The 115,046-nt window shown below is 62.9% G+C and carries 105 protein-coding genes, 1 pseudogene and 1 riboswitch (1 of these 107 only partly in view); of the genes and pseudogenes, 58 read left to right on the top strand and 48 right to left on the bottom strand.

Translation table 11 applies throughout. The features are described 5' to 3' along the window. From acnA to THIVI_RS26390, 3 genes and pseudogenes are all read right to left on the bottom strand, one after another. Positions 1-1,263 carry the 5' end (the start) of an aconitate hydratase AcnA gene (gene acnA, locus THIVI_RS09160; protein ID WP_014778318.1) on the bottom strand. It extends 1,401 nt beyond the left edge of the window, so the window shows 1,263 of its 2,664 coding nt (coding positions 1-1,263); the start codon lies at positions 1,261-1,263; its stop codon lies beyond the left edge, outside the window. A gap of 133 nt (positions 1,264-1,396) precedes the next feature. Then, complete coding sequence (locus THIVI_RS26395) at positions 1,397-1,609, bottom strand: WYL domain-containing protein (protein ID WP_483754818.1); 213 nt, start codon at positions 1,607-1,609, stop codon at positions 1,397-1,399. A gap of 109 nt (positions 1,610-1,718) precedes the next feature. Beyond that, positions 1,719-1,808 (bottom strand): annotated as a pseudogene (locus THIVI_RS26390) (hypothetical protein); the annotation flags it as partial. 351 nt (positions 1,809-2,159) lie between these two features. Here THIVI_RS26390 and THIVI_RS09150 point away from each other — a divergent pair. Together THIVI_RS09150 and THIVI_RS24655 are read left to right on the top strand one after the other, a co-directional pair. Next, positions 2,160-3,056 carry a trypsin-like serine peptidase gene (locus THIVI_RS09150; protein ID WP_014778316.1) on the top strand — a complete coding sequence of 299 codons (897 nt, stop codon included), beginning with the start codon at positions 2,160-2,162 and terminating at the stop codon, positions 3,054-3,056. A gap of 574 nt (positions 3,057-3,630) precedes the next feature. Then, a complete protein-coding gene (locus THIVI_RS24655) occupies positions 3,631-4,566 on the top strand; it encodes a PEP-CTERM sorting domain-containing protein (RefSeq protein WP_014778314.1) in 936 nt (311 codons plus the stop codon). A 33-nt stretch (positions 4,567-4,599) separates the two neighbouring features. On the opposite strand, the gene THIVI_RS22700 is transcribed toward THIVI_RS24655, so the two are convergent. The 5 genes from THIVI_RS22700 to THIVI_RS09120 all read right to left on the bottom strand — a co-directional run bounded on the left by THIVI_RS22700 (position 4,600) and on the right by THIVI_RS09120 (position 10,059). Beyond that, positions 4,600-6,006 carry an IS701 family transposase gene (locus tag THIVI_RS22700; RefSeq protein WP_014776674.1) on the bottom strand — a complete coding sequence of 469 codons (1,407 nt, stop codon included), beginning with the start codon at positions 6,004-6,006 and terminating at the stop codon, positions 4,600-4,602. 99 nt (positions 6,007-6,105) lie between these two features. Continuing rightward, on the bottom strand, positions 6,106-6,849 hold the full coding sequence (locus THIVI_RS09135; protein ID WP_157174415.1) for a hypothetical protein: 744 nt from the start codon (positions 6,847-6,849) through the stop codon (positions 6,106-6,108). A gap of 201 nt (positions 6,850-7,050) precedes the next feature. Then, positions 7,051-7,617: an OsmC family protein gene (locus tag THIVI_RS09130; protein ID WP_014778313.1), complete on the bottom strand. Its 567-nt coding sequence runs from the start codon at positions 7,615-7,617 to the stop codon at positions 7,051-7,053. Positions 7,618-7,630: 13 nt separating this feature from the next. Next, positions 7,631-7,777, bottom strand: coding sequence for a hypothetical protein (locus THIVI_RS24650; RefSeq protein WP_014778312.1), 147 nt, complete (start codon positions 7,775-7,777; stop codon positions 7,631-7,633). Between the two features lie 197 nt (positions 7,778-7,974). After that, positions 7,975-10,059 carry a M1 family metallopeptidase gene (locus THIVI_RS09120; RefSeq protein WP_014778311.1) on the bottom strand — a complete coding sequence of 695 codons (2,085 nt, stop codon included), beginning with the start codon at positions 10,057-10,059 and terminating at the stop codon, positions 7,975-7,977. 464 nt (positions 10,060-10,523) lie between these two features. Between THIVI_RS09120 and THIVI_RS09115 the strand changes: the two genes are divergently transcribed. Together THIVI_RS09115 and trhP are read left to right on the top strand one after the other, a co-directional pair. Continuing rightward, the gene (locus THIVI_RS09115; protein ID WP_014778310.1) at positions 10,524-11,699 is read left to right on the top strand and encodes a ChaN family lipoprotein; all 1,176 of its coding nucleotides are present in this window, start codon (positions 10,524-10,526) and stop codon (positions 11,697-11,699) included. Continuing rightward, entirely contained in the window at positions 11,696-13,012 is a 1,317-nt protein-coding gene (trhP, locus tag THIVI_RS09110) for a prephenate-dependent tRNA uridine(34) hydroxylase TrhP (RefSeq protein WP_014778309.1), read from the top strand. Before THIVI_RS09115 ends, trhP begins: the two co-directional genes overlap by 4 nt. 173 nt (positions 13,013-13,185) lie before the next feature. On the opposite strand, the gene THIVI_RS09105 is transcribed toward trhP, so the two are convergent. The 3 genes from THIVI_RS09105 to THIVI_RS09100 are packed head-to-tail and all read right to left on the bottom strand — an operon-like array spanning position 13,186 to position 16,596. Next, entirely contained in the window at positions 13,186-14,577 is a 1,392-nt protein-coding gene (locus THIVI_RS09105; protein ID WP_014778308.1) for an alginate export family protein, read from the bottom strand. Continuing rightward, positions 14,567-14,737, bottom strand: coding sequence for a symporter small accessory protein (locus THIVI_RS25095; protein ID WP_014778307.1), 171 nt, complete (start codon positions 14,735-14,737; stop codon positions 14,567-14,569). Before THIVI_RS25095 ends, THIVI_RS09105 begins: the two co-directional genes overlap by 11 nt. Positions 14,738-14,757: 20 nt before the next feature. Next, entirely contained in the window at positions 14,758-16,596 is a 1,839-nt protein-coding gene (locus THIVI_RS09100; RefSeq protein ID WP_014778306.1) for a sodium:solute symporter family protein, read from the bottom strand. 142 nt (positions 16,597-16,738) lie between these two features. Between THIVI_RS09100 and THIVI_RS09095 the strand changes: the two genes are divergently transcribed. After that, positions 16,739-17,092 carry an acyl-CoA thioesterase gene (locus THIVI_RS09095; RefSeq protein ID WP_014778305.1) on the top strand — a complete coding sequence of 118 codons (354 nt, stop codon included), beginning with the start codon at positions 16,739-16,741 and terminating at the stop codon, positions 17,090-17,092. Between the two features lie 26 nt (positions 17,093-17,118). On the opposite strand, the gene THIVI_RS09090 is transcribed toward THIVI_RS09095, so the two are convergent. Both THIVI_RS09090 and THIVI_RS09085 read right to left on the bottom strand, forming a co-directional pair. Next, positions 17,119-17,553, bottom strand: a complete 435-nt coding sequence (locus THIVI_RS09090; protein ID WP_014778304.1) for an acyl-CoA thioesterase — start codon at positions 17,551-17,553, stop codon at positions 17,119-17,121. A gap of 86 nt (positions 17,554-17,639) precedes the next feature. Beyond that, positions 17,640-18,236, bottom strand: coding sequence for a hypothetical protein (locus THIVI_RS09085; protein WP_014778303.1), 597 nt, complete (start codon positions 18,234-18,236; stop codon positions 17,640-17,642). A 317-nt stretch (positions 18,237-18,553) separates the two neighbouring features. Between THIVI_RS09085 and THIVI_RS09080 the strand changes: the two genes are divergently transcribed. Further along, positions 18,554-24,070 carry an alpha-2-macroglobulin family protein gene (locus tag THIVI_RS09080; protein ID WP_014778302.1) on the top strand — a complete coding sequence of 1,839 codons (5,517 nt, stop codon included), beginning with the start codon at positions 18,554-18,556 and terminating at the stop codon, positions 24,068-24,070. 131 nt (positions 24,071-24,201) lie between these two features. On the opposite strand, the gene THIVI_RS09075 is transcribed toward THIVI_RS09080, so the two are convergent. The 6 genes from THIVI_RS09075 to THIVI_RS09050 all read right to left on the bottom strand — a co-directional run bounded on the left by THIVI_RS09075 (position 24,202) and on the right by THIVI_RS09050 (position 28,452). Further along, positions 24,202-24,507: a PIN domain-containing protein gene (locus THIVI_RS09075; RefSeq protein ID WP_014778301.1), complete on the bottom strand. Its 306-nt coding sequence runs from the start codon at positions 24,505-24,507 to the stop codon at positions 24,202-24,204. Next, the gene (locus tag THIVI_RS09070; protein ID WP_014778300.1) at positions 24,497-24,748 is read right to left on the bottom strand and encodes a UPF0175 family protein; all 252 of its coding nucleotides are present in this window, start codon (positions 24,746-24,748) and stop codon (positions 24,497-24,499) included. The genes THIVI_RS09075 and THIVI_RS09070 overlap by 11 nt, the downstream gene beginning before the upstream one ends. 45 nt (positions 24,749-24,793) lie before the next feature. Continuing rightward, positions 24,794-25,471 carry a TIGR04211 family SH3 domain-containing protein gene (locus tag THIVI_RS09065; RefSeq protein ID WP_014778299.1) on the bottom strand — a complete coding sequence of 226 codons (678 nt, stop codon included), beginning with the start codon at positions 25,469-25,471 and terminating at the stop codon, positions 24,794-24,796. A 116-nt stretch (positions 25,472-25,587) separates the two neighbouring features. Continuing rightward, positions 25,588-26,514, bottom strand: a complete 927-nt coding sequence (gene argF / locus THIVI_RS09060) for an ornithine carbamoyltransferase (RefSeq protein ID WP_014778298.1) — start codon at positions 26,512-26,514, stop codon at positions 25,588-25,590. Positions 26,515-26,543: 29 nt separating this feature from the next. Then, positions 26,544-27,722, bottom strand: a complete 1,179-nt coding sequence (locus THIVI_RS09055; RefSeq protein ID WP_041446911.1) for an aspartate aminotransferase family protein — start codon at positions 27,720-27,722, stop codon at positions 26,544-26,546. A gap of 148 nt (positions 27,723-27,870) precedes the next feature. After that, positions 27,871-28,452: a superoxide dismutase gene (locus THIVI_RS09050; RefSeq protein WP_014778296.1), complete on the bottom strand. Its 582-nt coding sequence runs from the start codon at positions 28,450-28,452 to the stop codon at positions 27,871-27,873. A gap of 291 nt (positions 28,453-28,743) precedes the next feature. On the opposite strand from THIVI_RS09050, the gene THIVI_RS09045 reads away from it, so the two are divergent. Both THIVI_RS09045 and grxD read left to right on the top strand, forming a co-directional pair. Then, positions 28,744-30,519, top strand: a complete 1,776-nt coding sequence (locus tag THIVI_RS09045; RefSeq protein ID WP_014778295.1) for an N-acetylglutaminylglutamine amidotransferase — start codon at positions 28,744-28,746, stop codon at positions 30,517-30,519. A 59-nt stretch (positions 30,520-30,578) separates the two neighbouring features. After that, positions 30,579-30,914, top strand: coding sequence for a Grx4 family monothiol glutaredoxin (gene grxD, locus THIVI_RS09040; protein WP_014778294.1), 336 nt, complete (start codon positions 30,579-30,581; stop codon positions 30,912-30,914). 195 nt (positions 30,915-31,109) lie between these two features. Here the strand turns inward: grxD and rnt are convergent, their stop codons facing one another. After that, positions 31,110-31,787, bottom strand: a complete 678-nt coding sequence (gene rnt, locus THIVI_RS09035) for a ribonuclease T (RefSeq protein ID WP_041447454.1) — start codon at positions 31,785-31,787, stop codon at positions 31,110-31,112. Positions 31,788-31,949: 162 nt separating this feature from the next. Between rnt and THIVI_RS09030 the strand changes: the two genes are divergently transcribed. The 8 genes from THIVI_RS09030 (at position 31,950) to THIVI_RS08995 (ending at position 40,385) form a co-directional block, all read left to right on the top strand. Further along, complete coding sequence (locus tag THIVI_RS09030; protein WP_014778292.1) at positions 31,950-33,242, top strand: ABC transporter substrate-binding protein; 1,293 nt, start codon at positions 31,950-31,952, stop codon at positions 33,240-33,242. Next, positions 33,239-35,794, top strand: a complete 2,556-nt coding sequence (locus THIVI_RS09025) for an ATP-binding protein (protein WP_014778291.1) — start codon at positions 33,239-33,241, stop codon at positions 35,792-35,794. The genes THIVI_RS09030 and THIVI_RS09025 overlap by 4 nt, the downstream gene beginning before the upstream one ends. After that, positions 35,748-36,413 carry a response regulator gene (locus THIVI_RS09020; protein WP_052314997.1) on the top strand — a complete coding sequence of 222 codons (666 nt, stop codon included), beginning with the start codon at positions 35,748-35,750 and terminating at the stop codon, positions 36,411-36,413. The genes THIVI_RS09025 and THIVI_RS09020 overlap by 47 nt, the downstream gene beginning before the upstream one ends. Positions 36,414-36,461: 48 nt before the next feature. Continuing rightward, positions 36,462-37,571: an IS5 family transposase gene (locus THIVI_RS09015; RefSeq protein ID WP_041447215.1), complete on the top strand. Its 1,110-nt coding sequence runs from the start codon at positions 36,462-36,464 to the stop codon at positions 37,569-37,571. Between the two features lie 24 nt (positions 37,572-37,595). After that, the gene (locus THIVI_RS09010) at positions 37,596-37,898 is read left to right on the top strand and encodes a GGDEF domain-containing protein (RefSeq protein WP_041446909.1); all 303 of its coding nucleotides are present in this window, start codon (positions 37,596-37,598) and stop codon (positions 37,896-37,898) included. 81 nt (positions 37,899-37,979) lie between these two features. Further along, positions 37,980-38,885, top strand: a complete 906-nt coding sequence (locus tag THIVI_RS09005) for a TraB/GumN family protein (protein ID WP_014778290.1) — start codon at positions 37,980-37,982, stop codon at positions 38,883-38,885. Between the two features lie 97 nt (positions 38,886-38,982). Then, a complete protein-coding gene (locus THIVI_RS09000) occupies positions 38,983-39,762 on the top strand; it encodes an MlaA family lipoprotein (protein WP_014778289.1) in 780 nt (259 codons plus the stop codon). Positions 39,763-39,944: 182 nt separating this feature from the next. After that, positions 39,945-40,385, top strand: coding sequence for a septal ring lytic transglycosylase RlpA family protein (locus tag THIVI_RS08995; protein WP_014778288.1), 441 nt, complete (start codon positions 39,945-39,947; stop codon positions 40,383-40,385). Positions 40,386-40,466: 81 nt separating this feature from the next. On the opposite strand, the gene THIVI_RS08990 is transcribed toward THIVI_RS08995, so the two are convergent. From THIVI_RS08990 to THIVI_RS08975, 4 genes are all read right to left on the bottom strand, one after another. Then, positions 40,467-41,180 (bottom strand): anaerobic ribonucleoside-triphosphate reductase activating protein, encoded by a 714-nt coding sequence (locus tag THIVI_RS08990; protein ID WP_014778287.1) that lies wholly within the window; start codon positions 41,178-41,180, stop codon positions 40,467-40,469. A 34-nt stretch (positions 41,181-41,214) separates the two neighbouring features. Continuing rightward, positions 41,215-41,403, bottom strand: coding sequence for an anaerobic ribonucleoside-triphosphate reductase (gene nrdD / locus THIVI_RS26160; protein ID WP_014778286.1), 189 nt, complete (start codon positions 41,401-41,403; stop codon positions 41,215-41,217). A 33-nt stretch (positions 41,404-41,436) separates the two neighbouring features. Next, positions 41,437-44,445 (bottom strand): ribonucleoside triphosphate reductase, encoded by a 3,009-nt coding sequence (locus tag THIVI_RS26155; RefSeq protein WP_014778285.1) that lies wholly within the window; start codon positions 44,443-44,445, stop codon positions 41,437-41,439. A 455-nt stretch (positions 44,446-44,900) separates the two neighbouring features. Continuing rightward, positions 44,901-45,254: a Uma2 family endonuclease gene (locus THIVI_RS08975; protein ID WP_052314995.1), complete on the bottom strand. Its 354-nt coding sequence runs from the start codon at positions 45,252-45,254 to the stop codon at positions 44,901-44,903. Positions 45,255-45,425: 171 nt separating this feature from the next. Here THIVI_RS08975 and miaB point away from each other — a divergent pair, with 171 nt between their 5' ends. From miaB to THIVI_RS08955, 4 genes are read left to right on the top strand one after another with little or no spacing between them, the layout of a single operon-like run. Further along, positions 45,426-46,790: a tRNA (N6-isopentenyl adenosine(37)-C2)-methylthiotransferase MiaB gene (miaB, locus tag THIVI_RS08970; protein WP_014778284.1), complete on the top strand. Its 1,365-nt coding sequence runs from the start codon at positions 45,426-45,428 to the stop codon at positions 46,788-46,790. After that, on the top strand, positions 46,787-47,785 hold the full coding sequence (locus THIVI_RS08965; protein ID WP_014778283.1) for a PhoH family protein: 999 nt from the start codon (positions 46,787-46,789) through the stop codon (positions 47,783-47,785). Before miaB ends, THIVI_RS08965 begins: the two co-directional genes overlap by 4 nt. A gap of 53 nt (positions 47,786-47,838) precedes the next feature. Next, entirely contained in the window at positions 47,839-48,333 is a 495-nt protein-coding gene (ybeY, locus tag THIVI_RS08960; RefSeq protein ID WP_014778282.1) for an rRNA maturation RNase YbeY, read from the top strand. Between the two features lie 6 nt (positions 48,334-48,339). Next, positions 48,340-49,227 carry a CorC family transporter gene (locus tag THIVI_RS08955; RefSeq protein WP_014778281.1) on the top strand — a complete coding sequence of 296 codons (888 nt, stop codon included), beginning with the start codon at positions 48,340-48,342 and terminating at the stop codon, positions 49,225-49,227. A 19-nt stretch (positions 49,228-49,246) separates the two neighbouring features. Here the strand turns inward: THIVI_RS08955 and THIVI_RS23575 are convergent, their stop codons facing one another. From THIVI_RS23575 to THIVI_RS08940, 3 genes are read right to left on the bottom strand one after another with little or no spacing between them, the layout of a single operon-like run. Continuing rightward, positions 49,247-49,795 carry an HNH endonuclease gene (locus tag THIVI_RS23575; protein WP_217160970.1) on the bottom strand — a complete coding sequence of 183 codons (549 nt, stop codon included), beginning with the start codon at positions 49,793-49,795 and terminating at the stop codon, positions 49,247-49,249. Positions 49,796-49,812: 17 nt separating this feature from the next. Further along, positions 49,813-50,682, bottom strand: coding sequence for a 23S rRNA (adenine(2030)-N(6))-methyltransferase RlmJ (locus THIVI_RS08945; RefSeq protein WP_014778279.1), 870 nt, complete (start codon positions 50,680-50,682; stop codon positions 49,813-49,815). A 48-nt stretch (positions 50,683-50,730) separates the two neighbouring features. After that, complete coding sequence (locus THIVI_RS08940) at positions 50,731-51,996, bottom strand: Coenzyme F420 hydrogenase/dehydrogenase, beta subunit C-terminal domain (protein ID WP_014778278.1); 1,266 nt, start codon at positions 51,994-51,996, stop codon at positions 50,731-50,733. A 476-nt stretch (positions 51,997-52,472) separates the two neighbouring features. Here THIVI_RS08940 and bchI point away from each other — a divergent pair, with 476 nt between their 5' ends. The 3 genes from bchI to THIVI_RS08925 all read left to right on the top strand — a co-directional run bounded on the left by bchI (position 52,473) and on the right by THIVI_RS08925 (position 56,713). Next, on the top strand, positions 52,473-53,501 hold the full coding sequence (gene bchI / locus THIVI_RS08935; protein WP_014778277.1) for a magnesium chelatase ATPase subunit I: 1,029 nt from the start codon (positions 52,473-52,475) through the stop codon (positions 53,499-53,501). Further along, complete coding sequence (locus THIVI_RS08930) at positions 53,498-55,333, top strand: magnesium chelatase subunit D (RefSeq protein WP_014778276.1); 1,836 nt, start codon at positions 53,498-53,500, stop codon at positions 55,331-55,333. Before bchI ends, THIVI_RS08930 begins: the two co-directional genes overlap by 4 nt. A gap of 120 nt (positions 55,334-55,453) precedes the next feature. Further along, entirely contained in the window at positions 55,454-56,713 is a 1,260-nt protein-coding gene (locus THIVI_RS08925; RefSeq protein WP_014778275.1) for a TerD family protein, read from the top strand. Positions 56,714-56,870: 157 nt separating this feature from the next. Here THIVI_RS08925 and THIVI_RS08920 read toward each other — a convergent pair whose 3' ends face one another. From THIVI_RS08920 to gcvT, 6 genes are all read right to left on the bottom strand, one after another. Next, positions 56,871-57,239: a diacylglycerol kinase gene (locus tag THIVI_RS08920; protein ID WP_014778274.1), complete on the bottom strand. Its 369-nt coding sequence runs from the start codon at positions 57,237-57,239 to the stop codon at positions 56,871-56,873. Further along, positions 57,226-58,701: an aminomethyl-transferring glycine dehydrogenase subunit GcvPB gene (gene gcvPB, locus THIVI_RS08915; protein ID WP_014778273.1), complete on the bottom strand. Its 1,476-nt coding sequence runs from the start codon at positions 58,699-58,701 to the stop codon at positions 57,226-57,228. The genes THIVI_RS08920 and gcvPB overlap by 14 nt, the downstream gene beginning before the upstream one ends. A gap of 134 nt (positions 58,702-58,835) precedes the next feature. Continuing rightward, positions 58,836-59,333: a thiol peroxidase gene (tpx, locus tag THIVI_RS08910; protein ID WP_014778272.1), complete on the bottom strand. Its 498-nt coding sequence runs from the start codon at positions 59,331-59,333 to the stop codon at positions 58,836-58,838. A 22-nt stretch (positions 59,334-59,355) separates the two neighbouring features. Next, positions 59,356-60,756, bottom strand: coding sequence for an aminomethyl-transferring glycine dehydrogenase subunit GcvPA (gene gcvPA / locus THIVI_RS08905; protein WP_014778271.1), 1,401 nt, complete (start codon positions 60,754-60,756; stop codon positions 59,356-59,358). Between the two features lie 215 nt (positions 60,757-60,971). Beyond that, positions 60,972-61,364, bottom strand: coding sequence for a glycine cleavage system protein GcvH (gene gcvH / locus THIVI_RS08900; protein ID WP_014778270.1), 393 nt, complete (start codon positions 61,362-61,364; stop codon positions 60,972-60,974). Positions 61,365-61,384: 20 nt separating this feature from the next. Next, entirely contained in the window at positions 61,385-62,482 is a 1,098-nt protein-coding gene (gcvT, locus tag THIVI_RS08895) for a glycine cleavage system aminomethyltransferase GcvT (RefSeq protein WP_014778269.1), read from the bottom strand. Between the two features lie 300 nt (positions 62,483-62,782). Then, positions 62,783-62,875, bottom strand: a riboswitch (glycine riboswitch). Between the two features lie 375 nt (positions 62,876-63,250). Here gcvT and THIVI_RS08890 point away from each other — a divergent pair. The 6 genes from THIVI_RS08890 to dusA all read left to right on the top strand — a co-directional run bounded on the left by THIVI_RS08890 (position 63,251) and on the right by dusA (position 67,197). Continuing rightward, a complete protein-coding gene (locus THIVI_RS08890) occupies positions 63,251-63,619 on the top strand; it encodes a hypothetical protein (RefSeq protein ID WP_052314994.1) in 369 nt (122 codons plus the stop codon). A 115-nt stretch (positions 63,620-63,734) separates the two neighbouring features. Then, entirely contained in the window at positions 63,735-64,229 is a 495-nt protein-coding gene (locus THIVI_RS08885) for a hypothetical protein (RefSeq protein ID WP_014778267.1), read from the top strand. Further along, on the top strand, positions 64,226-64,969 hold the full coding sequence (locus tag THIVI_RS08880; RefSeq protein ID WP_014778266.1) for a DUF1828 domain-containing protein: 744 nt from the start codon (positions 64,226-64,228) through the stop codon (positions 64,967-64,969). The genes THIVI_RS08885 and THIVI_RS08880 overlap by 4 nt, the downstream gene beginning before the upstream one ends. Before the next feature lie 408 nt (positions 64,970-65,377). Further along, entirely contained in the window at positions 65,378-65,509 is a 132-nt protein-coding gene (locus THIVI_RS26045; protein WP_281054916.1) for a hypothetical protein, read from the top strand. Further along, positions 65,506-65,949 (top strand): hypothetical protein, encoded by a 444-nt coding sequence (locus tag THIVI_RS08875; RefSeq protein ID WP_014778264.1) that lies wholly within the window; start codon positions 65,506-65,508, stop codon positions 65,947-65,949. Before THIVI_RS26045 ends, THIVI_RS08875 begins: the two co-directional genes overlap by 4 nt. A 237-nt stretch (positions 65,950-66,186) precedes the next feature. Then, positions 66,187-67,197: a tRNA dihydrouridine(20/20a) synthase DusA gene (gene dusA / locus THIVI_RS08870; protein WP_014778263.1), complete on the top strand. Its 1,011-nt coding sequence runs from the start codon at positions 66,187-66,189 to the stop codon at positions 67,195-67,197. Between the two features lie 3 nt (positions 67,198-67,200). On the opposite strand, the gene THIVI_RS08865 is transcribed toward dusA, so the two are convergent. Both THIVI_RS08865 and THIVI_RS08860 read right to left on the bottom strand, forming a co-directional pair. Continuing rightward, a complete protein-coding gene (locus THIVI_RS08865; protein ID WP_014778262.1) occupies positions 67,201-70,548 on the bottom strand; it encodes a PAS domain S-box protein in 3,348 nt (1,115 codons plus the stop codon). 20 nt (positions 70,549-70,568) lie between these two features. Beyond that, positions 70,569-73,190 (bottom strand): EAL domain-containing protein, encoded by a 2,622-nt coding sequence (locus THIVI_RS08860; protein ID WP_014778261.1) that lies wholly within the window; start codon positions 73,188-73,190, stop codon positions 70,569-70,571. Positions 73,191-73,331: 141 nt separating this feature from the next. Here THIVI_RS08860 and THIVI_RS08855 point away from each other — a divergent pair, with 141 nt between their 5' ends. Next, entirely contained in the window at positions 73,332-74,207 is an 876-nt protein-coding gene (locus THIVI_RS08855; RefSeq protein WP_014778260.1) for a DMT family transporter, read from the top strand. Positions 74,208-74,228: 21 nt separating this feature from the next. Here the strand turns inward: THIVI_RS08855 and THIVI_RS08850 are convergent, their stop codons facing one another. Beyond that, complete coding sequence (locus tag THIVI_RS08850; protein WP_041447449.1) at positions 74,229-75,842, bottom strand: bifunctional aminoglycoside phosphotransferase/ATP-binding protein; 1,614 nt, start codon at positions 75,840-75,842, stop codon at positions 74,229-74,231. A 169-nt stretch (positions 75,843-76,011) separates the two neighbouring features. On the opposite strand from THIVI_RS08850, the gene THIVI_RS08845 reads away from it, so the two are divergent. The 3 genes from THIVI_RS08845 (at position 76,012) to THIVI_RS08835 (ending at position 79,772) form a co-directional block, all read left to right on the top strand. Beyond that, a complete protein-coding gene (locus tag THIVI_RS08845) occupies positions 76,012-76,212 on the top strand; it encodes a YgaP family membrane protein (RefSeq protein WP_014778258.1) in 201 nt (66 codons plus the stop codon). 20 nt (positions 76,213-76,232) lie between these two features. Beyond that, the gene (locus THIVI_RS08840; RefSeq protein ID WP_014778257.1) at positions 76,233-77,288 is read left to right on the top strand and encodes an FAD:protein FMN transferase; all 1,056 of its coding nucleotides are present in this window, start codon (positions 76,233-76,235) and stop codon (positions 77,286-77,288) included. A 447-nt stretch (positions 77,289-77,735) separates the two neighbouring features. Next, a complete protein-coding gene (locus tag THIVI_RS08835; RefSeq protein ID WP_014778256.1) occupies positions 77,736-79,772 on the top strand; it encodes a sodium-translocating pyrophosphatase in 2,037 nt (678 codons plus the stop codon). A gap of 286 nt (positions 79,773-80,058) precedes the next feature. On the opposite strand, the gene THIVI_RS08830 is transcribed toward THIVI_RS08835, so the two are convergent. Then, entirely contained in the window at positions 80,059-80,691 is a 633-nt protein-coding gene (locus tag THIVI_RS08830; protein ID WP_014778255.1) for an MBL fold metallo-hydrolase, read from the bottom strand. A gap of 36 nt (positions 80,692-80,727) precedes the next feature. Next, on the bottom strand, positions 80,728-80,964 hold the full coding sequence (locus tag THIVI_RS08825) for an HP1242/YdcH family protein (RefSeq protein WP_014778254.1): 237 nt from the start codon (positions 80,962-80,964) through the stop codon (positions 80,728-80,730). A 441-nt stretch (positions 80,965-81,405) separates the two neighbouring features. On the opposite strand from THIVI_RS08825, the gene THIVI_RS08820 reads away from it, so the two are divergent. The 7 genes from THIVI_RS08820 (at position 81,406) to THIVI_RS08785 (ending at position 90,315) form a co-directional block, all read left to right on the top strand. Beyond that, complete coding sequence (locus THIVI_RS08820) at positions 81,406-82,044, top strand: TetR/AcrR family transcriptional regulator (RefSeq protein WP_014778253.1); 639 nt, start codon at positions 81,406-81,408, stop codon at positions 82,042-82,044. Positions 82,045-82,057: 13 nt separating this feature from the next. Next, on the top strand, positions 82,058-83,470 hold the full coding sequence (locus THIVI_RS08815) for a metal-dependent hydrolase (protein WP_014778252.1): 1,413 nt from the start codon (positions 82,058-82,060) through the stop codon (positions 83,468-83,470). Further along, positions 83,467-84,405 carry an ABC transporter ATP-binding protein gene (locus THIVI_RS08810; RefSeq protein WP_014778251.1) on the top strand — a complete coding sequence of 313 codons (939 nt, stop codon included), beginning with the start codon at positions 83,467-83,469 and terminating at the stop codon, positions 84,403-84,405. The genes THIVI_RS08815 and THIVI_RS08810 overlap by 4 nt, the downstream gene beginning before the upstream one ends. Further along, positions 84,402-85,565, top strand: coding sequence for an ABC transporter permease (locus THIVI_RS08805; protein ID WP_014778250.1), 1,164 nt, complete (start codon positions 84,402-84,404; stop codon positions 85,563-85,565). The genes THIVI_RS08810 and THIVI_RS08805 overlap by 4 nt, the downstream gene beginning before the upstream one ends. A 549-nt stretch (positions 85,566-86,114) precedes the next feature. Further along, positions 86,115-88,094 carry a cytochrome c gene (locus tag THIVI_RS08795; RefSeq protein ID WP_014778249.1) on the top strand — a complete coding sequence of 660 codons (1,980 nt, stop codon included), beginning with the start codon at positions 86,115-86,117 and terminating at the stop codon, positions 88,092-88,094. Positions 88,095-88,407: 313 nt separating this feature from the next. Next, on the top strand, positions 88,408-88,995 hold the full coding sequence (locus THIVI_RS08790) for a c-type cytochrome (RefSeq protein WP_014778248.1): 588 nt from the start codon (positions 88,408-88,410) through the stop codon (positions 88,993-88,995). A gap of 24 nt (positions 88,996-89,019) precedes the next feature. Further along, positions 89,020-90,315: an NAD(P)/FAD-dependent oxidoreductase gene (locus tag THIVI_RS08785; protein WP_014778247.1), complete on the top strand. Its 1,296-nt coding sequence runs from the start codon at positions 89,020-89,022 to the stop codon at positions 90,313-90,315. Positions 90,316-90,746: 431 nt separating this feature from the next. Here the strand turns inward: THIVI_RS08785 and THIVI_RS08780 are convergent, their stop codons facing one another. Both THIVI_RS08780 and THIVI_RS23570 read right to left on the bottom strand, forming a co-directional pair. Further along, positions 90,747-92,144: an IS1380 family transposase gene (locus THIVI_RS08780; RefSeq protein ID WP_014778246.1), complete on the bottom strand. Its 1,398-nt coding sequence runs from the start codon at positions 92,142-92,144 to the stop codon at positions 90,747-90,749. Between the two features lie 621 nt (positions 92,145-92,765). Beyond that, complete coding sequence (locus THIVI_RS23570) at positions 92,766-93,575, bottom strand: PEP-CTERM sorting domain-containing protein (protein WP_014778245.1); 810 nt, start codon at positions 93,573-93,575, stop codon at positions 92,766-92,768. Positions 93,576-94,293: 718 nt separating this feature from the next. Between THIVI_RS23570 and THIVI_RS24645 the strand changes: the two genes are divergently transcribed. Both THIVI_RS24645 and THIVI_RS08775 read left to right on the top strand, forming a co-directional pair. Continuing rightward, the gene (locus THIVI_RS24645) at positions 94,294-94,470 is read left to right on the top strand and encodes a hypothetical protein (protein WP_157174413.1); all 177 of its coding nucleotides are present in this window, start codon (positions 94,294-94,296) and stop codon (positions 94,468-94,470) included. A 130-nt stretch (positions 94,471-94,600) separates the two neighbouring features. After that, positions 94,601-95,671: an NAD(P)/FAD-dependent oxidoreductase gene (locus THIVI_RS08775; protein WP_014778244.1), complete on the top strand. Its 1,071-nt coding sequence runs from the start codon at positions 94,601-94,603 to the stop codon at positions 95,669-95,671. A 77-nt stretch (positions 95,672-95,748) separates the two neighbouring features. On the opposite strand, the gene THIVI_RS08770 is transcribed toward THIVI_RS08775, so the two are convergent. After that, a complete protein-coding gene (locus tag THIVI_RS08770; protein ID WP_014778243.1) occupies positions 95,749-96,264 on the bottom strand; it encodes an OmpH/Skp family outer membrane protein in 516 nt (171 codons plus the stop codon). Between the two features lie 250 nt (positions 96,265-96,514). Here THIVI_RS08770 and THIVI_RS08765 point away from each other — a divergent pair, with 250 nt between their 5' ends. The 4 genes from THIVI_RS08765 to THIVI_RS08750 are packed head-to-tail and all read left to right on the top strand — an operon-like array spanning position 96,515 to position 99,333. Next, positions 96,515-97,054, top strand: coding sequence for a DUF2058 domain-containing protein (locus THIVI_RS08765; RefSeq protein WP_014778242.1), 540 nt, complete (start codon positions 96,515-96,517; stop codon positions 97,052-97,054). 12 nt (positions 97,055-97,066) lie between these two features. Next, positions 97,067-97,813 carry an NYN domain-containing protein gene (locus THIVI_RS08760; RefSeq protein ID WP_014778241.1) on the top strand — a complete coding sequence of 249 codons (747 nt, stop codon included), beginning with the start codon at positions 97,067-97,069 and terminating at the stop codon, positions 97,811-97,813. Positions 97,814-97,825: 12 nt separating this feature from the next. After that, positions 97,826-98,602, top strand: coding sequence for a TatD family hydrolase (locus tag THIVI_RS08755; RefSeq protein ID WP_014778240.1), 777 nt, complete (start codon positions 97,826-97,828; stop codon positions 98,600-98,602). Beyond that, a complete protein-coding gene (locus THIVI_RS08750; RefSeq protein ID WP_014778239.1) occupies positions 98,599-99,333 on the top strand; it encodes a tRNA threonylcarbamoyladenosine dehydratase in 735 nt (244 codons plus the stop codon). Before THIVI_RS08755 ends, THIVI_RS08750 begins: the two co-directional genes overlap by 4 nt. 100 nt (positions 99,334-99,433) lie before the next feature. Here the strand turns inward: THIVI_RS08750 and lptG are convergent, their stop codons facing one another. Beyond that, positions 99,434-100,498, bottom strand: coding sequence for an LPS export ABC transporter permease LptG (lptG, locus tag THIVI_RS08745; protein ID WP_014778238.1), 1,065 nt, complete (start codon positions 100,496-100,498; stop codon positions 99,434-99,436). Positions 100,499-100,608: 110 nt separating this feature from the next. Here lptG and THIVI_RS08740 point away from each other — a divergent pair, with 110 nt between their 5' ends. After that, positions 100,609-102,111, top strand: a complete 1,503-nt coding sequence (locus THIVI_RS08740; RefSeq protein WP_014778237.1) for a leucyl aminopeptidase — start codon at positions 100,609-100,611, stop codon at positions 102,109-102,111. A 71-nt stretch (positions 102,112-102,182) separates the two neighbouring features. On the opposite strand, the gene queF is transcribed toward THIVI_RS08740, so the two are convergent. Beyond that, complete coding sequence (gene queF / locus THIVI_RS08735) at positions 102,183-102,572, bottom strand: preQ(1) synthase (protein WP_014778236.1); 390 nt, start codon at positions 102,570-102,572, stop codon at positions 102,183-102,185. A 241-nt stretch (positions 102,573-102,813) separates the two neighbouring features. On the opposite strand from queF, the gene THIVI_RS08730 reads away from it, so the two are divergent. Together THIVI_RS08730 and THIVI_RS24640 are read left to right on the top strand one after the other, a co-directional pair. Beyond that, positions 102,814-103,350 (top strand): ferritin, encoded by a 537-nt coding sequence (locus tag THIVI_RS08730; RefSeq protein ID WP_014778235.1) that lies wholly within the window; start codon positions 102,814-102,816, stop codon positions 103,348-103,350. A 23-nt stretch (positions 103,351-103,373) separates the two neighbouring features. Beyond that, positions 103,374-103,514, top strand: coding sequence for a hypothetical protein (locus THIVI_RS24640; RefSeq protein ID WP_014778234.1), 141 nt, complete (start codon positions 103,374-103,376; stop codon positions 103,512-103,514). A 151-nt stretch (positions 103,515-103,665) separates the two neighbouring features. Here THIVI_RS24640 and THIVI_RS08725 read toward each other — a convergent pair whose 3' ends face one another. The 5 genes from THIVI_RS08725 to THIVI_RS24635 form a co-directional block, all read right to left on the bottom strand. Next, positions 103,666-103,878: a hypothetical protein gene (locus THIVI_RS08725; protein WP_014778233.1), complete on the bottom strand. Its 213-nt coding sequence runs from the start codon at positions 103,876-103,878 to the stop codon at positions 103,666-103,668. 59 nt (positions 103,879-103,937) lie between these two features. Continuing rightward, positions 103,938-104,255, bottom strand: a complete 318-nt coding sequence (locus THIVI_RS08720; RefSeq protein WP_014778232.1) for a DUF4342 domain-containing protein — start codon at positions 104,253-104,255, stop codon at positions 103,938-103,940. Positions 104,256-104,353: 98 nt separating this feature from the next. After that, positions 104,354-107,143 carry a 1-acylglycerol-3-phosphate O-acyltransferase gene (locus THIVI_RS08715; protein WP_014778231.1) on the bottom strand — a complete coding sequence of 930 codons (2,790 nt, stop codon included), beginning with the start codon at positions 107,141-107,143 and terminating at the stop codon, positions 104,354-104,356. Between the two features lie 6 nt (positions 107,144-107,149). Then, positions 107,150-107,641 (bottom strand): methyltransferase family protein, encoded by a 492-nt coding sequence (locus THIVI_RS08710; RefSeq protein WP_014778230.1) that lies wholly within the window; start codon positions 107,639-107,641, stop codon positions 107,150-107,152. Between the two features lie 57 nt (positions 107,642-107,698). Next, the gene (locus tag THIVI_RS24635) at positions 107,699-107,860 is read right to left on the bottom strand and encodes a hypothetical protein (RefSeq protein WP_014778229.1); all 162 of its coding nucleotides are present in this window, start codon (positions 107,858-107,860) and stop codon (positions 107,699-107,701) included. 211 nt (positions 107,861-108,071) lie between these two features. Between THIVI_RS24635 and ybgC the strand changes: the two genes are divergently transcribed. The 9 genes from ybgC (at position 108,072) to THIVI_RS08660 (ending at position 115,021) form a co-directional block, all read left to right on the top strand. Further along, positions 108,072-108,533 carry a tol-pal system-associated acyl-CoA thioesterase gene (gene ybgC, locus THIVI_RS08705; RefSeq protein ID WP_014778228.1) on the top strand — a complete coding sequence of 154 codons (462 nt, stop codon included), beginning with the start codon at positions 108,072-108,074 and terminating at the stop codon, positions 108,531-108,533. A gap of 6 nt (positions 108,534-108,539) precedes the next feature. Beyond that, positions 108,540-109,214, top strand: coding sequence for a protein TolQ (gene tolQ / locus THIVI_RS08700; protein ID WP_014778227.1), 675 nt, complete (start codon positions 108,540-108,542; stop codon positions 109,212-109,214). A 21-nt stretch (positions 109,215-109,235) separates the two neighbouring features. After that, a complete protein-coding gene (gene tolR / locus THIVI_RS08695) occupies positions 109,236-109,679 on the top strand; it encodes a protein TolR (protein WP_014778226.1) in 444 nt (147 codons plus the stop codon). Positions 109,680-109,681: 2 nt separating this feature from the next. Next, positions 109,682-110,959 carry a cell envelope integrity protein TolA gene (gene tolA / locus THIVI_RS08690; RefSeq protein ID WP_014778225.1) on the top strand — a complete coding sequence of 426 codons (1,278 nt, stop codon included), beginning with the start codon at positions 109,682-109,684 and terminating at the stop codon, positions 110,957-110,959. Positions 110,960-110,974: 15 nt separating this feature from the next. Beyond that, a complete protein-coding gene (tolB, locus tag THIVI_RS08685; protein WP_014778224.1) occupies positions 110,975-112,285 on the top strand; it encodes a Tol-Pal system beta propeller repeat protein TolB in 1,311 nt (436 codons plus the stop codon). 277 nt (positions 112,286-112,562) lie between these two features. Continuing rightward, a complete protein-coding gene (gene pal, locus THIVI_RS08675) occupies positions 112,563-113,111 on the top strand; it encodes a peptidoglycan-associated lipoprotein Pal (protein ID WP_014778223.1) in 549 nt (182 codons plus the stop codon). 12 nt (positions 113,112-113,123) lie between these two features. Continuing rightward, positions 113,124-113,990, top strand: coding sequence for a tol-pal system protein YbgF (gene ybgF / locus THIVI_RS08670; RefSeq protein ID WP_014778222.1), 867 nt, complete (start codon positions 113,124-113,126; stop codon positions 113,988-113,990). Further along, complete coding sequence (locus THIVI_RS26040) at positions 113,881-114,273, top strand: antitoxin MazE-like protein (protein WP_342610573.1); 393 nt, start codon at positions 113,881-113,883, stop codon at positions 114,271-114,273. The genes ybgF and THIVI_RS26040 overlap by 110 nt, the downstream gene beginning before the upstream one ends. Before the next feature lie 37 nt (positions 114,274-114,310). Beyond that, complete coding sequence (locus tag THIVI_RS08660) at positions 114,311-115,021, top strand: type 1 glutamine amidotransferase (RefSeq protein WP_014778221.1); 711 nt, start codon at positions 114,311-114,313, stop codon at positions 115,019-115,021. Positions 115,022-115,046 lie beyond the last annotated feature (25 nt).

Genomic DNA, 115,046 nt, shown 5'->3' with positions numbered 1-115,046 from the left:
GCCGTCGGAAAGCTCGACCGTCTGGCCGTCGATGATCGTCTTGGCCGGACCCTTGTCCGGGATGCCGCGTTCCTGCTTGAGCGAGGCCAGCGCGACGGGAAAATGGCTTGCCATGTCGGTCAAGGTCACGCGGTCCTGCGGACGCTTAGGACCAGCCAGCGAGGGCGCCACGTCGCCCAGATCCAGTTCCAGCGTCTCGGAATAATCCGCCTCGGCGGCCTCGGCGGTGTGCCAGACGCCCTGCGCCTTGCAATAGGCTTCGACCAGCGCGATCTGCGCCTCGTCGCGTCCGGTCAGACGCAGATAGTCGAGCGTGATCTGATCGATGGGGAAGAGACCGCAGGTCGCACCGTACTCTGGCCCCATGTTGGCGATGGTGGTCCGTTCGCCCATCGGCAGGGTGGCGATGGCCGGGCCGTAGAATTCGACGAACTTGCCGACCACGCCATGCTTGCGCAGTTGATCGACAATGGTCAGCACCAGGTCGGTGGCGGTCACGCCTTCCTTGAGGGTGCCGGTGAGTTTGAAGCCGACCACCTTGGGCACCAGCATGGACACCGGTTGACCGAGCATGGACGCCTCGGCCTCGATGCCGCCGACGCCCCAGCCGAGCACGCCGATCCCATTGATCATGGTGGTGTGCGAGTCGGTGCCGACACAGGTGTCGAAATAGGCTTGGGTGACGCCATCAAGCGCGTTCGGGAAGACGACGCGCGCGAGATACTCGACATTGATCTGATGCACGATGCCGGTATCGGGCGGGACGACCTTGAACCCGTCCAGCGCCTTCTGGCCCCATTTGAGAAACTTGTAACGCTCCTGGTTACGCTGGAATTCCAGTTCGGCATTCAGCGCGAAGGCCTCGTTGGAGCCGAAATGGTCGACCTGAACCGAGTGGTCGATAACCAGTTCGGCGGGCTGGAGCGGATTGATTTTGCGCGGATCGCCGCCGAGCGCCACCATCGCGTCGCGCATCGCGGCCAGATCGACCACCGCCGGAACGCCGGTGAAATCCTGCATCAGCACACGCGCCGGGCGGTACTGGATCTCCTTATCCGGTTCGGCCTGCGGATTCCATTGACTAAAAAACTCGATGTCCTGGCGCGTCACGGTCACGCCATCCTCGTTGCGGAGCAGGTTCTCCAGCAGGATCTTCAGCGAATAGGGCAGACGCGCGCTGTTGGGCACGGCGTCGAGCTTGAAGATTTCGTAGTCCTGCCCGGCGGCGTGCAGGGCGGTCTTGGCGTTGAAACTATTGGGCATCGAGGGCTCCGGTGGCGTGGCTTGAGTCATTACAGCACAGGCACGGATTCTAGCCTTCAGATCCAGGATACGCCATCTGCTGCACTGCAATAAGAGATCGGCCGCGTCCAGCGTCCCTAACGGAAAGGCGTGTTTAGACGTCCTGATAGAGCCCCGCCATCTTCGCCGCCTGCGCCGCCACGGTCTGGCGCAAGTCGGGCGGGGCGAGCACTTCCACATTGTCCCCCGCTCCCAAAATCCAGCGCAGCAATTGCCCCGTTGAAGGGACGCGCGCCCGAATCCGGATGTCGAACGCGGAGTCGTCCGGTTCTTCTTCTTCCTCCTGGTCCGGGCGCGATGGCTTGATCCAGATCGAAGCCCTCGGCCTGGCGGGCGGGAACCTGGGTCAAGGCCGTGGGGGCGCTCATCCGATGCAGTGCATACAACCGCACCGGCGCGTCCTCGTCGTTCTTCAGGGCGAAGAGGTAGGGAATTGGGCCGCGCTGGACCACTGCCTGGGGGTGGATGCGTACCCTGGCGCTGTCGCCTCTGACATTTTCGTACACAACATCGAGAGCGCAGCCCTTCGCCAACGCGGCGATGACCGCGGTGAGGACTCTTGGATCGATCACCGCCGACTGCAACCGCAAGGTGTCGGGGAGAACGCGCACGCGTTTCGCGTCGAGCGCCAGACCGTCCGCGTTAGCCAGCAGGCGCTGCCAGAGTCGATCGAGCTGGCGCTGGCGCGCGACATCGGTCGCCAGCGCCTGGATGTGCCCGATGGCGTCTTTCCAGCACAGATCGTCGTCGGTCAGCTCATCCTCCAGGTGTCGCGACCGTTGATAGCGTAGCGGTTTGCCGCCTGGACCAGCGCCGAGCCCGGCCAGGCGCTCACGGGCGCCGCGTTCAATGCCAACTTGCGCGCCGGCGGTTCTGACGGGCGCTTTTGGTCACCCCTGATCGAAGGCGACGCCCTCATCCTGGCGATCGAGATCCCACCGACGGTCGATCCGGCGAGTATCCATCTCAGCCTCCCGCGACTGTCGCACCTCGACGAGTTGCCGTACTCGCTGCCTGGGCACCCCCTACCCAGCGACTGTCACGAAGACGTCATGTGTCACCCTGCCTGGAACCAGCCAAGTCGTGCGACCGCCATCCTGCTCTACACCCGCCCCGACGGCGGGTCCGCGGTTTGTTCTGGAACCCTGCTCCGCGACGCCGATCCCGCCACCGACATCCCCTATTTTCTGACCGCCCACCACTGCGTTCCTGACCGGGCGCGCGCCGCCAGCCTTGAGACCTATTGGCTCCACCGCTCACACGCCTGCAACCGCGCACCCGCTCGCGCTCAAACCGTCACCGGCGGTGCGGACCTGCTGTACACCGACAGAGCGACCGATACGAGTTTCCTCCGCCTGCATCGGTCGCCCCCTCCGGGTGCGGTTTACGCCGCTTGGAGCACAAACCCACCGGCGCTCGGGCAGCCCGTGGCGGGCATTCATCATCCGCAAGGTCAACCCCAGCGCATCGCCCTCGGCACCCTGACCGAGCGGCTGCACTGCATCGCCATCGAAGACTGTGGAGCGGACCCCGAATCGGGCGAAGAGCACTACCTCCGGGTCACCTGGACAACCGGCATCACCAGCGGGGGAGGCAGTGGGTCGGGCCTTTTTCTCCCGACTGGGGAACTCGTCGGCAACCTCTACGGCGGTTTCAGCCGCTGCGACAACCCCCAGGGGCCGGACGACTACGGACGCTTTGACCTGGCCTATCGGGCCGGTCTACATCGCTGGTTAGGCTCCCCGCAGGAGTGATCTACCGGCGAGACCTGCATGATCGGCGGGCGGACGCACGGCACACGCGCAACCGCGCCCGCCAAGCGGCGGCAGTTTCTGGATGCGATGGGATTGGCGACCAACACCCTCGCCCCATAGGAATTCGAGCCGGGATAGATCCTGATTGCCCGGCATCCGCTTGGTTCATTCCTCACCCCAGCCACTGCCCTTTAGCGACGCGGATTAAGTTGCTGTTGGCGTCTTCGGTGCGCCCTTGCGCTTCCGCGTTTACCGTCCATAATCTCTGGGAATATTCTTTTCGGGCACATTTCTGTGCCCTCGCCCGTGGTGCTAACTGCGTCAATTCAATGCGTGAATTGACGTGTGCAGTCTCTGGTTCTGATCGGTGTTTGGCAGCGCGCGACAGTCGGTGAATGGTCGAGACGGCTAGCGGTTGACTGATGAGCGGAACGGTCGCCTCGTTGATCAAGAAAGCGGCTGCGTGCTCCTGCCGAGCACGACAAACGCAGAGTCTGTCTAGCACCATAATTACGATTTCCGTCTAAATCACTGTTGTGCTATTTCAGATCCACCAAATTTTGGAGAAAATCTAATGAATCGCAATATAGCAATTTTGGTATTTTCTTGTTTGGCGTCAATTAATACATCTGCATTCGCTGCCGGCATATGGTTTGCTGACACGGTCGGTTCGACTTTTTCCAGCACAGATGGAACAGAAATAGGTGGGGCTCTTATCGTTGGATGGAATGATGAGGAAGCGGGCCTGGCAAGGTCCACCTTTGATACTCCTGATCCTGGCGGCAACATAAACTACACTGTGGCTGTCACCGGGGTCGGTGGGGGCTATATCCAAGTTTCGTTTCCTTTTGGCCTCTTCTTCAATTATCAAGGTGGGGTTTTTGGGATCGGCCCAGGTGCAGCCCCGCCGCTGGGATTGCCTGGTGCTCCAATCCAAGCGCCATGGTGGGTTAAATGGCTTCAGGTGAACAATCTCAACCAGAATAGCAGTTTCTGGGCAGATTCTCTTGTAACAGCATCAGCAAATGGGGATTTCGACTCTCAGCAAGTAAGTGACGGACCAAATCCAGACAGTGCATATGCCGAAGCTGCTGCGAGCGCCCAAAATGATGGTGCGTATTGCGGTATTAATTGTTCAGATCCTCTAATAGAATATGGCATAGAATTTTTGCATTACATGAGCATAAACGGTGGAGCGTTCCAGGAGATATTTAGTGTAGATATCACAAAAATGGAGGAGGATCTGTTGCCGTCGTACTCTGATTGGTTGGCCATGTCGGGCACTCCTGAGAGTTTCGAATTGACCGGGACGTTTAATTATCTTATTGATGCAAGCAATTTTCCAGAAGGCCAGACCGTTAACATAACGTTCAAGGATGAAGCACATTTATACCTTCAAGCGAGAATAGTACCTGAGCCCTCCGTACTTCCTTTACTGAGCGTTGGCCTCATAAGCCTCGTAGGTATACGGCAAAAAATATGGCGCAAGCGACTTTTTACTGCTGGTTAGTTCTACTTTGTTACTTTAATTCAAACGCATTGACTATCCCGTCGCGGTCAGCTTGTAATAACGCTCGATATCCTTGCGCCTTTGCTCATGCCTGACCCGCATTTGCTGGATTCTTTTTTCGACCGCATCCGGATCGTTGAGTAGTAAAGCGATGATGAGAAGCCGAAGATCACGGCAACTCACCAATGGATAATCGGTTTTGTGCAAAAGACGCTCTTTAACAATAAAGGACAGCGACAACATCACCAGCGCCATATGGTGGTGCCAGGCATTCCATTTTCTGACTTGATAATCTGACATTCCTAATTCGCTTTTGGCTTCTTGAAATGCCCGTTCAACCCAATAGCGCTGTGCTTGCATGTAAGCCAGCCTTTCGATCGGGGTGCTCCGATAATCGACATTACTGAGTGAGTATTTGATCTTGTTGTCCGCGTGATTTCGGCTGATGACCAATACCCGCTCGGTCACGCGCTCCGACTTGCCATCCCAAACCCACACGGGAGCGGTATGAACGGACAGCGTGATCGGCCCTTTGGCCCCATTGCGAACGGCCATCGTGCGCCATTGGAAAGGATAAAGATGGTCGGCATACCATCTCACTTGCGTGGGGTCGCGATCAGCTTGAAGTTTGGTTGGCTTTCGTCCTCGCCCAGCGGATTCCGGAACCGATAGAATGGGTTTGAGGGGATAGATCATCTGATCGCAATGAACATCAAGCAGAAAATTTAACCCTATGTTATCTAAAGAAACACCAAGCTCTAACCCGTGTCCGTACAGGCCATCACCGCCCACCCAACCAATGTCTACGCCCGCCGCCAGATCGGATTGAATCATCTCCAGTGCGAGTTCGATCTTCGTTTTAAACTGACGTGCCTCTTCAGGAATACCCGCTTGGTCACATCGCTTTAAATCAGCGGTCCAGGACGTTGGAAGGAACAACCGCTCATTAATTAACGTGCTCTGTGATTCCCAAACTAAGCTGGCATAAACGCCCACCTGGCAATTCTCAACCTTACCAATGACACCGGCATATTGCCGCGCGACGCCAACGGAATACTTGCCTTTCTTGAGATGCGCTGACTCATCAATGATGTAGCCGACATCCCGACCGCGATAATTCGGCTGATTCGCATACAGACTTGAGGTGTCTTGGGCGATCGCACCGATGAGGTTTCCCGCCGACCACGGTGAATCTGTGATGAACTGTTGGATCCGTTGATAACCATCACCACCGGACACATCAATTTCTTCGTTGATGCGTTCGAGATTCCGTTTTCCGGCTTCAGTTTTGAGAAGACCCATGATGTAAGCTCGACTCAGTTCATGACCATCAGCTGTTTCGTTTTGAAAAAATTCGTGATAATCCTCCAGATGAGCGGAGAGGTTACCAACCATGTTTTTTAACATCGCATCGGTTTCGCTACCAATCGCGTTAGCCATGATCTGCCATTTCCAAATAAAATTTTCCCTGAAAATAATATTTGAAAATCATAAGCTTATGTCAAGCTAACAAAGTAGAATTAAAGCTCATTCGTGAAATCATATAGAGAAGGGCACTACCCTGGTGTTGACGGCGTGAATAGATTCGCTCAGATCGATTGGATTTGAGTGGGTTTTTATGAGCGGCATCGACCAGTAGTGCTGGAGGGTCGCGTAGCCCGGCTGACGCATGAGTTTTGGATCCTGATGGTGGCGGATATGGAGGGCTGCCGGCAGGGCCTTGTCGCCGTCCCCGATGAAACTCGCCGCCGCCAGGAAATAGATGTGTCCGGGCATATGCACCAGATGACCGGCGCCGGGGACCATATCTCGTAGCCTGTCGGCGGCGACGACGCCGCGCTCGGGATGGACCTTCTCGACCGCGTGGATATAGAGATGATTGGCGAGCGGATGGTCGGGATGGACCGCCAGCACGGATTCCAGGGTCGCGAGCAGGGTGACGGTCGTCGGCTTGGGCGAGCCATCGGGTTCCCAATACGCCCAGGGCATGGTGTCCATCAGCGCCTCGGCGTAGAGACTGGCCGCGTCCGGATCGTCCGGGAAGCGTTGAGCGACCGCGCCCATCGCCTCCGCGTAGGCCAGATCCAGCGGGCCGCGGTCGTCCGGAGGCTCCTTGGCATAGCGTTTCGCTAATGCCTCGATATAGGCGTGTTCACGCTCGCTCGCCTTGGGCGCCAAGGCCAGCGCCTGTTGCGTGGCTTCATAGGCGCGTGGATTGTCGGCGGCATCCATCCCGGCATTGATATTGGGTCCGAACATTAGCGCCTCGCCCCAATAGCACATGGCGCAGTCCGGATCCAGGGCCTGAGCCTACTGGAACGAACGCGCCGCCTCCTTAAGCTCCGGAATTGGGCAGAACTATCAGGATTCTTCAATATTGGCAGGATTAAAGCGGAGCTATATAAATCCTGTTCATCCTGCGAAATCCTGTGAATCCTGTCCATTAAAAGCCTTGATTCCGTTAGAAGATTTCCCGGAACTCGCCTAAGCGCGCGTGACTGTCACCGGCACCGGACGGCAAACGGTGTTGCACACGGGGGAGTGTTCCCGTGAATACGCCATCAGGTCATCCAGTTCCTGATCGGTGCAATCCGCTTGGACGTGCATCTTGATCCGGATTTGCTCGTAGCCGGGAGAGACCGTTTCGTCGAGCCCAAGTAACCCCTGCAAATCGATGTCGCCATCCAGTTCGGTGGCCAACTCGCGGATCTGAATCCCGCGCGCGGCCGCATGCAGGATGAAGGTTGTGGTCACGCAGCCGGCCAGCGCGTGGAGCAGAAACTCCACCGGATTGGCGCCCTCGTTCGCGCCCAGCAGCACGGGCGGTTCGCCATTCGTGAACTGGAATGGCGTTGTCCGAGAGTCGTCCTCGCGTCCGGCGCCGTAGAAATCCTGGATCGTCGAACGATTTTCTCCGCCATCGATCCAGGTGTTGCGCGCGCGGAACTGGAATCGGGCCAGCGACGGCGTTTCCTTGATGGCATCGATCGTCTGAACCATTTGCGCCTGGTCGAGACCGTTGATCCGGGTTGTCTGATCTTGCGTGTTCATGGTGTTGATCTCTCTACCGGGTTGTGGCGATGGCGTGATGATGCTGTCCCCACCCATCCAGACGGGAGGCGATGGGCTGATCACGCGCGAACGAACTGGCGGCAAGCAGAGTCGCCGTCAGGATCATGAGAAAGGTCGCTGTGACAAGTGGCTTGGACATTGGCTCCTCCTTGATGAACCGGCCTGGCGCGCGTATTGACGATGCAAAAAAAGATTAGTACAGACGACAGAGCTTCGCAGTCGGGAATTCCCATGTATTTTGCGGGCATGCAAGACGGATGAAGCGCCTCTGGAAGGTCGAGCGGGAACGCACCGAGAGCATGCCGATCTCGGCTGACACGACCGCGCGCTGGATTTTCACTCTGGGCGCGGTGTGGCTCCGAACCAATGGACGAGCGCCGAATCGCCCGTGGGCCATTGCCCCTTGAGTTGGTTCGTCGCCTCGGTACCGGTGAACGTCAGATAGCTGTATTTGCCATAATGGGGCAGCTTGCGGGCGAGCGCGGGTAGGGCGGCGGCATCCTTAGTCGCCAGCCAGGCCAGCGGCTGGTGGCCGCGCCAGCGGGTCAGGATCGGGCTGTCCGTGACATCCAGCGGGTTGTCGCCGATCCGAAGATGGTTCTCGGCGGCGTCGAGCGTGAAATCGGGCGCTTCCGACGCGAAGGTTCCGAGATGGCGGTTTTCCCATCCCAGCAGCCAGAGGGGGCGGTCATCCGGCAGTTCGGAGACCTCGCGATCCAATTGGAGACGCCACGCCGGATGGCCCTGTCGCCAGGTTTCGGCAAGTTGTCGATAAGCGTCCAGGAGTGGCGCTGGCGCGGCGGAAGGCAGCAGAATCAGCCCCCGGTCCGCGCCGAAGAGATTGCCGAGCGTGACCGGCGTTTCGCCGGGAAGCAGATCGCGGAAGACATCGAAGGCCGGATCGACGGCGAGCCGTTCCGGCGCCGATGCCAGCGTGATGTCAAATGGGGTTGATCGTTCGTCGCTCTCGACGATCAGCGTCATCGGATCGCTCGCGTGCCGGTGGATGACGACCGGAACCTGAAGCGGGAAAGGGGGCGCCGACTGGATTTGTTCGATCCTGCCGGTGATCCGGTATTCCTCGCCGCTCGGGGTGAGTCGAACCTCCGTCAGCGCGAGTCGCGGCGCGCCGGGCCGGGTCGTCCAGGCCGCGAAAAAGGCTTGCAGATCGCCCGCGCCGACCGCCTCGAAAGCCTGTTGCAGATCGGCGTAACTGGCCGCACGCCAACGGTTCTCGGCATAAAAGCGGCGCAGACCCTGGTTGAACGTCTCGTCTCCGAGTTGCTTCCTGAGCATGTGAAACAACATCGCGCCCTTGCCGTAGCCGATCGCCTGGGAGGCCGTTCCGTGGCGTCCGCGAAATTCGGTCAGCGGAAAATCCTTGCCGTCGCGCACATAGTCCGCGAAGCTTTTCAGCGTCTCGCGACGGTACTCGGCACCCTGTCCAACCCGCTCCTTCAGCCAGTAATCCGCCAGATAGTTGGTCAGCCCCTCGCTCCAGTTGCCACTTGCATAATCCACATAGACCCCATTGCCCCACCAGTTGTGCAGGATCTCGTGCGGATAGGAGGTGTCGACGATAAAGGGCAGTCGGATGACGCTCGGTCCCAGCAGGGTGAAGGACGGCATGCCGTAACCGGTCTCCCAAAAGTTTTCGACCAGGGCGAATTTCGCGAAGGGGTAGGGGCCGATCAGGTCCGAGTAGAGCGCGACATACTTGGCGGTCGCGTCCAGATAGGTTTGGGCCAGTGCGTCGTCGGGGCGACGCAGATAGACCTGGGCCTCGAAACCCTCGGCTGGTTTGCGATAGAGTCGAAAGGGCGCGGCGATCAGATAGATGTTGTCCTGGGGCTGGGTTTCGGACCAGGTGGACAGTCCCGTCTCAGGCGCGCCCGGACCGCCGCCTTGAGAGACCGCCGTCCAGCCCTCGGGGAGTCGCACCTGGAGTCGAAAGGTGTGCAGCCGGTCGGGGATGCGCGGATACCAGCCGCTGTTGCCGTCGAGAAAGACGCCGTTGGGGTCGATGGTTCCGAGCGACCACTGACGTGCGCGGCCCATGCCCTCGTCGATGCGTTCCAGGCCGTGGCGGATGCGCCCGCCATAGCTCAAGGTCACCGGGCCAGGCGCGCGGCGGCGGAGACGATAGCGGGTCAGATGCTCGAAATCGCCCGCCGGAATCAGTTCGGCATCGCCCGCGATCACCTTTGGATCCAGGCCGGCGTGCAGCAGCAACAGCCACTCGCTTTCGCCGTCGGGCAGCCCCATCTGATCCTGAACGGTCAGCGTGCCGGACGCGGGGTCGATCCGGACCTCCAGCCCGTGCTGGATGGAGGGTGTCGCGGCGAGCGCGACGCTTGGCGTCAGGATCGAAAAAAGGACGGCGAAGGCGAGCGCGGCGGCGAGGGTGGGCGGTTTAGGCATAGGGTATCGATTCCTAAGGATGAACTGTGGTTGATGGACTCGCCCATCCCAGAGGTGGAGCGGCACTTCCCGGCCTGGGATCGCCGACTTGCAGTCGGCGCGTTGGCGCCCCGCGCTGGCTTGACGTCCAGGAGACCGAGTACAACTCGGCGATCCCGGATGGCAGTCCGATGCGGGTTGGCCGGTACGGCGATCAAGATTCAATTGAGGCCGAGTTGTTCCGGAAACCACACCTTCGACGGGGCTCGGGACAGGCTTGGGCTCGTTGCGGAATAGAATCGTGACAAGGTTGCTCGATGTTTCCCCCGTCGGAGATTTTATCCTCGCGAATGTCCTTATCCGGCGGTGCGCATCCTCGATGACGATTATTATCCGGATTCACGAGAGGGCATGGGGGCGCCATGACTGACACCCTCTGGATCGCCCTTGCACAAAATGCAATGACACATCACCGGGGGAACTCGATGCCACATCCGTCTCCATCCATCCTGACCGGCGCGCCGCTGCTTCTATTCGGCACACTCGCGCTTGCCCAATCCGCCGCGACCGGGCCGGTCGCTCATCCTCCGGTGTCGACCGGGATACCGCACACCGAGAGTCGGGTGCTGGATCTCTCGTCGCTCACCAACATGGAAGCGCTGCTGGATCGACTCACTGATCGTCGTGTGATTTTCGTCGGCGAAAGTCATGATCGCTACGAAGACCATCTCAATCAGCTGGCCGTCATCCAGGGTTTGCATGCGCGCGGGCGCAGGCTCGCTATCGGTATGGAGTTTTTCCAGCAGCCCTTTCAGGCCGATCTCGACGCCTACATCGCCGGAACCATCCCGGAAGCGGAGTTTCTGCGCCGGACGCAGTATTTCGATCGCTGGCGTTACGACTATCGACTCTACCGTCCGATCCTGCAATTCGCCCGCGAGCAGCGCATCCCGGTGATCGCGCTGAATCTGGCGTCGGAGTTGACGGCCAAGGTCGGTGATGTCGGCATCGCTGGACTCACCGAGGAGGAACGCGCGCGGATCCCAACCGAGATCGACCGCGACGATCCCGCCTATCGGCAGCGCGTGGAGTCCGTCTTCAAACTCCATCCCGCCGAGCAGCAACGCGATCTCGAACATTTTCTGGAGGTCCAGTTGCTCTGGGACGAGGGAATGGCCGAACGCGCCGCGAGGGTGCTCGCCGACGACTCCGAGTGCACGCTGATTGTGCTGGCGGGATCCGGGCACCTCGAATACGGGCAGGGCATCCCGCAACGGCTCCTGCGCCGTCAGCCAGTTCCTTCGGCCATTCTGCTCAATGGCGCCAATCGTAGTCCGGATCCAGGGGCGGCTGACTTTTTTCTCTATCCGCAGCCGGTCGAACTGCCGTCTGGCGGCCTTTTGGGCGTGATGCTCGACAACGAAACCAGTGGAAACGGGGTGCTGGTCAAAGGCTTCGGCGACGAGAGCGGGGCGAAGATCGCGGGGCTGGCGGAGGGCGACCGGATCGTGCGGGTGGGCGGGGCGCCCATCGCCAATTATGCGGATATCCGCATCGCGCTGGTCGACAGTCAGCCGGGCCAGACCCTGCCGGTCGAGATTGAACGCAAACGCCTGATCGGCGGTGACGAACGCCTGACATTCCTGGTCGAACTGCATTGAGTACGCCCAAGTCGAGAACTGCGGGGGGACGCGCGCCGGAACTCCTGTCGCCAGCCGGAACGCTCCATCATCTGCGCTACGCCTTCGCCTATGGCGCGGATGCCGTCTACGCCGGCCTGCCGCGCTACAGCCTGCGGGTGCGCAACAACGACTTCGACGCGGCGAACCTCGCGCTCGGGATCGCCGAGGCGCACGCGCTGGGCAAGCGTTTTTATCTCGCGGCCAATCTGATGCCCCACGGGGCCAAGCTGCGGACCTTCGTCGACGATCTGGCGCCGATCATTGCGCTCGGACCGGACGCGCTCATCATGGCGGATCCGGGGTTGATTCTGATGGTCCGCGAACAGTGGCCCGAGCAGCCGATCCATCTCTCGGTCCAGGCCAACACGGTCAACGCCGCCGCCGTGCGTTTCTGGGCCGGGCAGGGGGTGTCGCGGGTCATCCTCTCGCGCGAACTTTCGCTGGACGAGATCGCCGGGATACGCGCCGCCTGTCCCGACATCGAACTGGAGGTCTTCGTCCACGGCGCACTCTGTATCGCCTACTCTGGGCGCTGTCTGCTCTCGGGGTATTTCAACCATCGCGATGCCAATCAGGGAAGCTGCACCAATTCCTGCCGCTGGGAATATCGGTTGGGCGTCGCCGAGCCCGTCGGGCAGGACAGACACCCCGCCGCTGACGAGGTCTATCTGCTCGAAGAGGCCAAACGGGCGGGCGAGTACCTACCGGTGTTCGAGGACGAGCATGGCACCTACATCCTCAACTCGCGCGATCTTCAAGCGGTCGAGCATGTCGGTCGGCTGGTGGCCATGGGGATCGACTGTCTAAAGATCGAGGGCCGCACCAAATCGCACTACTATGCCGCGCGCACCGCCCAGGTCTATCGCGCCGCGATCGACGACGCCCTGGCCGGTCGGGCGTATCGTCCCGAATTGCTCGCCGCTCTGGAGGGGCTCGCCAACCGGGGCTATACCGAGGGCTTTTATCGTCGGCATGCGCCGGGCGATTTGCAGAATTATGCCGATGGCGCCTCGCGCAACCAGCGACGGATTTTCGTGGGCGAGGTGACTGGCGGCGCGTCGGGTTGGGCCGAGATCGAGGTGAAAAACCGCTTCGCGGTCGGCGACGATCTGGAACTGATGACTCCCCAGGGCAACACGCATTTTTGCCTGGAGCGGATGGAAACCCTGGACGGCGCGGCGCTGTCGGTCGCGCCGGGGGCTGGCTGGCGGGTGCGTATTCGCGTCCCCGCGCCCGGTGACGTGCTGTCCATGGGCCTGTTGAGCCGTGTCCTTGGCGAACCCGGTCGATGAGATTCATCTCGAACCGCGCGCCAAGGCATCGGGATCGCGCCATGAAAAACGCACCCGGTGTTCCAAGGGCGTTTTTAGATCAGGCGTCGATGGGTTTCACGGCCAACCCAAAGATAACTTGAAATTCAGAGCGGTTGACATCGCTTGTGCTGACGTCAACCGCGTCGCGCGTTTCACCAGGTCAGATTCAACTCCGCTCGCACGAAGAACGAATCGTCGCGCCGATTCGCCGCGTAGTAATCCCCTGGGGCGAGGTATTCGGCGACCAGATGCCCGGCGACGTGCTTGCTGAGCTTGGTCTTGACCCAGCCGGTGAAGAGATGTCCGCGAAAATCGTCCTCGCCGCTGATGTTCGCCATCTGCGCGGCGGTGCGGGTGCTCATCTCGTTCGCCCAGAGCGCGTGATAATCGACCAGAACCTGGGTGGTGGGATGCACCTGCGCGATCCAGCCGACATTCAGGCGGCTCAGGTTGGTGGCCTCGCCGACACGGCTCTCCAGCGGCCATTGATAGATCATGAGCTCGCTCCACTGCGGCCAGCGGCCCCAAAGCGGGTCGAATGCCTGATCGCTTCCCCGGCTGTCGGGGTCGTCGCCCGAGAGATATTCGAAGTCGGCGTGGAGCTGATTCTTCAGTCGGTCGTTGAGGCTGAAGGTCAGGCGGCTGTTCAGACCGAAGGCGCTGAGGTCGCGCCGGTTGCGGGTGCCCCATTCATAGACGGTTTCGGCGCGCAGCGCCAACTGTGCGTTGAGCTTGGCGTCGGCGCGCGCCCCGGCCGCGTAGATGTCGCCGGTGTCGGAGCCGGAGGGGAAGGGCGCGCCATTGTTGACGCGGAGATTGGCCGGCGGGCCGGAGGTGATGTTCTCCCGGTCGTGTTTGTAGATGAAATAGCCATCCAGGATGGTGTCCCTGAGCAGCGATTTGTTGCGGGCATAGAGGATCGCGCCGGTTTCGTTCTGTTCGGTCTGATCTTCAACATCGCCGTTCAGCGCTTGCGGGAAGCGCCCGGTATCGGCGCTCTGGTCGATGTAGATCAAATCCAGCGTGGTGCCGAGCGACTCCAGGTCATAGGTGGCGCGGGCGGCGTCGAAATAGATGGTCCGCGAGCCGTCGATGGGCGAGCCGTCGAGCACCAGCCAGCCGTTGCCCAGGATGATGTCCTGGCGGCCCAGCTTGGCCGAGAGCGGCAGACCGCCGATCCGCTTGGCATCGATGGTGAGCTGATCGAAGAGAATGCCGCCGCTGTACCACTGCTCGAAGCCTGGCACGGTCCAGTTCGAGGGGCTGGGATCCTGATAGTGGCGGCCTTCCCACATGAGCCGGGCGCTGGCCGAGAGTTGATCGCTCACGGCGTAGGAACCCCAGAGTCGTGTGCGATAACGCTGGAAGGTGCGGTCGGCGGTGGGGCTGGCGGCGTTCAGGCCCACGTTGTCGACCAAAACCTGGCGCAGACGCAGATCCGCGCCCCAGGTGAAGGGTCCGACCGTTTCCTCGGCCGTGGCTGTCGAGCAGGCGAGCGCGACGGTCAGTCCCGCGATCAGGAGAGTGTTGCGATTAGATTTCATCGTCTACCTTTTTTTCTTCGAGTGCCCATTGGCGGTCCTCCGGCGTGACCTCGTCGCGCGCGGCGTTGCGGCGGATCAGCCCGTAGATCAGGCTGAGGACGGCCAAGGCGATGATGCCGAAATAGGCGGTCAGTACGAATGGATCATCGATGCCAAGCATGTGTCATGCCCTCTGTAGGGTTAAGGCTTCCGCGCCGGGAAGCATTGACGCAGGTGTTCCGCGTCCGGCGGGCGGGTGATCGCGCTGACCAGGATCAGGGTTAGCAGTGCCGCGGGGAGCGCGACGATGATCGGATCCACCGAGGGCCAGTTGGGGTAGTCGGCAAGAAGGCTGGTCTTGCCGCCGGTGACCCATTGCACCAGTCCGATGGCTGATGCCTCCTTGGCCTTGATCAGCAGCAGCCAGAAGAGCGAGACGCTCATGCCGACCGTCATCGAGGCCAGCGCGCCCGCCTTGGTGACGCGCCGGAAAAAGAGTCCGCCGACATAGGCCGGCAGGAAGCTGGCGGCGCAGAGTCCGAAGAAGATGGCCGTGAAACGGGCGATGATGTAGTCCTGACGCACTGTGTAGCTGATGGTGACGGCGATCAGCAGACCCAGTACGATGGCGAGACGCATGACCAGGATGCTCGGCTCGCGGGCATGACCTTTGTCGCCGATGCGTTCGTACAGATCGCGCCCGGCGGCGGTGCCGATGGTGTGGAACTGACTGGACATGGTGCTCATGGCCGCCGCCAACAGAGCCAGGAAGAAGATCACGCCAAACCAGCGCGGCAGCGCCGAGGTGATGAAGGTCGGGATGATCTGGTCGGCGTCGCCCTTGACATAAGTCACGGCCGTGGAGCGCCCACCGACTAGCTCGAAGGTCTGGCCGTCCGCATCCCGAGCTTCTGCCCGTTCGCTGACGATCATGGGCGCGGTGGCGGGTTTGTTGGTCTTGGGGCTGATGATCGCCGTCCAGTCGCCGCTGTCGGTCTTTTTCATCAACTCGACCAGCGCGCGATCCTTGGCTGGGTCGATCTGCGAGACCACCTTGCCGTGCAGGATCGGGCCGTGCTGGGCGAACCAGGCATTCGACAGACTGCCGACCAGGAAGGGCGTGCCGGTCATCAGCATGATGAAGACCGCGCCGATCGGCACCGCCCGGTCGAGTTCGCGCCGGCTGCGCACCGTCATGAAACGCACGATCAATTGGGGCTGCGCCAGTACGCCGATGCCGACGCCGAGGATGATCGAGGTGATGACGATCCACCAGAGGTCGTAGGTCGGCGCGCCCCAGCCGAAGGCGGGCATCGCGGTCCAGCCCTGATGACCCATCTGTTGCAGTGGGACTGGGACCAGATCGGCCATATCGGTGAGGTATTGATGCGCCTCGGTGATGCCGCCCAGGCTCGAATAGGTGAAGACCAGCAGAAAGATCATGGCGAAGACCATGATGAAGCCTTGGAGTGTGTCGGTGTACATGACTGCCTTCAGACCGCCGGGAATCACATAGGCGGCGGTGACGACGGCGAAGAGCAGCAGCGCAACCTCGAAATCGATCCCGAACTGGGTCGCCGCGAAGATGCTGCCACCGGTCATGACCGCCGCCGAGTAGAGCGGCATGAAGAGGAAGATGAGCGCCCCGGCGAAGATCTGGATGCCGCGGCTCTGATAGCGCAGTCCCAACAGTTCGGGAAAGGTGTGGGCGCCCAGATGGTGTCCGAGCCGGCGCGTGGGCTCGCCTAGGACCGTGAAGGCGATCAGGATGCCGACCCCGATGTTGAGAAAGGTCAGCCACAGCAGACTCATGCCGAAGAGTCCGGCGACCCCGCCGAAGCCGACGATGGCGGCGGTCGAGATAAAGGTAGCGCCGTAGGAGACCGCCATGATGATGGGATGGGCCGAGCGCCCGCCGACGAGAAAGTCCGCCGCCGAGCGGGTACCGCGATAGCCGAGCCAGCCGAGGTAGCCGGTGGCGAGCAGGTAGGCGAGAATGACGACGATGTCGATCCAGCCGACCGAGGATGTTCCGGACATTGAGTCCCCCTGTCAGAATTTTTATTGGAGTGCGCGAGAATCGCGGGGGCGAAAATAACCCGGCTTGCCGTGCAGTTATATAGATCCAGCGCAGTTAAACGACGGTTTTATGACCGCCCGTTCATCATTGAGGAGTATCCGGATGGAGAGTTACACGGTCGTGCGGCCCGAGCATCTGAACCATTACGGTCATCTGTTCGGGGGCTGTCTGCTGAAATGGGTGGACGAGATCGCCTGGATCGCCGCCAGCCGCGACAATCCCGGCTGTCGGTTCGTGACCGTCGGCATGGATCGGGTCGAGTTCCATCGCGGCGTGCATCAGGGCGCGGTACTGCGTTTCGACGCGGGCGAGAGTTGCCGGGGCCGGTCCTCCGTGACCTATGGGGTTCAGGTTTTCGCCGACGACATCGAAACCGGAGCGGAGGAGCCGATCTTTTCGACCTGCATCACCTTTGTCCGGCTCGACGAGGCCGGACGCAAGATCCCGATCGACTGATCGACCGCCGCCGTCGCGGGCGAGGTTCAGGATGTATGCGCGTCGTCCGCGAGATATGCGGACAAGGCTAGGCGCAGTGACTCCGATAAGTCCATGACTGGCGCGATGTCGGCGCTGACCTCGACATGGACCGTGCGAGCGGTCGCCGCGACCTCTCCCAGATGATCGATGAATCGATAGCCGATGGCGAACGAACGTCGGCGAATCTCCAGCACCGAGACCCGAACCCGCACCGAATCCCCGTGGCGCAGGGGCCGGCGATAGTCCGCTTCGGCATGTGTCAGCGGCAGAAGCATCCGGCCATCGCGGATCATCAGGTCCACTGGAAAGCCGATCATGTCCATGAATGCCTCGAAGGCATCATGCGCGTGGCGGAACAGATGGCCAAAAAAAAGCAGCCCGGCGGCGTCGGTATCGTGTAGGCGGATGGTGAATTCGTGTTCGTGGAAATCGGTTGTCATCGGGGCCAAGGTCCATGCGTCGGGCCGCCGCGCCGTCTCCGTCTGAATGCGAAGGTGGCGGGCGGCCTCGGTGCGGTTGCTGTGGCTTATGCCCGGCTGCGCTTAGCCATGATGGAACCGCGCACGCTGATCAGAACCAGTGCACCGGCGACGAAGGCGATGACCCCCATCACGATGATCATGGTCAGCGGCTTGGTTTGCGGATCGGCGATGCGGAGCGTTTTGCCGATCGGCTCCAAAATGGAGACATTTGCCGGCGCGGCCAGCAGATAGGTGCAAATGGCCATGAAGGCGCCAAAAAAGAGCGCTTTGAAGTCGATGTACAGACCGGCGACGATGGCGCTCATGCTCAGCAGATAAAGCAGTACCAGGGTGTATTTCTGATCGCCCAGGGCCGAGCTGATGCCTTGGGTCTGGAACATCCACAGGACGCCGATCAGCAGCCCCCAATGGATGAACTGTTTGATGAGATACATGAGGTACGAACGATTGGCCGCATAGGTCTGTCCCCAACCGGAGAGGAGCGAGATGACGGCGACAACCGCGACGAAGATTTCCCAGTAATGGACCGTGCCGCCAAGACTCTCGCGGGTGAGCGCGAGGAGGACAATGGCGCCGACATAGAGAATCACCGACGGAAGCAGCGCAACCAGCAATGACCCCTGTTTTGCGGATTTAGACATTGACGAACCCTCCTGAAATGGACATCTGTGGTGAAGAGTCGATGATCCACGGGCAAGGCACGCGCAATCATCGATTGTGTCAAGCACGACGATCTTAACCCTTACCGAAACTGAGTGTTAAGGAAAATGCATCGGCGTCTCGAATCGTCGTGGTCCAGATCATGGCTTGTTCGTGTTCGATTTGCCACAAAGAGTCGTCTGTTCGCAGCCGGCAAGCCGGGCGCCAATTCTTGGCGGATGATCGCGCGCGCTAGGTTTACCGATGTCCGAGAAGGCACTAGAGTTGACCCATCGGGGTCATTGTTCAGGGGGTCGCCATGTCTGGTGTCAGGCTCATCGCGCGCTTGTTCGCGTGTTTCGTTCTGGGATTCGTCGCGTTGGGGCTGCTTGGCGTGGCGGTTCCGACGCAGGCCGCGCAACGCGCGCTGACAGTTCTGCCCGGGATGGACGTGTTCGGTCACGACTACGCGACCCTGAAAGAGGTTAGCCTGGATGCGTGTAAGTCGGCTTGCCTGGACGATGTCCGCTGCCGGGCGTTCACCTTCAACGTCAAGGCCGGTTGGTGTTTTCTGAAGGAGGATGGTCGTGATCGCCGCCCCTTCGACGGGGCGATCTCCGGTTTGATCGTCGAGGGCGCGACGCCTGCGGCCGATTTCAAGGCGATGCGTCTGGCGGAACTGCGCTTTCTGCCCCCGCGCGCGTTGAGCGAGGCCAGGGCGCTTGAGGAGCGGATCGCCCGGATGGCGTCGCCGGCCGGGCGTCGCGACGCGCTCGTCGCCGAGGCGCGGGTGGCCGCGAACGCCGGCAATCATCAGCGCGCCGCCGATCTCCAGGCCGCCGCTCTGCGTCTCAATGCCGAGGATCGGGGGCTCTGGGCGGATCTCGCCGTCTCCGCCCTCGCGGCCCAACCGTCGGATTGGCAGACCCAGCAGCGTTTCAAACAGGATGCGACCGCCGCCGCCATCAATGCCTATCTGCGTTCCGAGGATGCGCAAAATCGCGCCGACGCGCTCGCCCTGCTTGGACGCGCCTTCGCGCAACGTCAGGACTGGCGGCCGGCGATTCGCGCCACCCGCGCCGCGCTGGCGTTGGCCGAGTCCGCCGAGACGCGCGCCGCTCTCGACCAGTGGATCGCCGAGCATGGTTTTCGCGTGACCGGACATGAAGTCGACTCCGACGCCGCCAGTCCGCGGATCTGTCTCCAGTTCAGCGATCCATTGCCCCGCGACCGCGCCAATCTGAACGATTTCGTGCGGGTCGCCGACCGGACCGATCTGCCGGTGGAGGTGGAGGCGCAACAGATTTGCATCGACGGCGTGCGGCATGGCGAGCGGTATCGCGTGCAAGTGCGCGCCGGACTGCCCGCCGCCGATGGAGAGGCGCTGGTCAAGGGGGCCGATCTGGAAATCTATGTGCGCGATCGTGCGCCGATGGCCCGTTTTCTGGGGCGCGCCTATGTGCTGCCCAAGGGCGGCGAGGCGGCGATTCCGGTGGTCTCGGTCAACACGGATCGGATCGAGGCGGCGGTCTACCGGGTCGGCGACCGCGCGCTGACCCAGGCCATGGAGAACGGCACCTTCCGTGCCCAGCTCGATCGATGGGCCGCCAATCGGATCGTCGATCAGACCGGCGAGGCGGTCTGGACGGGGACGGTCGAGATCAGGCCCGAGTTGAATCGGGAGGTGACCACGGCGGTGCCGGTCGGCGCGTTGATCGCCGACATCGAGCCGGGCGCCTATGCAATGACCGCAAGGCCCCGGAATGCGACCGACCGCTCGGAGAACCTCGCGACGCAGTGGTTCGTCGTCACCGAGCTGGGGCTGGCGACCTTCGCCGGCAATGATGGACTGCATGCGCTGGTGCGCTCGCTCGCGACCGCCCGGCCCGTGGGCAAGGTCGCGGTGCGTCTGGTGGCGGTCAATAACGACATCCTCGGACAGGCGACCACGGACTCCGAGGGGCATGCCCGCTTCGAGCCGGGTCTGCTACGCGGCACGGGCGGCAATGCCCCGGCGCTGCTGGTCGCGGAAGGGCCGGACGGCGACTATGCCTTTCTCGATCTGACCCAGACCCCCTTCGATCTCGGTGATCGGGGCGTCGCGGGCCGCCCGCCGCCCAAGCCGCTGGATGTCTATCTGGTCAGCGAGCGCGGCGCCTACCGGCCCGGCGAGACGGTTCATCTGACCGCCTTGGTCCGCGATGCGCGGGCGAATGCGGTCCCGAATCTCCCTCTCACGCTGATCGTCAAGCGTCCGGACGGGGTGGAGTTTCTGCGCGAGCTAACCCAGGATCAGGGCGCGGGCGGGCATCAGTCCGCCGTCACTCTGAGCCGCTCGGCCATGCGCGGCACCTGGCGCGCCCAGGTTTATACCGATCCCAAGGGCGAGCCGCTGGCCGATCTGGCCTTTCTGGTGGAGGACTTCGAGCCGGAGCGTCTGACCTTCGATCTGGCGAGTCAGGCCGCGGCCATCGATCCGGAGGCCCCGCCGGACATCGCCCTGGATGCCCGTTTTCTCTATGGCGCGCCCGCCGCCGGATTGGCGGTCGAGGGCGAGATCCGGTTGACGCCGGCCGATACCCTGCCCGGTTTCCCCGGTTATCGCTTCGGTCTGGAGAGCGAGGCGTTCGCGCCGGTCGGCGGTCCGCTGACCGCCACTCAGACCGATGGGCAGGGCAAGGCCGCGATTGCGCTGACCGTCCCGGAGATCACGCCGACCAGCAAGCCGTTGGAGGCGAGCGTTCAGGTGCGGGTGGTGGACGACAATGGGCGTCCGGTCGAGCGTTCGCTGAGCCTCCCGGTGGCGTCGAAACAGGCGCGCATCGGGATCAAGCCGCTGTTCGACGGCTCGGTGGAGGAGGGCGGCAATGCCCGTTTCGAGGTGATCGCGCTCGGCGCGGATGGCGGACGGATGGCGCTCGGAGGGCTGCGCTGGACACTCTCGCGCCTGACGACCAGTTTCCAGTGGTACGAGTCGGATGGCACCTGGGACTACGAGCCCATCACCTCCAGCCAGCGCGTTGCCGACGGGACGCTCGATGCGGGTCTGGACGAAGTCGGACGGATCGAGTCGCCGGTCGACTGGGGCGCCTATCGGCTGGCGCTGGAAGCGCCGGAGGGGGCTGTGCTGCCGGTCGACCTGGAATTCGAGGCCGGCTGGTATGTCAAGCCCGGCGCGCAGGATACGCCGGATCTGCTCAAGGTCTCGTTGGATAAAGAAAAGTACCGGGTTGGCGAGAAGGTCAAGGCGCGGATCGAGCCGCGTTTCCCCGGTCTGGCGCTGGTGATGGTGGTCGATGACCGCGTCATCGCCATGAAGGCGGTCGCGGTGTCCGAGTCGGGCGCGACGGTCGAACTGCCGGTCACGGCGGACTGGGGACCGGGCGCCTATGTCACGGCCGTACTCTACCGGCCCATGGATCTGGCCGCCAAACGGATGCCGGCGCGGGCCATCGGTCTGACTTGGGCGGGCGTCGATCCAGGTCAGCGCGCACTCGATCTCAAGCTCGATCTGCCGCCGGCACTGACCGGCACCGTCAGCCCGCGCCAGACCATCGAGATTCCGGTCGCGGTCGGCAATCTGGCGGGTCGGAGGGCCTATGTGACGGTCGCCGCGGTCGATGCCGGCATTCTCAATCTCACCCGCTATCAGCCGCCAGCGCCGGAGGATTGGTATTTCGCCCAGCGCCGGCTTGGGATGGAGATCCGCGACTTTTATGGTCAGCTCATCGACCGCATGCAGGGCGTGCCGGGCATCGTGCGCTCGGGCGGCGATGGTTCGCTGCTGAAGCTGGAGGGGCCGCCGCCGTCCGAGGAACTGGTGGCCTACCATTCCGGGATCGTCAAACTCGACGACCAGGGCCGGGCGAGCGTCTCCTTCGCCATTCCGGATTTCAACGGCACCCTGCGCGTCATGGCCATGACCTGGTCCACGGACGGAGTCGGGCATGCGGTGACGGATCTGCTGGTGCGCGATCCGGTGGTCGTGTCCGCCGCGCTGCCGCGTTTTCTGGCGCCGGGGGATCGCTCGCGTCTGCTGGTCAATCTGGCGCATGTCGAGGGTCCGGCCGGGGCGGTCGAGCTGACCGTCGCGACTGCTGGCGGCAATACCCTGATTCCGGCCGAGTCCGCCACCCGCGCACTGAATCTGACCGAGGGCGGACGCAGTCAGGTGACGGTCCCGATCAAGGCCGTCGGCGTTGGCGACGACGCACTGACCATTGCACTGCGAACCCCGGATGGCCGCGACTTGCTGAAAACGCTGACCCTGCCGGTGCGTTCCAACGCACCGCCTACCTCCCGTACCCAGGCGACGGAACTGCCGTCCGGCGGCGAACTGCGTCTGGACGCGGACCTGCTGTCCGACCGGCTGCCAGGCACGGGGTCGCTGCTGGTCTCCATCGGCGGCGCCGGCCGGCTGGATGTCGCGGGTCTGCTGATGGCGCTGGACCGTTATCCCTACGGCTGCACCGAGCAACTCACGAGCCGCGCACTGCCGCTGCTCTATCTGGACGAGGTCGCCGGCGCGGTCGGTCTGACGGGCGACGGCCCCGCGACTTCGCCCAAGGTCAAGGAACGGATCCAGTCGGCCATCGCCGAGATTCTGACCAATCAGGGTAGCAACGGCAGTTTCGGGCTGTGGGGGAGCGGGGGCGGCGACGACGGCTGGCTCGATGCCTATGTCACCGATTTCCTGACCCGCGCTCGCGAACAGGGTTATCCGGTGCCGGATGCCGCCTTCGACATGGCGCTCGACAATCTGCGCAATCGTCTTGCGTATGCTTCGGACTTCAGCCAAGGCGGCGAAGAGATTGCCTACGCGCTCTATGTGCTGGCCCGCAATGGCCGCGCCGCGATCGGCGATCTGCGGTATTACGCCGACACCAAGCTCGACGCCTTCGCAACGCCCATGGCCAAGGCCCAGTTAGGCGCGGGGCTCGCGCTCTACGGGGACCGCCCGCGCGCCGCGACGGTCTTTCGCAACGCCCTGGGGATGCTCTCGACGGACGGGGACGCGGGTGGCTGGCGGGCCGATTTCGGTTCGGATCTGCGCGATGGCGCGGCCCTGCTGACCCTGGCCGTCGAAACGGAAACCGCCGCGGTGGATGCGCGCGCGCTGGCCCGGCGTCTCCAGGATCAGTGGTCCGCCGCTGACCATGCCAGCACCCAGGACAGCGCCTGGCTCCTGCTCGCCGCGCATGCCTTGACGTCGGGCGCGGATCAGCCGGAGTTGATGCTCGGCGGCGAACCCGTGAAGGGCGGGCTCTACCGTCGCTGGGATGTGGCGGATCTCGTGGCCCAGCCGCCGATCGTCGGGAATCGCGGCAGCGCGCCGCTGGAGGCGCTGGTCACGGTCACCGGCGTTCCGCTGACTCCAGAACCGGCGGGCGGTAATGGCTATCGGATCGAACGCGCCTATTACGATTTGGAGGGGCGGCGGATCCAGCCCTCCGGGATCGTCCAGGGCGGACGCCTGATCGCCGTGATCACGGTGACGGCCGATACGCCGCGTCAGGCGCGCCTGATCGTCAACGATCCGCTGCCAGCCGGTTTCGAGATCGATAACCCGAACCTCATCAAGGCCGGCGACATCGCCGACATCCCCTGGCTGGGTCTGGAGGAAGAAGCGGCGCACACCGCGTTCAGAGCCGACCGTTTCATCGCCGCCATTGATCGGAAGCCTGACGCGCGGCCCCAGTTCCAGCTTGCCTACCGTCTACGAGCCGTCTCGCCCGGACTCTTCGCCCATCCGGCGGCGACGGTGGAGGACATGTACCGTCCGCGTCAACGGGCCTGGACGGAGACAGGGACGGTGGAAGTGCGCGGGGTGGAGTAGGGGCGGTTGGCGGCTGTCAGTTGCGGGCGGTTTTCGGGAAAAATGTTCTCGTGATAAAGCCTGCTCGCAGCCCGCCGCCGTTAAGGCCAGACGCTTCAGAACGGTAATGAGCGCGTCGCCGCCAATGTCGCTCATTCGCCGGCCTGGTCTTTCAGAATCCGCAGAACGTCTTCGGATAACCACAGCCCCGACTGCCGGAGCTTCGCGATCCCCTCGCTGACGGAGGCCAGCAACCCGCGACGTTTCGCGAGGATGGGCCAGGATTGTTTGCCCAGTTCGCGCGCCGCCCGGTCTTCCCGTTCGTCGACCGTCACTTCCTGCCAGACGGCTTCGGGCACGACGATCTGTGTGAACAGGCGCGGCAACAACTCGGCCTGACCGCTGCGGAATAACGTGATCAACGGCGAGGCGTTGATGACGACGGCCTCAATCCGCATCGCGCAGTTCCTCGGCGACGTCGTCAGCGGTGTATTGGAACGGACTCACCTGGTAGCGCGAGAGCGCGTCAATAAAGCCCGCCCGCGTCAGGCCCGCAATCTCAGCGGCGCGGCCTTGGGAAAACCGACCGAGTTCATACCATTTGACGGCGGCGGCGATGCGCATTTCCTGCGCAAATTCACGGGGGGCTTGATGCAAGGTGGCAAAGGCCGATTCGGGCATGTCAAAGGTCAGTTGCATCACGTCGATCTCCAGGGCACAGGAACCAGCAGCAAATCGGTTTTCTCAAAAACTTCCCCACGAACTCTTGCGTCGGCGGAATTTTAGATGCGGCAGCAATAGGCCGAGCAGAACCCCACCAAATAGCACGGCAGCGCCGAGCATGAACCAGCGCTGTTTGATCTGATTCCTGGCTTCCGTTTGCTCCTGCATGAGTTCCTCGCGTTCGCGGGTGAGTTCGCTCGCCTGAATCCGGAGCCGATCCCGTTCGTTGGTGATTTCAAGCACATTCGCCGAGGCATGACGAATGGTGGCGAGTTCCTGCTCCAGTTGCTGCTTGGCCTGCTTGAGCGCCTGGGCGTCCTCGATGAGGATTGCATGTTCGGATTGGAGCTTGGAGAGTTTCGCGGCGAGCGCGTCCGGCGCCTGCTTCAGTTCGGCGAGTTGAGTTTGCAGGTTGGCAATTTGCGCACGCGCGGCAGGCTCTTTCTGAAGCTGACTGATGAGTACATAACCGAGTTTGCCGTCCTCGGTACGGACGCGGGCATACTCCGTGGTTTGATTGACGCTCAACACGTCGAGCGGCGTTCCGCTCTCCAGCATGCGGATGATCTTGTAACGCGTGCTTTCGCCCGCGCGCATGGTGATCTGAAGCTGATCCGTCACATACTGGGTTTCCGCCTGGGCAGGGGCGGTGCTCAGCGCGCCGACAACAATGAGCATGAAGAGCGGAAAGCGTCCCACGAGGTATCCTCCGAGGCGTAACGGTTGGCCTGCACCCGACAAAGGGAGAGAGGCTGAAGTCGTTGATCGTGTGTCATAACAAATGCAGTCCCTCGCGGGAACGAATCCGGCGTTTGTCACGCGGCGACCGTCAGCAGGAACTCCAGCAACGCCTTCTGGGCGTGAAGGCGGTTTTCCGCCTCGTCCCAGACCACGGATCGAGGACCGTCGATGACGGAGGCCGCGACTTCCTCGCCCCGGTGGGCGGGGAGACAGTGCATGAAAAGCGCATCCCCGGCCGCGCGCGCCATGACGGCGTCGGTGACCTGAAAGGGGGCGAACAGGGTTTGACGCCGCGCCTGCTCTTCCTCCTGGCCCATGCTGGCCCAGACATCGGTCGCGACCAGATGGGCGCCGTCAGCGGCCTCCTCGGGGTCGCGGACGAGGGTGCAGCGATCGCTGGCGGCGGCAAGGAGCGCCGCGTCCGGCTCGAAGCCCTCGGGACAGGCGATGCGCAACTCGAAATCGAACAACCGTGCGGCCTCCAGGAAGGAGTTGCACATATTGTTGCCATCACCGATCCAGGCAACGCGCCGACCGCGGATGTCGCCGCGAGACTCCTGATAGGTCTGCATGTCCGCCAGCAGTTGGCACGGGTGGAGACGGTCGCTCAGGCCATTGATGACGGGTACGCTGGAGTAAGCCGCAAAGCGTTCCAGCGTCTCCTGAGAGAAGGTGCGGATCATCACGGCGTCGACCATTCGCGAGAGCACGCGGGCGCTGTCTTCGATAGGTTCGCCCCGGCCGAGCTGGGTATCGCGGGGCGACAGAAAGAGCGCATGTCCGCCGAGCTGGACCATGCCGGTCTCGAAGGAGACACGGGTCCGGGTCGACGACTTTTCAAAGATCATCGCGAGCGTGCGGTACGGCAGGGGGCGGTAGTCCTGACCCGCTTTGAGCATCCGTTTGAGTTCGATGGCGCGGGCAATCAGGGCGCGGGCCTCGACATCGCTCAGGTCGAGCAGGCTCAGAAAGTGCCGGCAATGGGTTCGATGGGCATCCATGGAATCGCGTCTCTCCGACGAAGTCGTTCTCAGGCGTTGCCCAGAAAGCCTTCGATCAGGTGGGTCAGTTCGCGCACGAGTTGGTCGGCCTCGGGCTGCTCCAGAATCAACGGGGGCAGCAGTCGGATCACGCGCTCGGCGGTGACGTTAATGAGAAGACCGGCGGCGAGCGCCAGAGGCACCAGTTCGGCACAGGGGCGGTCCAGCTCGATGCCGATCATCAGGCCGCGCCCCCGAATCTCGGAGACGCCGTTGACGTGTCTCAGCGATTCGCGAAAGGCATTGAGCAGATACGCTCCCTGACGGGCCGCGTTCTCGACGAGGTTGGCCGCGTCGATGGTCTGCAGCACGGCGCGCCCGACCCGGCAGGCGAGCGGATTGCCGCCGAAGGTCGAGCCATGCGAACCGGGCGTCAGCACCTCGGCCGCCGCGCCGCGCGCGAGACAGGCGCCGATCGGGACGCCGTTGCCGAGTCCCTTGGCGAGCGTGATGACATCCGGGATGGCGGCGACGTGCTCATGGGCGAAAAACCGTCCGGTCCGCCCCATGCCGGTCTGGATCTCGTCGAAAATCAGGAGCCAGCCCTCGCGGTCGCAGAGGTCGCGCAGACGTGGCAGATAGTCGTCGGCGGGGAGACGGATGCCGCCCTCGCCCTGGATGGGCTCGACCAGGATGGCGACGATGTTCGGACGGTTCTCGGCGGCGATCTCGACCGCGTCGAGATCGTCGTAGGGGACACGCACGAAGCCTTGTACCAGTGGCTCGAAACCGGCCTGGACCTTGCGATTGCCGGTGGCCGAGAGGGTCGCCAGGGTGCGTCCGTGAAAACTCCCCTCGGTGACCAGGATCGCCGGGTTTTCCACACCGCGCCGGTGCGCGTGCAGTCGCGCGAGCTTGATCGCGGCCTCGTTGGCCTCGGCCCCGGAATTCGCGAAAAATACCCGGTCCATGCCGGCCCGTTCGGTCAGCATGGCCCCGAGACGTTCCTGCTCGGCGATGCCGTAGAGATTCGAGGTGTGGATCAGTTGGCCGGCCTGCTCGCAGAGTGCGTCGCGCACGGCGGGATGGGCGTGCCCGAGTCCGCACACGGCGATCCCCGAGAGCGCGTCCAGATAGCGTTTGCCATCGGTATCCCAGAGCCAGACGCCGTCACCTCGCGCAAAGGTGACAGGCAGGCGCTTGTAGGTGGCCATCAAGGGTTCGCTCATGGCGTCGGGGCCCGGAGTCATCGATCATCAATAAAACAAAAAAGGCGGTTCCTCCGCGAGGGAAACCGCCTTTGTCGTGAAGGCGAAGCTGTGGAATATAACGTGAAAGTCGCGCTCGATACAAGAATCGAGCGCGTCGTGCGCCCGCTTAGCCGGCGTAATTGTCGGCGACGAACGACCAGTTGATTTTATCCCAAATGCTTTCAAGGTATTTGGGGCGCGCGTTACGATAGTCGATGTAATAGGCGTGCTCCCAGACATCGACGGTCAGCAGCGCGGTCTTGCCCGAGGTCATGGGGGTGCCGGCATTGGAAGTGTTGAAGATCTCGATGGAGCCGTCGGCGTTCTTGACCAGCCAGGTCCAGCCCGAGCCGAAATTGGTGGCGGCGGATTGCGCGAACTGCTTTTTGAATTCGTCGAACGAACCGAACTTGGCGGTGATCGCCTCGCCTAGCGCGCCGGTCGGTGCGCCGCCGCCGGTCGGGCTCAGACAGTTCCAGTAAAAGGTGTGGTTCCAGACCTGTGCGGCGTTGTTGAACATGCCGCCGGAGGATTTCAGGATGATGTCGGTGAGGCTCAGGTCCGCGAACTCGGTGCCCGCGATCAGATTGTTCAGATTGGTGACATAGGTCTGATGATGTTTGCCGTAGTGATATTCGATGGTTTCGGCCGAGATGACAGGTTCGAGCGCGTTCTGAGCATAGGGCAATGCGGGTAATTCGTGGGCCATGGTGCGATGCTCCAGTCGAGTTTGCCAGTGAAGTGGATCTTGTGCGGTGAAACATAGGCCCGCATCCTGACAACTCAAGCCGCGTTAAACCGCGTTCGGCAGGATATTTGTTGGTTCTTGGATTTGGGTCGGCCTTGTCCGCATCGGGATGCGTCGGCGTCGACACGGTTTAAGTCTTTCATTTATGATGATTTAAACGGCGTTTCGCTGATCGCCGCGAGTGAGTGCGAGGCTGAAATTTCGCACAAACATGCGGATGTACTCTGGGCGCCGTTGAACGAGGGCGATGCGATGTGCGGTATCTGTGGAGAATTACGCTTCGACGGCATGCCGGCCAGCCTGGAGTCGATTCAGTCGATGATGGCCGAACTGGCCCGGCGCGGTCCGGATCACGGCGGCAGTTACAGCGACGGGGCGCTGGCCTTCGGTCATCGCCGACTGGCCATCATCGACCTCTCGGTGCGCTCCAATCAGCCCATGGTGGATGCGGAACTGGGGCTGGCGCTGGTTTTCAACGGAACCATCTATAACTATCGCGCGCTCCGGCGCGAGCTTCAGGATCAGGGTTATCGCTTCTTCTCCGAGGGCGACAGCGAGGTCATCCTCAAAGCCTGGCATGCCTGGGGTACCGGCTGCGTCGAGCGGCTGCACGGCATGTTCGCCTTCGCGGTCTGGGACGCCAACCAGCGGGTGCTGTTTCTGGCGCGTGATCGCTTCGGGATCAAGCCGCTGTATTGGTCCGAGCAGGGTCGCGCACTGCGATTCGCCTCCCATCCGCAGGCATTGCTGGCTGCGGGCGGGGTCGAGACGGCCATCGATCCGGTGGCACTGCACAACCTTTTTACGCTACACGCCGTGGTGCCGGCGCCGCGCACCATCCTCAAGGGGGTGCGCAAGCTCGCTCCCGGTCACTGGCTGCGCCTGGACGCCAGCGGCGGCCGCACCGAGCAGGCGTACTGGCATTTGTCGGCGACCCGCCCCGAGCGCCCGCCGAGCGAGTCCGAATGGCTGGAGTCGATCCACGCCGCGCTGCGTCACGCGGTCAAGATTCGCAGCGAGGTGGCGGATGTGCCGGTGGGCGTGCTGCTGTCCGGCGGTCTGGACTCCAGTCTGCTGGTCGCGTTGCTGGCGGAGGCGGGCGTGTCGGATCTGCGAACCTTCTCGGTCGGCTTCGAGGATACGCCGGAGGAGGCGGGCAGCGAGTTCCAGTATTCGGATCTGGTCGTAGAACGCTACGGCACCCGCCACCGCAAGTTTCTGGTCCCGAACGATCAGGTGCTGCGGCGCCTGCCGGAGGCTATCGACGCCATGGCCGAGCCGATGTTCGGTCAGGATGCGGTGGCCTTTTATCTGCTCGCCGAACAGGTCGCGCGCGAGATCAAGGTGGTGCAGTCAGGACAGGGCGCCGACGAGGTCTTTGGCGGTTATTTCTGGTATCCGCGCATGCGCGACGAGACCGGGGGGAGTCGGCTGGAGCGTTTCGCCAGGCACTATTTCGACCGTGACCACGCCGAATATCGGCGCCTGGTCACGGATGACTATGCCGGCGCGGATCACACCTCCGCTCTGATCGCCGAGCGGCTGGACGCGCCGGACGCCGACGAATTCATGGATGCGGTGCTGCGGCTCGATGTCACCACGCTGATCGTCGATGACCCAGTCAAACGGGTCGACAACATGACCATGGCCTGGGGGCTGGAGGCGCGGGTACCTTTCCTCGACCACCAACTGGTCGAACTTGCTGCCCGCTGTCCGCCAGAGCTGAAACTGCGCGAGGGCGGCAAGTATCCGCTCAAGGCGCTGGCGCGCGGTCTGCTGCCGGACGCCGTAATCGACCGGCCCAAGGGCTATTTCCCGATGCCGGCGCTCAAATATGTGCGCGGACCCTTTCTGGAGCTGATGCGCGATGCGCTCACTTCGCGTGCCAGCCGCGAGCGCGGTCTCTACCGACCAGCCTATCTCGATCAACTGTTGGACGCGCCGGATCTGCATCACACCCGCATCCAGGGCAACAAACTCTGGCATCTGGCTCTGCTGGAGCTGTGGTTGCAGCGGCATCTGGCTTGAAATGCCGACGCGCGCCCCGAGCTTCATTGATTATTGTCAATTTTCAACGAGGCGAAGAGATGGATGTATTGGAGCGCATCGGCGAGCAGGTGAAAGGCAACGCAGTCGTGATCTACATGAAGGGCACTCCGCAGTTTCCGCAGTGCGGGTTTTCCATGCGGGCCGCCGCGGCATTGCAGGAGTGCGGCCTCCCCTTTGCCTATGTCAACGTCCTGCAGGATCCCGAGATTTTCGAGAACCTGCCGCGCTATGCCGATTGGCCGACCTTTCCGCAGATCTATATCGACGGCGAACTGGTTGGCGGGTGCGACATCACCCTTGAATTGCATGCCAGCGGGGAACTCAAAACCTTGATGGAGCAGGCGGTCGCCAAGACAGAGGAGGCTGGCGGTTAGGGATTTGTTGAAAACGATCTATCTACGGAGAGGCAGTCAATGGACAGGATTCACAGGATTTTCCAAGATTGACAGGATTAAAAAAACTATCGCTTCTATCCTGTTAATCCTGCGAAATCGTGTTCATCATGTCCATTCGCTGCCTCTCGATGGGTAAGACGGCTTCCGGAAATCGCCTGACCTGACCAGACCAGGTCAGCCTTCTTTCGACATCAAGGTCAAGACATCCGGGCTGTTCTCCCAGAAACGCACGGGATCGAGATCGTGCCAGCGGTTGACGATCATGCAGAAGAGGCGCGCGGTCTGTTCGGCGTCATAGATGGCCGAATGCGCCTCGCTGTTCTGCCAGTACAGCCCGGCCGCCCGCGCGGCCTTGGCCAGCACCGTCTGACCGAACATCAGCCCCCCCAGCGTCACCGTATCGAAGACGCTGAAGGCGTGGAAGGGGTTGCGCTTGAAGCCGGTGCGCTCCACCGCCGCCTTCACGAAACCCAGGTCGAAATGGGCATTGTGTCCCACCAGGATGGCGCGATTGCAGCCGGTCGATTTGACGGCCTTGCGAATCGGCGTGAGGACGCGGGTGAGCGCGTCCTGTTCCGAGATGGCGTCACGGAAGGGGTGGTCCGGATCGATGCGATTGAACGCCAGCGCCCGCGGGTCGATCTCCGAGCCCACGAACGGCAGGACATGACAGGCGATCGGGGCCGAAGGCTCCAGCCGTCCGTCCGGTTTCATGCGGATAATGACCGCCGCGATTTCAAGCAGGGCATGACGCTGGGCGTCGAAGCCCGCCGTCTCCACGTCGACGACCACCGGCAGAAAGCCACGAAAGCGCTGCGCGATACCATCTGGAATCTGTTCTTCATCATTCATGGCGACAGCATAAGTGGCCGCGCGGCGAATGCCAAACATTGACTGCGTCCACGACCAGTATCAACCTCTCTTGAAACGGCTTTACACGCACCATGCGCGAGATCGAGCCATGTCTTGATTTCTGTCATTCCCAACCGACCAAGGAAGCGGGAGTGTATGGGCATGACTGAGCAAGACGATCGCTGTCCGCCTGTCTCCCACCGGCGCCGCCGGCTTTGCGCGGCCCTGGGCGCGTTCGCCTGCGGCGCCGGAGCCCTGCCGGCGGCGCCAGCCGTCCACACCAGGGGGCGCGTCAAACTGCGGGTGCTCGGCACCCACGTCACCCTGCGCGAGCAGATTCGCCAGCGTGCCGAGCAGGATCTCGGGATCGAGCTGATCTTCATGCCGGGCGGCAACGCCGAGGTGCTGTATCAAGGGGGCGCCCGCCCGGACAGCTTCGATCTCTACGAGCAGTGGTCCAACAGCATCAGGATTCTCTGGAGCGCCCGCTCGATCCAGCCCATTGACACCCGCCGTATCGCCCTCTGGAGCGAGGTCAACGACCTGACCAAGACCGGACGCCTGACCCCGGAGGCTCCGCTCGGTCAGGGCGACGCCCCTTACCGGCTGATCAATGTCCAGCCGGATGGCGGCCTGGGCGCGACGCCGAGCGAGCGCATCAGCTTCCTGCCCTATGTCCATAATGTCGATGCCTTCGGTTACGACACCCGCGTCGTCCCGCGCGGGGTCGCCTACGAAACCGAAAGCTGGGGCTGGCTGCTCGATCCGCGCTGGCACGGACAGGTCGCGCTGGTGAACGACCCTACCATCGGCCTGTTCGACGCCGCCCTGGCGGTCCAGGCGCGCGGGCTCATGACCTTTGCCAACATCGGCGACATCAGTAAGCCCGAACTGGACCAACTCTTCGACATCCTCATTCAATGCAAGCTGGACGGTCATTTCAGCGGCTTCTGGAGCGAGGTGCCGGAGTCCGTGGGGATGATGCGCGACGGCCGGGCGGCGCTCGCCAGCATGTTCTCGCCGGCGGTCGCCGCGCTCAACGAGGGCGGCATCCCCGCGGTTTATGCCGCGCCGCGCGAAGGTTACCGCGCCTGGCATGGGGTCATGTGTCTGTCGGCAAACACCCGCGGGCGCGAACTGGACGCGGCCTATGACTACATGAACTGGTGGCTGTCGGGCTGGGCCGGTGCCTTCGTCGCGCGTCAGGGCTATTACATCTCCGTCCCCGAGCGCGCGCGCCCCCTGCTGTCGCCCGCCGAGTGGGATTACTGGTACGAGGGCAAGCCGGCCGCCGAGGATCTGTGCGGCCCCGATGGCGAGCTTGCGGTGCGCGCCGGCACCCGGCGCAATGGCGGCTCCTACTGGCAACGCTTCGGCCATGTCGCGGTCTGGAATTCGGTCATGGACAGCTACGATTACAGCCTGCCGCGCTGGCACGAGTTGCTGCTCGCATGATCCGCGCGCTTCTCGCCCCGCTGAATCGATTATGCATCGGACCGCGGATCACGATCGGCTTCGCGGTGGTGCTGACCGTGCTCGTGGTTCTGACGCTCATCGGCAACCTTGCGTTGCGCCGTGCGAGTGTCGAGTTCGATCGCCTGGCGCTCTATCAGGGACAGACCAATCGCATCCTCGACATCGAGCGGCGCGCGATCGATCTCCAAAGGCGCGTGCTCGCCTACACCTATTCGGGGTATGGCGGCATCGTGGCGCGCGTGCGGGTCTCGATCCGCGAACTGCGGGTGCAAATCGAAATGGCAAAACTGGGGACGCGCGACCCCGAGCAGGCGCGTCTGTTACAGCGGATGTCCGAGGTCTTTCGACTCTATGGAGACAACTTCGAGTCGACGGTGATCGAGCGCGGCCAGCGCGACCGCGCGCTCCATCACGATTTCCAACCGCTCGGCCAGCGAATTGGCGAAAGGCTCGTCGAACTGCGCCAGGAGACTGCCCATTCCGGTGCCTATGACCTCGCCGCGCGGATTGGCTCCGCGCGGGAAAATATATTGCTTGCCCACCAGCACGCGCTGGAGTTCGAGAACGCCCCTGACTCGTCGCTGGCGCGCGCGGCCCACGCGAGCATCGATGCCCTTGAGCGCGAGCTCGCGGCGGCGCGCGACCAGCCGGGGTATGCCGCCGTCAGCGAGCGCCTGGGGGAGATCGCGACCCTGACGCGGGATTACCGCGCGGCCCTGTCGGGGTTTCTGCAAGCGACGCGCGCCTATCTGCATCTGGTCTATGTGGTTCTGGCCGGCGAAGCGGGCGAACTCGCGCAATTGGCCGACTTGCTGAAGACGCTCAACCTGACGCGGCAAACCGAGCTTCGCGCGCGGATGTTGCGCGAGAATCGCTTTATTCAACATGTGACCCTGTCGATTTCCTCGCTAGCGGTCTTTCTGACGATCCTGCTCGCCTGGCGCATCGGTCGCGGCATCACGCAGCCCCTGATGGCCATGACCCGCACCCTGACCGACCTGACGCAGGGACGTCTCGACGCCGAGATTCCCTATCGCGAGCGTACCGACGAGATCGGCGCCATGGCCCAGGCCGCCAACGTCTTTCGCGAGGAAGTCGCCAAGAAGGAGCGCGCCGAGGCCGCCAACCGGGCCAAGAGCCTGTTCCTGGCCCACATGTCCCATGAACTGCGCACTCCCTTGAACGCCATCCTGGGCTTTTCGCAACTCATGGCGCGCATGCCCGACACGCCGCCCGACCAGCAACGCTATCTGACGATCATCAACAACAGCGGCAGTCATCTGCTGGCCATGATCAACGACATCCTGGATATGAGCAAGATCGAGGCGGGGCAGTTGGAATCCGATTTCCAGCCCGTCGACCTGTGGCGGCTGCTCGACGAGATCGATTCGCTGTTCGGGCTGCGTGCCGCTCATCAGGGCATTGCCTTCGTCCTCGACCGCGGCCCCAACCTCCCTCGCGCGATCGGCACCGACCCCGGCAAGCTGCGTCAAGTCTTGATCAACCTGATCGGCAACGCCTTCAAGTTCACCGAGCGGGGCGAGGTGCGGATGCGGGTCGGCATCCAGGAAGCCGAATCGAAGGGGCTGCGTCTGATCGTCGAGATCGCGGATAGCGGGTGCGGCATCCCACCCGATCAACTCTCGTCCATCTTCGCGCCTTTCGTTCAGGCCGGGACGCGCGGTCAGGAAGGCACCGGGCTCGGCCTGGCGATCTGCCAGCGCTTTGTCGAGCTGCTCGGCGGCGAGATTCAGGTCGAGAGCGAACCGGGCCATGGCTCCCGGTTTCGTTTCTGGCTCCCGGTCGAGACCGCCGCGGACAGCGAGGCGCCGCCCTTGGACGAGCCGCGTCAGGCGTTGGAGCTGGAGCTGGAACCGGATCAACCCGCGTATCGCCTCCTGAGCGTCGAGGACAATCCCGACAATCGTCTGTTGCTCGCGACCATCCTCAAGCCGCTCGGACTGGAACTGCGCGAGGCCACGAACGGCGCGGAGGGCGTGCAACGCTTCGAGACCTGGCGCCCGCACCTGATCTGGATGGATATCCGCATGCCGGTCATGGACGGGCGCGAGGCGACCCGCCGGATTCGCGCCCTGCCGGGCGGCGATTCCTGTAAGATTATCGCCATCACGGCGAGTACCTTCGTCGAGGAACGTGCCCAGATCCTGGCCAACGGATTCGACGATTTTCTGAGCAAGCCCTATCGCGACACGGATATCCATCGGCTGCTCGGGCGCCATCTGGGTCTGCGCTTCCGCGCCGGGGAACGCCCGCCAGCCCCATTGGCCGCCTCGGCGACGATGCCCGAGGTACCGGAGGGGCTGATGTCGGTCATGCGGGACGCCGTGATCCTTGGCGACTCGGAGCGAATCGAGACGCTGCTCCAGGAACTTGACGAGAGACATCCCCAGGTTGCGGCCCTGCTCCGGGAGTGGGTTGCCGACTACCAATACGAACGTATCCTGCGCTGGCTCGAGGACGACGATGGACGCCGCACCGACCGCACCGCCGACCATCCTGGTGGTCGATGACACTCCGGGGAATCTCGATCTGCTGGGACGCATCCTCACCGACGCCGGCTACCGGGTCCGTCAGCTTCCGTGCGGCGAACTGGCGCTGACGTCGGCGCGGACCGCCCCGCCGGATTTGATCCTGCTCGATATCCGTATGCCCGGCCTGGACGGGTTCGAGGTGTGCCAACGGCTGAAGGAGGAAGCGATCACCGCCGAGATCCCGATCCTCTTCATCAGCGCGCTTCAGGACGCCGGCGACAAGGTTCGGGCGTTCGCGGCCGGGGGGCTGGACTACATCACGAAGCCTTTCCAGACCGAGGAGGTGCTGGCGCGGGTCGCCACCCACCTGCGGCTCAGCGCGCTGCAACGTCGTCTTGAACTGCAAAACCGAGAACTGGAGCGCCTGGCCACCACCGATCCGCTGACCGGCATCCTCAATCGCCGCAGTTTTACCGACTATGGTCTCCACTACCTCGCCCATGCCAACCGTTATGGTCGCCCCTTCGGACTCATCATGTTCGATATCGACAAATTCAAGGCGGTCAACGATTGTCACGGACATGGGGTCGGCGACAAAGTGCTGGTGGTCGTCACCGAGCGTATCCGCGCCTGTCTTAGAGGGTGTAGACAAAAATAATTGAGCTGCTATTTGTATACCAGTCTACAACTGAGCTGGTGTGCGCTGATGTCGAAAGCTGGTCGTCCCCCCAAGATTCACGAGGCGGAGCAAGCGGTATTGCGTCAAATTGTCACGGATCGCCCGACCTCCACGCTGTCAGAGATTGCCCGGGAACTCGCGGCACGGACGGGAATCGAGGCTCATGAAGCAACGATTCGCAAGTCCTTGCGGGAGGCGGGCGTCACGCGCCTCCGGGGCGAGAGTGGTCTCGAGGCGCAAGCGCGCGCAACGCCGCGTCGGTATGGGTATACGGATGCGCATCGTCGCCACGACCCCGACCAAAGCTACCCAAGTTGTCTGACCGATGCGGAGTGGGACTTGGTCGCCGCTCTCTTTGAGATGCCGGGCGGGCGGGGTCAACCGCCCCGCGTGTCGCGCCGGAGCATCCTGGAGGCGTGTTGCTACGTGGTGCGCACGGGGTGCGCGTGGCGGATGCTGCCGCACGATTTCGCGCCTTGGCAGAATGTCTACAAGACGTTTCGCCGTTGGAGTGCGGCTGGGAAGTTTGAGCAGATGCATGATCGACTGCGGGGGCAATGGCGCGAACGCGAGGGGCGTGAGATCGCGCCGACGGCGGCGGTGCTGGATGCGCAATCGACCCGCGGCTCGCCGCAGGGTGGACCGAGCGGCTTTGATGCGGGCAAGCAGGTCAAGGGGCGCAAGCGCAGCCTGGTGGTCGATACCTTGGGGTTCGTGTTGGCGGTGAGCGTGGTCGCGGCCAATCTTCAGGACCGCGATGCCGCCTCGGGCGCCGTCGCTGACGCGGCCGCCAAGTACCCCCAGATCAACACGCTGTTTGTCGATAGCGCCTACGCCGGTCAATTTGCCCAAACCACCGAGCAGACCCACGCGATCCGCGTGGAAGTCGTGCGCCATCCAGCCAACAAAAGCGTTGGCTCCTGGCACGTGGACGGGGCGCCTGACCGAGTGGTGATCGCCAACGCCGACGGCTTCGTTCCGCTGCCGAAGCGCTGGGTTGTCGAGCGCACCCATGCGTGGAATGAGCGTGCCCGTCGATTGATCATGCATCATGACCGTCTGCCAGCGGTCTCCGAAACCTGGGTTTGGCTGGCGGAGGCGCGCATCCTGCTGCGGCGGTTGACCACAACGGTTTGATTTTGTCTACACCCTCTTAGGGATGTGGACCTATTCGCGCGCTGGGGCGGCGAGGAGTTTATCGTCCTGGCCCCGGAGACGTCCCTGACGAGCGCCATCCGTCTGTCCGAGCGCCTGCGTCAGTCGGTTTCCGCCGCGCCCATCGATCCCGTGGGCACCGTCACCGCGAGCTTCGGGGTCGCCAGTGGGGAAGAACGTGAGACCTTCGAGGGGCTGATCCGGCGGGCCGACGACGCACTCTATGCCGCCAAGGAGGCCGGGCGCGATCAGGTGTTCCCGTCGCCTGAAAGCGCCCTGGATCAAGCGGCGAACGCTCATGAGAGGTGAAATCGATGAACGTCGCGGGGTGATGGTGTCAGTTTTGATCGCCGGTTTTTTCGAGTGGCAACGCTAGGGGACCATGCTGCATTGGGCAATCTCCGCAGACTGGCGGGACGCCGGCCGTGGTTTGTCTGGGGCATCGCCCTCTGGGCACTCCTGCTCGGCGGTCCGGCGGCGGGGGAGGCTGGGCGCGCGACGCACGGACTGCTTTACCGGGTCGATGCGCCGACGGCGGCGGCTCCCAGCTTTGTATTCGGGACGATTCACAGCGAGGATGCCCGGGTGACCGAGCTTCCCGCGTCGGTGCGCTCGGCATTCGATGGCTGCGCCGGCGTTGCGTTGGAGGTCATTCCCGACGCGGCGGCGATCATCAAGGCCATGATCACCATGACCTACACCGACGGTCGTACCCTGCATGAGGTGCTGCCGCCCGATCTCTATCTCGAGACGGTCACTGCGCTCGCCGACATCGGCATGTCCGAGGATGCGTTCAAGGATTTGAAGCCCTGGGCAGTGATGACGCTGCTGAGTACCCCGCCGACCGAAACGGGGCATTTCCTGGATATGGTGCTGTATCGCGCCGCACTCGCAACGGGCAGGCCCGTCCAGGGATTGGAAACCATGGAAGAGCAGCTTGCCGTTTTCGACGGGATGTCGGAGGCCGATCAGATCGGTCTGTTGCGCGAGACCCTGAAATCCAGGAGTCGGTTGCCGATCATGTTCGAGCAATTGACGCAGGTCTATCTGGCGCGCGATCTTGGGCGTCTGGTCGATCTGAGCGAGTCCTTTCTCCAAGGCGGCGATCCCAGGCTGGCGGGGCTGTTCCAGGAGGCCGTGATCGACGCGCGCAATCGGCGGATGGCAGAGCGCATGCGGCCGCTGCTGGAGCGGGGCGGATGGTTCGTCGCCATCGGCGCCTTGCATCTGCCGGGCGATGCGGGAATCATCGCGTTGCTTCGGCGTTTTGGATACGGGGTGTCGGTGCTGTATTGAAGTCCGTGCTCAGTCCGATCTCCGGGGGTGGCTGGCGCTGTGATAGGATTTCGCAACTCCACTGGGAAAACAGAAATTGCCAATGAAGGGTGTTGAGATGGACGCATTCCGGTCGGGCTGGTTGGGGGGGGTGTGTATCGCCCTGTTGGCCAGCGGTTGTGCCACGAATCCGGACCGGGTGCCCGATCCGCGCGACCCGCTGGAGCCGTTCAACCGGGCGGTCTACCGTTTTAACTCCGATTTCGACAAGGCGTTTCTGCAACCTGTCGCCAAGGGCTATCAGGCGATTACGCCCGAGCCGGTCGATCGCGGCGTCACCAATTTCTTTCATAACATCGCCGACGTGACCTCGGCGGTGAATAATGTCCTTCAGTTCAAGATGTCGCGGGCGGGGAGCGATGTGGGACGACTCTTCATCAACTCCACGGTTGGAGTGCTGGGGATTTTCGACGTCGCCACCAACGTGGGTCTGCCGAGCTACAAGGAAGATTTTGGCCAGACGCTCGGTTACTGGGGGCTTGAATCGGGCGCCTTTCTGATGCTGCCTATCCTGGGGCCGAGCAGCATGCGCGATACGATCGGCCTGGCCGGCGACGTGTTCACGGATCCTCTGATTAATATCCGGGAGGACAAAATCTACTGGAGTCTGTTGGGTCTGCAGTTCGTCGATCGCCGGGCCCAATATCTCACCGCCGGTCAGATCCTGGAGGATGCCGCACTGGATTCTTATGGCTTTCTGCGCGATGCCTATCTGCAGCGCCGACTCAACCTGGTCCATGACGGCAATCCGCCCTCGGCGGAAGGCCAGGAGGATTTTTGGGACGAGATCGATTTCGACTCCAACGGCAAGGCGGACCAGAAAATCCCGGCTTCCTGAGGTGCGCCGGTTCAGGCGCGTCTCGCGGCGCCAATGTTTCGGTTATGTTGCAATTGACTCTCATTTGATTGGAGGGGTGGTCAAGCACGCCCCTCACCCTGTAAAATAGCCCTTCGGATCGAAGACGAAGGGTCCTTACCGAGGCGCCCATACACCACAACGAGACTGAAAGAGGAAGCGTTTTGGTTAAACGACGCAGATGGCTATCCCCGTTTCTACTGACACTTTCAATCCTGCCGACGACGCAGACGCATGCAGTCGTCACCGAAGGCACCGCCTCCTACTACGCGGATCGTTTCAATGGCCGCAAGACCGCCAGTGGCGCAAGGTTCAATACGAATGCCTTGACCGCGGCGCACAAGACCTTGAGTTTTGGCACCAAGGTGATGGTCACCAACAAGGCCAATGGCCGCTCGGTCGAAGTCACCATCAATGATCGTGGCCCCTACGCCCATGGCCGCATGATCGATCTCTCCAAGGGCGCTGCCAGGGAGATTGGCATGCTCGGCAGCGGAACCGCGCGGGTTGAACTCCAGGTTGTGAGTGCCGCCAACGAGGACCGTTTCTCGCGCTCGGGCATACCGACCGATGCGGCCCAAACTATGATGATGGATCTGTTTTAAGCCACGTCCGGCATGACATGCATCGTCTGCCGAGCGATAGCGACGCAAAACGATGCGTGTCATGCCGGATGTGGTTTCGATTCAGGCTTCCCGGAGCGAGAAGCGCGCAAAACGCCCGGTCTCGATGTGTCCGGCGAGTTCCCGTAACGAAAAGCGGCGATCAGGGAGATTCCGATCCAGTGCGTGGTGGGTTTCGCAGCCCTGCAAGGCATAGTCCTTCACGCCAGCATCCGCGAGTGCATGCGCGATGGCGGCGACCTCCGGCGGTGCCCAGTCAGGCATCACGGTGGTGCGGACCTCCAGCGCAACCCCCGACTCCAGCAGCAGCGACAGACTCTTCCAGGCCGGTTTCCCCGAGCCTTCGACGTCCGTGATCCGGTCATAGACCTCGGGCAGCGCCTTGATGTCCAGACCCACCCAATCCAGCAGGGGCAACAGACGTTGCAAGCGTTCGGGATAGGCCCCGTTCGTATGTAAGCCGATCTTGAAGCCCAGCGCCCGCGCTTCGGATATCGCCGCCGGGAGCGCCTGTTGAGCGGTCGGTTCTCCGCCGCTGAACACCACCGCATCGAGCAATCCCCGTCGCTGAGTCAGAAACTGGATCACTTTGCGCCAATCAACGACAGTGTCCGCCTCGGGATCGAGCAGGTCTCGGTTATGGCAGTAACGACAGCGCCAGGGGCAGCCCTGACAGAAGACCACGGCGGCCAGCTCGCCTGGATAATCGATGGTCGTCAGGCGGGTGAGTCCGCCGATCCGCAGGGATTCGGCATTGACCGTCGGCGTCACGTTCATACTCGATCGGTGCCGGACCACAACGCCATGAATGCTAAGCCGCCAACTGCTCCACGCGGCGCTGCGCGACTTGCGGTTGCTCCGAAAAATAACAACGCTCGGCATGCTCGGCACGCTTGCCATTGTTGAATGCGGAAACCGGACGGTGATAGCCCATGACGCGGGTCCACACTTCGCAAGGCGTGCGTTCCTCAGTCTTGAGTTCGATGCGGGTATCGTTCATGTTGTCGCTTTCCTGATACATTATTGGATTGATTTAATCAGCGCTGGTTCGTGCCGAGTCTTTGCGCTCGGTGACGGTGCGATCATGTTCGGCCTGCTTGCGGGCGATGATTTCCTGGTCGCAGATCGGGCAGAAAGGATGTTCGCCAGCGATGTAGCCGTGTTTGGGACAGATCGAGAACACTGGCGTGACCGTGATATAGGGCAGGCGGAAATTCTCCAGCGAGCGGCGCACCAGCCGTTTGCAGGCATCCGTGGACGAGACCTGCTCGCTCATATAAAGATGCAGCACGGTGCCGCCGGTATATTTGCTCTGCAACGCCTCCTGCATGGCAAGCGCCTCGAAGGGGTCATCGGTGAATCCCACCGGCAGTTGCGAACTGTTGGTGTAGTAGGGCGTATCAAAGGTGCCGGCCTGAAGGATGCCGGGAAAACGCTTCTGGTCCTCCCGCGCGAAGCGGTACGTCGTCCCCTCGGCGGGCGTGGCCTCCAGGTTGTACATGCTCCCGGTGGCCTCCTGAAACTCCACCATGCGCGCGCGCACATGGTCGAGCAGTCGGCAGGCCATCTGATGGCCCCGCGTCGTCGTGATGTCCTCGGCGTCGTTGGTGAAATTGCGGATCATCTCGTTGATCCCGTTCACGCCAATGGTCGAGAAATGATTGCGCAGGGTGCCCAGATAGCGCTTGGTGTAGGGGAAAAGCCCGGCGTCCATGTGACGCTGGATGACCTTGCGCTTGATCTCCAGACTGTTGCGCGCCAGGTTCAGGAGTTCATCGAGCCGCGCCAGCAGACCCGGCTCGTCGCCGCGATGGGTGAAGCCGAGCCGCGCGCAGTTGATCGTGACCACGCCCAGCGATCCGGTCTGCTCCGCCGAACCGAAGAGGCCGTTGCCGCGCTTGAGCAATTCGCGCAGATCCAGTTGCAACCGGCAGCACATGGAACGGACCATGTTCGGGGTCAGTTCGGAGTTCAAGAAATTTTGAAAATAGGGGAGGCCATATTTCGCCGTCATTTCAAAGAGATGGTCCGCGTTTTCGCTCTCCCACGGGAAATCGTTGGTGATATTGTAGGTCGGGATCGGGAAGGTGAAGATGCGTCCCTTCGCATCGCCCTCGGTCATGACCTCGATATAGGCGCGGTTGATCAGGTCCATCTCGGCCTGAAGCTCGCCATAGGTAAATGACTGCTCCACGCCCGCGATCACCGGCACCTGCTCGCGCAGATCCTCGGGGCAGACCCAGTCGAAGGTCAGATTGGTGAAAGGAGTATTGCCAGTGATGAAGGTCTTGCCATGGCGACGTGCGACGAAGGTGCCGTTGCGGGTCGTCGGACACCAGACCTTGCCCTTGTAAGGCCGGCGCTCGATGAGCTGGATATAGGTCTCGCGGTTGCGGATCAGGTTCAGAACATGAACGCCCGAATCCTTGCGCGTATAGACGCTGCTGCCATAACCGGCGAGCACGCAGAGTTCCTGTAGCGCGTCGAGATTGTCGCGATCATTGGTGTAGATCCGGATGCGCCCGCTAGGTTCGATACTGCCGTCGCCCTTGATATAGGTATCCAGGAAGAGACGGATCTGGCGGGCGGACAGGGTCCGGATGATGTCGGGCACGCATTTGCGTTCCGTGTAGATCAGAACGAACTCACTGCCTTCCTTGTTCAGCCGATAGCGATAGACGGGGAAATTCGCATAGGTTCCGGTCTGCTCCCAGAGATGAAAGCTGAAGCCGAGTTCATTCAGTAGCCACTCGATCTCGGCCGCGTTTTCCGCATGGCCGCTCGACTGGAAGAGACTGACCCGCCGGCGATCGGCATGGAAATCGAAGTTGCCTTCCGCCACCACCCAAGCCAGCAGCATGACGATCCGGTCATCGATCTCGGTCGTCGACGTGGTCTCCCAGGCATTGGGAACGATGACCGGGGACTTGAGTTCGGCAACCTGCTCGATATCTTCCAGAACCCAGCGGTTCTCCGAGTTGAAGACCTTGCGCAAGACCTTGTGGCCCGGCGTGATCCATTGTTCCTGCGTGCGATTGCGCAGCACGTACATGTCGCCGTCGAAGTCGTAGGCATTCAGCGCTAGCGGTTCGAGATATTCCAGACGGTTGTTGCGCCAATCGAAGGTGGCGATACGCTCACCCTTCCCGATCTGGTCATGGCGCTTCCAGCCATGCTCGGTTAGACATTCGGTCGCTTCGTCGACGCATTGGCACCCCCACCGCGACGGCACATTCAGGTTATAGATAAGCTCCTGAATCGCCTGCTTGACATGGCGATAATCCAGCCCGTCGATGCGGACGAACGGCGCCATGTAGGTATCGAAGCTCGAAAACGCCTGGGCGCCAGCCCACTCGTTTTGCAGGGTGCCGAGAAAGTTGACGATCTGTCCGATGGCCGAGGACATGTGCTTGGGCGGCGCCGCCTCGACCTTGCCCGGCACCCCGTTCAGCCCCTCGTTGAGCAGGGTGCGCAGCGACCAGCCGGCGCAGTATCCGGCGAGCATGTCCAGGTCATGGATATGATAATCGCCCTCGCGATGGGCCGCGCCGATCTCGGGCGGATAGACATGATTCAGCCAGTAATTGGCGATCACCTTGCCCGAGGTATTGAGGATCAGCCCGCCCAGCGAATAGCCCTGGTTGGCGTTGGCCGCGACCCGCCAGTCCGAGCGGTCGAGATACTCATCGATCGAGGCGCCGACATCCACCAGGGTGCGGTGGTCGGTGCGCAGTTTGTGATGTTGCTCGCGATAGACGATGTAGGAGCGGGCGGTGCCGAAGTGGTTGGCGCTGATCAGCGTCTGTTCCACCACGTCCTGAATGCCCTCGATATCCGGCAGGCGCCCATCGCTAAAGCGGTGGGCCAGCACTTTGATGACCTGGGCCGTCAACAATCCGGCCTCTAAAGGACCGAACTCGCCACTGGCCTGACCGGCGCGCAGAATCGCCGACTCGATCTTGGCGGCGTCGAAGCGAACCTCGACCCCGTCGCGCTTGAGTACGCGGGTTGGCAGGGTCGGAAAGTTCGTGTCGGTTCCCATCGTGGGGCCTCTGGGGGTTCGTTATTTGGTCATTGGGCGGTTTTTTCGTCCAAATTCAGATCCTTTGGCGATCCGAGAGGAGAAAACCGATATTGGGTTGAAGCACTATATCTTGTGGTTTGCAAGTGTAGTCCCGACTAAATGCTGTGAACAGAGGCAAAATAAGTCGGTCTGCTGAAGGTCCGTCGAGTCGTCGTGGCGTGCGGAGATGGAAGGATTTCAACGGCTTGCCATGGAAAATGGCGGGTCGGCGAGGTGTTTTCAAACTGTGAAAAATTGATTTCTATCGCTTTTTTGCTTCCGACGTGGCACGGCGGTTTCATCCGTCGAATTCGGATTGATTGATCTGGATCAATAGAATCGAGTAGCTGCTTTCTTGCTCTGAGCTGCTCTCTTGACTTACAGGTTTTTGTCTTTTCGTGTTTTTTGGCGGATCTCATCCCGACCGACAGGACTCATCGAAACCGTCGAAACACCGTCGCGAAATCGACTGCTACCCGGCAGGGAAGTCCCTCGAATTCAAAGCGTTCCGTCTCGTACTCGGCGACTTTGCGAAAGGCGTCGCCATCCTGTCGATAGAGTGTCGCGATCAGTGTCTCCGGGTAGATCAGCGCGTAATACTTGACGCCCGCTTCTTCATACTCGCGCCGCTTCAGCCCCTCGTCGCGTTTTGCCGTGGACGGGCTGATGACCTCAAAGACGATTTCAGGTGCCCTGGCGATATGTCTCGGGTTGTCGTCATGGCACACCAGCGCCACGTCCGGCCGGAGGATCGTGTCCGGTCTGACGACCCAGTCGGTCTCCAGCAACACCTCGCGGCGGTTGCAAAGTCCGAATTCGTTCGGTTACGCTGTCTCTACATTGTCACGCAGCGGTATTCCCGGCATCTTCCCGTTCAAGGGGTTGTCGATCGCCTCCGCGTCCCCATCTTCCTGGACGAGACGATCATCGTGACCGTTCGCCCTTCCCAACATCCTCTCATGCATCGCAAGCTCTATATCCAGACCTACGGTTGTCAGATGAACGAGTACGACTCCGCCCGGATCGCGGACGTGCTTCGCGTGTCCGCAGGGCTGGAACTGACGGCGCGTCCGGAAGACGCCGACGTTCTGCTGCTCAATACCTGCTCCATCCGCGAGAAGGCGCAGGAAAAGGTCTTCTCCCAACTCGGGCGCTGGCGCCCCTGGAAGGTCGCGCGCCCGGATCTGGTGATCGGCGTCGGCGGTTGCGTGGCGAGTCAGGAAGGGGCGGCGATCCGCGAGCGGGCGCCCTATGTGGATCTGGTGTTCGGCCCGCAGACCCTGCACCGGCTGCCGCAAATGCTGAAGGATCTCCGGACCGATCGGCTGCCCCAGGTGGACGTGTCCTTCCCGGAAATCGAAAAGTTCGACTGTCTGCCGACACCACGCGCCGAGGGGCCGACGGCCTTCGTTTCGGTGATGGAGGGCTGCTCCAAATACTGCACCTATTGCGTCGTGCCCTATACCCGCGGCGAGGAGATCAGCCGTCCCTTCGATGACGTGATCGCCGAGGTCGCGGGGTTGGCCGAGCAGGGCGTGCGCGAGGTCAATTTACTGGGACAGAACGTCAATGCCTATCGCGGACCGATGTCCGACCCTTCGGCTTCGCTCGGGGCAGGTCCGGAGGGCGAGACCGCCGATCTGGCGCTCCTGATTCGCTATGTCGCCGCCATCGACGGGATCGACCGGATCCGCTTCACCACCAGCCATCCGCGCGAATTCTCGGATAGCCTGATCGAGGTCTTCGCGGAGGTGCCCGAACTGGTCAGTTTTCTGCATCTGCCGGTGCAGTCCGGCTCGGACCGCATTCTGGCCGCTATGAAGCGCGGTCACACGGCAGCGGACTATCGCGCCAAAATCCAGCGGCTGCGGCAGGCGCGGCCCGGCATCCATCTGTCCTCCGATTTCATCGTCGGCTTCCCGGGCGAGACCGAGGACGACTTCGCCGCCACGCTGGCGCTGGTCGACGATCTCGATTTCGATCACAGTTACAGTTTCATCTACAGCCGCCGCCCCGGCACCCCAGCCGCGGACTTCCCGGATGATGTCTCGCTGGACGAGAAAAAGGCGCGTCTGGAACGCCTGCAGCAACGTATCAACCGCAACGCCCAGGGCATCAGCCGCCAGATGGTCGGGACGGTCCAGCGGGTGCTGGTGGAAGGTCCGTCGCGTAAGGATCCGCACCAACTCGCCGGGCGGACCGAGAACAATCGCGTGGTCAATTTCGCGGGGCCGACCGACGTGATCGGCGATTTCGTCGACCTGACCATCACCGAAGCCCTGCCCAATTCGCTCCGTGGCCGCCTGACGTCCCGCTCCGCTTGACGACTCAACCGCACACGCTGGATCTGGAACTGGAGCCCGAGGACAACACGCGCCTCGCGAACCTCTGCGGCCAGTTCGATCAACATCTGCGCCAATTGGAGCGCCGTCTCGGCATCGAGATCAACAATCGCGGTTTCGCGTTCCGGTTGATCGGCGAGCGCGAATCGGCGCGACTTGGAGAACAACTCCTGCGCCATCTCTACGACGAGACCGAACGGGGCGTGCTGACGCCCGACATCATCCACCTCGCGCTCCAGGAGTCCGGCGTGGACGCGCTGCTGGAACAGGTCGAGGACCGCCTGCCGGAGGTCGTCATTAAGACCAAGCGCGGTCTCATCCGGGCACGCGGTGCGAACCAGCAGGAATACCTGCACGCCATCCTCAAGCACGACATCAACTTCGGCGTCGGCCCCGCCGGCACCGGCAAGACCTATCTGGCGGTCGCCTGCGCGGTCGAGGCGCTGGAGTCCGATCGGGTGCGGCGTCTGCTGCTGGTGCGTCCGGCGGTGGAGGCGGGCGAGCGGCTCGGCTTCCTGCCCGGCGACTTGGCCCAGAAGATCGATCCCTATCTGCGTCCGCTCTATGACGCGCTGTTCGAGATGTTGGGATTCGAGAAAGTCACCAAGCTGCTCGAACGCAATGTCATCGAGGTCGCGCCGCTGGCCTTCATGCGCGGTCGCACGCTGAACGATTCGTTCATCATCCTCGACGAGGCCCAGAACACCACGCCCGAGCAGATGAAGATGTTCCTGACCCGCATCGGGTTTGGCTCGACGGCGGTGATCACCGGCGACGTGACCCAGGTGGATCTGCCGCGCGGCCAACCCTCCGGTCTGCGTCAGGCCATCGAGATCCTCAAGGATGTCAACGGCATCAGCTTCACCTTCTTCAACGCCCGCGACGTGGTGCGGCATACGCTGGTCCAGCGCATCGTCAATGCCTACGAGACCTATGAGAACCTCCCCCCGTCGCGGTCTTCCCTGCATCCTGGCTGACAACCGACAACCGACAACCGACAACCGACAATCGACAATCGACAACCGACCCAATGGCCGTACACCTGGAACTCGACCTGCAACTGGCGACGGATGCCCCCGAACTGCCTTCGTTGCCTCAGTTCGAACGCTGGACGCTGGCCGCGCTTGACGGCCATCGCGAGTGCGCGGAGTTGACGATTCGCATCGTGGATACGGACGAAGGCGCGGCGCTGAATCGTCAGTATCGCGGTCTTGATCGACCGACCAATGTCCTCTCCTTCCCGTTCGAGCTTCCGCCTGGCCTGGCCCCTGACGACGCGATCTGCGACCTGCTCGGCGATCTGGTGATCTGCGCCGAGGTGGTGCGCCGCGAGGCACTGGAACAGGGCAAGGAAGCGCAGGCGCATTGGGCGCACATGGTCGTCCATGGCGTGCTGCATCTGCTTGATTACGATCATCTTGACGAGGCCGAGGCCGAGGCGATGGAAACCCTGGAAACGAACATCCTGGGCGGGTTAGGATTCCCGCCACCCTATGAACATCAGCAAGACTTGGAGATTTGGTAACCACTCATGACGAGCGATCGATCTAGCGAGGATTCGCGTTCACGCAACTGGATTGAACGAATTGGCCAGATGCTGGGGGGCGAACCACAGGACAGGGAGCAGCTCATCGAGTTGCTGAAGGACGCGCAACAACGGGATCTGTTGGACACGGATGCCCTCAGCATGATCGAAGGGGTATTGCAGGTCTCGGACCTGCGGGTGCGCGACATCATGATCCCGCGCGCCGAAATGGTCTCGCTCCGGCGCGACGACCCACTGGAAAAAATCCTCCAGATCGCCGTGAAATCGGCCCACTCCCGCTTTCCGGTCACCGGCGACGACAAGGGCGAGGTGGTCGGCATCCTGCTGGCGAAGGATCTCCTGACCTTCTGCGTCGAGAATGGACGACGCGCCTTCAACATCCGCGATCTCCTGCGCTCTGCCGTGTTCGTCCCCGACAGCAAGCGGCTCAACGTCCTGCTCAAAGAATTCCGGTCAAGCCGCAACCACATGGCCATCGTGGTCGACGAATACGGCAGCGCGGCGGGACTGGTGACCATCGAGGACGTGCTGGAGCAGATCGTCGGCGAGATCGACGACGAGCACGACTATGACGAGGGTTCGGGCATCTTCCGGCGCGACCGCAACGAATTCAGCGCCAAGGCCCGCACCACCATCGAGGATTTCAACGAATATTTCGGCAGCGACTTCCCGGACGAGGAATTCGACACCATCGGCGGTCTGGTGGTGAATGCGCTCGGTCATCTGCCCAAGCGCGGCGAGTCGGTGGAACTCGGTCGCTTTCGCTTTACCGTGATGCGCGCGGACAGTCGCCGGGTGCATCTGCTGAATGTCGAGCATCTGAATCCGGACGACGAGATCCCGACGGTTTTCGGGGATGTCGGAGAATCCTGAGCCGCACCGAACATTTGAGTTAGGCGATTTCTACTACCCACAATCGCAATTCGCTCGGTTGTGGATATGTCCTCGGAATGGCAGACAGGGAAAACGGAAGTGCTGGTGCTTCGGCCAGCGGTGTATTCATGAGATTCCGTTCGCGGCACATTTCAATGGCAAGCTTGAGGTAACGCCGAAGCAGCAAGATGGACGGGAACTCTTTCCTCTCCGCCAACCATTCGAGTGCATCATGGGTGGACTTTGAGCTGTTGCATGAACGGCATGCCCAGACAAGGTTGTCGCCGGTATTTGCGCCGCCGCGTTTTGTTGGAATCAGATGATCCGCAGACAGGAACTGGTTGCTTCCGCAATAGCAGCATGCTTTCGGCAAGATCATTTTTAGGCGATCGTCGTCCGCAAGCGGGCCAATGCTCATTGTCTGTTTGTTTAGTCCCGTGTAAAGACGTGAACGGATCATAAACTGAGTGCGCCCGTATTTTTCGGCTTTGGCTGTGACGGCTGCATGTGCCATTGCGAGATTGGCATACGACCAATTCAGTAACTCGCCAACTGTGGTGATTTGCACGCATGATCTACCTTGCTTTAGCCTCGGCGCAGCCATTCAAAACGCCAGCAGGCTGATTCACCCCTGGTTCCGCGCTGGGGAGATTCGGTTGCCAGCACATCCGCGAGTCTGGGCAACAAGGTTCCGAGCCGTTCCTCGAAGCGCCAGGGCGGGTTCACGATGACCATCCCCGATCCGTGCATGCCGAAGTCGTCCGCTTGTGGACGCACCGCCAGCTCCGCGACCAGGAACTCCGGAATCGCGCGCGACAGCTTCCTCAGTAAGCGATCGGCCTGATCGCGCTGGACCCCCAGACGCGGATACCAGATGGCATAGCTCCCGGTCGGCCAGCGCGCGTGCGCGGCGGCGAGACAGTCCGCGACCTGGTCGACGTCGGTCTTGACCTCATAGGGCGGATCGATCAGCACCAGACCGCGCGGCGGCTTGGGCGGCAGCAGCGCGGTCAATCCCTCGAAACCGTCGCGATGATGGATGTTGACTCGTGGATCGCTGTCCAGCGCATGGCGCAGCGTCCGGACCTCGGCCTTGTGCAACTCCATCAGGATCAGCCGGTCATCCGCGCGCAGACAATGCCGCGCGAGCTGCGGCGATCCCGGATAGCGCGCGTAGCCGCCGTCCGGATTGAGCGCCGCGATGGCGTCGAAATAGCGCGCCAGTTCTGGAAATGACTCCCTCCGTGCCCACAATCGACCGATTCCATCCGCGCTCTCATCCGTCTTGCGGGCCTGCTCACTCGTCAGGTCATACACGCCGGAGCCGGCGTGCGAGTCCAAAAACACCAGCGGCTTGGGCTTGACCAGCAGCGCATCCAACAGCAGCGCCAGCACCGCGTGCTTCAAGACATCGGCATGATTGCCCGCATGAAAGCCATGAAGATAACTCAGCATGACCCTGCCCCCAGGGCAATCGGCGCTTCCAGGGCGGCGGCAACCGCCCTAGGACTCATCCGCCAGCGCGCGCCCAAAGATCTCGCGATAGGGTTCGGCATAGGGCTCAAGCGTCTGATACACATGATAAGGCACCACCCGCGGCTCCAACCGCGCGAACTTGCCACGCACATAATTGAGGTTACGCAAGAGCTTCATCTCAATCACCGCGCGCGCGAATTCCAGCCCGCCCGGACCTTTCCTGCGTTGCAGCATCGCGACCAATTTGCGGATCAGGAAGGGCGGCCGCTTGGCGCCAGGCGGATGCGTGAGCCGCTCCATGAAACGCGGCATGCCGCGTCGACGGTCGCCCCGCTCGGTCAGCTCGCCGATCTCCAGATCGGGGCGCATCAACTCGAACAGTTCCTCGCCGCGTTCGGTGCGCGCCAGCACCCACTGCCAGCCGAGTTCCGCACCCATGTAACCGACGGTCAGATCGCTGAGCGCATTGGGATAGTCGAAGCAGGAGAGACAGGCCGAGGGGAAAATCCCATGCAGCTTGTCCATCGGGAAGTCGACGAAGTTGAGACGCTCGACATGGCCGTCTTCATGACGCATCCAGAGACTGAAATCCTGCATGAATTCATGATGGACGACGGTTTCGGGCGAGCGCGAGACCTGAGTCAGAAAATAGGTCAGATCCTCGTAGGCAACATTGTCGCTGCACGGAATGCCGATCACGTAGAGTTGTTCCAGCCCAAGCTCCGCCTCGACTGCCCGCAGCGCGTGAACCTGGCAGCTCGTACCAATCAAGGCGAGCCGCTTGATGCCCTGTTCGCGCACGCTGTCGAGCAGACTCAGATTGGGCGAGAGACAGGGCTTGTTGCCGGCGGTGGCCAAGACCTCCGCCGCTGTGCGGGCCAGGATCGGCTGGGCCTTGAAACGGGTGCCGGGCGCGGCACCGGTGGTGATGACCGCCTCGACCTTGCCCTGTTCGAGCAGGCGCGCGCCGAGCGCCGTCACGATGCCGCTCCATTGGGCCTGGGGGTTTGGGCGGCGCATCCGCGCGGCATACTGCGCGCGATAAATCCCGAAACGCAGTTCGTCGTCAGGCTGGCGGTTGCGACCGTGAAGACGTTGCTCGATCGCCTGGGTCCGATTGTCGACGAACATGCAGGCTTGCGGCATCGACGGTTTCAGCGCGCTGTCGCAGAGTCCGCAGTCGCTGCACAGACGCGGGCGGCCCTTGAGACGGTCGTCGTGACTGAGGAGCGTGATCTGGCCGAATCCCTTCGAGGGGCCTTCTTCCAGGGGGGCGGTGGCGGCGTTGGTCATGCGTTTGTCCCGTCAAGGGTGGGTCGGGCGTCGCCGGTGGCGGTTTCTGGATGTGCGGAAGGGGTCTGCATGATACGGAAAGTCTCCTCAACGGGGATCGGCGGTGTTCTTCTGGTGCTTACGCGGATGCGGGTGCCGCGCGCGTCAGTCTGCCCGAAATGCGTCGGCGGCGTCCATCGATTGCGCGCGCGCCGGGTTGCAACCGCGTCCAGTCGACGGTGGACGCGAATCTTTGCCCCGGACCATCCTTTCTGCCAAATTTACCGCCCGATTGACGCAACGCGCTTGACCGCGCTTAGGGATGGGCGCTAGGGTCGCGGGCTTGATGAATGAACGCCGGGCTCGTCGCGCGATTGACGGCTGAGTCCTTTTTACTGGGACGGTGCCCGCGCGCCTGTGTGCGCTTTGTGTCGGGCGCTTCCGATCAACCGGCCGTTTGCGCCATTTCAAGATCATAGCAACTAGGTTCGCCGCGTATGTCCATCCCGTTTCCGTTTTCAGCCGTCGTCGCCCAGGAGGAGATGAAACGCTCCCTGTTGATTGCGGCCATTGACCCGTCGATTGGCGGGGTTCTTGTGTTTGGCGACCGGGGCACCGGTAAGTCCACGGCAATTCGTGGACTCGCCGCGCTCCTGCCGAAGATGCGCGCGGTCGATTGCACCTATAACTGCGACCCGGAGGCCGGCGACGATGCCTTGTGCGCCGACTGCCGCACCAATCGCGCCAAGAAAGGACCGCTGAAAAGCCGTCAGGTGCCGGTGCCGGTGGTCGATCTCCCGCTCGGTGCCACCGAGGACCGGGTCATCGGCGCGCTGGATCTGGAGCGTGCCCTGACCAAGGGCGAAAAGGCGTTCGAGCCGGGTCTGCTGGCGCGTGCCCATCGCGGGTTCCTCTATATCGACGAGGTCAATCTGCTCGAAGACCATCTGGTCGACTCGCTGCTCGACGTCGCCGCGTCCGGCGAGAATTTGGTCGAGCGCGAGGGTCTGAGTATCCGTCACCCGGCACGCTTCGTGCTAGTCGGCTCGGGCAATCCGGAGGAGGGCGAACTGCGGCCCCAGCTTCAGGACCGTTTCGGTCTCTCGGTCGAGGTCAAGACCCCACAGGATCTGCCCACCCGTATCAAGGTGGTGCGTCTGCGCGATGAGTTCGAGCGCGATCCCTCCGCCTTCGTGGTCAAGTGGAAAGGCAAGGACGGCAAGGTCCGCCGTTCGATCGAGAAGGCGCGCGCGCTGCTGCCGACCGTGACCGTCCCGGATGCGACCCTTGAAGACGCCGGACGGCTCTGCATCAAGCTCGGCACCGACGGTCTGCGCGGCGAGCTGACCCTGATCCGTGCCGCGCGCGCGCTCGCTGCCCTGCTGGGCGACACCGAAGTGACACAATCGCATCTGAAATCGATCGCCACCTCGGCCCTGCGGCACCGTCTGCGCCGCGATCCGCTCGACGAATCCGGTTCCACCAGTCGGGTCGAGCGCGCGGTCGGGGAGCTGTTTGGCGCATGAGCACAGCCGGCGCGACTCCCGCCGTCGACACTGGCGGCGGGCCTGACCTGAATCAGGCACCCAACCCGGCCCCGGCCGGTCCCGGACCCTCGCCCTGGGATGACGCCGTGCTGGCGGCGGTCCTGATGTCGGTCGATCCGGTCGGCACCGGCGGCGTCTCGCTGCGCGCCCTGGCGGGGCCGGTGCGCGATCAGTGGCTGGCGGTCATGCGCGACCTTCAGCCCGAAGGCACGCCCCAGCGGCGGATTCCGCTGCACGTCTCCGACGGCCGACTGCTCGGCGGTCTGGATCTGGCCGCGACCCTGAGCGCCGGCCGTCCGGTCGCCGAACTCGGCCTGCTGGTCGAGGCCCACGGCGGCGTGGTCGAGCTGGCGATGGCAGAGCGCATCGCCGCCGGCACCGCCGCGCGTCTGACCATGGCCTTCGACGCCGGCGAGGTGGTGCTGGAGCGCGACGGTTTGGCGATGCGCACCCCGTCGCGGTTCGCCGTGGTCGCGCTCGACGAAGGCGTTGGCGAGGACGAAGGGCTGCTCAATGCCCTGCTCGATCGGCTCGCCTTCCATCTCGAACTGACCTATATCCGTGTCCATGAGGCGGTCGCCTGTCCCTACGACGCAGATGACATCCTGGAGGCCCGCGCGCGGCTCCCCTCGGTCACGATCACCGAAAAACAGATCGAGGCGCTGTGCGGTCTCGCCCTGGCGCTGGGGATTCCCTCGCTGCGCGCGTCTATCTTCGCCTGTCGCGCCGCCTGTGCCTCCGCCGCGCTGGAAGAACGGACCGAGGTCGCGGACGCGGATCTCGCGGTCGCCGGTCGTCTGGTGCTGGCCCCGCGCGCGACCCAACTGCCGCCGATGGAGCCGCCGCCGGACGCCGAGCCGCCGCCGCCCGAACCGGACGAGCCGGATCAGGAGCAGAACCAGTCCAACGAACAGCAGGAACCGCAGGAACTCGAAGATCAGATCCTGGAAGCGACCAAGGCCGCGATCCCGGCCGGTCTGCTCGCGCAATTGCAGATGGGCAAGCTGCGCCGCTCGCGGGCGCGTCAGACTGGCAAGGCCGGCGCAGTCCAGAACGCCCAAACGCGCGGTCGCCCGGCGGGTGTGCTGTGCGGCGAGCCGCGCGCCGGACTGCGTCTGAACGTGGTCGAAACCCTGCGCGCCGCCGCCCCCTGGCAGCGTCTGCGCCGGGAGGAACGCGAGCGCTTCGGTCAGGAGTCGACCCGTATCGAGGTGCGTCAGGACGACTTCCGCATCACCCGCTTCAAGCACAAGTCCGAAACCACCACCATCTTCGTCGTCGACGCCTCCGGCTCCTCGGCCCTGCATCGTCTGGCCGAGGCCAAGGGCGCGGTCGAGCTGCTGCTGGCGGACTGCTATGTGCGTCGCGACAAGGTCGCGCTGGTCGCCTTTCGCGGTCAGGCCGCCGAGGTGCTGCTACCGCCGACCCGCTCGCTGGTGCGGGCCAAACGCAGTCTCGCCGGGCTGCCGGGCGGGGGCGGCACGCCGCTGGCGTCCGGCATCGATCTCGGGATGATCCTGGCCGACTCGGTCAAGCGTCGCGGCGGCACGCCGGTGCTGATCCTCATGACCGACGGGCGGGCGAACGTCGCGCGCGACGGCACCGGCGGACGGACCCGTGCCGGCGAGGAATCGCTGGCGGCGGCGCGGGTGGTGCGTTCGCTGGAGATCACGGCGTTGGTCATCGACACCTCGCCGCGTCCGCAGCAACAGGGGCGCGATCTGGCGAAAGAGATGGGCGCGGTCTATCTGCCGCTGCCCCACGCGGACGCCAACTCGCTGACGCAGGCGGTGCGGGCGACGTCGGGTTAAACCGCGTCCAGAGCGACCGGCATCATTTAGAGCGGTCGGACAGGTTGGCGGCAATCTGCCCGCGTTGGAGTCGACGCGGTTTAAGGGATGATCGGAGCGGATCCACACAGGAGAATGCCGATGGGGACCGAATTACAGCAAGGCGCAAACGCACCGATCGCAGACAAGAGCGTCATGATTGGGGTCGGCTGGGACGCCGACATTCCTTGGGATATTGATGTCAGCGCCTTCTTGATGGGCGCGTCAGGAAAGGTGCGAAGCGATCAGGATTTTGTTTTCTACAACCAGACCGAAACCCCCTGCGGCAGTCTCTGCTTAGAGTCCGATCACGAGTCCGATCAGCGCGCTTTTCGTGCCTTACTGGCGCGCGTTCCGGAAGACGTCTCCAAGATCGTTTTCACGATCACCATTGGGGCAAACTCCGGCGCCGACGATTGCCCGCATTGCGGGATGATCGAGCAGCTCTATATTCGCGTGACCAATTTATCGGGAGAGGATCTGATCCGCTTTAATGTGACCAACGTCGGCCAGGAGCGCGCCTTGATGTTGGGCGACCTTTACCGTCATCAGGGATCCTGGAAATTTCGCGCGGTCGGCCAAGGTTACAACGGCGGTCTTGACGCCTTGGCGACGGCATTGGGCGTCACCATTCAAAAAACTCCGGTTGATATTGACGACCATCGCGAGGATGTCGTCACGCTGAGTCGGCGCCGAAACCCGAAACAAATCTGGACGGAAAAAGCGGTAGCCTTGCAGCAATCCTTGCGGCGTTTTCTGCCGCAAATTCAGGCCGCCGTTGACGGGCAGATCAACGAAAGCAATACCCGCATGATCATCGATAAGATGCTGATGGATGTCTTTGGGTATGCCATGGAGGAGATCAAGGCAGAGCAAATGGTTCAGGGGCGCAAGGCCGACTACGTGCTCTCCGTCATCGATCAAGATCTGATCGTCGGCGAAAGCAAGCGCGCTGGAGTCAGCTTGCGCGACAAGCATGTCTTTCAGGCGACATCTTACGGAGCCTATTCCGGGATCCGCTGGGCGTTGCTAACCAACCTCTCCACCTGGAGGATCTACCATATCGCGATGCAAGACATCGTGACCGCCAGCCTGGTGTTCTCGGTCGACCTGTTGCCGGATGTCAGCCTGGAGGATTGCGAGCGATTGCTGCTCATTTCCCGCGACGGCATGACCCGCAAGGGGATGCTGGAGAAACGCTGGAATGAGGTGAGCGCCTTGACACGCGCAAGCATGGTCCGGGCGATCCTGACCGAAGATGTTATCAACAAAGTTCGCTTGGTGATTAAGCGCGACACCGGTTGTAGCTTTGGCAACAATGAAATACAGCAGACATTGGAAGACATTTTGCTGCATCCTTGATGGACGGAATCCGCGCGCAATTAACGTTGGGACGCTCGGTAGCCAGCGTAGATACCGTCTTATCGCTGTTGCAACCCAACTTTCGGCGGTTGGGTCGATTGCATCAACTCAAGTCCTGTTAGGCCGGAATTGCCGGGTGCGCAAGGCATCCAGATCCCTAGAGTTTCGGGATCAGAATCAGCCCCCAATTCACCAGACAAAAGGCGATGCTGGAGAACACCGCCGCGGAGGCGATGTCCTTGGCCCGGCCTGAGAGTTCGTGACGCTCAAGGCCGACGCGGTCGACATTGGCCTCGATGGCCGAGTTCAGCAGTTCCACGATGGGCACCATCAGCAGACTGCCGACCAGAATCGCCCGCTCCACCGGCGATTCTCCCAGCCACAGCGCCAGCGGAACCAGCGGGATCAGCAGAAAAACCTCCTGGCGAAAGGCTTCCTCCAGCTCGAAACACGCCTTCAGTCCCTTCATCGAGTACCCGAAGGCATGGATCACGCGGCGCCAGCCCCTGGCGTTATTGTTGGCCATCTTGGACCTCGTTCGACCCGGGCTTCCAGGCCAGATCCAGCAGACGGGCCGCGCGCACGTCGTCGAGCCGCCGAACCGGTAGTGTATAAGGCGCGCCCTTGAGTTTCTCCGGGTCTTCGACGGCCTCGCGGCGGATGGCGATCATGGCCTTGACGAAACCGTCCAGTTCCTCTTTGGTTTCGGTCTCGGTTGGCTCGATCAGCAGACACTCGGGCACCAGCAGCGGAAAATAGGTGGTCGGGGCGTGATAGCCGTAATCCAGCAAACGCTTGGCGAAGTCCATGGCGTTGACGCCCAGTTCCTTCGACTCGCGCTTGAGCGTGACGATGAACTCGTGACTGGCGCGACGCTTCGGATAGGCGGCCGTGAAACCGGCCGATTTCAGGCGCGCCATCAGATAGTTGGCGTTCAGGGTGGCGAAGTCGGCGACCCGTCCCATGCCCTCGCGGCCCAGCATCCGGGCGTAGACATAGGCGCGCAGCAGGATGCCCGTGTTGCCGCCGAACGCGGTGAGCCGACCGATGCTGTCGGGGCGTTCGTCCTCCGCCAGCCAACGGTAGTCGTCACCATCGAAATCGACCAGAGGAACCGGCAGATAGGGCTCCAGCCGCTGCGAGACGCCGACCGGACCCGCGCCGGGACCGCCGCCGCCATGCGGGGTGGAAAAGGTCTTGTGCAGATTCATGTGGATGACATCGAAACCCATGTCGCCCGGTCGAACCTTGCCGAGGATGGCGTTGAGGTTGGCCCCATCGTAATAGAGCAGACCGCCGGCGGCGTGGACGGTGCGGGCGATGGCCTGGATGTTGCGGTCGAAGACGCCGACCGTGCTCGGATTGGTGAGCATGATGCCGGCGGTCTGGGGGCCGACCGCATCATTCAGCGCCGCGAGATCGACATCGCCATCGGCGCCGGTGGGAATCTCGCGGACCTTGAAACCGCACATCACCGCCGAGGCGGGATTGGTGCCATGAGCGGCATCGGGGACCAAGATCTCGGTGCGTGCATGATCGCCGCGCGCCCGGTGATAGGCGCGAATCATGGCGACCCCGGCGAATTCGCCCTGGGCGCCAGCGGAGGGGGCCAGCGAGACCGCGTGCATGCCGGTGATCTCCTTGAGCATGTCCTGAAGCTCGTGGAGACAAGCGAGAACGCCCTGGCCGTGGCTGTCCGGCGCCAGCGGGTGACGGGCGAGGAAACCCGGCAGCGAGGCCAAACTGTGACAGGCTCGCGGGTTGTACTTCATGGTGCAGGAGCCGAGCGGATAGAACTGGGTGTCGATCGAGAAGTTTTTCTGAGACAACCGGGTGTAATGACGCACCGCCTGCATTTCGGAGACCTCCGGCAGGTTCGGACGCGCGCGCCGTCGCAGCCCTGCGGGAAGATCGCTCGGCGCGGGCGGGTTGAGCGGCGCTTGGGCGGTCGCCCGGCGTCCGGGGCGGGATTGGTCGTGGATCAGCATGGCGATAGGGTCTGTGTGAACGTCGAAAATTCGGAATCGCGAAGTTGGTCTAGGGTACGCATCGCGTACCTTTCGCTCTTCGTCGGCGCCAGGTATGCGATGCGGTATCTACCGGCTTCGTAGCACCAGGGGTACTACAGTGCGGCCAGGGCCGCCTCGTAATCCGGCTCATCGGTGATCTCGGGCACCAGTTGGGTGTAGACCACCTGATTGTCCGCATCCAGGACGACGACCGCGCGGGCGGTGATACCGGCCAGCGGGCCGTCTTCGATCAGCACGCCATAGTCCTTGGCGAAGTTGCGTGAGCGCATCATCGACAGACCGATGACGTTCTCGATTCCCTCGGCGCCGCAGAAACGGCCCATCGCGAAGGGCAGGTCGGCGGAGATCACCAGCGCGACGGCATCGGCCTTCCCGGCGATGGCGGCGTTGAATTTCTTGGTCGAGGTCGCGCAGACCGGGGTATCCAGACTGGGCACGATGTTCAGCAGCTTCTTCTTGCCGGCGAAATCGGCCAGCGTTTTGTCGGCCAGATCCTTGTCGACCAGCTTGAAGTCGGGCGCCGTGCTGCCGATGGCGGGCAGGTCGCCGCTGAGGTTGACGGGGTTGCCTTGGAGTGCGGTTTGAGCCATGCGAGTCTCCGGGTTGGTGGGTTCAGAATTTCGGTTCGACCGGGCATTTTGCCTGGGTCCGGGTGGCGACGATGCGCGCCAGCTTGTTGGCATAGCCGCGCATCTCCTCTTCCGTGCGGAGTTCGGTCGCGCAAATCAAGAGGGCTTGGCCCAATTCGGGATAGTCCAGACTCAGATCGAAACCGCCCAATACATTGTGCGCCGCCAATGAGCGCAGCAGATCGGCGGTCGTTGCGGGCAGACGCAGCGCTTGTTCGTGAAAGATGGGCCGGTCGAACAGTGGCGCGACGCCGGGGATCTCGCACAGCATCTCGGCGAGCCGCCGGGTGTTGGCATGACAGGCGGCCGCGACCCGTTCCAGACCCTCGGCCCCGAGGATGGCGAGGTGGATGGTCGCCGCCGTCACCAGCAGACCCTGGTTGGTGCAGATGTTGGAGGTCGCCTTGCCGCGCCGGATATGCTGCTCGCGCGCCTGAAGGGTCAGGGTGAAACCGGGCTTGCCGTCCAGATCCAGCGTCCGTCCGGCGATGCGGCCGGGCAACTGGCGCACGAATTCCTGTTTGCAGCAGAGAAAGCCGGCATAGGGGCCGCCCGAGGACAGCGGCATCCCGAGCGGTTGGGCCTCGCCGCAGGCGATATCCGCGCCGGTGCAGCCCCAGTCGCCGGGCGGCGAGAGCAGCGCCAGGGCGATCGGGTTGACGACGGCGATGACCAGTGCGTTACGGGCATGCGCCCAGTCGGTCAGCGCATCCACCGCTTCGAGCACGCCGAAAAAATTGGGCTGATTGACGATCACGGCGGCGAATTCGTCGCCGCCGGCGATGGCCTCCAGTTGCTCGACTGTCGTCTGCCCGCTCGCGTGGTCAAAAGAGGCTTCGACCAGCGCGATCCCCTGCGCCTCGACGATCCCGCGCACCGTGCGTCGGTAGGCAGGGTGTAGCGCGCGCGGCACCAAGACCTTCGTCGAGTTGGTCTTGCGATTGGCGCGGACCGCCATCAGCACCGCCTCGGCCAGCGCCGACGCGCCGTCATAGAGCGAGGCATTGGAGACATCCAGCCCGGTGAGTGCGGTCATCATCGACTGGAATTCATAGAGCACCTGCAGCGTGCCCTGACTCGCCTCGGCCTGATAGGGCGTGTAGGCGCTGTAGAACTCGCCACGGGCCGCGATCTGCCAGACCGCGGCCGGGATGTGATGATCGTAGGCGCCCGCGCCGATGAAGCAGACCGGCTGACCGTCTGCGTGGGCGCGCGCGTGCATCAGACGGGCGATGTCCATCTCCGCCATGCCGGCGGGGATGGCGGCCAGTTCGCCGATCCGCAACTCGGCTGGAATTTCGTCGAACAGGTCGTCGATGGCGTCGACGCCAATGGTCGCGAGCATCGCGGCAATGTCGTCGTCGGTATGGGGTACGAAAGGCATAAGAGGCTATCCGGAATACACCGCATTCATGACGTCATGCGTCGTTTCGAGTGGTTGGCTCAGTTGGCAAGCTGTCATGAAGGTCGAAGCCGACGCGGTTTAATTGATTAAGGAAATAAAATAAATTTAAACCGCGTCAACGACGGCGCCCATTGACTGACGCGAGGTAGAAGTCAGCACGCAAACAACGCTTGAGCGTGCTGGACGCGGTTTAATCAGGCTTCGTCTTCGACGACCTTCTCGTAGGCGGCGGCATCGAGCAGGCTGTCGAGCGCGGCCATGTCGCTCGGCGCGAGACGGAAGATCCAGCCTTCGTCGTAAGGGCTGGTATTGATGGCATCCGGGGTGTCGGTCAGCAGGTCGTTGGACTCGACGACCTCGCCGGCCAGCGGGGAATAGATGTCAGAGGCGGCCTTGACCGATTCCACCACGGCGGTGGCTTCGTCGGCATCCACCTCGCGGCCAGACTCCGGGGCTTCCACGAAGACGATGTCGCCCAAGGCTTCCTGGGCGTGGTCGGTGATGCCGACGGTGACGGTCCCGTCGGCATTGTCGCGCACCCATTCGTGGGATTTGGTGTATTTCAGGTCACTCGGGACGTTGCTCATGATTCAGTTCTCCGGGCTGTTTAGGTTAAACGGTCGACGAGGATCTTGCCGTGGCGCACGAAGGGCGGCTTGACGACACGCGCCGACACCGGCTTGCCGCGAATCTCCACCTCGCAGGTCGCGCCCAATCCGGGGGCAACCCGCGCGAACGCGATGGAGCGCTCCAGTGTCGGCGAGAAACCGCCGGAGGTGATCTCGCCCATCTCCACGCCGTTGCTCAGCACCTTCAGATGGTTGCGGATGATCCCAGGTCCAGTCAACAGCAGACCGACGAAGGCGCGCCGCGCGGGGTCGTCGCGCAGTGCGGTCAGCGCCGCGCGTCCGATGAACTCGCGCTCGGCGGGCTCCCAGGCGACAGTCCAGCCCAGCCCGGATTCCAGCGGGCCGACGGTGTCGTCCATGTCTTGACCGTACAGGTTCATGCCGGCCTCCAGGCGTAGCGTATCGCGGGCACCGAGTCCGCAGGGATGCACCCCGGCTGCCAGCAGTGCCTGCCAGAGACCGGCGGATTGGTCGCTGGGGAGCATGATCTCGAAACCGTCCTCGCCGGTATAGCCGGTACGACCGACGAACCAGCCATCGCCCTCGGCGGCGAAGAAGGGCTGAAGTCGCATGGCGTTCGCGCGGACCGCGACGGGAAGCAGCGGCTCGGCCCTGACGCGCGCCTTGGGGCCTTGCACGGCGATCATCGCCAGTTCGGCGCAGGGTCGGATAGCGACCTCGAAGCCCGCGCACTGGGCCGTCATCCAGGCGATATCCTTGTCCGCGGTGCCAGCGTTGACGACCAGGCGATAGCGATCCGGGCTGCGGGCATAGACGATCAGATCGTCGACCACGCCGCCCTGCGCGTTGAGCATGCAGCTATAGAGCGCCTTGCCGGGGGATTGGAGTCTGGCGACATCGTTCGCCAGCAGGACACGCAGAAAGGGGAGGGCGCCTGGACCCTCGATATCCACGGGCCGCATGTGCGAGACATCGAACATGCCCGCGCCGCGCCGCACGGCGTGATGCTCCTCGATCTGTGAACCGTAATGCAGCGGCATGTCCCAGCCGCCAAAGGGAACGATGCGGGCGCCGAGACGCTCGTGTTCCGAAAACAGGGGGGTACGTAATCCCATTCGACTCTCCGCAGGACCTGTCGGGCATCGCCCCGGCCTAGCGGCCGGCGACAACGAAAACGAGGCCGAAAGCTTACGGCTCGCGGCGTCGCCCCTCTGTCCTGAACCTGAGAGTTTGCGGACGGGAGACCGGGGGAGCCGCCTTCACCGGTCATTCATGGTTCGACAAGCTCACCACGAACGGTCGGAAAGCTCACCACGAACGGTCGGCAATGGCCGTTGACTAACCCGTATTCCGCCGCTGCCCCGTCGGTGGGCACCGACTGAAACATCAGCCGGCACCGCTCTCCAGAGTCGGTCGTCGTCCCCGCGGTCCGTTTGCCTGAGCGATTCCGGGCGGTGTTGCGCCTTCGGCGTCGGCGTCGGAACGCCGATCTCTCCCACGGGACATGACACGAGGCCGCACTATAAGCGCGGGACGCCGGGATTTCCAGCCGTGGCGTTGCCCCGCGCCTGGAAGACGAAATTTCGGGGGAACCTCAGATCATCCGCACCGCCGGTTGACGGATCGGCAGGAGCGACTCGCCCGCCCATCGTCCGTCGATCTCGCCTTGATCTTTGATTCAGCCGTATATACAGTGTTAGCGACCGCAGAGACCACCGATTTTTGCGCCGGATGCCATCGCTCCGAACAAAGTGGGGTTTCGGCGGTCTTTATCGTATATACAGAGTTGCCAGATTGAGGTGATCCATTGGATCCGATCATTTCCCCTCGGGTGCGGGACAAGCTCATGCACAAGCACCGCGTCAGTGAGGACGAGATCATATATGAGTGAGGGCAAATCAATGACACCGGACCGCAAGATCACAGGAAGCGACGAGGCATGGGATCGGCGCGAACTCGGCGCCGATTCAAATTTTGTCGTCGTCGCTGACGATACCGACGATGACGCGATCGATGCCGCGCTTGATCTGCAACCCATTTCCATACGGCTTCAAAAATCCTTGATCGAGGATTTCAAAATGATCGCCCAGCTGAACGACATCGGCTATCAGCCGCTCATGCGCCAGGTTCTAGCGCGGTTCGCGGATAGCGAGAAAAAGAGAATCCTCCGGCAAGTGGTCAGCGACACCCTGAGGCGGCGCAAAGAGGACGATGCCGAGGACGCGCAATCCAAAACCGGAACGCATGGTTGATCGATCCAGCGTTTAGCAAACCACCACAACCCGCTTCGGCGGGTTTTTCGCTGTGGGAGTGTGGCGGGCAGGGTAGGCGCCATGCCGATCGGAACGCCGACGTGGAGATGACGAATTGACTCGACTGACCGCCGTGCGCGCGCTGCTCGCAACCCCGAAGCATCTGGCGCGAACCATGGCCTGGCAGCGCAAGCGCGGCAATCATCTGCCGCCGTGGATGATCTTCGAGAGCGGCGTCATGGACGCACAACAAAAAACGCTGGAGGGCGTCAGGGTGCGCTGCCAATGGCGCCCGGTCGATCCGCCCTATCCAGAGAAATACAGCTTCGGTCTATACTTTGGGTATGATCGGGTCTTTGCCTATGACATCGACCCGATGGACGCGCATCATCTTCGGGGGTTCGACGGCCTGCCGTTCGATGGCCAGATCGTCCTGGGAAACCACGTTCATCGCTGGGCCGAGCAAGGCTATGGGTATGTCGAACCGCTGACCGTCGAGCCCTCCATGGCGGCGTATTGGGACCAGTTTTGCCACGACGCGGCGATCAGTGGCTCCGTGTTTTATGCGCCAACCGATCTCCACCAAAGCGGACAGTTGAGCCTGCTATGAACGCCCACGCCTTCAACCTGCCCGGTTACGTTTGCCGTCCGGTCGCCGATACCTTAACGCAGGTGATCACGCCCTTCACCTACGGCCACGATAGCCAGTCCATCACGTTTTTTGTCGACGCGCACGCTCGGCGGTGGCGCTTGAGCGACCACGGGAACGCGGCTTACCACGCCGAAGCGCATGGTTGCCGTCTCACGCAGAAACGCTGGGAACGCTTGCAGGCGATGCTGACCGGCGCAGTGACCTTGACGCCGCGCTGGGAGTTGCGCGCCGAGACCGACCGCCGCGAACAGTTGCCGGCACTGGCCGCCGATCTCGTGGCGGCGGCGTTGCGGCTGACCGCCGACGAGATGACACTGAAGGCGCCGGGCATGGGCTTTACCCATCGGATCGAGGCGATCCTAGCGCCGCTGGCGGGCGAGCGCCTCCGCCGGGGTGCGCGGCTGACGGGCGCGAGCGGCCATCGGCTTGAAATCCCCTTCGCGATCAATGCCCCGATCCTGCGGTTGGTGCAGCCCGTGTCGGCCTCGCACGACGATCTTGACTGGTCGGCGATCTACCGGATCTACGGGAAATTAGCGGACATCAAGCAAGCGGGGCCTGACGACACCGCGCGCTTCGTCATTTTGGATGACGCTGGCGAGACCGATCCCGGCGGCGCGTTGACGCTGCTGAGCGATGTCGCCGCCGTGCTGCCCTTCTCGCAACGCGCCAAGTGGCTACCCCGACTGGTCGCCTGAACGAACGAAATCGGGCGATCTGTCCGAATAACGAAAATCACCCGCTTCGGCGGGTTTTTTGCTGTGGTGCGCGGGTTGACTGGCGAGGTGATCCGATGTCGCCACTTTGCAACGGTTGACGAGGACCATCCGCGCCAGCGGTTGACGGATCGGGAGGAGTAGCGGAAGAGTGGCGTTCGGTCGGTCTGCGGACTAAGATTGCCATCGGCCAGCAACGGCCATCGGCAAATGAAACGGATCGCATCAGGATGCTGCAGTCATCCTGGTGTTTTTTTCGACTGGAGGGGGGGTAATGCCGATACAAATTACTGAAAAAATGAGAGAAACGCTTTGCAAAACGCTAGGCGTCGGCTCGTTGTCGGATCTGATGAACCGCGACTTTAAGGATATTTCAGCGGACGCGTGGACGTGAGCCGCACCAAGGCCGCGCTGTATGCCGACCGTAATCGCGGATCGGTGCGGCTCAATGCCGGGCGATTCTACACGGCGCGCGAATATACCGATCGCGTTCGCAAGATGAAGGCGATCAAACTGCCGTGACCTCTCGCAATCTTGACGAAGACCTGGATAAGCTGGCCGAAATCGCCGCATTGTACATGCAGGTTAAGGCACTGATTCTCTACTCGGAAGAGATTGACGAAAATTCGCGATCAAACATTCAAGTCATCAAGGAATTGAGGGACGCGTTTGACCATATCAAATCGTTCGCCACCGTCGCGCCGCCGGTCCCGCGCGCGGCGCCCGTGGACGTGCTCGACCACGCGCGGTGGCGTCAGCGCCAGCGCCCCCACGCCCGCCAGATCGAACGTCTGGAGCATCCGCGGATGCTGCCCCTTCGAGCGCCCCAGCGGCGCGATGCTCTCGCGATGGTCCAGATACAGCTGGATCAGATCGCCGACCGTCAGCCTGATACTCCGCCCGCGCCGCCGCGCCCGGATCGCGGCGGATCTGCTCCTCGCGCTCGGCCGCCCACGCCTTAGCCGTTGCCTTCTTCAAGAGCGTGCGCGACTCCGAAACCATCTGCCTACCTTGCTTCAGGCGGATCTGCGCGGTATATCTGATCGACCCATCCGCCCGTTTCCGCGCCGTAATCGCCGCCATTCCGTCCCCATTGAGTGCTACCAAAAAACCCGGTAGCAGTAGCGTCGCACTGGCAAGGCGGAAATAATGCAGAATAAGGCGGTGGGGACGACGGGAAAACTGATAAGAACCCAGCAATGACGCCATCAAACGCGCGAAAGACAAGGCTTACCAAGGCGCGGAAAATTGCGGTCGCCCCGATGCTCGACTGGACTGATCGGCATTTCCGCTTTTTTCTGCGGCTCATCACCCGCCATTCGCTCCTCTATACCGAAATGGTCACCACGGGCGCGCTGCTCCACGGCGACCGGGAACGTTTTCTGCGCTTCGATCCCGCCGAGCATCCGGTCGCGCTCCAGCTCGGCGGTTCCGATCCCGTCGAGATGGCCCGTTGCGCACGCCTGGGCGCGAACTGGGGCTATGACGAGATCAACATCAACGTCGGCTGTCCCTCGGATCGGGTCCAGAACGGACGCTTTGGCGCCTGTCTGATGGCCGAACCCGGTCTGGTGGCCGACTGCGTGGCGGCGATGAAGGACGCGGTGACGGTGCCGGTCACGGTCAAAACCCGCATCGGCATCGATGATCGCGACAGCTATGGCGAACTGGTCGATTTCGTCGGCACGCAGGCCGCGGCCGGTTGCGACGCACTGATCGTGCATGCGCGCAAAGCCTGGCTCAAGGGCTTGAGCCCCAAGGAAAACCGTGACGTGCCGCCGCTACGCTACGAGGTGGTGCAGCAACTCAAGACCGATTTCCCCGACCTGACCATCAGCATCAATGGCGGGATCAAAACCCTGATTGAAGCGGCGGATTTCCTGACGACCCTGGACGGGGTCATGATCGGGCGCGAGGCGTATCACAACCCCTGGATGCTGGCGCAGGCGGACCGGGTCGTCTTCGGCGACGATCATCCCCCACTGACTCGCCATGAGGTTCTCGACCGTTTTCTACCCTATGCGCAACGGGAACTGGCGGCCGGCGTCCCCTTGAGCGCCATGAGCCGCCATCTGCTCGGGCTGTTCCAGGGCCAGCCGGGGGGGCGCGCCTGGCGTCGCCGGATCAGCGAGAATGCGCATCGTCCGGGCGCGGGGATCGAGGTCTTGTCGACCGCCGCCCCGAGGGCAGATCCGCCTCTCGGGGGGTAATCCCTACGCATGCCGCCGAAGCAATGCCAGGGCGCCGCGATAGTCGAAGCGTTCGATGAGACGCGCAAGCGTCCTGCCATCCTCGCCCAGCGCGGCGAGCAGCAGACCGGCCTCGGCGCGGATCAGCTCGTTGGCGGCCATGTCGCCCTTCTCCAGCCAGGATGTCAGACGCGCGAGCACGGCGTCCGCCCGCGCGCGATCGACTGCCCCGACCTCCTCGACAACCGGTAGGACATGGTGACGGATGTCGGCGATCAACTGCGCGAGTTCCAGTTCCAGGTCGGCGATCGCGCGCTCGACCCGATTCCGCGGCGCGCCTTCGCGCAGATGCGTATCCAGCGCCGCCGCCGCGGACTGGAGCCGGTGCGCGCCGAGATTGCCTGCCGCACCCTTGAGCGTGTGCGCCAGCCGTTGGGCTGTGTCGGGATCGTTCTCGGCCAGGCAGCGCCGGATGCGCGACACGTCATCCCCATGATGGTCGGCCAGAATGCCGAGCAAGCTGGCCAATAAGGCGCTATTGCCGGGCAGGAGCGCCAGTGCCGCGTCCAGATCGAGACCGGCGATCATGGCCAGACGTGCCCGCCAGTTGTCGTCTTCCTCGCTCCTCGCCGCCCCCGCTGTGGTTCTCCGTTCGTCGGGCGCGGGACGATCCGTGGGCAGCCATTTCAGCAAGGCCGCGTAGAGTTGCTGGGGATCGATGGGCTTGGCGATGAAGTCGTTCATTCCCGCCGCCGTGCAGTCGCGTCGATCCTCCACGAAAACATTGGCGGTCATGGCCAGAATGGGACGCGACTGCCATCCCGGCAGCGCGCGGATGCGACGGGTGGCCTCCAGCCCATCCAGATGCGGCATCTGCACATCCATGAGAATCAGGTCGGGGTTGTCCTCGCGCGCGCGCGCCACGGCCTCGATCCCATCCGCCGCCGTGTCGACCCGCAGACCGACGCGCGTCAGCAACTCCACGGCCACTTCGCGATTGATCGGATTGTCTTCCGCCAGGAGCACCCGCCGCGCTCCGGGGAAGAGGCTCAAGGCCGACTCGGCATCCCGCGCAGGCATTGGGGCACGCGGGGTCGTGCTCTCCCTGCCATGCGCGAGCCGCGCGGTGAACCAGAAGGTACTGCCCTGCCCAATCTGGCTCTCGACCCCGGTCTCGCCGCCCATCAGACGGGCCAGGCGGCGGGTGATGGCCAACCCCAGACCGGTACCGCCGAACTGGCGCGTGGTCGAGCTATCGGCCTGCTCGAAGGCGGAAAACAGCTTGGGCAGGATCTCGGGCGCGATTCCGATCCCGCTGTCGCTGACCTCGAAGCGCACCAGCAAACGCTCGCCATCGTCTTCCAACAAAGCGACACGCAACCGGATGCCGCCCTGTTCGGTGAATTTGAGCGCGTTGGCGGCGTAATTGAGCAATGCCTGACGCAGCCGCGTCGGGTCGCCGCGCAGCCAGGCGGGAACCCCGTCGCTGACCATCGCGAGGGTCAGTCCCTTGGCCGCCAGACCCTCGGCGATCAGCGCCATCACCGCCTCCAGCACCTCGGCGAGGGCGAAATCGGTCTCTTCGAGTTGCAGCCGATCCGCGTCGATCTTGGACAGATCGAGGATATCGTTGATGATATTCAGCAGGTGATGGGCCGCCGCCTCGATCTTGGCCAGCCGCTCGGACTGGGCGGCATCCGTGATTTCGCGCCGCAGCAAATCGGTCAGTCCGACGATGGCGTTCATCGGGGTGCGGATCTCGTGACTCATGTTCGCCAGAAAGGCGCTCTTGGCGCGATTGGCCGACTCCGCCCGCTCGCGCGCCTCGGCCAGCTCGGCGGTTCGTTGCGCGACCAGATCCTGCAAATGATGGCGATGCCGATCGAGTTCCTCGCCCAGCCGTTTGCGTTCGGTGACGTCCTCCTGCACCGCGACGAAGTGACTGATCCGTCCGTCTGCCTGACGGATGGGCGCGATGATGGAAAACCCGGTGTATTCGCTGCCGTCCTTGCGTCGGTTGTGGAATTCGCCCTTCCAGATCGCGCCGCGGCGACGCGCCTCGCGCAGGGCCTCGTAGGTCTCCGGCTGCGTCTTGCCCGAGCGCAACAGATCCGGTGTCTGCCCGATCAGTTCCTCCTGCGCATAGCCGGTCTGGTCCAGGAACGCCTGGTTGAGATATTCGATCCGGGTCGTGGCATCCGTGATGAGGATGCCGACCGGACTCTGCTCGACGGCGAGCGAGAGCTTGCGCAACTGCTCCTCGGCCAGCTTGCGCTCGGTGATGTCGCTGAAGACGCAGGCGAACTGACCCGCGCGCGGCGAATAATAATGGTTGCGATACCAGCGCCCGGTGGCCGCGACAAAGCCTTCGAGACTGACCGGTTCGCGGGTCAGCGCGACGCGCGCGGTCGTTTCGAACCAGAACGGCTCCAGACTGGGGAACAGCTCCCGCACGGTATGGCCGACCACCGCCTCGCGGGGCAGCCCGATGATGCGCGAGTGCGCGGGATTGACATCCAGGAAGCGCCAGTCGACCGGCTCGCCCGCCTCGCTGTAGATGAGTTCGGCGAGATAGAAGCCTTCGCGCATGCTGTCGAACAGATCCCGATAGCGGGACTCGCTCTCGCGCAGGGCGGCGGTCGTCGCGCGCGCCTCGGTGATGTCGCGGGAGATGCCAAGGACGCCGACCAGCCGGCCATTCAGGTCGCGCATCGGCGTCTTGATGGTCTCGACCCATGCGCGATGACCGTCGTTGGCGAAGCGGATCGCTTCCTCGTTGAGCGAGGGGCCGTCGCTGGCGATGGCGAGACGGTCGTTCTCGCGGAAAAAATCGGCCAGCTCGCGCGTGACGAAATCGTAGTCGGTCTTGCCGACGATCGCGGATTCGGGCGCACCGAAGAATTGCTCGAACCGGGGATTGCACGCCAGAAAAACCCCCTCGGGATCCTTGAGCCAGACCAGATCGGGGATGCAGGCCAGGGTCGCGCTCTGCAAGCGCAGGTTGGACTCCGCGCGCCGTCGGGCGCGGTGCATCAGTTCGCTGACGAGGCTCGCCAGCAGTCCGCTCAGAATCAGAAACCCCCATTGCAGCAGGTCGTGCCGGGCGGTAATGGCGAAGCTTCCGGTCGGCGGTATGGCGTCGTAGGCGGTTCCGAGCGCCGCGCCGAGGGTCGCGATCAGACCGGGACCGAAACCGCCGAGAATGGCGCTCAACAGGATCGGGAACATGAAGAGGATCAGCAACGGCTGCTCGCCGAAGCTGACGGCGATCTTGGCGCGCAGCGCCAGGGTGGCGACGGTCATCGCGATGGCCAGCAGATAAATCGACCAGCGGGGCCAACGGCGGACGGCCAGCCGGGCGGGCGGAATCATCGGCGAGGGCGGGAACACGATCAGCCCATGCCGCGCGGAAGCTCGATTCGCTCGTCGGCGGCAGCGGACGGATGACCGGCGCGCGATTCGAACAGCCTGAACGCGGCGCGGACCACCTCGCGCAATTCCGCGGTCTTCCAGGGCTTGGTCAGAAACTTGAAAATTTCGCCCCGATTGACGGCGCTGGTGACGATCTCCAGTTCGTTATGCACGGTGAGCATGATGCGGATGACGCTGGGATGGAGCACGTTTACTCGACCCAGAAACTCGGCGCCATCCATTTGGGGCATGACGGCGTCGGCGATCACCACCCCGACCCGATATTGCGCGAGCAGTTCCAGTCCCGCCAAGGCATCGCTGGCGGTGAGGATCTGGTAGCCCTCGGGATCGAACAGTCGCCTGAGCACGAAGAGCGTTCGCGGATCGTCATCCACCAGCAGCAAGGTGCGCTGGGGCGGGGGCGAGTCGTCCGGAAATTCCAGCCGGCGCGGTACCCGCAGCAATGCCTCGAACTCGGCGACCGGCAGCGGGCGGCTGAAATAATAGCCCTGCATTTCGTCGCAATCGCGCGCGCGCAGAAATCGGAGCTGCGCCTCGGTTTCCACGCCCTCGGCCAGTGCCGCCAGATTGAGACTGTGCGCCAGCGCGATGATCGCCTCGGCGATCGCCGCGCTGCCGGGATCGTGCACCATGTCGCGCACGAAGGACTGATCGATCTTCAGCCGATCGATCTCGAACCGCCGCAGATAACTGAGCGAGGAAAAGCCGGTGCCGAAATCGTCGATGGAGAGCGCGACCGAGAGCGCCTTCAAGCGGCGCGTGGTCTCGATGAAGCCCTCGGTATCGGCCATCACCGCGCTTTCGGTCAACTCGAGTTCCAGGTATTCGGGCGCGAGTCCGGTGGCGGTCAGAACCTCGGCGGTCAGGGCGACGAGATCGCCGGCGGCGAACTGGCGCGCCGACAGATTCACCGCGACCGTCAGCGGCGGCAGCCCGGCGATCTGCCAGGCGCGATTCTGCCGACAGGCCTCGCGCAACACCCACTCGCCCAACGGCACGATCAGGCCGGACTCCTCGGCCAATGGAATGAAGGCGCCCGGCGAAATCATGCCGCGCTCGGGATGGCGCCAGCGTACCAGCGCCTCGGCACCGATGATCTGACCGCTGCGCAGATCGAGTTGGGGCTGGTAATGCAGAATCAGTTCTCCCTTCTCGATGGCCCGGCGCAGCCCGTGCTCCAGGTCGAGCCGCTCCAGGGCGCGCGCGTTCATGGCGGGGGCGTAAAAACGGAAGCCTTGCCCGCCCTCGACCTTGGCCTTGAACATGGCGGACGCGGCGTTGCGCAAGAGCGCTTCGCCGGTGTCGCCATCCTTGGGAAACACGGCGATACCGATGCTGGCGGAGAGCACGACCTCGCGTCCCGCGACCCGCATCGGCTGCGCCAGTGCATCGAAAATCGGCTGGGCGTACTGGCTGATCGCCTCCCGCTCGGTGGCCTGCGTCAGCAGGATAAATTCGTCGCCCTCGACGCGCGCCAGGGTCGCGGTTGGGGCCATCAATCGTGTCAGCCGTTGCGCCATGGCTTGCAGCGCCTGATCGCCAGCGCCACGTCCGAGACTCTCGTTGATCCCCTTGAAGCGATCGAGGTTCAGGGTCAGGACGGTCAGCGGACTGCCATCCTCGCGACTGTACTCGATAGCTTGCGCCAGCCGGTCGGTGAGCAGATTGCGGTTCGGCAGCCCGGTCAGATCGTCGTAATTCGATTTGCGTTCGAGTTGTTCGAGATAACGCTTGCGCTCGCCGATGTCCCGCCAGGTGATCACCGCGCCCTGGAGTTGTCCATGCTCGCGGATCGGCATGCAGGTGTATTCCACCGGGACCGCAGCCCCATCCTTGCGCCAGAAGGTATCCGCCTGATCGCGTAGCGTCATGCCCGCCACGATGGCCGTTTGCAGCGGACAGTCGGTCTCCGGATGGTGATGGCCATCCGCGTGCGAGTGATGAATGATCTCGTGGCTATTGCGCCCCAGCAGATCGTCGCGCGCGTAGCCCAGCATCGCCGCCGCCGCGGGATTGATGAAATTGATGACGCCATTGACATCCACGCCCTGGATGCCCTCGCCGGCCGAGCCGAGAATCAGCTCAAGCTGATGGCGGAGATGCGCCTGGATGCGTTCGCTGCGGTCCTGAAGCGCGCGCGCTTCGTCCACGCGCCGCGCCACTTCGGTTTCCAGAAAGGCGTTTTGATCCCGCAAACGGTCGCGCGTGCGTTTCAGCTCCAGCTGCGTGAGCACCCGCGCCAGCACGATGGGCGCGACGATGGGTTTGGTGATGTAATCCGCCGCGCCATGCGCGAGCCCCGCGATTTCCGCCTCGACGCTATCGAGCGCGGTGATGAAGATCACCGGCAGCTCGCGGGTGCGCGCGTCGGCGCGCAGACGCGTCAAAACCTCGTATCCATCCATGTCGGGCATCATGACATCGAGCAGAATCAGATCGGGGAGTGGCTCCTGCGTGGCATACTCAAGCGCGATCGGCCCGGAGGTGGCCGCCCTGACGCGGTAACCGGCCCCACGCAGCAGCTCCCCGAGAACCGACAGATTCTCGGGCATATCGTCGACGATCAGAAGCGTTGCGGACATGGCTTTACGATCCCTCCGGTTGGTGGGCCGCCAGAGGTTGCAGCCACCTTCACGGTCATGCTAACCAAAAATGAAATCCCGTTCATGGTTCGATCCTCTGACGGGGCTGTCCTTACCGCGACATGGCGTTGGAATCGCTGGATGAACTGGATCGCTCTTGCCCTGCTCTGCGCCTTCGCGCTTGCCAGCGCGGACGTGGCCACCAAGGCGTGGCTCCAGGGTTTTTCGGCGCCCGAACTGCTGGTGGTCCGGTTCGGTATCCCCGGCCTTTTGATGACACCGCTCCTGCTCGGTCTCCCGTCCCTCACCGATCTGCCGCTGGCCTTCTGGGGCTGGATCGCGCTCCTGATCCCCCTGGAACTGGCCGCGATGCTGCTCTATATGGCCGCCATCCGCGACCATCCGCTCTCGCTCACCTTGCCCTATCTGGCCTTTACGCCGGTGTTCGTCATCGGCGTGGCCTGGCTCGTCCTGGGCGAACGGGTGTCGGCGCGGGGCGCCGCCGGCGTTCTGCTGGTGGTCGCCGGTGCCTGGCTGTTGAACAGCGCCCACGCCCGTGCGAGCGACTGGCGAAGCTGGGCCGCGCCCTTCGCGGCGATTCTCGACGAGCCGGGATCGCGGATGATGCTGGCGGTCGCGGCCATCTACGCGATCACCGCGACCCTCGGCAAGGGGGCCATGCGATATCTGCCTCCGGAATCCTTCGGCGCCTTTTATTTCGCCTTGCTGGGGCTTGCCGTGTTCGTACTCTTCGTTCTGCCGCGGCCGCGGGTGCTGCTCAAGCTGGCCAGCCATTTCTGGCGCGTGCTCGGTGTGGGCGCCTTGATGAGCCTGATGGTCTACACCCATTTTCTCGCGATCCAGGAGGTCGCGGTGGCCTACATGATCGCCGTCAAGCGCCTGAGCCTGCTGATCGGCATTCTCTATGGCGCCCTGCTGTTCCAGGAAACCGGACTGGCGGCCCGGCTGCCGGCCGGCGCGCTGATGCTGGCCGGGGTGATGCTGATCCTGGTCTGATTGCGCGCCTGTCCCGCCGTCTTAGACCAATGTTTCGCTCGAACGGGATGTGCTGGAGATGGCGTCCGGCATCTGGCCGAGAATCGCTTCGATGCTAGCCAGAATCTCGCTGATCGGCGGCGTGTCCGTGCTGTCGATCATCACCGCGTAGGGCTTTTCCGCCTCGCTCAGGCATTGTCGGAGCGCGAGTTGACGTTCCAGCACCGCGAGATCGGCCTCGGAGGCATCGTTTCCCAGTTCGAGTCGGCGCATCAAGCGCTGACGCAGCACCTCGATCGGGGCGTCGAGCGCCAGAATCGCAAAGGCCGCCCGGTGCTTGCGCGCGAGATACATGAATCGCTCGCGGCGTTCGCGGGCAATAAAGGTGGCGTCCACCAGCACGTCATAGCCGTTGGCGAGGATCGCGTCGGCCAGTCGATGGAGTCGCTCGTAGGTCCAGTTCGTGGCGCTTGGGAAATAGATTCCGGAGTCGACGCCGGATTGGGTGCGCGCCGTTTCGCTCAGGCCGAAGAGACGCTTGCGTTCCACGTCCGATCGCAGATGGATCAGCGGCAGCGCCTCGCGCAACCGCATGGCAAGACAGCTTTTCCCGGAGCCAGACACGCCGCAGACAATCAGCAGGTGCGGCGCGCGCGGCTGAGTATAGGACTCGGCGAGCGCCAGATAGCGGGCGCCAAGGTGCCGTTCCGCGGACTCATCCGTCGCGTCCAGGTCGCCCTGACCCAGCCGGATCGCCGCGACCTTGGCCCTGACCATGGCACGGTACACCTTGTAGAAATCGAGCACGTCCAGGGTGCCGTAATCGCCGCTGCGTTCCAGATAGCGATTGAGGAACAGCCGCGCGAGCCCCGCCTCGCCGGCCTGTTCCAGGTCCATGATCAGGAACGCCACCTCGCTGGCGGTATCGATCCAGCGCAGATTGGGATTGAACTCGATGGCGTCGAAGATCCGAATCCTGCCCTCGACCAGCGCGATGTTGCCGCGATGCATGTCGCCATGACACTCGCGCACATGACCCCGGCGCCGTCGCTGTTCGAGCGTTGGGGCTAACTCCTGGAAACGCGCGCGGATCCAGGTTTCGAGCCGAGCGAGTCGCGTCAGGTTTTCGGGGGTGACGTCGCGCGCGCGTACCTGAGCCAGGTTTTCCAGCATCGGCGCCAGGATCGCCGCCGGCGAGCCGAAGTCAAGCCGGTGATCGGCCACCGGAATGCGCGCATGAAAATCCGCGATCTCCTCGGCCAGACGGATCATGAGTTCGTCGGTGAGCGGTTGCCGATCAAGTAACGCCGCCTGGGGGAAACGACGCATTTTCACCGCGTATTCCAGCACCGGCCCCGCGCCGCCGATGCGGGGCGCCGTCGGCGTCCCGGTCACGGCGACGACTTCCAGATAGAGATCCTCCGCCAGCCGCCAATTGAGCCGCAGTTCCTCCTCGCAGAAATGACGGCGACGCTCCAGGGTCGAAAAGTCGAGAAAGCCGAGATCGAGCGGCTTTTTGAGCTTGTAGGCGAAGTCGCCGGCCAGCATCACATGCGAGATATGGGTCTCGATGTGCCGGACAGGATCGGCCGGATGCGGATACGCCTCCGGCCGCATCATGGCCTGAATCAAGCGAGAGAAATCATTGGCTTCCATGGGAGTGCTACTCTCGGCAAGGACAAACTGAAGCGTCGCCGGGTTCAATCCGCGCATCGCTTCTGCTAGCGAATGGAGCGACACCGAACCCAATTTGTTGAACTGTCGCCATGGGGATGGGTAAGATCGCATCGACAGCCCATCCCTTTTTTGGAGTTTAGAGAGTTCCATGTCAATCGAACGAATCGTTTTTGCCGTTGCCGGCGCTTTCATCCTGATCTCCGTGCTGCTGGCGATGTATGTCAGTCCCTATTGGCTCTGGTTCACCGCCTTTGTTGGCGCCAATCTGTTCCAGTCCGCCTTCACCGGCTTCTGTCCGCTGGCGCTGATTCTTAAGAAAATGGGCAAGGAAAGCGGGACGGCGTTTTAGGCGATTTCCGAACGAAGTCAATGATTCGCAAAAACCTGTCCATGGGGCGCCGGCATGGCTGGCTCCCCTTTGCGCTGTTCGTCGCAGCGCTGCTTCTCCCGCTGGCCGGTTGCGACAAGCGTGCGGATGCTTTGATCGAAATCGGCGGTCCCACGATGGGAACCTATTACTCGGTCAAGATCGCTCGTCCACCGGCCAGTATGACCGCCGAGACGTTGAAACCGGACGTGGAGGTGGTGCTCGATCAGGTTATCGCCGAGATCTCGACCTACGACGAGACCTCCGAACTGTCGCGGCTTAACCGCAACCCGAGCACCGACTGGATTCCCATCTCCTCGAATCTGTATGACGTGATCGCCGAGGGGCAGCGCATCGCCCTCCTCACCGATGGCGCCTTCGACATCACCATCGGTCCCCTGGTGAACCTCTGGGGTTTTGGCCCGGAGCAGCGCCCTGATGCCTTGCCGTCCTCGGAGGAGATCCAGGTCGCGCGGGCGCGGGTCGGTTGGCAAAAGCTGGACGTGCGAGCGACCCCGCCAGCCGTCCGTAAGGCGCGCGCCGATCTCTACATCGACCTCTCGGCGCTTGGCGAGGGCGTCGGCGCCGACCGGGTGTCGGCCTTGCTCGAAGCGCGCGGCGTCGCCGATTACATGATCGCGGTGGCCGGCGCCATTCGCGCCAAGGGCCGCAATGCCAAGGGTCAGCCCTGGGCGATCGCGATCGAGGAGCCCATGCCCGACCTGCGTAGCGTCCACCGCGTCATTCCGGTCTCCGACCGCGCGCTCTCGACCTCGGGCGACTATCGCAATTTCTTCGAGCGTGACGGCAAACGCTACTCTCATGAGATCGACCCGATGACCGGGGCTCCGGTCGAGCGCAATCTTGGCTCGGTTACCGTGATCGGGGAGAGCGGCATGGTCGTCGACGGTCTCGCCACCGCGCTCATGGTGATGGGCGAGGCGCGGGGACAGGCGTTCGCCGAAGCGCGGGGCCTCGCGGCCTTTTTCATCGTGCGCGAGGGCGAGACGCTGCGCGGTTTCGGCACCCCGGCCTTTCAGGGTTATCTGGATCGCTGATCGCGGACAGACCGGCCCCGAGGGCGTTCATGTCGGGATTGATGTCCATTGCCGCGATTTCCAAATAGAGAACATTAAGGAATTTTTTCAGGAACGGCAGCGATGCGCGCCTGAACGCATGGATATTGGCCGGTCCCAGGCAACGGATGACCGTCGCCTTCGTGTTAAGACAAAATCCATGACAAATGAATGGGATAGGCGCAAGCCGCCCAATGTCTCCGCATCGTCGCCAACACCAAGCTTGAGAATCGTCGACAGTCATGGACTGCGTGCGATTGAAATTAACCTTGTCAACGTGTGGAAGCCGATATCGGACCACAACCTTTATGGTAAAGTTCCCCGTCGTCTTGGTGGCCGATCGTTACGTTCGCTGCTGTATCCCGACGTTGCGATTGCCGCTTGCTGTGCTCGGCTCACTCCAACGAAAACTCGCTACGGGGGATGTTCATGTCAACAGATGTTGCGCTTTGGCTCGCCATCGGCGCCGGTGGCCTCGCCGTTCTCTACGGTCTGGCGGTCGTCGCCTGGATTACCATGCAGTCCGCTGGTTCCGCACGCATGCAGGAAATCGCCGCGGCGATTCAGGCCGGCGCCCAGGCTTATCTCAATCGACAGTACACCACCATTGCCATGGTCGGTGGCGCGCTCTTCCTGGTTCTCTGGCCAACACTCGGTCTGGCGACCGCCGGCGGTTTCGCGGTTGGCGCCATTCTCTCCGGCCTCGCCGGTTATATCGGCATGAATGTGTCGGTTCGTTCCAACGTTCGCACCGCACAGGCCGCGACGATCGGGATTGAGGCCGCGGTGGACGTCGCCTTCCGTGGCGGCGCGGTCACCGGCATGCTGGTGGTCGGTCTCGGTCTGCTCGGCGTGGCGGGCTACTTCGCCTTCCTGGGAGCGGATCAAGAGGCGCTGCATGCGCTGGTTGGTCTTGCCTTCGGCGGCTCGCTCATTTCCATCTTCGCCCGTCTTGGCGGCGGTATCTTCACCAAGGGCGCCGATGTGGGCGCGGACCTGGTCGGCAAGGTCGAGATCGGCATCCCCGAGGACGATCCACGCAACCCGGCGGTCATCGCCGACAACGTGGGCGACAATGTCGGCGACTGCGCCGGCATGGCCGCCGACCTCTTCGAGACCTATGCGGTCACCATCGTCGCCACCATGGTCTTGGGCGGCCTCATGTTCAAGGGCGCCGATGGCGGTCTGGACATGGACTACATCCTCTACCCGCTGATGCTCGGGGCGGTTTCCATCGTCGCCTCCATCGTTGGCACCCTGTTCGTGAAGGCCCGCGAAGGCGGCAAAATCATGAATGCGCTCTATCGCGGCATGGGCGTCGCGGGCGGATTGGCGTTGTTCGCCTTCGCGATCGTGACCGCGCTCTTCATGGGCGATCACTTTTTCTCCATGCTCTTCTGCACCCTGGTCGGTCTGGCGCTCACGGCCGCGCTGGTGCTCATCACCGAGTACTACACCGCGACCGAATATGCGCCGGTTCGCTATGTCGCTGAAGCCTCCCAGACCGGGCATGCCACCAACGTCATCGCTGGTCTCGCGGTCTCGATGAAATCCACCGCCTGGCCGGTGCTGGCGGTCTGCGCCGCGATCTGGGCGTCCTATATGGTCGGGGATCTCTACGGCATCGCCATCGCGGCGACCGCCATGCTGTCGATGGCGGGCATGATCGTCGCGCTCGACGCTTATGGCCCGATCACCGACAACGCCGGCGGCGTCGCCGAGATGTCCGGTCTACCTCCCGAGGTTCGTCATATCACCGACGCGCTGGACGCGGTCGGCAACACCACCAAGGCGGTCACCAAGGGCTATGCCATCGGTTCGGCCGGTCTGGCCGCGCTGGTGCTGTTCGCGGACTACACCCATAACCTTCAGGCGGCCGGCAAGCTGGAAGTGTTCAGCCTCTCCGATCCGGCCGTCATCATCGGTCTGTTCATCGGCGGCATGATTCCCTACCTCTTCGGCGCCATGGCCATGGAGGCCGTCGGTCGGGCCGCCAGTTCGGTGGTGGTCGAGGTTCGGCGTCAGTTCGCCGAGATCCCGGGGATCATGGATGGCACGGGCAAGCCCGATTATTCACGGGCGGTCGACCTGCTGACCCGCGCGGCGATCAAAGAGATGGTCGTCCCCTCGCTGCTGCCCATCTTGGCCCCGGTCGTGGTGGCGTTCGGCATGAACATCCTCATGGGCGACGGCGCCGGCGTGCGCGCGCTGGGCGGTCTGCTGATCGGCACCATCGTTACCGGCCTGTTCGTCGCCATCTCCATGTGCACCGGCGGCGGCGCTTGGGACAACGCCAAGAAGTATGTCGAGGAAGGCAACTTCGGCGGCAAGGGTTCCGAGACCCACCACGCGGCCGTCACCGGAGATACCGTCGGCGACCCCTACAAGGACACCGCGGGTCCGGCGATCAACCCCCTGATCAAGATCATCAACATCGTGGCCCTGCTGCTGGTGCCGTTGCTCTGATCGAAGGCGGTTGGATGGTCCGGGAAGGGAAGCCCGGGCCGCGAGGATCAAAAAGGCGCGGCCAATGACCGCGCCTTTTTGCATTCAATGAGGTATTAAACCGCGTCCAGTGCGGTATGCGATGTTTTTGGATTGGATTAACCTTGGCCGCATCGACGATAGTCGGAGCGGACGCGGTTTAAGATATTAAAAAATATAAAATTTTAAACCGCGTCTCTAGTGAGGCTGGTGAAACCCCCAGAGCCAAACACAAACTGAAAATTACGCATATCGCACTGGACGCGGTTTAGCCGCGAAGGTAGGGATTGGCGCGTCGTTCGTGTCCGATGGTGGACATGGGGCCATGCCCCGGAATGAAGCGGACAGCGTCACCTAGCGCGAAAAGTCGCTGTTGAATCGAGTCGATAAGTTGGCGGTGGTTGCCGCGCGGAAAGTCGGTGCGGCCAATGGAGCCCCGAAAGAGCACGTCGCCGACCTGCGCCAGCCCGTTTGCGGCGTCGACGAACACCACATGTCCAGGGGTATGCCCCGGACAATGCAGCACCTCTAGGCGTTCCTCGCCGACGTTGACAATATCGCCCTGTTGCAGCCACTGGTCGGGTTCGAAATCGCGCACCGGCGGAAAGCCGAACATCTGACACTGGGCCGGTAGCGCATGGATCAGAAAGGCGTCGTCGGGATGCGGTCCGACAATGGGCAGACCGAGTCGCTCGGCGAGATCGCCGCTTGCGCCCACATGATCCAGATGACCGTGGGTCAGGAGGATGCGTTCGGGTTCAAGGTTCAGCTCGGCGATCAGCGCGAGGATGCGCTCAGGCTCGCCGCCGGGATCGATAATGGCGGCGCGCCGGGTCCGTTCGCACCAGAACAGGGTACAGTTCTGCTGGAACGGAGTGACGGGCAGGATGCGATAGTCCACGTCGGTCTGGCGTTCAGGCGGCCATTGGAGGCCGGCTCAGGCGCGCAGCATCAGATAGAGCGAGTCCTTGAGAAGAAGCCGTTCTTTCTTCAGTTCTTCGATGGTTTCATCGGCGACCGGGGTTCCGAGTTCCTCGATACTTCGCACGCGGGCATCGAGTTCGTCATAGTCGTCCATGCGTTTCGCGAACTCGGGGTTGGCGGAGCGGAGTGCCGCGATCTTGTTTTCCAGATCCGGAAATTCATGGAGCAGGTCGTGCGATTCGCCGAGCATAGTGTCGCTTCCTCTTCAGGGGCGACCGCCGCGCGGAGGGCGCGGTCGGTCGACGTTGATGTTGGTTTGGGTGCCCGCACCGGGATGCCTAACGTCGGAAAAGTATACTCCAGGACGTGGGATCCGAAATAGTCCGGTCACATTCGACAACACTTCTAACTTTGGTCGGTTGCCGCCGAGCCGCTTCGGATGCGTGCGATCTGGAATCGTCGAGTTGCCGCCGGAATATCGCCCTCCATCCGAATCGGCCTCCGCTTGATTTTTGATCCTGATCGCCAATCATCATCCTTGGTGAAAACGTTCTCGACGGCGCGGTCATTTCGCGAGCCGGCTCATCGACGAGGACTCCAGTCGCGCTGCGCCTCGTCGGTCGATGGGGAGCGAAATGCCTGAAAACATTCACGCGCGAGATTGCGCACGTTTTTTGGAGCAGATACCGAGATGATCCAGCACTCAGAATTGGCGGCGAGGATTGTCGATACCGCAGTGGCCTTGGCCGAACGGCGCTCCTGGGAAGCGATCCGGCTGCACGAGGTGGCGGACGCAACGGGCATCGCCCTGGAGGAGATCCACCAGCATTTCCGGGAGAAGGAAGACTTGGTCGCGGCCTGGTTCGACCGCGCCGATGCGGCCATGCTGCGCAGCGCCAGCAGCCCCCGCTTCGCGCAGCGCTCGGCGCGGGAGCGACTCAAATGGGTCATGCTGTCCTGGCTGGACCACCTGGAGCCGCATCGCCGCGTCACCCGGCAGATGATCCTGGGCCAATGCGAGCCTGGCCACCTCCATGTGCAGATCCCCGCCGTCCTGCGCATCAGCCGAACCGTGCAGTGGATACGCGAGGCGGCCGGGTTACAAGACGCCGGGATCCGCCGGGCGCTGGCCGAAACGGCGCTGACCGGCCTGTTCGTGACGACCTTCCTCTATTGGTTGCAGGACGATTCCAGCGGATCCGTCCGCACGCGCGATCTCTTGGACGCCCTCCTGGAAAAGGCCGAGTGGTTCGCGCGTCGGACGCCGGGATTCGCGTCGCGCGATCTATCCGCCGCGTCGACCGAGGTTGCGTCGGTGCTGGATCAGTGACCTTGCCCTCGGCATGGACACCCTGACCCATTCCCTGAGCGGTGCCTTGATGGCCCGTGCGACCGCGCGACCGGGTCAGGCGTTGAGCCAGCGCGAGCGACTGCTCGCGGGCTTTCTGGCCGCTGCCTTTCCAGACATCGACTATCTTCTGTTCTGGTTCGATCCGGCGCGCTTCCTCGACTGGCATCGCGCCTGGATCCACTCGCTGGTGTTGTTGCCGGCCTGGCGCTTCCGTCTCGGTGAGAATCCCCAGCAGCCGATCGATGCCGTCGGCGTTTCCGCCTCGGAGTCGTCCCATCCAGAGCCGCGGAATGCGGACCGGTACATCGAGCAAAGCATCGAATGGCTGGCATTCAAAGCGGTTGAGCGGGCGTTCGCCGATGCCGGGGGAAGGATGACGATCCATCGTGGCTTGGTTTACGGCATGCTTCCGATCATCCTAAGGTTAAACCAGATTTCAGCGATTCGGCGATCAATGTTCAGATTCAGGTTCCTATTCGCCATCCTGGCCGCCGCCCTGATCACGGGCTGCTTGGACACTGAGCGACCACTCGCGCTCGGAACCCTGGAACGGGATCGCGTCGCGCTCACCGCTACCGTCGCGCAGTTGGTCGTCGACTTGCCGGTAGCCGAGGGCTCGCCGGTGACCAAAGGCACCTTATTGGTCCAGCTCTCCGACAGTCAGCAGCGTGCGGAGGTCGAACGCGCCAAGGCGCAGGTCGTCCGGACCAAGGCCCATCTGCGGCAATTGCGCAACGGCCCGCGCAGCCAGGACATCGCGGCGGCCAAGGCGCAGGTGGCCGGGCGCGAGGCGGATCTGCGCGAGGCCCAGATCACCGCCGAGCGCAATCAGGAGCTGATCGCCCGCCAGGCGGTCAGTCAGGCGGAGGTCGATCGGACCAAGGCGCTACGCGATGCCGCTGGCGCGCGGCTGGACGAGGCCAAGGAGAACCTCAACGAATTGCTCGCGGGCACGCGCCCGGAGGAGATCGCCCAGGCCGAGGCCGAGCTGAGTGCGGCCCAAGCCGTGCTGGCCTATCAACAGGCATTGCTGGCGGAGCTGAGCATCGTCGCCACCCGCGACGGGGTGCTCGACAGTCTGCCCTGGAATCTCGGCGAGCGCGTCACCGTCGGCAGCCCGGTGGCGATCCTGCTCGCCGGCAAGGCCCCCTATGCCCGGGTTTACGTGCCCGAGCCTTATCGGGTCAGGATCAACAAGGGCGATACACTCAAGGTGCATGTCGATGGACTCGATCAAACCTTTGACGGCACCGTGCGCTGGATCAGCTCCGACCCGGCCTTCACCCCCTACTACGCTTTGAATGCCCGCGACCGCGCCCGGCTCATGTATCTGGCGCAGGTCGAGCTTCCGGACAGCGCCGCCAGGCTCCCGAACGGCGTGCCGGCACAGGTCGAGATGCCGTGACCGAGCCGGTCATCGAGGCACGCGGTCTGACGCGCCGGTTCGGCGACCTGACCGCCGTCGACGCACTGGATCTGACCGTCGAGCCGCGCACTATCTATGGCTTTCTCGGCCCTAACGGCTGCGGCAAGACCACTACCCTGCGGATGCTGACCGGGCTGCTGACGCCCTCCGCCGGCACGGTGACGGTCCTCGGTCATCCGCTCCCGCGCGACGCCGAGCGGCTCAAGCGCCAGATCGGCTATATGACCCAGAAGTTCTCGCTCTACGACGACCTCACCGTGGCCGAGAATCTCGGTTTCGTCGCTGAGATCTATGGCCTCGGGCTGCGCGTGGCACGCCAGCGGATTTCCGCTCTTCTCGCCACCTATGCGCTGGAGCCGCTGCGCCATCGTCGCGCCGGACGCATGAGCGGTGGCCAGCGGCAACGTCTGGCGCTGGCCGCGGCGACCATCCATGAACCCGCCTTGCTGTTCCTCGATGAGCCGACCTCGGCCGTCGATCCCGAGAACCGCCGCGATTTCTGGGAACGGCTGTTCGACCTGGTCGACGCCGGTGCCAGCATCCTGGTCTCGACCCACTACATGGACGAGGCCGAACGCTGTCATCGGCTCGCGATCATGGAGTCCGGGCACAAACGCGCCGATGGTTCGCCGACCGAGCTGATGGCCGGCATGGGTGCCCGAGTGGTCGAGATCGAGGCGCCTAATCTGCGCGCACTCAAGCAGCAGCTTTCCGCGCTACCTGAGGTTATCTCGGCCGCGCAGCTCGGCAGCCGACTGCGCGTGTTGGTGGCGGAGCGCATCGCCGACCCGGTCGCCTGGCTGCGGGCGCAACCGCTGCAGCCGGCGCCCACGGCGCTGGCGCCGGCGCGTCCCAGCCTGGAAGACGTCTTCGTCACCAGCACCGGAACCCCGGTCGGGAGCCACCAAACATGAGCGCCCTGCTGCCATCGGCCCGGCGCATCCTCGCGATCCTGTCCAAGGAGCTGACCCAGTTGCGGCGCGATCGCACCACCCTGGGCATGGTCATCATGATTCCGCTGATTCAGTTGATGCTGTTCGGCTACGCGATCAACACCAATGTGCGCCAGATCCCTGCCGCGCTGGTGGATCAGGCCAACACCGGCCTCAGCCGGGTGCTGACGCAAGCGGTCGAGGCGACCCAGGTGGTGCGCTTCACCGAGCGCCTGGTCGACATCAGCGCGGCGCAGGACGCGATCGTCACGGGTCGGGTGCGCGCCGTCTTCATCATCCCGCCGGATCTCAGTCAACGCGTCGCCCGTAGCGGCAGCGTCGGCGCCGGGTTGGCGACCCCGCCCGCGACCGACGAGCAGACCAGCCGGCCGGTGGCGCAGTGGATCGTCGACGGTTCGGACACCATGATCGCCGGCGCCATCAAGGGTCTCGGCACGATGCCGCTCACCGAGCTGTTGCGGCGCCCCGCCAACCGCACGACGCCGACCTTCGCCGTGGCACTCTTCTTCAACCCCGAGCAGCGCACCGCGATCAACATCGTGCCTGGCCTGGTCGCCGTGATCCTGACCATGACCATGGTGATGTTCACCTCGGCGGCGATCGTGCGCGAGCGCGAACGCGGCAACCTGGAGATGCTGATCAACACGCCGGTGCGCCCGCTGGAGCTGATGATCGGCAAGATCGTGCCCTACATCGGCATCGGTCTGGTGCAGACCACGATCATCCTGTTGCTCGGCCACCTGATCTTCGGCGTGCCGCTGCAGGGCTCGCCCCTGGCGCTGGCGGTCGCGACGCTCGCCTTCATCGGCGCCAGTCTCGCCCTCGGGCTGGTGCTGTCGACCATCGCAACCAATCAACTGCAGGCGATGCAGATGACCGTCTTCATCCTGTTGCCGTCGATCCTGCTGTCGGGCTTCATGTTCCCTTACGAGGGCATGCCGGTACCGGCCCAATATCTCTCCGAGATGCTGCCGGCGACCCACTTCATGCGCGCGATCCGCGCAGTGATGCTGCGCGATGCCGGTCTGACCCAGGTCACCGGGGATACCCTCTGGCTGCTTGGGTTCATGGTGGTCGGGCTGCTCATCGCCGCGCGGCGCTTCAAGAAGCGGTTGGATTGAGCGGTTGGGCGCTTTCCGTGAAAGATCCTACCCGTAGGAGCCCGCTTGCGGGCGACAGGCGGGCGCACGGAAGACATCTTGGCGGGTCACGTCGCCCGCAAGCGGGCTCCTACGGGAATACCGCGCTAGCGTCATGCCGCGGTGCCCTTGAAGGCGCGGATACTCATCTTCTTCGATCGGGCTGGTGCGCTTGTTCACGGGCACCGACTCGCCGGTCAGCGTCGCTTCGTCGCATTGCAGGGCATTGGCCTCCAGCATCCGGACGCATCAACGTTGATCGCGCCGTCATCGGCAAGCACGGTGCCAAACGGAAGTATGAAATTCGAGATCGGTTGATCTAGGTCAGAAAAGCGGCGGTCTGGCGAGTCAATGCGATTGATCATTTTCAAGGCAATCGCGCAGAATGCAGCGCCAATGCTGTCAGCTCCAGGCGTGCCGCGCCGGACATCTCGGCGAGAGTACGCCGCGAAACGACGCCATCCGCATCGCTGGCTTGATCGGCAAATTAAGAAAAATACACAGATGACCGAGGACACCGGAGGAGCCACGATGCCAAGACGCATCGCCATTACAGGATTCGTCAGCCTCTTGGCGGCGCTTCTCTTCACGAGCATCGTTCCCGTCGCCGTTGCCACCGCGACGGCGCCCGACGAAGAACTGATGATCGACCATTTCGATCCGGAGACCGGCAAGCGGATCATTCCCAATGAACGCTGCCTGACCTGTCACGGCGACGATAAGCAACAGACCGATGTGCGCGACGACGGCACGCCGGTGACGATCTTCGTCCACAGCAAGGAGATCGAGGCGAGCGTTCACGGCGATCAGAGCTGCACAAGCTGCCACGTCACCATCGACCGCGTCCCCCATCGCAAGGCGCCGGCGGTCATCGTCGGCTGCATCGAGTGTCACCGGGACACCTGGGAAAAACACAAGAACGACCCGGACGGAAAGCACGAGCGTCTCAAGGTCGTCAACGAGCAGATCGGCAGCTACATGCTGTCGATCCACGCCCAGCCCAGCAAGCTGGATCAGTCCCGCACCAACGCCACCTGCTACGACTGCCACGAGGGCCACAACGTCGGCGAGCTTGGCAGTATCCAGCGCGCCGATAAGCGCCTGAAGAACCCCGAGGTCTGCGGCCGCTGTCACGAGAAGGAGCTGGAGGACTATCGCGCCTCCGATCATGGCAAGGCGGTGCTGGAAGAGAAAGACAGCGAGTCTGCGGTGTGCTCCGACTGTCACACCACCCACGACATTGCCTCGCCGGAGACGGACAAGGCCAAGCTCGCGATCACCAAGAACTGCGGCGACTGCCACGAAGAGGCCCAGCGCACCTACTTCAAGTCCTATCACGGTCAGGTTCACCGCCTCGGCTATACCGATGCAGCCAAGTGTCACGACTGTCATGGCGGGCATTCGGTGAAGGGCGAGGACGACCCGACCTCGGAGATCCACGCCGACAATCGTTTGGAGAACTGCCGGAACTGCCACAAGGATGCCAATGACAACTTCCTGAGCTTCTGGCCCCACGGCGACGCCCACGACCGGGAGCACTATCCGGGTCTTTGGGGCTTCAGGGTCTTCATGGAGATCCTGGTCCTCTCCGTCATGGGCTTCTTCTGGATCCACGTGATCCTGTGGCTCTACCGCGAAGTGATGGACCGCATCCAGGGCAAGGGCTTCGTCGAAGACTTAAGCCAGCCCGACCTGGTCTACTTCCGCCGCTTCCCCGTGGTCTGGCGCTGGATCCACTTCCTGTTCGCCATCGCCACCATGACCCTGATCCTGACCGGGACGACCCTGCTGTTCTCGCATACCGCCTGGGCCAAGGCGGTCGTGGAATTCCTCGGCGGCATCCGGATGGAGGGCATCATCCACCGCACCGCGGCCATCGTCTGGCTCGGCATCTTTTTCGCCCATCTAGCGATCGCGACCGGCAACATCTGGCGCCAGCGCAAGACCTTCGAGTGGTTTGGCAGCACCTCCCTGGTCCCGAACATGAAGGATCTGCGGGATCTGAGGGACATGTTCAAGTGGTTCCTCGGCCTCGGTCCGCGCCCACAGTTCAGTCACTGGACTTACTGGCAGAAGTTCGACTATTGGGCGCCCTTCTGGGGTGCCACGGTGATCGGCGCCTCCGGTCTCATTCTTTTCATGCCGGACAAGACCTCGCTCATCCTGCCGGGCTGGACCTTCAATATCGCCAACCTGGTGCATGCCGAGGAGGCGCTGCTGGCGGCGATCTTCCTGAACTCGGTGCACTTCTTCAACGTGCACTTCCGGCCCGAGCGCTTCCCGATGAGCACGGCGATCTTCACCGGCGTGATCCCCATCGACGAGTTCAAGCACGACCACCGTCTCGAATACGAGCGGCTGGTGGAGACCGGCGAGTTGGAGAAGCATCTGGTCCAGCGTCCGTCGCGGCGTGTCTCGCTGGCAGCCTCGTTCATCACCACCGTGCTGATCATGACCGGCCTGACCCTGCTGACGCTGGTGCTGTTCGGCCTGATCACCTTACCGAGCTGACGGGGGATGGAGAACTTGACGACTCTCCGGGCTGAAGACCCGGAGATTCTCGACCTCACGGTCGGAGGTTTCTGTTTCGCTGAAGATTGCCCAGGGGAAATGGCTTGGTTTTCGCCGCAAAGCTCCCGCAGTGGGGAGCTTTACGGCTGCGAGCCGACGCCATGCTCCCCCAGGTCTCACATCCTCTCCACAGACGTCACATCCCGCTCGCCCAGCGGTAGGTCTTACGACATGGCAATTCTACTCAAAACGGCGAAAGCAGGCTCGATTTTGAACCGCCCTGAAGGGCGGGTTTCAACCGGAGGAAATTTTGATGAAGCGCGACAAGGGCGTTAGCCATCTCCTTCTCGCCGTGCTGGCCCTGGCGCTGCCGGCGGCTGTCTCGGCGGGACCATCCGGCCAGGCCATGTCCTTCACCTGCGCCGGTTGCCACGGGACCGATGGCTCCAGTGTTGGACCCTCGATGCCCGCCATCGCGGGCATGGACCCCGAGGTCTTCGTGGACGCCATGCAGGCGTATCGCCAGGACGAGCGCAACGCCAGTATCATGAACCGCATCGCCAAGGGCTACAGCGACGAGCAGATCAAGGAGATGGCCTGGTTCTTCGCCAGTCAGCGCCTGCGTCTGTTTCCGCAGCCCTACGATCCGGCCCTGGCCGAGCAGGGCGCCCGGCTGCATGACGAGTACTGTGAAAAATGCCATGAGAAGGGCGGCCGACCTGGCGATGCCGGTACCCTCGCCGGCCAATGGATGCCGTATCTGCATTATTCCATGGAGGATTTCATCAGTGGCAAACGGAAATGGCCGCGCAAGATGAAGCGCAAGGTCGACGCCGCGATCGAGGCGGCGGGGGACACGGCCATCCCCGCCCTGGTCAACTACTACGGCAGCCAACAGTAGCGCGGCGACGGAGAACAGAGCATCGTGACAAACCTGAAACGCAGAACCTTCATCCGTGCCGTCGGCGCGGCCGCCGCGCTGGGGACACTAGGCTTTCCGTCCTTGGTATTGGGGGCGGCGCGCCGCGTGGTCGTGGTGGGTGGCGGCGTGGGCGGCTGCACCGCGGCCAAATACCTGCGCAAGCTCGACCCGAGCATCGCCGTGACCCTGATCGAGTCCAAGCCGGCCTACACCTCCTGCTTCATGAGCAACGAGGTGCTGAGCGGCGAACGGACGCTCCAGTCGCTGACCTTCGGTTACGACGGTCTGCGTCGCCATGGCATCGAGGTACTTCAGGATACGGTCGTCGGCATCGACCCGCAGAGCAGGCAGGTCCAGACCGCTGGAGGCCGCGCCTTCGACTACGACGCCTGCGTCGTCTCTCCCGGCATCGGCTTCAAGTGGGGGGCCATCGAGGGTTACGACGAGCAGGTCGCGAACGAAGCGATTCCCCATGCCTGGAACGCCGGACCGCAGACCCAACTGCTGCGCAACCAGATCGAGTCCATGCCCGAAGGCGGGCATGTGATCATCGTCGCCCCAGCCGATCCCTTCAAATGTCCACCCGGCCCCTATGAGCGCGCCTCGCAGATCGCCCACTACTGCAAGCACCACAAGCCGAGGGCCAAAATCACCATCCTCGATGCGAAGGACGCCTTCTCCAAGCAAGCCCTTTACATCGAGGGCTGGACCAAACTCTATGGCTACGGCACCGACAACAGCCTGATCCAGTGGGTCGGCGCGGCGGGAGGTGGCGCGGTGGAAGCGCTGGATCCGAGTACCCGCACACTGACCGGATTGGTCGAGGAATTTCAGGGCGACGTGGTCAACATCATCCCGCCACAGAAAGCGGGCGCCATCGCCTTTGCCGCCGATCTGGTGGACGGCGACTGGTGCCCGGTGGACAAACGCACCTTCGAGTCCAGCCGCCACAAAGGCATCTATGTGCTCGGCGACGCCTCCAGCGCCGCCACCATGCCGAAATCCGCCTACGCGGCCAACTCTCAGGCCAAGGTCGCCGCCGCCGCCATCGTCGCCGGTTTTCAAGGCAAGGAACCGGATGACCCAACCTTCGTCAACACCTGCTACAGCGTCGTCGGCGAAGACTTCGGCATCTCCGTGGCCGCGGTCTACCGTCTGAACGGTGAGACCAACACCATCGAGTCGATCCCCGGTTCCGGCGGCGTCTCGCCCGCGAATGCGAGTCCGGAGATCCGCCGGCGAGAGGTGAGCTATGCCCATAGCTGGTTCAAGAATGTCATCAATGACATGATGGAGTAGGAACCGGCAGATCAAGGTCTCGGCACCGCACCCTGAGTCTTGCCTGATGTAGGGTAGTGCCTCGATTCGTAGGATGACGACAAACACGCACAACTGTGGGAGCGGCTTACTGCCGCGAACGATCTCGCGTCGGCGCTCATCGCGGCTAAAGCCGCTCTCACGCAATCCTATCGATTGGGGCACTACCTGATGTAGCCCGGATGTTTCATAGACCTGTGGGCAGGCCCAGAAACCGACGATCATGGTTGGGTTCAAGGGCGATGCAGCCGGTAGGAGGGGTTGCCGACGCGTGCGACACGTGAGGATTTGACCCTTGACGGTCGGAATCGGCCCGCCCGAGCGTACCGGAAGAGTGGCGTGGCCATCTGACAGGCGCGAGCGATCCTGCTCGAACGGGCTGGATGGTCAAGGCCGGCGGTTGAGCGAAGGGGTCAGGTGGTGACCGAATCCGGCAGAGGGGTCAGGAACAGGATCTCGGTCAGGCGATGCAGCAGGGCTTTAACCGGACAGTTGGAGGGCAGTTGCAACTTGACGCGATCCTTGTACTGCAGCACGCACACGGCGATCTTGAACAGCTTCAGGATCACGGTGGCCGGTTGCGCCTGGGCCAGTTCGGTGTTCGCCAGGACGCTGGTGCGCAGCGCATGGTGGAGGACGTAGGCCCCGCAGGCGAAGAACAACCGCAGGTGGTTGGCCAGAAAGCGATGGTCGGAGGTGCGATCGCTGGCCAGGTCATTCTTGAGCATCTTGATGAAATTTTCGTCCTGACCGCGGGCGCGGTAGAGATCGCGGTAGAGACACTCGGGAGAGGGCAGGTCCAAGGAGGTCACCACGAAGCGCGGCTTGTCGTCGACGGCCATGACTTCCGCCTTGAGGATGACGCGAAACGCCTGCGGCCAAGTCCCGGCTGCGTACTCCATCTCGTGGTAGGAGCGGGTACGGTTCGGCAGCGGTTGATGGAGGCGGCGGGCATTGGCCTCGCGCACGGCGTGGCGTCGGCGGTTGGCGTCGAGAAACGGCTTGGCCAGCGGCGAGAGCACGCGGTTGCCGGCGAGGCCGAAGATAAAATCGGTGTGCCCGTCGGCCAGCGCAAGCGCCAGCAGTTCCGGATTGGCGAAATGGGCATCGCCGCGCAGCACGAGGTGGGTCTCTGGCCAGGCGGCGCGTAAGCGCTGCATCACCCGTTTGAGGATCATAGCATTTTCCGCACCCGTTGGGCGCTTGTCGGGACGCAAGGCGGCGGTGATGAATTTCCCCGAGAGTCCCTCGAAGAGAAACAGCGGCAGGTAGCAGTGGCTCTGGTAATACTGGTTGTAGAAGCTGAATTCCTGCTGGCCGTGGGTTGGATCCTCGGAATGGTCCAGATCGATCACGATCACCTCGGGTGCCTCGGGGTAGCTGGCGATGAACGGATCGACGAAGGCTTGTGCCATCCGGTAGATGTCCTTGGTCGAGACGGCATTCTCCAGGCGCGAGAACGTCGGCCCACTGGCCAGGTTCATCGCCTCATCCAGGGGGCGGCGCTCCACGCCGAGCTTGAACAGCGGATCGCGACGTAGCGCATTGGCGTCGTTGCCATCTTCATCGCCGCAGCCGATCTGAAATATCCGCTGGGCGAGCAGGTCGCGCAGGGGATGGGTGATGTAGGACGCATGGCGCTGATCATCGATGGCCTGGGCGAGGCGCTCGGTCAGACCGATCTGCTGGTCGAGGCCGCGCAGAATCAAGGGGCCGACGTCAGACGACATCGCCCCGCCGTCAAAGTCAGCGCGGACGCTCAAGCCGTCGACGGGAGGAAATCGCAGCATTTCTTGAGTAGACTTGGACATGGGCGACCTCGTTTAGCTTCTCCGAAGCGTTCTTGGCGGAACACCAATTTTATCAATTAGTTAAACGAGAATCGCCCGTTTTTATGAAAAATTCGGGGTAGAACATCCTGCACAAGGTTTTCAACCGCGTCCGTCATGGTCTGCGTCGTTTGTTGATTCGTTCGGCCTCGAGCAAGTCAACGAGAATCGGCGCCGGCGCGGTTTAGATCGTCGTGATCCAGGTGGCCGAAGGGGGAGGGTGGGGCGCGGGTGACGGTGGATGGCGTCGAGCAAGTCGGCCTGGCGATCCCTTTGATCGACGATCGTCGGGAGTACGCAGTCGAGTTGAGACTCGGCGGTGGGCCGCGAGGATGACTGGTCAATGCCGTCGTCGGGCGGCAGCGTCCCGGTCGCGGTGGGTCATGGATCCAGTCACGTTAGGGTGCAGGGTGGGTAGAGCGTAGCGAAACCCACTGCGGGCGCCGACACATCAGGTTGGCCACGCAATAAACAACGCCCCGGTGTCCCAGGGCGTTCATAAGGTCAAATGCTGGCGCAAGGGTTCGGTGGGGTTTGAAAGCCATCGGCATCCGTGCCAACGATCAGCGTCATACCCTGGTCACTCTACCCACCCTACATCGCTTAAGCTGTTTTGCGACGGCGTGATGCCACAAAACCAACCAAACCAAGGCCAAGTAAAGCAATGCTAGCTGGCTCGGGTACATTTACTGCCCCATCATCGTCAACGGAGTCTAGAGCCACTGAAGCAAAGCGCAGGGTACCACCAGCAACCAGATACTCGCCATATCCGTCACCGAAGAAGGTCACTGACGAGAAGTAACTGGAACTGTCGATTGCGCCAATGAAGTTGACGTATTGACCCGTAGCAACATACCCAGGGTTGTCATTATCCGAGAGGGCATTCGCCGGCAAAGTCGCAGCGCCACCGTCAAAGGCGATCCACAAGCCAGAACCGGTAACGGGAACACCATAAGTGGCAACGGTGCTGGCATCGCGCGTATTATACGTACAGCAGGTTGCCCAATCACCAACCTCGAAACCGAACGCATTCACCGCAGAGGAAAAGGTGAACGTCAGGCCAGAACCGAAACCATCAATTTGACCCGTTAAATCATAAAATGTAGTAGGGCTGATCCCCCATGAAGCCCCAGACATGCCAGGGTATGAATCGTCAGCGGCAAATGTACCTCCGTTTGGGCGGGAAACGGTGACCGTGGCAGCGTTACCATCTTTATCGGTATAGCCATAGACACTCTGACCCAAGACGACCTGAGTCGTAGACACCGTGCTACCGGCGGCGGTAATGACACCATCAAAGTTCGCGGCGATACCGGACAAAGCGGTGTTGATAATATAGGGCGTAGCCATTGCGTTTCCTGCAGCGATCAAACCCGTCACGGCAAAGGAAAGGGGGAGAAGATATTTTTTCATTTCAAACCTCAACAAGTAGTTAACAAATCAACGGAGTATGAAAATCAAGTGCCCCTGCGAGTCGCATGAGCTGGTGCGAGAAAGTTGATCAAGACCCCGCCAAGGGCCTGCTGCGCCAATCCACACATGCGAGACATAGTCACAAACCATGCCATCCTTGACCGGCAAACGCACGGCAGGACCGATGGGCGGCGGGCGTGTCGGGTATGGGATGTCAGAAAATTAAATAAATCAGTTGCCTATGCTTCATCAAACTGGCTATCACCCCACCGGGATCAGACAGGCCTTTGTTCATGTGACAGTGGTTCATCCCTACGCGAACCAGGCAGACGCAAGAAACTGTAAAAAATCCCGACACTCACTCGCCAATCATCATCGCCCATTCTGTTCAATAACGCTGAAATCGCCGCATTCTATTTCTTTAACTCTTTGTTTGATATTTATTTATTGACTATTTGGCCGCAATTTTCTTGGGTGTAAAATTTTCCGACACGTTGAAGGGGCTGGCTGTGCACTGAGTGACCGGCTCGCGGTAAAATCTACCTATATAATTGTTATTAAAAGGTATTCGCTGTCGATGCTGGCGAATGGAAACTGTAAAAAATCTTAACACTACCCCGTCGCGCAGGGTCGTTTAAAGGGTGACCGTGGATGGCATCGCACGCGACGACTCCCTCATCCCATAGGCGCCAACATGGCCGGCAGCCCTTGAAAATCCGTGGAAAGTGGCGACCTGTTGCCATTTTGCCGCCATGCCCCACGCCCCCAGCCCGTCGATCTTGCGTTTGAAGCGTTTCTGAAGGAATTGCCACCCGAGTACGCGACGATGGCGCGTGAGTTCAAGGCGTTCGCGCGCCCGCGCAAACTCAAGACGCCGGCGCACGGCACCTGCTGAAAGTCGTGAGGCTGTCTTGCGGGCTCGATCAGGCACGGCGAACGACGGCGGGGAACCTCAGAGCGGATCACGGAGACCGCGATCCGCCAGCGTTTGCGCGCGTGCGGACCGTCGCTGACAGTGGGGCGCCGTGCAGCAGACCCTGCACTGGCTGGTGGTGCTGGCCGTGCTGGCTCAACTGCTGCTCGGCTTCTCCTATGCCGGACTGCCGTCTCAGGATACGGTCGTCGGCATCGACCCGCAGAGCAGGCAGGTCCAGACCGCTGGAGGCCGCGCCTTCGACTACGACGCCTGCGTCGTCTCTCCCGGCATCGGCTTCAAGTGGGGGGCCATCGAGGGTTACGACGAGCAGGTCGCGAACGAAGCGATTCCCCATGCCTGGAACGCCGGACCGCAGACCCAACTGCTGCGCAACCAGATCGAGTCCATGCCCGAAGGCGGGCATGTGATCATCGTCGCCCCAGCCGATCCCTTCAAATGTCCACCCGGCCCCTATGAGCGCGCCTCGCAGATCGCCCACTACTGCAAGCACCACAAGCCGAGGGCCAAAATCACCATCCTCGATGCGAAGGACGCCTTCTCCAAGCAAGCCCTTTACATCGAGGGCTGGACCAAACTCTATGGCTACGGCACCGACAACAGCCTGATCCAGTGGGTCGGCGCGGCGGGAGGTGGCGCGGTGGAAGCGCTGGATCCGAGTACCCGCACACTGACCGGATTGGTCGAGGAATTTCAGGGCGACGTGGTCAACATCATCCCGCCACAGAAAGCGGGCGCCATCGCCTTTGCCGCCGATCTGGTGGACGGCGACTGGTGCCCGGTGGACAAACGCACCTTCGAGTCCAGCCGCCACAAAGGCATCTATGTGCTCGGCGACGCCTCCAGCGCCGCCACCATGCCGAAATCCGCCTACGCGGCCAACTCTCAGGCCAAGGTCGCCGCCGCCGCCATCGTCGCCGGTTTTCAAGGCAAGGAACCGGATGACCCAACCTTCGTCAACACCTGCTACAGCGTCGTCGGCGAAGACTTCGGCATCTCCGTGGCCGCGGTCTACCGTCTGAACGGTGAGACCAACACCATCGAGTCGATCCCCGGTTCCGGCGGCGTCTCGCCCGCGAATGCGAGTCCGGAGATCCGCCGGCGAGAGGTGAGCTATGCCCATAGCTGGTTCAAGAATGTCATCAATGACATGATGGAGTAGTAAAAGGCAGGTCGGGTGCGTACCGTATCCCTGGGGGACATGCGCTGTGTGCGCATTGCCCCGGTCTTGCCTGAACCTTATTTCGTCTTGGCATCCATTTCCTTGATCACATCGGCGGTGATCTCTAGTGAATCATCGAGGTAGAGTAGGCCCGACAGGCCGCGTTCCACCACCATACCAAGCTTTTTTTGTTTCGCCACGGCGTTGACTGCCTCGCGCGCGGGGACGACGATTTCCCGACCTTTTTCTTGCTGCACTTTCATCAGTTCCTGCTGAATTGGCAGCGTTTTTTTCTGATAGTTCTCGATCAGCGCCTGGATCTCCTTTTCCTTCTTGGCGAGCTGGTCTTTGCTCATCAGCGCCTTATCGCGCTCCAGCGATTGTTGCATGGTCTGGATCTGCTTTTCGTCTTCCGCGAACTGTCTGGCTTTCGGTTCGAACTCTTTGCGCAATTGTTCTTGTAAACGCTGGCCGAGCTTGCTTTGCTCCAGAACTTTCTGCATGTCGACGTAGCCGACGCTGCCATTGTTGGCCGCAAGCGTCGGCAGAACCATGAAAAAAGAAAGCGCGAGGAACAGAATAGGACGGGGCATGGAATGGCACTCCAAGAGAATGGCTTGAGGTTGAGGATGGACACATCGGGATCCGCGATTGTAACCATGCCGGGCGTATGGCGACAGAATTGTATGACTCCCGACGCTGGCCGAGACCGCCTGGCGGATCGGCAAAGGGCGGTGAGTCGGTGCGGCCGGGCTTGCGTCAAGGCCGCGCCTGTCGGATGCTCTAACAATCGATTATTCTCGATTCGTTATCAACCAAAATCCCATCCTGGAGCACCTCACCGTGGGTAATTCACTTCAAGACCAGCTCCTCAAGGCCGGCCTGGTCGATCAGCACAAGCTCAAGCAGTCGCGTTCGACGCAACACAAACAAGGCAAGCAGGCCGGAAAACGCGGTCCTCAAGTCGACGCCGAGGCGCGTCAGGCGGCCGAACGGGCGCGCGTCGAGAAGGCCGAGCGCGACCGCGAACTCAATCGCCAGCGTCAGGAGGAGGCGGCGCTGCATGCCGCCGAAAACGAGATCCGTCAGTTGATCCATGCCAACCGGGTTGTTCGCGACGGCGGCGAGCTGGTCTACAACTTTACCGATGGGGCGACGCTCAAGCGCATCTATGTCAACAAGGAACAACACGCCAAACTGGTCGCTGGGCGGTTGGCGGTGGTGCGTCAGGATACCTTCTACGAGGTCATTCCCGCCGAGATTGTCGAACGGGTGCGCGCCCGCGACGCCAGCCTGGTGCTGGTCTTCAACCAGCCGACGGCGCAGCCGGATGCCGACGATCCCTATGCCGACTTTCAGGTTCCCGACGATCTTATGTGGTAAGGGAGCGCGTCCATGTCCGACCCCATCAATCTCAAGCTCGCGGTTCTGATCGACGCCGATAATGCTCAGGCGAGCATTGTCGAGGGACTCCTGGCTGAGATCGCCAAATACGGCACCGCCCATGCCAAGCGCATCTATGGCGACTGGACCCTGCCCAATCTGGGCTCCTGGAAAGACACGCTGCTGCGCCATTCGATCCAGCCCATGCAGCAGTTCCGCTATACCAAGGGCAAGAACGCGACCGATGGGGCCATGATGATCGATGCCATGGACCTGCTTTACTCGCGCAACTTCGACGGTTTCTGCATCGTCTCCAGCGACAGCGATTTTACGCGCCTCGCCTCGCGGCTGCGCGAGTCCGGCATGACGGTCTACGGCTTCGGCGAGCAGAAGACGCCCGAGCCCTTCGTCGCCGCCTGCGATAAATTCGTCTATACCGAGGTGCTGCGCGAGGACGCCGGTGGCGACGCCACCACCCGCAAGAGCGGCAAGGAACTCAAGCGCGATCCCAAGCTCGTCACCCTGCTGCGCAACGCGGTCGACAGCGCCGCCGACGATACCGGCTGGGCCGGACTCGGCATGGTCGGCACGGCCATCGCCAAGCGCAGCCCGGAGTTCGACTCGCGCAATTACGGATACGCCAAGCTAAGCGGTCTGCTCAAGGCGATGCAACTGTTCGATCTGGAAGAACGCCCGGTCGGGCGGGGGCCGAACAAGGCGCTCTATGTGCGCGATCAGAAGACCGCGGCCGGTGCTTGAGTCCGGCTCACGATGGAATTGATCGACACCCACTGTCATCTGGATGTGCCGGAATTCGCCGCCGACCGTGCGGCGGTCAGACAGCGCAGCGGGGCGGCGGGCCTGGTGGGGATCGTCATTCCGGCGATTCATGCCGATGGCTGGTCGGGTCTGCTCGCGCTGTGTACCGACGGATCGACGCTCGGCCCGGCGCTCTATCCGGCGCTGGGGCTGCATCCGGTCTATCTGGACCAACATCGCGAGACGGACATCGCCGCCCTGGAGCGGGCGGTGGCGGACGCCCGGCCCGTGGCGATCGGTGAGATCGGGCTCGATTATGTTGTCCGCGAGTTGGATCCCGCGCGCCAGCAGGCATTGTTCGAGGCCCAGTTGGAGATCGCCCGGAGCGCGGGTCTGCCGGTGCTGCTGCATGTCCGCAAGGCCCACGACGAGGTGCTGACCACCTTGCGCCGTCTCCCGGTGGTCGGCGGGGTCGCCCATGCCTTCAACGGCAGCCTGCAACAGGCGCAACAGTATCGGGATCTGGGGTTCAAACTCGGCTTCGGCGGCATGCTGACCTTCGAGCGCTCTACCCGGCTCCGGCGTCTGGCCGCCCAGATCCCGTTGGAATCCATCGTGCTGGAGACGGATGCCCCCGACTTGACGGTCGCCGCGCATCGGGGCGAACGCAACAGCCCGGAATATCTGACGGACGTGCTCGCGGCGCTCGCCCGCGTCCGCGACGCCGACCCCGGCGATCTGGCCGCCCTCACCACGGCCAATGCCCGCGCGGTTCTGAATCTTCCATGAATCCTGAATTGCCCGCCGACGCCCATCTCTGGGAGCGCACCCGCATCCTGGTCGGCGACGACGGAGTGGCAAGACTGCGCGCGAGCCATGTGCTGATCGCCGGACTGGGCGGGGTCGGCTCCTTTGCCGCCGAGGCGCTGGCCCGCGCCGGCATCGGGGCGCTGACGCTCGCCGATCATGACCGGGTGGCGCCCTCGAATCTGAACCGTCAACTGGTCGCCCTGGCATCCACGGTCGGACGGCGCAAGACCGAAGTCATGGCCGAGCGGATCGCCGACATCAATCCGGTCTGCCGGCTGACCCTGATCGAGGAATTCCTGCCAGCGGAGGGGATGGAGTCGGTTCTGGGCGGCGGGTTCGATCAGGTGGCCGATGCCATCGACAGCCTCAACAGCAAGCTCGCGCTGATCGAAACCGCCGTGCGTCTGGGCGTTCCCATCGTCAGCAGTATGGGCGCCGGCGGACGACTCGATCCGACCCGCGTCCAGGTTGGCGACCTGATGGACACCCAGGTCTGCCCGCTGGCGCGCGAGGTTCGCAGTCGTCTGCGCCGGCGCGGCATCGGACGCGGCGTCACCGTGGTCTGGTCCGACGAGTCGCCCATGCCAGCCTTGTCCCCCGAGGCGACTGATCGGGGCCGGCCACGCGCGGTCAATGGCACCCTGAGTTATCTGCCGTCGCTGTTCGGGCTCATGCTGGCGGGGGTCGTGGTGCGCCGTCTGCTGGCGTAACCTGATGTTTGCGAGCATCGCGAGCAAACGGTCGGGTTGGCGCCATTGCTGGACAACATCAGGTTTTATGGCAAATCCTGTCATCACGCTTAGCCTGCTTTCATCCCACCCGTCTCAGCAACAGCAGCGCTCCGGAAATGAACAGCAGGGGCGGCGCAATGGCCGCGAGGAACGGATTCATTCCGAACAGGAGTGCCAGATAGGCAAAGGTACGGCTGACCAGATAATAGAGAATGCCGATCAGCACGCCGACCAGGATGCGCCGACCCATTCCGGTGCTGCGCGAGGAGCCGAGCAGCAAGGGGGTCGCGATCAGGATCATCGATAGGGTCAGCACCGGATGGACGACCTTGCCCCAGAAGGCTACTTCGTAAACCCCGGAGTCCTGTTTGTTGATCGACATGAAGCGGATGTATTTGTAGAGTCCCCACACGGGGAGCGCGTGCGGATCGGCGACCACGACCTTGAGCAGCCCCGGATCCAGCATCGAGTCCCAGCCGGCCCGGGCGATCCGCTCGACCTCGACGCCCGCCGCGCTGACGCGGCTGCGCGCGATCTCTTCCAGCATCCATTGCCCGTCCCGATAGCGGGCGCCGGCCGCGTGGGTCGCGATCAGGGTGCCCTGGGCGGGATCCACGCGATAGATGAAGATGTCGCGCAGGCTGGTTCCGGAGCGGATCTCGCGGATATTCACATAGGATCCGTCGTCGATCGCCCAGAAACCGTCGGGGGTTCGCTGGGCCACGTTGCCCGACAGCGCCTGCCGGCGCAGTTCCACCCCGCGTTGTTCTGCCAGCGGGGCCACGACCTCGCCGAGCAGGACGGCAATCATGGCCAGCAGCAGACCGCCCAGCAGGCCCGCGCGCACGATCCGCCACACCGAGATGCCGGCGGCGCGCATGGCGACCAGTTCCGAGCGACTCGCCAGCGAGCCCAACCCGATCAGCGCGCCGATCAGGGTCGCGATCGGGAAGATCTGATAGGCGTAACGGGGCAGACTCAGGAGCATGAACAAGAGGGCTTCCGCCAGACCGTAGCGTTCGACGCCGATCGCGTCGAGTTCGTCGGCGAGAATGACGACACCCAGCAGCGGCAGCAGGACGCCCAGCGTCAGCAGGGTGCCGCCAATCACCGCCCAGGCAAGATAACGATCGAGGATTTTCACGACGACCAGGCCCCGTCATTCGATAGACTCTATGAACTTCATCCTATCATTAGCCAGTCAGCCACTTCAGGCTGATCCCACACTGGTCACACCTCGTCAGGAGCCCTACGATGGAATTCACGATGAAAACCGGCGACCTCGCCACCCAAAAAACGCCTTGCCTCATCCTTGGCGTCTTCGAGCAACAGCCGCTTGCCGGCCCCGCCGCGGCCATGGATCGCGCCAGCGGCGGTCGGCTGAGCGAGCTGTGGAAAAAGGGCGATCTCGACGGCGAGGCCGGTCGAACCCTGATGCTCTACGACCTCCCTGGTCTCGTCGCCGAGCGGGTGCTGCTGATCGATTTCGGCAAACCCCAAGAGTTCAACCGCAACAACTATCGCAAGACGCTTGCCGCCGCCGTCGCCTATCTCCAGCAAACCCAGGCGGGCGAGGCCATGCTGGCGTTCCCGGCGACGCTTCCGGCGGGCATGGATCTCTACGCGGCCATCCGCGATGCGGTGATGACAGCCGAGGACAGGGTCTATCGTTACACCCGGACCAAGGAAGATAAAAAGGCGCCCAAGACACCGCTCGGACAACTGACGCTATGGGTGTCGAGCGAACCGGATCTAGCCATTGCCGAACACGCCATCAGGCATGGCGCGGCCATGGCGTCGGGCGTCAACCTGGCCCGAGAACTGGGCAACCTGCCGGGCAACCTCTGCACGCCCACCTATCTGGCCGATCAGGCGGTGGAACTGGGCGGTCGTTGCGACGCGCTCAAGGTCGAGGTGCTCGACGAGGACGCCATGGCGGAATTGAAAATGGGCGCGCTGCTGTCGGTCTCGCGCGGCAGCCGCCAACCGGCCAAACTGATTGTGATGGAGTACCGGGGCGGCAAGGCTGACGCCAAGCCGATCATGCTCGTCGGCAAGGGTCTGACCTTCGACGCCGGCGGGATCTCGATCAAACCCGCCGCCGAGATGGACGAGATGAAATACGACATGTGCGGCGGCGCCAGCGTCATCGGCACCATGCGCGCCGTCTGCGAACTGGGCCTGCCCATCAATCTGGTGGGCGTGGTGCCCGCGTCCGAGAATCTGCCGGATGGCGACGCCAACAAGCCGGGCGACATCGTCACCAGCATGTCCGGGCAGACCATCGAGATTCTAAATACCGACGCAGAGGGCCGTCTGATCCTCTGCGACGCGCTGACCTACTGCAAGCGTTTCGATCCCGCCCTGGTCATCGACCTCGCCACCCTGACCGGTGCCTGCGTGATCGCGCTAGGCAAGCATGCCGCCGGGCTGTTCACTGCGGACGACCAACTGGCCGCGGAGATCCAGCAAGCCGGCGAAGCGGTTGGTGATCGGGCTTGGCGCCTGCCGCTGTGGGAGGACTATCAGCAGCAGCTCGACAGCAACTTCGCCGACATGGCCAATGTCGGCGGCCGCGAGGCCGGGGCCATCACCGCCGCCTGTTTTTTGGCGCGCTACACCAAGGACTATCCCTGGGCGCATCTGGACATCGCGGGCGTGGCCTGGGTCGGCGGGAAGGAAAAGGGCGGGACGGGTCGGCCGGTGGCGCTGCTCACCCAGCTTTTGCTGGCGCGTAGCGGGGTGTTGAAGCCTTAGAGTCTGCCGAAAACCGTCACTGCGGCAATCCTTCGAGTGTTGCGACGTTTCGCCAGGCAACTCGATCCCGATCAGGGAAGCTGCACCGGAACCGGTGGCTGCCAACCAGCGGCGCGATGTTCGGCCACCACGGTTGTGTAGATCCCGCCACGGACGTTGAAATCGGCGGTCAGGCGCATGAAGCGCGGTTCGACCGCCTCGATCAGATCGGTCAGGATTCGGTTGGTGACGGCTTCATGGAACGCGCCCTCGTCGCGATAGGACCAGACATAGGTCTTGAGCGATTTCAGTTCGACGCAGACCCGATCGGGGACGTACTCCAGGGTCAGTTCCGCGAAATCGGGCTGGCCGGTCTTGGGGCACAGACAGGTGAACTCGGGCACCCGGATGCGGACGGTATAATCGCGCTCGGTTTGCGGGTTGGGAAAGATTTCGAGCGTTTTACTGGGGGCGCTGGACATGGTCGGTCTCTGTCATGACTGGATGGGTTGCGTGCGTCGTGCGCGGGGTATCGGTGCGGAGCGTAGGCGCGGGCACGAGGTTTTCTGGAAAGCGCCGATTATACCGAAAGCGACGGCATCCAATGCCGACCCATGAACCCCGCTTGAATTTTGCTGGATTGGCGACAAGTTTATAGGTTTTACCGCAACCTCAAACGGTGGACCGTCTGCTTATCCGCTCGACGGCCAGGAGCCTGAATCGATGATTTCCGAAGAGATGGCAACGCGCATCAACACCCAGATCAACCGTGAGATGTATTCCGCGCACTTCTATCTGGGGCTTTCGGCGCAGGCGGAAGGCATGAACCTGAAGGGCGTGGCGGCCTGGTTCTTTGCCAAATACGGCGAGGAGCTGACGCATGCGTTGAAAATGTATCGCTACCTGATCGATCAGGATTCGCCCGTGCGATTGGGCGAGGTCGCCGCGCCCGCGACGGTGGAGACGGCGGTTCTCAAGATGTTCGAGAGCACGCTCGCGCATGAGCGTGAGGTGACTGCCGCGATTAACGACATCGTCGATTTCGCCTTGGCGCAAAAGGATCATGCGACCCACATCTTTTTCCAGTGGTTCGTCACCGAGCAGATCGAGGAAGAGGCGACGGTCAAGGACATCCTGGGCCGGGCGCGTCTCTTCGGCGATCAGGGACAGTCGCTTTTGATGATCGATAACGAGCTAGCGAGCCTCGCGAAACAGATGGGATCTGCGGCGGGAACCGCATCGACCGCGAGCGCGGCCTGAATTGCCGGCGCACGAGGTTCGAGATGAGCAAAAAATCCGATAAATGCTGCAAGAAGTACCTTGATCAGAAGCGCTGTAAAAAATGTCCGAAGCGCAAGACCAAGGTATCCAGCCGCGCCGAAGTCTCGGTAATCGGCCTGTTTTCTCACGCTTTCCCGTCCTGACGGGACAGACCGTGATGGTCTGTTTGCGTCGGACCGACGGTACGACAGGCATCGAACGCGACCGTTCCGAACCCTGTCTCCGATCACGCTTGATCGGCACGCGGTTCGGATCGGTGGAAAACGACGCGAACCGCATCCGGAGCGGGTCGGATCAGTCCGTGGCGGCTTCCTCGCCGGTGGACTCGGCTTCGGGTTCGGCGGAGACGACCTTGGGGTCGGGCAGTTTGATCAATTCCTCGGCCACGAGGATGTTCTGTTTCTCCTCGCCATTGATCGGCTTTCTGCTTTTGCGCGCCATCACGGCGTAGCGTCCGGATTTCTTCTGGAAAATGGTGTATTCGGCGGTCTTCTTGACTTGCTGCATCTTGACTCTCGTGCTGCTGTGGTAAGGGATGGTGTGCGGGATGGAATCTGGTCGTGTCGTTACCGATCGCGATCCTTGCGGTCGAAGTCGGTCTGTTCGGATGAGGCGTTAAGGTCGCGCTCGATCTCGATGCGGAACTGGGCGAACAGCGCGCCCATGGCAGCGAGCGCGGTAAGCATCGGGGCGAGCAGCGTGAGCACGCCAGCGACACCGACTCCCGCGGTGAGCGGAATATCGACCAGCACCTTGCCATTTGGCCGGCGCACGATGAGGCGCCGGACATTCCCCTTCAGGACCAGATCCTTGACCTTATCCACCAGCGCCGAACCGGCGACGGTGATTTCCTCGGACAGGGGGCGTCCAGTGTCGTTTCTCATTTCTCGCTACCTCGTCATGGCGACCAGAGCGGGTTGGCCGTGATGAATCTGGCCGTTAACAGCGAACTTTAACTGGTTTGAAGTCGATCTGTCACTTGCTAAAGAAGCCGCGTGCGTTCGTGTCTTTCCAGTTGTTCGGCGATCTCCGCCCTTGCCGCATCCCGCAGTTCGACGGCTGACCCCCAGTCGTTGCCCGCGGGCATCAGCGGCGGGCCGATGACCGCCTGGGCCTGTCCCGGTCGCGGTTTGAAACGATCGCCTGGCATGAGTTCCCGTGTGCCGACGAGCGTGACGGGAACCACCGGCACCCCCGCCTGGGCCGCTGCCGCGAAGGCGCCCATGCGGAAGGGCAACAGCCCCGGCTGTTCGCGAAAGGTGCCTTCCGGGAAAAATCCGAGGGTTGCGCCGTGCGCCAGCGCCTCGCCGATCCGCGCGGACTCCGAACCGCTGCGCTGGAGGTCGAAGCGGTCGACGAAAAAAGTGCCCATGCGTGCCAGAAAGCGTCCGACCAGCGGGTTGCGCATGAGCTCGCGTTTGGCGACGAAGCGGATGGGTTGCTCGAAGGTTTCGATGAGCGCGAGCGCATCCAGATAACTTTGATGATTGGCGACCAGGACATAGGGGCTGCCCGGCGGTGGGATGTGTTCCCGGCCCATGACCGTCAGGCGGACGAACGCCAGTCGGCGCAGCAGTCGGATCCCGAATCGCAACAGCGTCCAGCGCCAGTGCAGACGCGGGGCGAGCATGGTGGCGATCCAGAACCAGGGGGCGATGAGATAAAAGATCGTCCAGGCGTAACCGGCATAGAGGGTTCCGGGCAAACGCCGCAGTCGGCTCATGAACGCCGAGCCGCCCACCCGCACGAGTTGCCAGAGCGGGCGGGACGGTCCCTCCAGGAGGTTGCCGGCGAGATAGCGCGCGCGCATGTCACCACGGCGCAGTTTGCCGCTGGAGGTCTTGAGCACCGAGCGCGGTGGGGCCAGCACGATCTCGTCGGGCGGCAGACCGAGGATGTCGGTCGCGCGTTCGCGCATTCGTTGCATCAGCGCCCGGCGTCGCGCGGGGTCGCGTTCCTTGCTTTCGGCCACGATCACCAGCCGTTCGCTGCCCTGTTTCGGGTCCAGCGCGGCAAAGGCGACGACGCAGCCCTTGCGCACGCCCGGCAACTCGCCCAAGGCCTGTTCGACCTCGTAGGGATAGAGATTGCGCCCGCCGCGGATGATCAGATCCTTGACCCGTCCGGTCAGATGGATGTCGCCGCCGGCCAGATAGGCGCGGTCGCCGGTCTCGTGCCAGCCGTCGCGGATCAGCCGCGCGGTGGCTTCCGGATTGCGATAATAGCCACGGGTCGCGGACGGTCCCTGAAACTGAAGCAGTCCCTCATGGCGCTCGGGCCGCTCGCCGCCTGTTTCATCGACGATACGAACCCGATAGCCTGGCAACGCTCGTCCGCAGGCGACGACGTCCATCGCCTCCGGATCGTCGCACCCAACCGGCAGGGCATAACCGGAACTGGCGAAACGGGCGCGGTCGATACAGTCGATGCGTGGACCGAGATCCGCCGGTGGAAAGGCCAGCCCAACCGCCGCCTCCGCCAGACCATAGACGGGCGCCAGCGCATCGGGCCGCAGCCCATAGGGTGCGAAACGCTCGGCGAAACGGCGCAGGGTCTGGGCGCTGACCGGCTCGGCGCCATTGAAGGCGCGCCGCCAACTGCCAAGATCCAGCCCATCCAGTTGCGCATCGGAGAGACGCGCCAGACAGAGTTCGTAGGCAAAGTTGGGTGCTGCCGAGAGGGTGCCGCGATGTCGGTGAATCGCCTGCAGCCAGCGCCGCGGACGCGCCAGAAAGGCCAGGGGCGACATCGAGATCAGCGGAATGCCGAAATAGAGACTGCCGAGCCAGGCCCCGATCAGCCCCATGTCGTGATAGAGCGGTAGCCAACTGACGAAGACATCGTCCGGGCCGATCGCGACCGCCTCGCCCATGGCGCGGATGTTGGCCAGCAGATCCGCGTGGGAGAGCACCACGCCCTTGGGATCGCCGGTACTGCCCGAGGTGTATTGCAGGAAGGCGATGTCTTGCGGGTCGGGGCGCGCCCAGTTCGTCTCCGGCGCCTCCGCGTCGAGTCCTTCCAGGGTGATGATCTCGCGCAGGGAGGCAACCTGGAGCCGCAGGAGCCGGGCAACCGCGCGCGCCTCCGGCACCGTGATCAAGATCGTTGTGCCCGCGTTGTCGAGGATCCGTGCGTGTCGGCGCAGATGGTCCTCGATCTGCTGGGGCCGCGCGGGCGGATAAATGGGCACTGGCACGCCGCCGGCGGCCAGGATGCCGAAGAAACCGAAGAAATACTCCGGTCCCGTGGGCAGCATGATCGCCACCGTTCCGCCGACGCTCAGACCCGCCTGTTTCAAACGCCCCGCCACTTGCGAGGCGCCCTTGATCAGGTCGGCATAGGTGATGGGATGTGCTTGGTCGTCGCTGTCGTAATAGGTAATGTGAATCCGGGAACCGTGCCGCTCCCCGTGCCAGAGGAGCGCGTCTGGCAGGGTGAGCGCTTCGGTTGGAATGCCCGCGCCGCGACGCGTCGTCATGGTCGGCGCGGCCGCGACCGTGCCCGTCAAACCCGCGCCAGCGCGCGCCAGACCGAGCAGATCGCGCGCCGTCGCGGCCAGCAGCGCCTCATCCCGAAGATGGACGCCGAGACCGGCCTCGACCCGCGCGATCAGTTCCGAGCGGCTCAGACTGTCGAGCCCCAGGTCCGTTTCCAGCCGGGTGTCCAGGCCGATTCCCTCGGGCGGCTCCGGCAGTCGCGACTCGCGCGCGAAGGCTTGCAGGATGGACAGGAGTCGACTTTCCTGGTCGGCGGCTTGCATCGAGTCGTTCATCGCGGATCAATAGACAAAGGGAATGAACTTACGCACCCGCCGCGCATAGTCCGCATACTCGGGATGACGTTCCGTGAGCCAGCCTTCTTCCTTTCCCGCCTTGTAATCGAAAAAGAAAAAGCCGATGACCAGAATCAGCAGATGCGTGAGGCTCAGGCTGTAGAGTGTCCAGCCCAGGGCGGCGAAGAGTTGGCTGGCGTAGAGCGGATGCCGAACCCAATTATAGACACCATGCTGGACCAGTTGACTGTGGTCGACTGGATAGGGCAGGGGAGTGAGATAGTCCCGGATGTGGACCGAGCCCAGACCGCCGAGCAGCAGCGCAAAGAGTCCTAGCAGGACGAGTGCGATTCCGCGCGGAATGGCCAGGGTGTCGAGCAGGGCCGGCGTCGCGAGCGGGTTCCAGGCGGGCATCATCACAAAGACGAAGAAGAGCACGAATTGGATCACGACGAGATACTCGCCGCGTTTGCCCTGGAGAAAGAAGAGACGTGACATGGTGGTTTCCTAAATGCGTGGAAGCGGGATTTCTGGACAAGATTTTGCGGACACCACCTAAACCATCTTCGCCACTTTCATCAGGACGCCAATAATCACGGTGGTTTGCAGGACGCCCGCGCCGATGACCCAACGGGTCAATTCCGTTTTGGCCTCGGCAATGCGGACTTCCAGTCTCAATTCCGATTCGCGAAGCGTGTCGATGACGATCGTGCTCATGGTGTTTTCCTTCTGTGTGATGCCGCGTGTCCGCGAAACACGCGCTGGGTGGGACGTCGCTGCCAGGAGCGTGAGCCATGTCTGTTAGCGTACCTGTATTCTGGCAGCTTCGTCATTACCCATGGGAGCGCCCCTAGGGACAAGATGCCCTGACCAGTCGTTTCCGCTAAACTCAATATCTTTTGAGCGAGCCAGCCCGCCTTCCGACAAGATGCCGACATCCCGCGACGATCCCAAGGCAACCTTCGATTGGCCCGTGCGTATCTACTACGAGGATACGGACGCGGCCGGCGTGGTCTTTTATGCCAATTATCTGCGCTTCCTGGAACGGGGCCGCAGCGAGTGGCTGCGCGCCCTGGGCTATGAGCAGGATGCGCTGCGCCGGGACGAGGGCATTCTGTTCACGGTGCGTCGGGTTGAACTCGATTATCGGACGCCGGCGCGGTTCAATGACCTGCTGACGGTGCGCTCCGCCCTCGCGCACATCGGGGGCGCCAGTCTGACCTTCGCGCAGGAGATCCTCCGCGACGCGGACGGCGCGCTCTGCTGCCAGGGGACCGTGAACGTCGCCTGTATCGATGCCGGTACCTTGCGGCCCCGCCGTCTGCCGGCCGCGCTCGTGTCCGGAATTTTAGCTGGAACCGGCCGTCCGTCGCCGGCGTCCGTGGAGTAAGACGTCATGACCACCGATCTGTCGCTACTGAATCTGATCCTGCATGCCAGCCTCGTCGTCCAGTTGGTACTGCTGGTGCTGCTGGCGGCGTCCGTCATCTCCTGGACCATGATCCTGGATCGCGGCCGAATCCTCGCGAAGGCCCGCAAGACGGCCCTCGCCTTCGAGGAGCGGTTCTGGTCCGGCGGCGATCTCAGCGCGCTCTATCAGGAACTGGGTCAGGACGAGAAGGGCAATCAGGGACTGGCCGCCATCTTCCGTGCCGGATTCAAGGAATACGTGCGCATGCGCAAGGTCGAGGGCAACGACATGATGGCGATCCTGCAAGGGTCCGAACGCTCCATGCGCGTCGCCTTGAGCCGCGAGATGGATCGGCTGGAGACCAATCTCGCCTTCCTGGCCACGGTCGGTTCCACCAGCCCCTATATCGGTCTGTTCGGCACCGTCTGGGGCATCATGCAGGCGTTTCATGCGCTCGGCAACGTCGAACAGGCGACCCTGGCGCTGGTCGCGCCCGGTATCTCCGAGGCGCTGGTCGCGACCGCCATCGGTTTGTTCGCGGCCATTCCGGCGGTCGTTGCCTATAACCGTTATGCCAATCAGGTCGAGCGGCTCAACAACCGTTACGAGGAATTCATGGAGGAGTTTTCGACCCTGCTTCAGCGTCAGGGGCGGGGCTGAGGTGCGGGGAGCCTCGACGCCATGATCAAGCACAAGCGCAGTCGCAACCGCCGCCGGCTGATGGCCGAGATCAATGTCGTGCCTTACATCGATGTGATGCTGGTGCTGCTGGTGATCTTCATGGTCACCGCGCCCCTAATCACCATGGGGGTCAAGGTCAATCTGCCCCAGGAAAAGACCGGCGGACTCGCCAGCCCGACCATCGAATCCGTGGTCATCACCGTGGACGAGTTCGGCGACTATTACATCGATGTCGGCAAGGACAAGCATCAGCCGGCGAGCGATCAAATTCTCTATGATCGGGTGCGCGTCGTGCTCGATTACAAACCGGAGACGCCCATTCTGGTGCGGGCGGATCACCGCGTGGATTATGGCCGGGTGGTGCGGGTCATGGCGATCGCACAGAAGGCGGGCGCGCCGGAGGTGGGGTTGATCACCGTGCCGCCGGAGCGTCGCGAGCCTTAATCATGTGGCAGATCCTGCGGCGCAATCCTCGGGCCTTGTACTGGTCGCTGGGGCTGCATCTGCTCTTCGGGCTGCTGTTTTTCGTGAGCGCCCAGTTCACGCGGCCCACGGTCGATGCCGGCAGCCGGTCCAGGGTCGTTCTGGCCAGCATCGTGTCGGATCGCGCGCTCGAATCCATGGTGGCCGATATTCAATCCAGCGATGCCGGGCGCCCGGACGATCCGGCGTCGACGGGGGAGGCGCGCGCGGGCGAAGCGGAGGCGGCGCGTCTGGCCGAGGCGCAACGCGCGGAGGCGGCCGAAACCGCCCGGCAGGCGGAACGCGCGGCCGAGGAACAGGCCCAGCGCGAAGCGGAAGAGAACGCCCTGCGCGCGGCCGAACAGGCCGCGCAACGTCAGGCACGCGAAGCCGAGCAGCGCGAGGCCCAACGTCAGGTGGAGTTGGAAGCTCAGCGTCAAGCCGAGTTGGAAGCGCAACGTCAGGCCCAGGAGACCGCGCGCCGTCAGGCGGAACAAGACGCCGAACGTCAGGCGGAAGCGGCCCGGCAAGAAGCTATCGAGGCGCGTCGCGCGGCCGAGGCGGAAGCCAGACGTCAGGCCGAGGCGCTCGCGCGCCGGCAGGCCGAAGAAGAGCGTCTCGCCGAGGAGGCCCGCGCCCGCGCCCAAGAGGAACAGCGGCGCGCAGAGGAAGCGGCGCGCGAAATGGCGTCCGAACGGGAGCGTCTGCGGGCGGCCGCCGAGTTGGCGCGGCGTCAGGCCGAACGCGAACGCGAACGGGAGCGCCGTGCCGCCGAAGCCGCGCGCCAGGAACGGATCGCGCGGGAAGCCACGCGCATGGCCGAGGACGAGGAACGCCGACTCGCCGAGGACATCGCCCATCAGGCGCGCGAACAAGCGGCGCGCGCCAATGCCGAACGTAGCGCACGCCAGGAGACGGCCGAAGAGTCGCAGCGCACGCGCGAGGAAGACCTGCTGTCCGCGCTGGCCTCCGAGCAACTCGCGCGCGAGGCCGATCGCTATATCCCGGTGATCCGCGACCGGGTCCGTCAGTTCTGGACCCGCCCGCCCGCGACGGGTCGCGATCTGGTCACGGTCGTCTCGGCACGGCTGATTCCCGGCGGCGATGTCGTTCCGAATAGCGTGCGTCTGATCAAGAGCAGCGGCAACACGTCATTCGATCAATCCGTGATCGCCGCGGTCTATAACGCCTCGCCGTTACCCGTGCCATCCGGTCCGACATTTGAACGCTTCCGAGAGTTCGATCTCACCTTTTCGCCTTAACAGGGATCTCTCATCATGAGCAGATATCAGCGCTTGCCGCTCATCGTTCTCGCCTTCGTCCTGAGCCTGACCGGGGTTGGCGTCGGTTCAGCCGCGCCCCGGCTCAACATCGAAATCACAGGCGGCGTCGAGGCCGCGCAGCCCATCGCCATCGTCCCCTTCGGCGTCTCCGAGGGCCTGATTCCGCCGGTCGACATCGCCGCTGTGATCAGCGCCGATCTGGCCCGCACCGGCAAGTTCAAGCCGATGCCGACGCGCGACATGCTGGACATGCCGACCACCCGCGAGGCGGTGGATCTGCGTGACTGGAGTCTGCTCGGGATGAATAGTCTGGTCATCGGGCAGATCGATCCCGAGGGCACCGGTTTTCGGATCAGTTTCAGCCTCTACGATGTCCTCGGCGGCAACGAATTGGCCAGCACCAGCCTCGTCGGCAGCAAGACCGGGCTACGTCACACCGCGCATCTGATCGCCGACCTCATCTACGAAAAGCTGACCCGTCAGCCGGGCGTGGCCGCGACCCGCATCGCCTATGTGACCTCTAGCGGAAGCGTCGACAATCAGACCGTGACCCTGCGAATTGCGGACGCGGACGGCGACAATCCGCAGACCATCGTTTCATCCGCCGAGCCCATCCTGTCGCCGGCCTGGTCGCCGGACGGCCAGCGCATTGCCTATGTCTCGTTCGAGAACCGGCGCGCCGCCATCTATGTGCAGGACCTGAACAGCGGGCGGCGCGATCTGGTCGCCAGTTATCCCGGCATCAACGGTTCGCCGGCCTTCTCGCCGGAGGGGCAGCGACTCGCCATGACGCTCTCGAAGGACGGTAACTCGGAGATTTACGTGTTGAATCTCCTGAGCCGAGAACTCATCCGACTCACCGACCATTTCGCGATCGACACCGAACCCGCCTGGTCGCCGGATGGCCGTCATCTGATCTTCACCAGCAACCGGGGCGGCAGTCCGCAGATCTATCGCATGTCCGCCACGGGCGGTGCCGCCGAACGGATCAGTATCGATGGCGACTACAATGCGCGCGCCTCTTATGCGCCGGATGGTCGTTCGGTCGCGATGGTCACCCGCATCAATGGGGCCTTTCGCATCGGGGTTCTGGATACCGAACGCGGGATTACCCGTCTGCTCAGCAACGGGACGCTGGACGAATCGCCGAGTTTCGCGCCGAACGGCAGCATGGTCATCTACGCGACGATCCATGGCGGTCGCGGGGTACTGGCCGCCGCGTCCGTGGAAGGCGGAGGCAATCAGCGACTCTCCCAGGACTCGGGTCAGGTTCGCGAGCCGGCCTGGTCACCCTTCATCCGCTAAGGCGATTTCCGAAAAATTGCATATCAAAACCTGGCTGTCTAGTGATCCGCCTGAACCCATTCGTGGTTCGAGTGCCTCACCACGAACGGCTTCTGCCTCGCCACGAACGGCTTCTGTCTCGCCACGAACGGCTTCTGTCTCGCCACGAACGGCTTCAGGCTCCGAGGCTGCAAATTTTCCGTTCGTCCTGAGTCCTGAGCGGAGCCGAAGGGTCGAAGGACGAACGGAAAATCGGTAAAGTCTGTTCCGGAAATCACCTAAAGGATCACGCGGCATCATGACACGCTCTCCGCACCACGTTTTCTCCTGGATCGCGCTCCCGTGCGTTGGTCTGATCGCCATTCTGACTCTTGGCGGCTGCTCGACGCCTCCCCAACGGACGGTCTCGGACGCCTCCGCGGCGGCCCAGATCACCGCGCCCGCCGCATCGGAGGTCGGCAGGAGCGTCGAATCAACCCGACCAACCTATGCCGGTCCTTGGGAGGATCCATCCAATCCGCTGTATCGCCGAACCATCTATTTCGACTATGACACGGTGGACATCAAACCCGAGTTCATCCCCCTGATGCGCACCCACGCGACCTATCTGGGCACCAACGCGGGTCGCCGCGTGACGCTGGAAGGTCATACCGACGAACGCGGCACCCGCGAATACAACCTGTCGCTCGGCGATCAGCGCGCCGATGCCGTGCGTCGCTTCCTGCTCGCCGAAGGCGTTCCGCCGGACCGGATGTCCACCCTGAGTTATGGCGAGGAGCGCCCCGCCGACGCGGGACACGGCGAACCGTCCTGGCGCGCCAATCGTCGCGTCGTCATTCAGTACTAAGGAGCCTCGACCGTGAAACACCACTCGATCCTGCCGTTTCTCGCTGGCGCTTGTCTCGTGGCATTCCAATCCGGCGCGCTTGCCGCGGAGCCCTCGTTGCTCGAAGGGCGGGTCGGGCGTCTTGAGCGGATTCTGGAAAATCAAAGCGGTTCCGAACTGCTGCTGCAAGTGCAGCGCCTGCAAATAGAGATGCAGGAACTGCGCGGCATGCTCGAAACGCAACGCTTCGACATCGACAAACTCCAGCGTCAGCAGCGCGACCAGTATCTCGACATCGACTCCCGACTAAACGCGAGCCGCTCCGATCCGCAAGGGACGGCGCCGACAGGCAGCGGCGGTCAGCAACCGACCCTGCCCGAGGGTGTGATCGACGCCAGCGGCGGCGATCTGCAACCGCCGGTCGAGACCGTCGCGCCCGCGCCAGACCCCGCGTCGCAAATCACCGACGGACCCGTCGGCATTCCCTCGCTGCCGCAACCCGAAACCTTCGGTGGGAGCGAGCGAGATGCCTACAGCGCGGCCTTTTCATTGCTGAAAGACCGCAAATACGACGAGGCCAAGGACGCCTTCAACGACCTGCTGCGCCGCTATCCGCAGGGCGAGTTTACGGACAACGGCCGGTACTGGCTAGGCGAGACCTATTATGTCCAGCGGAATTATCCCGCCGCCTTGGCTGAATTCGATCGGCTGGTGCAGCTCAATCCGAACAGCCCCAAGGCGCCGGCGGCCATGCTCAAGATCGGCTATATCCAATACGATCAGCAAGCCTATGATCAGGCGAAGGTATCGCTGGAACAGGTCGTCACACGCTATCCCAACAGCACCGAGGCGCGTCTTGCCAGGAGTCGTCTGGAGCGGATCGGGCAGGGGGCGCCTTAAGGCGATGTCCGGGAAATCCGCAGCCTCGGAGCCTGAAGCCGTTCGTGGTTCGAGTGCCTCACCACGAACGTCGAGTGCCTCACCACGAACGTCGAGTGCCTCACCACGAACGTCGAGTGCCTCACCACGAACGGCTTCAGGGGGGCCGGATACTCGGCGTCCAGGTTTTGCGTTGGAATGTCGCCGTCAATCGGGCCTGGCCGCCAAGGCGGATCTGGCTGACGCGAATCTGCTGGATTTCATGGATGACGCTTTGAACGACGTGGACGGCTGGACGCCGTGAACTGGGGCGATTTCGTGACCATAGAGGAAATTCACCGATGCGCATTCACGCTCTCACGCATGTCCCCTTCGAGGGTCCGGCTGGCATCGCCGACTGGGCGAACGCGCGGGGCCACGCGTTGACGCTAACGCCTGTGTATTCCGGGGGCGCTCTGCCAGACCCCGCCGGGTTCGACTGGCTGGTCGTCATGGGCGGTCCGATGGGCGTCCAGGATGACATCGAGTATCCCTGGATGGTTCCCGAAAAACGCTTGATCGGCGAGGCCATCGCCGCCGGTAAAACCGTGATCGGCGTCTGTCTTGGCGCGCAGTTGATCGCCGCCGCGCTGGGTGCGCGGGTCTATCGCAACCCGGAGAAGGAGATCGGCTGGTTCCCCATCGAATTCACCGACGCGGGACAGTCATCGCCGATCGTCGGTTTTCTGCCGCCCCGGATCCAGGTCTTTCACTGGCATGGCGACACCTTCGACCTGCCGCCTGGAGCGGTTCATCTGGCGCGGAGCGACGTCTGCGAGCAACAGGTCTTTCTCTATGACGGGCGTGTGCTCGGACTGCAATGTCATCTGGAATCCACGCCCCGGAGCGTTGCCGACATCGTCGCCAACTGCGCCGACGAACTTCTGCCGGCGGCCTATGTGCAAAACGCGGAACGTCTGCTGGCGGCGGACGCGGACGATTACGCGCTCATCCATGGGGCGCTGTTTGGGATCCTGGATCGGCTGGTTGCGACCGGCCGTTCAATGGACTGAACGAGCCATGCTCGAAAATCGCACC

Source organism: Thiocystis violascens DSM 198, from assembly GCF_000227745.2.
GTDB lineage: Bacteria > Pseudomonadota > Gammaproteobacteria > Chromatiales > Chromatiaceae > Chromatium > Chromatium violascens.
The sequence above is the reverse complement of the archived record's forward strand: the minus strand, read 5'-3'. Positions and strand labels throughout refer to the sequence as shown.

Excerpts from the sequence above, each read along its gene's own strand:
- THIVI_RS08880 (WP_014778266.1), top strand. The coding sequence starts at position 64,226 with ATGAACGCCCACGCCTTCAACCTGCCCGGTTACGTTTGCCGTCCGGTC.
- THIVI_RS08860 (WP_014778261.1), bottom strand. The coding sequence starts at position 73,190 with ATGTCCGCAACGCTTCTGATCGTCGACGATATGCCCGAGAATCTGTCG.
- THIVI_RS08725 (WP_014778233.1), bottom strand. The coding sequence starts at position 103,878 with ATGCAGCAAGTCAAGAAGACCGCCGAATACACCATTTTCCAGAAGAAA.
- THIVI_RS08750 (WP_014778239.1), top strand. The coding sequence starts at position 98,599 with ATGAATCCTGAATTGCCCGCCGACGCCCATCTCTGGGAGCGCACCCGC.
- THIVI_RS08825 (WP_014778254.1), bottom strand. The coding sequence starts at position 80,964 with ATGCTCGGCGAATCGCACGACCTGCTCCATGAATTTCCGGATCTGGAA.
- THIVI_RS09095 (WP_014778305.1), top strand. The coding sequence starts at position 16,739 with ATGGAGAGTTACACGGTCGTGCGGCCCGAGCATCTGAACCATTACGGT.
- THIVI_RS09050 (WP_014778296.1), bottom strand. The coding sequence starts at position 28,452 with ATGGCCCACGAATTACCCGCATTGCCCTATGCTCAGAACGCGCTCGAA.
- THIVI_RS26155 (WP_014778285.1), bottom strand. The coding sequence starts at position 44,445 with ATGGGAACCGACACGAACTTTCCGACCCTGCCAACCCGCGTACTCAAG.
- grxD (WP_014778294.1), top strand. The coding sequence starts at position 30,579 with ATGGATGTATTGGAGCGCATCGGCGAGCAGGTGAAAGGCAACGCAGTC.
- THIVI_RS26040 (WP_342610573.1), top strand. The coding sequence starts at position 113,881 with ATGATCAGGCGAAGGTATCGCTGGAACAGGTCGTCACACGCTATCCCA.
- THIVI_RS09020 (WP_052314997.1), top strand. The coding sequence starts at position 35,748 with ATGGACGCCGCACCGACCGCACCGCCGACCATCCTGGTGGTCGATGAC.
- bchI (WP_014778277.1), top strand. The coding sequence starts at position 52,473 with ATGTCCATCCCGTTTCCGTTTTCAGCCGTCGTCGCCCAGGAGGAGATG.
- THIVI_RS08840 (WP_014778257.1), top strand. The coding sequence starts at position 76,233 with ATGATTCGCAAAAACCTGTCCATGGGGCGCCGGCATGGCTGGCTCCCC.
- tolB (WP_014778224.1), top strand. The coding sequence starts at position 110,975 with ATGAGCAGATATCAGCGCTTGCCGCTCATCGTTCTCGCCTTCGTCCTG.
- THIVI_RS08920 (WP_014778274.1), bottom strand. The coding sequence starts at position 57,239 with ATGGCCAACAATAACGCCAGGGGCTGGCGCCGCGTGATCCATGCCTTC.
- THIVI_RS09120 (WP_014778311.1), bottom strand. The coding sequence starts at position 10,059 with ATGCCTAAACCGCCCACCCTCGCCGCCGCGCTCGCCTTCGCCGTCCTT.
- THIVI_RS08835 (WP_014778256.1), top strand. The coding sequence starts at position 77,736 with ATGTCAACAGATGTTGCGCTTTGGCTCGCCATCGGCGCCGGTGGCCTC.
- THIVI_RS08890 (WP_052314994.1), top strand. The coding sequence starts at position 63,251 with ATGAGTGAGGGCAAATCAATGACACCGGACCGCAAGATCACAGGAAGC.
- THIVI_RS09105 (WP_014778308.1), bottom strand. The coding sequence starts at position 14,577 with ATGAAATCTAATCGCAACACTCTCCTGATCGCGGGACTGACCGTCGCG.
- THIVI_RS08845 (WP_014778258.1), top strand. The coding sequence starts at position 76,012 with ATGTCAATCGAACGAATCGTTTTTGCCGTTGCCGGCGCTTTCATCCTG.
- pal (WP_014778223.1), top strand. The coding sequence starts at position 112,563 with ATGACACGCTCTCCGCACCACGTTTTCTCCTGGATCGCGCTCCCGTGC.
- THIVI_RS08955 (WP_014778281.1), top strand. The coding sequence starts at position 48,340 with ATGACGAGCGATCGATCTAGCGAGGATTCGCGTTCACGCAACTGGATT.
- THIVI_RS09100 (WP_014778306.1), bottom strand. The coding sequence starts at position 16,596 with ATGTCCGGAACATCCTCGGTCGGCTGGATCGACATCGTCGTCATTCTC.
- THIVI_RS09090 (WP_014778304.1), bottom strand. The coding sequence starts at position 17,553 with ATGACAACCGATTTCCACGAACACGAATTCACCATCCGCCTACACGAT.
- THIVI_RS24655 (WP_014778314.1), top strand. The coding sequence starts at position 3,631 with ATGAATCGCAATATAGCAATTTTGGTATTTTCTTGTTTGGCGTCAATT.
- THIVI_RS09015 (WP_041447215.1), top strand. The coding sequence starts at position 36,462 with ATGTCGAAAGCTGGTCGTCCCCCCAAGATTCACGAGGCGGAGCAAGCG.
- THIVI_RS08715 (WP_014778231.1), bottom strand. The coding sequence starts at position 107,143 with ATGAACGACTCGATGCAAGCCGCCGACCAGGAAAGTCGACTCCTGTCC.
- gcvH (WP_014778270.1), bottom strand. The coding sequence starts at position 61,364 with ATGAGCAACGTCCCGAGTGACCTGAAATACACCAAATCCCACGAATGG.
- THIVI_RS08945 (WP_014778279.1), bottom strand. The coding sequence starts at position 50,682 with ATGCTGAGTTATCTTCATGGCTTTCATGCGGGCAATCATGCCGATGTC.
- THIVI_RS08770 (WP_014778243.1), bottom strand. The coding sequence starts at position 96,264 with ATGCCCCGTCCTATTCTGTTCCTCGCGCTTTCTTTTTTCATGGTTCTG.
- THIVI_RS08730 (WP_014778235.1), top strand. The coding sequence starts at position 102,814 with ATGATTTCCGAAGAGATGGCAACGCGCATCAACACCCAGATCAACCGT.
- rnt (WP_041447454.1), bottom strand. The coding sequence starts at position 31,787 with ATGAATGATGAAGAACAGATTCCAGATGGTATCGCGCAGCGCTTTCGT.
- gcvT (WP_014778269.1), bottom strand. The coding sequence starts at position 62,482 with ATGGGATTACGTACCCCCCTGTTTTCGGAACACGAGCGTCTCGGCGCC.
- THIVI_RS24640 (WP_014778234.1), top strand. The coding sequence starts at position 103,374 with ATGAGCAAAAAATCCGATAAATGCTGCAAGAAGTACCTTGATCAGAAG.
- THIVI_RS24635 (WP_014778229.1), bottom strand. The coding sequence starts at position 107,860 with ATGAGCACGATCGTCATCGACACGCTTCGCGAATCGGAATTGAGACTG.
- THIVI_RS09080 (WP_014778302.1), top strand. The coding sequence starts at position 18,554 with ATGTCTGGTGTCAGGCTCATCGCGCGCTTGTTCGCGTGTTTCGTTCTG.
- THIVI_RS08795 (WP_014778249.1), top strand. The coding sequence starts at position 86,115 with ATGCCAAGACGCATCGCCATTACAGGATTCGTCAGCCTCTTGGCGGCG.
- THIVI_RS09070 (WP_014778300.1), bottom strand. The coding sequence starts at position 24,748 with ATGCAACTGACCTTTGACATGCCCGAATCGGCCTTTGCCACCTTGCAT.
- THIVI_RS08805 (WP_014778250.1), top strand. The coding sequence starts at position 84,402 with ATGAGCGCCCTGCTGCCATCGGCCCGGCGCATCCTCGCGATCCTGTCC.
- THIVI_RS08990 (WP_014778287.1), bottom strand. The coding sequence starts at position 41,180 with ATGAACGTGACGCCGACGGTCAATGCCGAATCCCTGCGGATCGGCGGA.
- queF (WP_014778236.1), bottom strand. The coding sequence starts at position 102,572 with ATGTCCAGCGCCCCCAGTAAAACGCTCGAAATCTTTCCCAACCCGCAA.
- THIVI_RS09030 (WP_014778292.1), top strand. The coding sequence starts at position 31,950 with ATGACTGAGCAAGACGATCGCTGTCCGCCTGTCTCCCACCGGCGCCGC.
- THIVI_RS08855 (WP_014778260.1), top strand. The coding sequence starts at position 73,332 with ATGAACTGGATCGCTCTTGCCCTGCTCTGCGCCTTCGCGCTTGCCAGC.
- THIVI_RS08740 (WP_014778237.1), top strand. The coding sequence starts at position 100,609 with ATGGAATTCACGATGAAAACCGGCGACCTCGCCACCCAAAAAACGCCT.
- THIVI_RS09045 (WP_014778295.1), top strand. The coding sequence starts at position 28,744 with ATGTGCGGTATCTGTGGAGAATTACGCTTCGACGGCATGCCGGCCAGC.
- THIVI_RS08940 (WP_014778278.1), bottom strand. The coding sequence starts at position 51,996 with ATGACCAACGCCGCCACCGCCCCCCTGGAAGAAGGCCCCTCGAAGGGA.
- THIVI_RS09085 (WP_014778303.1), bottom strand. The coding sequence starts at position 18,236 with ATGTCTAAATCCGCAAAACAGGGGTCATTGCTGGTTGCGCTGCTTCCG.
- THIVI_RS25095 (WP_014778307.1), bottom strand. The coding sequence starts at position 14,737 with ATGCTTGGCATCGATGATCCATTCGTACTGACCGCCTATTTCGGCATC.
- THIVI_RS09130 (WP_014778313.1), bottom strand. The coding sequence starts at position 7,617 with ATGAACACGCAAGATCAGACAACCCGGATCAACGGTCTCGACCAGGCG.
- THIVI_RS09055 (WP_041446911.1), bottom strand. The coding sequence starts at position 27,722 with ATGAGCGAACCCTTGATGGCCACCTACAAGCGCCTGCCTGTCACCTTT.
- THIVI_RS23570 (WP_014778245.1), bottom strand. The coding sequence starts at position 93,575 with ATGAAAAAATATCTTCTCCCCCTTTCCTTTGCCGTGACGGGTTTGATC.
- THIVI_RS09000 (WP_014778289.1), top strand. The coding sequence starts at position 38,983 with ATGGACGCATTCCGGTCGGGCTGGTTGGGGGGGGTGTGTATCGCCCTG.
- THIVI_RS08850 (WP_041447449.1), bottom strand. The coding sequence starts at position 75,842 with ATGGAAGCCAATGATTTCTCTCGCTTGATTCAGGCCATGATGCGGCCG.
- argF (WP_014778298.1), bottom strand. The coding sequence starts at position 26,514 with ATGGATGCCCATCGAACCCATTGCCGGCACTTTCTGAGCCTGCTCGAC.
- tpx (WP_014778272.1), bottom strand. The coding sequence starts at position 59,333 with ATGGCTCAAACCGCACTCCAAGGCAACCCCGTCAACCTCAGCGGCGAC.
- THIVI_RS08760 (WP_014778241.1), top strand. The coding sequence starts at position 97,067 with ATGTCCGACCCCATCAATCTCAAGCTCGCGGTTCTGATCGACGCCGAT.
- gcvPA (WP_014778271.1), bottom strand. The coding sequence starts at position 60,756 with ATGCCTTTCGTACCCCATACCGACGACGACATTGCCGCGATGCTCGCG.
- THIVI_RS08780 (WP_014778246.1), bottom strand. The coding sequence starts at position 92,144 with ATGTCCAAGTCTACTCAAGAAATGCTGCGATTTCCTCCCGTCGACGGC.
- THIVI_RS09025 (WP_014778291.1), top strand. The coding sequence starts at position 33,239 with ATGATCCGCGCGCTTCTCGCCCCGCTGAATCGATTATGCATCGGACCG.
- THIVI_RS08790 (WP_014778248.1), top strand. The coding sequence starts at position 88,408 with ATGAAGCGCGACAAGGGCGTTAGCCATCTCCTTCTCGCCGTGCTGGCC.
- THIVI_RS22700 (WP_014776674.1), bottom strand. The coding sequence starts at position 6,006 with ATGGCTAACGCGATTGGTAGCGAAACCGATGCGATGTTAAAAAACATG.
- THIVI_RS08865 (WP_014778262.1), bottom strand. The coding sequence starts at position 70,548 with ATGATTCCGCCCGCCCGGCTGGCCGTCCGCCGTTGGCCCCGCTGGTCG.
- nrdD (WP_014778286.1), bottom strand. The coding sequence starts at position 41,403 with ATGAACGATACCCGCATCGAACTCAAGACTGAGGAACGCACGCCTTGC.
- tolA (WP_014778225.1), top strand. The coding sequence starts at position 109,682 with ATGTGGCAGATCCTGCGGCGCAATCCTCGGGCCTTGTACTGGTCGCTG.
- THIVI_RS08710 (WP_014778230.1), bottom strand. The coding sequence starts at position 107,641 with ATGTCACGTCTCTTCTTTCTCCAGGGCAAACGCGGCGAGTATCTCGTC.
- THIVI_RS08720 (WP_014778232.1), bottom strand. The coding sequence starts at position 104,255 with ATGAGAAACGACACTGGACGCCCCCTGTCCGAGGAAATCACCGTCGCC.
- gcvPB (WP_014778273.1), bottom strand. The coding sequence starts at position 58,701 with ATGCTGATCCACGACCAATCCCGCCCCGGACGCCGGGCGACCGCCCAA.
- THIVI_RS24650 (WP_014778312.1), bottom strand. The coding sequence starts at position 7,777 with ATGTCCAAGCCACTTGTCACAGCGACCTTTCTCATGATCCTGACGGCG.
- THIVI_RS09135 (WP_157174415.1), bottom strand. The coding sequence starts at position 6,849 with ATGTGCTATTGGGGCGAGGCGCTAATGTTCGGACCCAATATCAATGCC.
- THIVI_RS08820 (WP_014778253.1), top strand. The coding sequence starts at position 81,406 with ATGATCCAGCACTCAGAATTGGCGGCGAGGATTGTCGATACCGCAGTG.
- THIVI_RS08930 (WP_014778276.1), top strand. The coding sequence starts at position 53,498 with ATGAGCACAGCCGGCGCGACTCCCGCCGTCGACACTGGCGGCGGGCCT.
- THIVI_RS08815 (WP_014778252.1), top strand. The coding sequence starts at position 82,058 with ATGGACACCCTGACCCATTCCCTGAGCGGTGCCTTGATGGCCCGTGCG.
- THIVI_RS09075 (WP_014778301.1), bottom strand. The coding sequence starts at position 24,507 with ATGCGGATTGAGGCCGTCGTCATCAACGCCTCGCCGTTGATCACGTTA.
- ybeY (WP_014778282.1), top strand. The coding sequence starts at position 47,839 with ATGGCCGTACACCTGGAACTCGACCTGCAACTGGCGACGGATGCCCCC.
- THIVI_RS08755 (WP_014778240.1), top strand. The coding sequence starts at position 97,826 with ATGGAATTGATCGACACCCACTGTCATCTGGATGTGCCGGAATTCGCC.
- miaB (WP_014778284.1), top strand. The coding sequence starts at position 45,426 with ATGCATCGCAAGCTCTATATCCAGACCTACGGTTGTCAGATGAACGAG.
- THIVI_RS08925 (WP_014778275.1), top strand. The coding sequence starts at position 55,454 with ATGGGGACCGAATTACAGCAAGGCGCAAACGCACCGATCGCAGACAAG.
- THIVI_RS08660 (WP_014778221.1), top strand. The coding sequence starts at position 114,311 with ATGCGCATTCACGCTCTCACGCATGTCCCCTTCGAGGGTCCGGCTGGC.
- tolR (WP_014778226.1), top strand. The coding sequence starts at position 109,236 with ATGATCAAGCACAAGCGCAGTCGCAACCGCCGCCGGCTGATGGCCGAG.
- tolQ (WP_014778227.1), top strand. The coding sequence starts at position 108,540 with ATGACCACCGATCTGTCGCTACTGAATCTGATCCTGCATGCCAGCCTC.
- ybgC (WP_014778228.1), top strand. The coding sequence starts at position 108,072 with ATGCCGACATCCCGCGACGATCCCAAGGCAACCTTCGATTGGCCCGTG.
- dusA (WP_014778263.1), top strand. The coding sequence starts at position 66,187 with ATGACGCCATCAAACGCGCGAAAGACAAGGCTTACCAAGGCGCGGAAA.
- THIVI_RS09115 (WP_014778310.1), top strand. The coding sequence starts at position 10,524 with ATGCCACATCCGTCTCCATCCATCCTGACCGGCGCGCCGCTGCTTCTA.